113 protein-coding genes, 1 other RNA gene and 1 pseudogene (3 of these 115 only partly in view) are annotated in these 115343 nt (G+C 36.3%); 53 read left to right on the top strand and 62 right to left on the bottom strand.

Annotated features, from left to right (window positions below; translation table 11 throughout):
- On the bottom strand, positions 1-24 hold the start of the coding sequence (locus J2X31_RS06420) for an oxidoreductase (RefSeq protein ID WP_310025366.1). 450 nt of this gene lie to the left of the window's left edge; 24 of the gene's 474 nt are visible here — the first part of the coding sequence; it begins with the start codon at positions 22-24; the stop codon falls past the left edge of the window.
- Positions 1-344 carry the 5' portion of an SDR family NAD(P)-dependent oxidoreductase gene (locus tag J2X31_RS06415; protein ID WP_310025364.1) on the bottom strand. 13 nt of this gene lie to the left of the window's left edge, so only the first 344 of its 357 coding nucleotides appear in the window; the start codon lies at positions 342-344; its stop codon lies off the left edge, out of view. The genes J2X31_RS06420 and J2X31_RS06415 overlap by 37 nt, the downstream gene beginning before the upstream one ends.
- A 124-nt stretch (positions 345-468) precedes the next feature.
- Between J2X31_RS06415 and J2X31_RS06410 the strand changes: the two genes are divergently transcribed.
- Positions 469-837, top strand: coding sequence for a winged helix-turn-helix transcriptional regulator (locus J2X31_RS06410; protein ID WP_310025363.1), 369 nt, complete (start codon positions 469-471; stop codon positions 835-837).
- A 162-nt stretch (positions 838-999) separates the two neighbouring features.
- On the opposite strand, the gene J2X31_RS06405 is transcribed toward J2X31_RS06410, so the two are convergent.
- From J2X31_RS06405 to J2X31_RS06325, 17 genes and pseudogenes are all read right to left on the bottom strand, one after another.
- Positions 1000-1725 carry a DUF2490 domain-containing protein gene (locus tag J2X31_RS06405; protein ID WP_310025361.1) on the bottom strand — a complete coding sequence of 242 codons (726 nt, stop codon included), beginning with the start codon at positions 1723-1725 and terminating at the stop codon, positions 1000-1002.
- Positions 1726-1746: 21 nt separating this feature from the next.
- The gene (locus tag J2X31_RS06400) at positions 1747-2244 is read right to left on the bottom strand and encodes a DUF6691 family protein (protein WP_310025359.1); all 498 of its coding nucleotides are present in this window, start codon (positions 2242-2244) and stop codon (positions 1747-1749) included.
- Positions 2245-2255: 11 nt separating this feature from the next.
- Positions 2256-2825: a YeeE/YedE family protein gene (locus tag J2X31_RS06395; protein WP_374725212.1), complete on the bottom strand. Its 570-nt coding sequence runs from the start codon at positions 2823-2825 to the stop codon at positions 2256-2258.
- 120 nt (positions 2826-2945) lie between these two features.
- Positions 2946-3134 (bottom strand): hypothetical protein, encoded by a 189-nt coding sequence (locus tag J2X31_RS06390; RefSeq protein WP_310025358.1) that lies wholly within the window; start codon positions 3132-3134, stop codon positions 2946-2948.
- A 51-nt stretch (positions 3135-3185) separates the two neighbouring features.
- Entirely contained in the window at positions 3186-3440 is a 255-nt protein-coding gene (locus J2X31_RS06385) for a hypothetical protein (RefSeq protein WP_310025356.1), read from the bottom strand.
- Between the two features lie 88 nt (positions 3441-3528).
- On the bottom strand, positions 3529-4233 hold the full coding sequence (locus J2X31_RS06380; protein ID WP_310025354.1) for an acetolactate decarboxylase: 705 nt from the start codon (positions 4231-4233) through the stop codon (positions 3529-3531).
- 29 nt (positions 4234-4262) lie between these two features.
- Positions 4263-5096, bottom strand: a complete 834-nt coding sequence (locus J2X31_RS06375) for a methyltransferase domain-containing protein (protein WP_310025353.1) — start codon at positions 5094-5096, stop codon at positions 4263-4265.
- Positions 5089-5394 carry a DUF202 domain-containing protein gene (locus J2X31_RS06370; protein WP_310025352.1) on the bottom strand — a complete coding sequence of 102 codons (306 nt, stop codon included), beginning with the start codon at positions 5392-5394 and terminating at the stop codon, positions 5089-5091. The genes J2X31_RS06375 and J2X31_RS06370 overlap by 8 nt, the downstream gene beginning before the upstream one ends.
- Complete coding sequence (locus J2X31_RS06365; RefSeq protein WP_310025351.1) at positions 5391-5594, bottom strand: YgaP family membrane protein; 204 nt, start codon at positions 5592-5594, stop codon at positions 5391-5393. The genes J2X31_RS06370 and J2X31_RS06365 overlap by 4 nt, the downstream gene beginning before the upstream one ends.
- 21 nt (positions 5595-5615) lie before the next feature.
- Complete coding sequence (gene trxA / locus J2X31_RS06360; RefSeq protein WP_310025350.1) at positions 5616-5915, bottom strand: thioredoxin; 300 nt, start codon at positions 5913-5915, stop codon at positions 5616-5618.
- A 65-nt stretch (positions 5916-5980) separates the two neighbouring features.
- Positions 5981-6352, bottom strand: a complete 372-nt coding sequence (locus J2X31_RS06355) for a rhodanese-like domain-containing protein (protein ID WP_374725211.1) — start codon at positions 6350-6352, stop codon at positions 5981-5983.
- Positions 6328-7743, bottom strand: a complete 1416-nt coding sequence (locus J2X31_RS06350) for an MBL fold metallo-hydrolase (protein WP_310025349.1) — start codon at positions 7741-7743, stop codon at positions 6328-6330. The genes J2X31_RS06355 and J2X31_RS06350 overlap by 25 nt, the downstream gene beginning before the upstream one ends.
- A 135-nt stretch (positions 7744-7878) precedes the next feature.
- On the bottom strand, positions 7879-9294 hold the full coding sequence (locus J2X31_RS06345) for an MBL fold metallo-hydrolase (RefSeq protein WP_310025348.1): 1416 nt from the start codon (positions 9292-9294) through the stop codon (positions 7879-7881).
- A 256-nt stretch (positions 9295-9550) separates the two neighbouring features.
- Positions 9551-10177 (bottom strand): Crp/Fnr family transcriptional regulator, encoded by a 627-nt coding sequence (locus J2X31_RS06340; protein WP_310025347.1) that lies wholly within the window; start codon positions 10175-10177, stop codon positions 9551-9553.
- A 91-nt stretch (positions 10178-10268) separates the two neighbouring features.
- Positions 10269-10475: pseudogene (locus tag J2X31_RS06335) on the bottom strand (tyrosine-type recombinase/integrase); the annotation flags it as partial.
- Positions 10476-10559: 84 nt separating this feature from the next.
- Positions 10560-10957: a transfer-messenger RNA gene (ssrA, locus tag J2X31_RS06330) on the bottom strand.
- Positions 10958-11050: 93 nt separating this feature from the next.
- Positions 11051-12253: a serine hydrolase domain-containing protein gene (locus tag J2X31_RS06325; protein WP_310025345.1), complete on the bottom strand. Its 1203-nt coding sequence runs from the start codon at positions 12251-12253 to the stop codon at positions 11051-11053.
- Between the two features lie 291 nt (positions 12254-12544).
- Between J2X31_RS06325 and J2X31_RS06320 the strand changes: the two genes are divergently transcribed.
- The 3 genes from J2X31_RS06320 to J2X31_RS06310 all read left to right on the top strand — a co-directional run bounded on the left by J2X31_RS06320 (position 12545) and on the right by J2X31_RS06310 (position 16743).
- Positions 12545-13768 carry an NAD(P)-dependent oxidoreductase gene (locus J2X31_RS06320; RefSeq protein ID WP_310025344.1) on the top strand — a complete coding sequence of 408 codons (1224 nt, stop codon included), beginning with the start codon at positions 12545-12547 and terminating at the stop codon, positions 13766-13768.
- A 261-nt stretch (positions 13769-14029) separates the two neighbouring features.
- Positions 14030-14971 (top strand): LamG-like jellyroll fold domain-containing protein, encoded by a 942-nt coding sequence (locus J2X31_RS06315; protein ID WP_310025342.1) that lies wholly within the window; start codon positions 14030-14032, stop codon positions 14969-14971.
- A 335-nt stretch (positions 14972-15306) separates the two neighbouring features.
- Positions 15307-16743, top strand: a complete 1437-nt coding sequence (locus J2X31_RS06310; protein ID WP_310025341.1) for an MFS transporter — start codon at positions 15307-15309, stop codon at positions 16741-16743.
- A gap of 65 nt (positions 16744-16808) precedes the next feature.
- On the opposite strand, the gene J2X31_RS06305 is transcribed toward J2X31_RS06310, so the two are convergent.
- On the bottom strand, positions 16809-17993 hold the full coding sequence (locus tag J2X31_RS06305) for an aspartyl protease family protein (RefSeq protein WP_310025340.1): 1185 nt from the start codon (positions 17991-17993) through the stop codon (positions 16809-16811).
- Positions 17994-18394: 401 nt separating this feature from the next.
- On the opposite strand from J2X31_RS06305, the gene J2X31_RS06300 reads away from it, so the two are divergent.
- Positions 18395-19168 carry a helix-turn-helix domain-containing protein gene (locus J2X31_RS06300; RefSeq protein WP_310025338.1) on the top strand — a complete coding sequence of 258 codons (774 nt, stop codon included), beginning with the start codon at positions 18395-18397 and terminating at the stop codon, positions 19166-19168.
- A gap of 83 nt (positions 19169-19251) precedes the next feature.
- Positions 19252-19878 (top strand): NAD(P)-dependent oxidoreductase, encoded by a 627-nt coding sequence (locus J2X31_RS06295; protein ID WP_310025337.1) that lies wholly within the window; start codon positions 19252-19254, stop codon positions 19876-19878.
- 64 nt (positions 19879-19942) lie between these two features.
- On the opposite strand, the gene J2X31_RS18215 is transcribed toward J2X31_RS06295, so the two are convergent.
- Together J2X31_RS18215 and J2X31_RS06290 are read right to left on the bottom strand one after the other, a co-directional pair.
- Positions 19943-20140 carry a T9SS type A sorting domain-containing protein gene (locus J2X31_RS18215; protein ID WP_374725213.1) on the bottom strand — a complete coding sequence of 66 codons (198 nt, stop codon included), beginning with the start codon at positions 20138-20140 and terminating at the stop codon, positions 19943-19945.
- A 38-nt stretch (positions 20141-20178) separates the two neighbouring features.
- Positions 20179-22227 carry a DUF349 domain-containing protein gene (locus J2X31_RS06290; protein WP_310025335.1) on the bottom strand — a complete coding sequence of 683 codons (2049 nt, stop codon included), beginning with the start codon at positions 22225-22227 and terminating at the stop codon, positions 20179-20181.
- A gap of 356 nt (positions 22228-22583) precedes the next feature.
- Here J2X31_RS06290 and J2X31_RS06285 point away from each other — a divergent pair, with 356 nt between their 5' ends.
- Complete coding sequence (locus J2X31_RS06285) at positions 22584-23711, top strand: cysteine desulfurase family protein (protein WP_310025333.1); 1128 nt, start codon at positions 22584-22586, stop codon at positions 23709-23711.
- 214 nt (positions 23712-23925) lie between these two features.
- On the opposite strand, the gene clpB is transcribed toward J2X31_RS06285, so the two are convergent.
- The gene (gene clpB / locus J2X31_RS06280) at positions 23926-26514 is read right to left on the bottom strand and encodes an ATP-dependent chaperone ClpB (RefSeq protein ID WP_310025332.1); all 2589 of its coding nucleotides are present in this window, start codon (positions 26512-26514) and stop codon (positions 23926-23928) included.
- 146 nt (positions 26515-26660) lie between these two features.
- On the opposite strand from clpB, the gene ytxJ reads away from it, so the two are divergent.
- Positions 26661-27050 (top strand): bacillithiol system redox-active protein YtxJ, encoded by a 390-nt coding sequence (ytxJ, locus tag J2X31_RS06275; protein WP_310025330.1) that lies wholly within the window; start codon positions 26661-26663, stop codon positions 27048-27050.
- Between the two features lie 110 nt (positions 27051-27160).
- Here ytxJ and J2X31_RS06270 read toward each other — a convergent pair whose 3' ends face one another.
- Both J2X31_RS06270 and fahA read right to left on the bottom strand, forming a co-directional pair.
- On the bottom strand, positions 27161-28342 hold the full coding sequence (locus tag J2X31_RS06270; RefSeq protein ID WP_310025328.1) for a hypothetical protein: 1182 nt from the start codon (positions 28340-28342) through the stop codon (positions 27161-27163).
- Between the two features lie 207 nt (positions 28343-28549).
- The gene (fahA, locus tag J2X31_RS06265) at positions 28550-29833 is read right to left on the bottom strand and encodes a fumarylacetoacetase (protein ID WP_310025326.1); all 1284 of its coding nucleotides are present in this window, start codon (positions 29831-29833) and stop codon (positions 28550-28552) included.
- 110 nt (positions 29834-29943) lie between these two features.
- On the opposite strand from fahA, the gene glyA reads away from it, so the two are divergent.
- The 12 genes from glyA to J2X31_RS06205 all read left to right on the top strand — a co-directional run bounded on the left by glyA (position 29944) and on the right by J2X31_RS06205 (position 55364).
- Positions 29944-31218 (top strand): serine hydroxymethyltransferase, encoded by a 1275-nt coding sequence (gene glyA, locus J2X31_RS06260; protein WP_310025324.1) that lies wholly within the window; start codon positions 29944-29946, stop codon positions 31216-31218.
- A gap of 153 nt (positions 31219-31371) precedes the next feature.
- The gene (locus tag J2X31_RS06255) at positions 31372-32958 is read left to right on the top strand and encodes a helix-turn-helix domain-containing protein (RefSeq protein WP_310025321.1); all 1587 of its coding nucleotides are present in this window, start codon (positions 31372-31374) and stop codon (positions 32956-32958) included.
- Positions 32959-32966: 8 nt separating this feature from the next.
- Positions 32967-34115, top strand: a complete 1149-nt coding sequence (locus J2X31_RS06250) for a tetratricopeptide repeat protein (RefSeq protein WP_310025318.1) — start codon at positions 32967-32969, stop codon at positions 34113-34115.
- Between the two features lie 159 nt (positions 34116-34274).
- Complete coding sequence (locus J2X31_RS06245) at positions 34275-42173, top strand: choice-of-anchor J domain-containing protein (RefSeq protein ID WP_310025315.1); 7899 nt, start codon at positions 34275-34277, stop codon at positions 42171-42173.
- Positions 42174-42243: 70 nt separating this feature from the next.
- A complete protein-coding gene (locus tag J2X31_RS06240; RefSeq protein ID WP_310025314.1) occupies positions 42244-43179 on the top strand; it encodes a PorP/SprF family type IX secretion system membrane protein in 936 nt (311 codons plus the stop codon).
- A 22-nt stretch (positions 43180-43201) separates the two neighbouring features.
- Positions 43202-45073, top strand: coding sequence for an OmpA family protein (locus J2X31_RS06235; protein ID WP_310025312.1), 1872 nt, complete (start codon positions 43202-43204; stop codon positions 45071-45073).
- Positions 45074-45338: 265 nt separating this feature from the next.
- Positions 45339-49217 carry a T9SS type B sorting domain-containing protein gene (locus J2X31_RS06230; protein ID WP_310025310.1) on the top strand — a complete coding sequence of 1293 codons (3879 nt, stop codon included), beginning with the start codon at positions 45339-45341 and terminating at the stop codon, positions 49215-49217.
- A 228-nt stretch (positions 49218-49445) separates the two neighbouring features.
- Positions 49446-49826 (top strand): BlaI/MecI/CopY family transcriptional regulator, encoded by a 381-nt coding sequence (locus J2X31_RS06225; protein WP_310025307.1) that lies wholly within the window; start codon positions 49446-49448, stop codon positions 49824-49826.
- A gap of 9 nt (positions 49827-49835) precedes the next feature.
- Entirely contained in the window at positions 49836-51503 is a 1668-nt protein-coding gene (locus J2X31_RS06220; RefSeq protein ID WP_310025305.1) for a M56 family metallopeptidase, read from the top strand.
- 71 nt (positions 51504-51574) lie between these two features.
- A complete protein-coding gene (locus J2X31_RS06215; RefSeq protein WP_310025302.1) occupies positions 51575-54019 on the top strand; it encodes a TonB-dependent receptor in 2445 nt (814 codons plus the stop codon).
- Positions 54020-54183: 164 nt separating this feature from the next.
- Positions 54184-54771, top strand: coding sequence for a MiaE family protein (locus J2X31_RS06210; protein WP_310025433.1), 588 nt, complete (start codon positions 54184-54186; stop codon positions 54769-54771).
- A 92-nt stretch (positions 54772-54863) separates the two neighbouring features.
- Positions 54864-55364 carry a GNAT family N-acetyltransferase gene (locus J2X31_RS06205; protein WP_310025299.1) on the top strand — a complete coding sequence of 167 codons (501 nt, stop codon included), beginning with the start codon at positions 54864-54866 and terminating at the stop codon, positions 55362-55364.
- 34 nt (positions 55365-55398) lie between these two features.
- On the opposite strand, the gene J2X31_RS06200 is transcribed toward J2X31_RS06205, so the two are convergent.
- The gene (locus J2X31_RS06200) at positions 55399-55968 is read right to left on the bottom strand and encodes a pentapeptide repeat-containing protein (protein ID WP_310025297.1); all 570 of its coding nucleotides are present in this window, start codon (positions 55966-55968) and stop codon (positions 55399-55401) included.
- Positions 55969-56088: 120 nt separating this feature from the next.
- On the opposite strand from J2X31_RS06200, the gene J2X31_RS06195 reads away from it, so the two are divergent.
- Both J2X31_RS06195 and J2X31_RS06190 read left to right on the top strand, forming a co-directional pair.
- Positions 56089-56547: an RNA methyltransferase gene (locus J2X31_RS06195; RefSeq protein ID WP_310025432.1), complete on the top strand. Its 459-nt coding sequence runs from the start codon at positions 56089-56091 to the stop codon at positions 56545-56547.
- A gap of 153 nt (positions 56548-56700) precedes the next feature.
- Positions 56701-56964 (top strand): hypothetical protein, encoded by a 264-nt coding sequence (locus tag J2X31_RS06190; RefSeq protein WP_310025295.1) that lies wholly within the window; start codon positions 56701-56703, stop codon positions 56962-56964.
- Positions 56965-57119: 155 nt separating this feature from the next.
- Here the strand turns inward: J2X31_RS06190 and J2X31_RS06185 are convergent, their stop codons facing one another.
- Positions 57120-59639, bottom strand: a complete 2520-nt coding sequence (locus J2X31_RS06185) for a DUF7619 domain-containing protein (protein ID WP_310025293.1) — start codon at positions 59637-59639, stop codon at positions 57120-57122.
- A 297-nt stretch (positions 59640-59936) separates the two neighbouring features.
- Here J2X31_RS06185 and J2X31_RS06180 point away from each other — a divergent pair, with 297 nt between their 5' ends.
- The 3 genes from J2X31_RS06180 to J2X31_RS06170 all read left to right on the top strand — a co-directional run bounded on the left by J2X31_RS06180 (position 59937) and on the right by J2X31_RS06170 (position 61341).
- On the top strand, positions 59937-60086 hold the full coding sequence (locus tag J2X31_RS06180; RefSeq protein ID WP_310025291.1) for a hypothetical protein: 150 nt from the start codon (positions 59937-59939) through the stop codon (positions 60084-60086).
- A gap of 266 nt (positions 60087-60352) precedes the next feature.
- Positions 60353-60997 (top strand): peptide-methionine (S)-S-oxide reductase MsrA, encoded by a 645-nt coding sequence (gene msrA / locus J2X31_RS06175; RefSeq protein WP_310025289.1) that lies wholly within the window; start codon positions 60353-60355, stop codon positions 60995-60997.
- A 47-nt stretch (positions 60998-61044) separates the two neighbouring features.
- Positions 61045-61341: a hypothetical protein gene (locus J2X31_RS06170; RefSeq protein WP_310025288.1), complete on the top strand. Its 297-nt coding sequence runs from the start codon at positions 61045-61047 to the stop codon at positions 61339-61341.
- A 48-nt stretch (positions 61342-61389) separates the two neighbouring features.
- Here the strand turns inward: J2X31_RS06170 and J2X31_RS06165 are convergent, their stop codons facing one another.
- The 8 genes from J2X31_RS06165 to J2X31_RS06130 form a co-directional block, all read right to left on the bottom strand.
- Positions 61390-61710 carry a DUF6787 family protein gene (locus tag J2X31_RS06165; protein WP_310025286.1) on the bottom strand — a complete coding sequence of 107 codons (321 nt, stop codon included), beginning with the start codon at positions 61708-61710 and terminating at the stop codon, positions 61390-61392.
- Positions 61711-61739: 29 nt separating this feature from the next.
- Positions 61740-62168, bottom strand: a complete 429-nt coding sequence (locus J2X31_RS06160) for a DUF6146 family protein (protein WP_310025284.1) — start codon at positions 62166-62168, stop codon at positions 61740-61742.
- A gap of 119 nt (positions 62169-62287) precedes the next feature.
- Positions 62288-63250 (bottom strand): D-2-hydroxyacid dehydrogenase, encoded by a 963-nt coding sequence (locus J2X31_RS06155; RefSeq protein WP_310025281.1) that lies wholly within the window; start codon positions 63248-63250, stop codon positions 62288-62290.
- 41 nt (positions 63251-63291) lie between these two features.
- Positions 63292-63603 carry a hypothetical protein gene (locus tag J2X31_RS06150; RefSeq protein ID WP_310025279.1) on the bottom strand — a complete coding sequence of 104 codons (312 nt, stop codon included), beginning with the start codon at positions 63601-63603 and terminating at the stop codon, positions 63292-63294.
- Between the two features lie 21 nt (positions 63604-63624).
- A complete protein-coding gene (locus tag J2X31_RS06145; protein ID WP_310025277.1) occupies positions 63625-64131 on the bottom strand; it encodes a hypothetical protein in 507 nt (168 codons plus the stop codon).
- A gap of 77 nt (positions 64132-64208) precedes the next feature.
- Positions 64209-65279 carry a 3-phosphoserine/phosphohydroxythreonine transaminase gene (gene serC / locus J2X31_RS06140; RefSeq protein ID WP_310025275.1) on the bottom strand — a complete coding sequence of 357 codons (1071 nt, stop codon included), beginning with the start codon at positions 65277-65279 and terminating at the stop codon, positions 64209-64211.
- Positions 65280-65582: 303 nt separating this feature from the next.
- Positions 65583-65912: a CCC motif membrane protein gene (locus tag J2X31_RS06135; RefSeq protein WP_310025273.1), complete on the bottom strand. Its 330-nt coding sequence runs from the start codon at positions 65910-65912 to the stop codon at positions 65583-65585.
- Positions 65913-65928: 16 nt separating this feature from the next.
- Complete coding sequence (locus J2X31_RS06130; RefSeq protein ID WP_310025271.1) at positions 65929-66186, bottom strand: DUF2752 domain-containing protein; 258 nt, start codon at positions 66184-66186, stop codon at positions 65929-65931.
- Between the two features lie 132 nt (positions 66187-66318).
- Between J2X31_RS06130 and J2X31_RS06125 the strand changes: the two genes are divergently transcribed.
- Together J2X31_RS06125 and J2X31_RS06120 are read left to right on the top strand one after the other, a co-directional pair.
- On the top strand, positions 66319-66504 hold the full coding sequence (locus J2X31_RS06125; protein ID WP_310025269.1) for a hypothetical protein: 186 nt from the start codon (positions 66319-66321) through the stop codon (positions 66502-66504).
- Positions 66494-67036, top strand: coding sequence for a DUF8465 domain-containing protein (locus tag J2X31_RS06120; protein WP_310025267.1), 543 nt, complete (start codon positions 66494-66496; stop codon positions 67034-67036). Before J2X31_RS06125 ends, J2X31_RS06120 begins: the two co-directional genes overlap by 11 nt.
- Here the strand turns inward: J2X31_RS06120 and J2X31_RS06115 are convergent, their stop codons facing one another.
- On the bottom strand, positions 67037-68053 hold the full coding sequence (locus J2X31_RS06115) for a hypothetical protein (RefSeq protein ID WP_310025266.1): 1017 nt from the start codon (positions 68051-68053) through the stop codon (positions 67037-67039).
- Between the two features lie 451 nt (positions 68054-68504).
- Here J2X31_RS06115 and J2X31_RS06110 point away from each other — a divergent pair, with 451 nt between their 5' ends.
- A complete protein-coding gene (locus tag J2X31_RS06110) occupies positions 68505-68690 on the top strand; it encodes a hypothetical protein (protein WP_310025265.1) in 186 nt (61 codons plus the stop codon).
- A 283-nt stretch (positions 68691-68973) separates the two neighbouring features.
- Here the strand turns inward: J2X31_RS06110 and J2X31_RS06105 are convergent, their stop codons facing one another.
- From J2X31_RS06105 to J2X31_RS06080, 6 genes are all read right to left on the bottom strand, one after another.
- Positions 68974-69717 (bottom strand): shikimate dehydrogenase family protein, encoded by a 744-nt coding sequence (locus tag J2X31_RS06105; RefSeq protein ID WP_310025264.1) that lies wholly within the window; start codon positions 69715-69717, stop codon positions 68974-68976.
- A 31-nt stretch (positions 69718-69748) separates the two neighbouring features.
- Positions 69749-70093, bottom strand: a complete 345-nt coding sequence (locus J2X31_RS06100; RefSeq protein ID WP_310025263.1) for a DUF5615 family PIN-like protein — start codon at positions 70091-70093, stop codon at positions 69749-69751.
- 12 nt (positions 70094-70105) lie between these two features.
- The gene (locus tag J2X31_RS06095; RefSeq protein ID WP_310025262.1) at positions 70106-70336 is read right to left on the bottom strand and encodes a DUF433 domain-containing protein; all 231 of its coding nucleotides are present in this window, start codon (positions 70334-70336) and stop codon (positions 70106-70108) included.
- Between the two features lie 49 nt (positions 70337-70385).
- Positions 70386-71780 carry a tetratricopeptide repeat protein gene (locus J2X31_RS06090; RefSeq protein ID WP_310025261.1) on the bottom strand — a complete coding sequence of 465 codons (1395 nt, stop codon included), beginning with the start codon at positions 71778-71780 and terminating at the stop codon, positions 70386-70388.
- Positions 71781-71930: 150 nt separating this feature from the next.
- Positions 71931-73118: an aspartate aminotransferase family protein gene (locus tag J2X31_RS06085; RefSeq protein WP_310025260.1), complete on the bottom strand. Its 1188-nt coding sequence runs from the start codon at positions 73116-73118 to the stop codon at positions 71931-71933.
- Positions 73119-73306: 188 nt separating this feature from the next.
- Entirely contained in the window at positions 73307-74947 is a 1641-nt protein-coding gene (locus J2X31_RS06080; protein WP_310025258.1) for an OstA-like protein, read from the bottom strand.
- A gap of 142 nt (positions 74948-75089) precedes the next feature.
- Here J2X31_RS06080 and J2X31_RS06075 point away from each other — a divergent pair, with 142 nt between their 5' ends.
- The 3 genes from J2X31_RS06075 (at position 75090) to J2X31_RS06065 (ending at position 78901) form a co-directional block, all read left to right on the top strand.
- A complete protein-coding gene (locus J2X31_RS06075) occupies positions 75090-76487 on the top strand; it encodes a serine hydrolase domain-containing protein (RefSeq protein ID WP_310025257.1) in 1398 nt (465 codons plus the stop codon).
- A gap of 159 nt (positions 76488-76646) precedes the next feature.
- Entirely contained in the window at positions 76647-78509 is a 1863-nt protein-coding gene (locus J2X31_RS06070) for an alpha-amylase family glycosyl hydrolase (protein ID WP_310025254.1), read from the top strand.
- 86 nt (positions 78510-78595) lie between these two features.
- Positions 78596-78901, top strand: coding sequence for a hypothetical protein (locus tag J2X31_RS06065; RefSeq protein ID WP_310025253.1), 306 nt, complete (start codon positions 78596-78598; stop codon positions 78899-78901).
- Between the two features lie 412 nt (positions 78902-79313).
- On the opposite strand, the gene J2X31_RS06060 is transcribed toward J2X31_RS06065, so the two are convergent.
- The 6 genes from J2X31_RS06060 to J2X31_RS06035 all read right to left on the bottom strand — a co-directional run bounded on the left by J2X31_RS06060 (position 79314) and on the right by J2X31_RS06035 (position 86594).
- On the bottom strand, positions 79314-80585 hold the full coding sequence (locus tag J2X31_RS06060; RefSeq protein ID WP_310025252.1) for an adenylosuccinate synthase: 1272 nt from the start codon (positions 80583-80585) through the stop codon (positions 79314-79316).
- A 54-nt stretch (positions 80586-80639) separates the two neighbouring features.
- Entirely contained in the window at positions 80640-81110 is a 471-nt protein-coding gene (locus J2X31_RS06055) for a Fur family transcriptional regulator (RefSeq protein ID WP_310025251.1), read from the bottom strand.
- Positions 81111-81306: 196 nt separating this feature from the next.
- Positions 81307-83523 (bottom strand): RelA/SpoT family protein, encoded by a 2217-nt coding sequence (locus tag J2X31_RS06050; RefSeq protein WP_310025250.1) that lies wholly within the window; start codon positions 83521-83523, stop codon positions 81307-81309.
- A gap of 190 nt (positions 83524-83713) precedes the next feature.
- A complete protein-coding gene (locus tag J2X31_RS06045; RefSeq protein ID WP_310025247.1) occupies positions 83714-83947 on the bottom strand; it encodes a hypothetical protein in 234 nt (77 codons plus the stop codon).
- A 93-nt stretch (positions 83948-84040) separates the two neighbouring features.
- Positions 84041-85288, bottom strand: coding sequence for a BamG family beta-barrel-assembly machinery protein (gene bamG, locus J2X31_RS06040; RefSeq protein ID WP_310025246.1), 1248 nt, complete (start codon positions 85286-85288; stop codon positions 84041-84043).
- Positions 85278-86594: a DUF4270 family protein gene (locus J2X31_RS06035; protein ID WP_310025245.1), complete on the bottom strand. Its 1317-nt coding sequence runs from the start codon at positions 86592-86594 to the stop codon at positions 85278-85280. Before J2X31_RS06035 ends, bamG begins: the two co-directional genes overlap by 11 nt.
- A 314-nt stretch (positions 86595-86908) precedes the next feature.
- On the opposite strand from J2X31_RS06035, the gene J2X31_RS06030 reads away from it, so the two are divergent.
- From J2X31_RS06030 to J2X31_RS06005, 6 genes are all read left to right on the top strand, one after another.
- Positions 86909-87700, top strand: a complete 792-nt coding sequence (locus J2X31_RS06030; protein WP_310025244.1) for a DUF6268 family outer membrane beta-barrel protein — start codon at positions 86909-86911, stop codon at positions 87698-87700.
- A gap of 2 nt (positions 87701-87702) precedes the next feature.
- Positions 87703-88692 (top strand): Kelch repeat-containing protein, encoded by a 990-nt coding sequence (locus J2X31_RS06025; RefSeq protein WP_310025241.1) that lies wholly within the window; start codon positions 87703-87705, stop codon positions 88690-88692.
- A gap of 63 nt (positions 88693-88755) precedes the next feature.
- Positions 88756-89058 carry a DUF4907 domain-containing protein gene (locus J2X31_RS06020; RefSeq protein ID WP_310025240.1) on the top strand — a complete coding sequence of 101 codons (303 nt, stop codon included), beginning with the start codon at positions 88756-88758 and terminating at the stop codon, positions 89056-89058.
- Between the two features lie 38 nt (positions 89059-89096).
- A complete protein-coding gene (locus J2X31_RS06015; protein ID WP_310025239.1) occupies positions 89097-90113 on the top strand; it encodes a sensor histidine kinase in 1017 nt (338 codons plus the stop codon).
- On the top strand, positions 90103-90837 hold the full coding sequence (locus J2X31_RS06010; protein WP_310025237.1) for a LytR/AlgR family response regulator transcription factor: 735 nt from the start codon (positions 90103-90105) through the stop codon (positions 90835-90837). Before J2X31_RS06015 ends, J2X31_RS06010 begins: the two co-directional genes overlap by 11 nt.
- A 71-nt stretch (positions 90838-90908) precedes the next feature.
- Positions 90909-91289 (top strand): hypothetical protein, encoded by a 381-nt coding sequence (locus J2X31_RS06005; RefSeq protein ID WP_310025236.1) that lies wholly within the window; start codon positions 90909-90911, stop codon positions 91287-91289.
- 232 nt (positions 91290-91521) lie between these two features.
- Here J2X31_RS06005 and creD read toward each other — a convergent pair whose 3' ends face one another.
- From creD to J2X31_RS05985, 4 genes are read right to left on the bottom strand one after another with little or no spacing between them, the layout of a single operon-like run.
- A complete protein-coding gene (gene creD, locus J2X31_RS06000; RefSeq protein WP_310025235.1) occupies positions 91522-92877 on the bottom strand; it encodes a cell envelope integrity protein CreD in 1356 nt (451 codons plus the stop codon).
- A 42-nt stretch (positions 92878-92919) separates the two neighbouring features.
- Positions 92920-93375 carry a hypothetical protein gene (locus J2X31_RS05995; RefSeq protein ID WP_310025234.1) on the bottom strand — a complete coding sequence of 152 codons (456 nt, stop codon included), beginning with the start codon at positions 93373-93375 and terminating at the stop codon, positions 92920-92922.
- A 56-nt stretch (positions 93376-93431) separates the two neighbouring features.
- Complete coding sequence (locus J2X31_RS05990; protein WP_310025231.1) at positions 93432-93728, bottom strand: winged helix-turn-helix domain-containing protein; 297 nt, start codon at positions 93726-93728, stop codon at positions 93432-93434.
- Positions 93729-93758: 30 nt separating this feature from the next.
- On the bottom strand, positions 93759-94370 hold the full coding sequence (locus tag J2X31_RS05985; protein ID WP_310025229.1) for a hypothetical protein: 612 nt from the start codon (positions 94368-94370) through the stop codon (positions 93759-93761).
- Positions 94371-94445: 75 nt separating this feature from the next.
- On the opposite strand from J2X31_RS05985, the gene J2X31_RS05980 reads away from it, so the two are divergent.
- Both J2X31_RS05980 and J2X31_RS05975 read left to right on the top strand, forming a co-directional pair.
- A complete protein-coding gene (locus J2X31_RS05980; protein WP_310025227.1) occupies positions 94446-94793 on the top strand; it encodes a DUF1801 domain-containing protein in 348 nt (115 codons plus the stop codon).
- A gap of 86 nt (positions 94794-94879) precedes the next feature.
- Positions 94880-95632 (top strand): hypothetical protein, encoded by a 753-nt coding sequence (locus J2X31_RS05975; RefSeq protein ID WP_310025225.1) that lies wholly within the window; start codon positions 94880-94882, stop codon positions 95630-95632.
- Between the two features lie 59 nt (positions 95633-95691).
- Here J2X31_RS05975 and J2X31_RS05970 read toward each other — a convergent pair whose 3' ends face one another.
- A complete protein-coding gene (locus tag J2X31_RS05970; RefSeq protein ID WP_310025224.1) occupies positions 95692-96534 on the bottom strand; it encodes a hypothetical protein in 843 nt (280 codons plus the stop codon).
- A 25-nt stretch (positions 96535-96559) separates the two neighbouring features.
- Positions 96560-97378 (bottom strand): 3-deoxy-8-phosphooctulonate synthase, encoded by an 819-nt coding sequence (gene kdsA / locus J2X31_RS05965; protein ID WP_310025223.1) that lies wholly within the window; start codon positions 97376-97378, stop codon positions 96560-96562.
- Positions 97379-97578: 200 nt separating this feature from the next.
- Between kdsA and J2X31_RS05960 the strand changes: the two genes are divergently transcribed.
- Both J2X31_RS05960 and J2X31_RS05955 read left to right on the top strand, forming a co-directional pair.
- Positions 97579-97788: a hypothetical protein gene (locus J2X31_RS05960; RefSeq protein ID WP_310025220.1), complete on the top strand. Its 210-nt coding sequence runs from the start codon at positions 97579-97581 to the stop codon at positions 97786-97788.
- Positions 97789-97830: 42 nt separating this feature from the next.
- Positions 97831-98271 (top strand): hypothetical protein, encoded by a 441-nt coding sequence (locus J2X31_RS05955; protein WP_310025219.1) that lies wholly within the window; start codon positions 97831-97833, stop codon positions 98269-98271.
- On the opposite strand, the gene J2X31_RS05950 is transcribed toward J2X31_RS05955, so the two are convergent.
- Both J2X31_RS05950 and J2X31_RS05945 read right to left on the bottom strand, forming a co-directional pair.
- Complete coding sequence (locus tag J2X31_RS05950; RefSeq protein ID WP_310025218.1) at positions 98268-98726, bottom strand: 2-dehydro-3-deoxyphosphooctonate aldolase; 459 nt, start codon at positions 98724-98726, stop codon at positions 98268-98270. The two genes, J2X31_RS05955 and J2X31_RS05950, sit on opposite strands and share 4 nt — an antisense overlap.
- A gap of 2 nt (positions 98727-98728) precedes the next feature.
- A complete protein-coding gene (locus J2X31_RS05945; protein WP_310025216.1) occupies positions 98729-99214 on the bottom strand; it encodes a DUF4199 domain-containing protein in 486 nt (161 codons plus the stop codon).
- Positions 99215-99324: 110 nt separating this feature from the next.
- Between J2X31_RS05945 and J2X31_RS05940 the strand changes: the two genes are divergently transcribed.
- The 6 genes from J2X31_RS05940 to rocD all read left to right on the top strand — a co-directional run bounded on the left by J2X31_RS05940 (position 99325) and on the right by rocD (position 103373).
- Positions 99325-99882: a YeeE/YedE family protein gene (locus tag J2X31_RS05940; protein WP_310025214.1), complete on the top strand. Its 558-nt coding sequence runs from the start codon at positions 99325-99327 to the stop codon at positions 99880-99882.
- Positions 99883-100032: 150 nt separating this feature from the next.
- The gene (locus J2X31_RS05935; protein ID WP_310025212.1) at positions 100033-100446 is read left to right on the top strand and encodes a DUF6691 family protein; all 414 of its coding nucleotides are present in this window, start codon (positions 100033-100035) and stop codon (positions 100444-100446) included.
- 83 nt (positions 100447-100529) lie between these two features.
- Positions 100530-100943 carry a lipocalin-like domain-containing protein gene (locus J2X31_RS05930; RefSeq protein ID WP_310025210.1) on the top strand — a complete coding sequence of 138 codons (414 nt, stop codon included), beginning with the start codon at positions 100530-100532 and terminating at the stop codon, positions 100941-100943.
- A 161-nt stretch (positions 100944-101104) separates the two neighbouring features.
- Positions 101105-101356 carry a hypothetical protein gene (locus J2X31_RS05925; RefSeq protein WP_310025208.1) on the top strand — a complete coding sequence of 84 codons (252 nt, stop codon included), beginning with the start codon at positions 101105-101107 and terminating at the stop codon, positions 101354-101356.
- Between the two features lie 152 nt (positions 101357-101508).
- A complete protein-coding gene (locus J2X31_RS05920; RefSeq protein WP_310025207.1) occupies positions 101509-101919 on the top strand; it encodes an OsmC family protein in 411 nt (136 codons plus the stop codon).
- 197 nt (positions 101920-102116) lie between these two features.
- The gene (gene rocD, locus J2X31_RS05915; RefSeq protein ID WP_310025205.1) at positions 102117-103373 is read left to right on the top strand and encodes an ornithine--oxo-acid transaminase; all 1257 of its coding nucleotides are present in this window, start codon (positions 102117-102119) and stop codon (positions 103371-103373) included.
- 109 nt (positions 103374-103482) lie between these two features.
- Here rocD and J2X31_RS05910 read toward each other — a convergent pair whose 3' ends face one another.
- From J2X31_RS05910 to J2X31_RS05890, 5 genes are all read right to left on the bottom strand, one after another.
- Positions 103483-103779 carry a hypothetical protein gene (locus J2X31_RS05910; RefSeq protein ID WP_310025203.1) on the bottom strand — a complete coding sequence of 99 codons (297 nt, stop codon included), beginning with the start codon at positions 103777-103779 and terminating at the stop codon, positions 103483-103485.
- 78 nt (positions 103780-103857) lie between these two features.
- Complete coding sequence (locus J2X31_RS05905) at positions 103858-104103, bottom strand: hypothetical protein (RefSeq protein ID WP_310025201.1); 246 nt, start codon at positions 104101-104103, stop codon at positions 103858-103860.
- A 13-nt stretch (positions 104104-104116) separates the two neighbouring features.
- A complete protein-coding gene (locus tag J2X31_RS05900) occupies positions 104117-106282 on the bottom strand; it encodes a catalase (protein ID WP_310025200.1) in 2166 nt (721 codons plus the stop codon).
- A 191-nt stretch (positions 106283-106473) separates the two neighbouring features.
- The gene (locus tag J2X31_RS05895; RefSeq protein ID WP_310025198.1) at positions 106474-106818 is read right to left on the bottom strand and encodes a hypothetical protein; all 345 of its coding nucleotides are present in this window, start codon (positions 106816-106818) and stop codon (positions 106474-106476) included.
- 93 nt (positions 106819-106911) lie between these two features.
- Positions 106912-107721, bottom strand: a complete 810-nt coding sequence (locus J2X31_RS05890; RefSeq protein WP_310025197.1) for an SRPBCC family protein — start codon at positions 107719-107721, stop codon at positions 106912-106914.
- A gap of 374 nt (positions 107722-108095) precedes the next feature.
- On the opposite strand from J2X31_RS05890, the gene J2X31_RS05885 reads away from it, so the two are divergent.
- The 3 genes from J2X31_RS05885 (at position 108096) to J2X31_RS05875 (ending at position 109368) form a co-directional block, all read left to right on the top strand.
- Positions 108096-108344: a DUF6364 family protein gene (locus J2X31_RS05885; RefSeq protein ID WP_310025195.1), complete on the top strand. Its 249-nt coding sequence runs from the start codon at positions 108096-108098 to the stop codon at positions 108342-108344.
- The gene (locus J2X31_RS05880) at positions 108341-108766 is read left to right on the top strand and encodes a type II toxin-antitoxin system VapC family toxin (protein WP_310025194.1); all 426 of its coding nucleotides are present in this window, start codon (positions 108341-108343) and stop codon (positions 108764-108766) included. Before J2X31_RS05885 ends, J2X31_RS05880 begins: the two co-directional genes overlap by 4 nt.
- 152 nt (positions 108767-108918) lie before the next feature.
- A complete protein-coding gene (locus J2X31_RS05875; RefSeq protein ID WP_310025192.1) occupies positions 108919-109368 on the top strand; it encodes an SRPBCC family protein in 450 nt (149 codons plus the stop codon).
- 207 nt (positions 109369-109575) lie between these two features.
- Here J2X31_RS05875 and susR read toward each other — a convergent pair whose 3' ends face one another.
- Positions 109576-111174, bottom strand: a complete 1599-nt coding sequence (gene susR / locus J2X31_RS05870) for a SusR family glycan utilization regulator (RefSeq protein WP_310025191.1) — start codon at positions 111172-111174, stop codon at positions 109576-109578.
- Positions 111175-111547: 373 nt separating this feature from the next.
- On the opposite strand from susR, the gene J2X31_RS05865 reads away from it, so the two are divergent.
- The 3 genes in view from J2X31_RS05865 to J2X31_RS05855 are tightly spaced (at most 30 nt apart) and all read left to right on the top strand, a layout consistent with a single transcriptional unit that may run on beyond the window.
- Positions 111548-112069, top strand: a complete 522-nt coding sequence (locus J2X31_RS05865) for a DUF5004 domain-containing protein (protein WP_310025190.1) — start codon at positions 111548-111550, stop codon at positions 112067-112069.
- A 4-nt stretch (positions 112070-112073) separates the two neighbouring features.
- Positions 112074-113156 carry a hypothetical protein gene (locus tag J2X31_RS05860; RefSeq protein ID WP_310025188.1) on the top strand — a complete coding sequence of 361 codons (1083 nt, stop codon included), beginning with the start codon at positions 112074-112076 and terminating at the stop codon, positions 113154-113156.
- 30 nt (positions 113157-113186) lie between these two features.
- Positions 113187-115343, top strand: partial view of a SusC/RagA family TonB-linked outer membrane protein gene (locus J2X31_RS05855; RefSeq protein ID WP_310025186.1) — the 5' portion only. It continues 771 nt past the right edge of the window; only the first 2157 of its 2928 coding nucleotides appear in the window; its start codon is at positions 113187-113189; its stop codon lies off the right edge, out of view.

The following is a 115343-nucleotide window of genomic DNA, read 5'->3' as shown; positions in this document are numbered from 1 at the left end:
CAAATTACCCTGCAGTGATTGCATCCAATCTTCATCATTAAAACCGAAAATCCTCCGCCTTTTGTTTCAGATCCTCCCAAGTTGTTTACCAAAATATCCAATCTGCCATATTTTGCCAAAACTTCATCTACTACTTTTTGAGTTCCTTCCGATTTGCTTAAATCTGCTCCAATAAAATGTAGCTTTTCATTGGTTACTTCAGGTGGATTTCTCGCTGAAATGTTTACGATTGCACCTGCGTTTAAAAGTCTGTCGGCAATTGCCTTTCCGGTTCCTTTTGTGCCACCGGTTACCAAAGCTATTTTTCCGGATAATTCGTTGTTGAAATTAAATACTTGATCCATTGTTTATTTTTTTTGTACAAATTTCAGTTATATATGAATATCAGTCAATTACGGAAATACGATTCACATAGGGATAAATTTTTCCCCTATTGCACTATTTGGAACATTGCTGTAATTTTGTAGTATGTATGAGAGAAAAACTTTGCCGAACCTAAACTGCGGTTTGGACTTGATAGGAGAGGTGCTGTATGGCAAATGGAAAATGCGTTTGCTGTGGTTTATCAATGAAGGACACCAGCGTCCGAGTGAACTACAACGTAAAATCCCAGATGCTTCAAGAAGGGTTTTAAATATCCAATTGAAGGAATTGGAAGAGCATGAACTGGTAACAAAAATCATTTATCCCGTAGTTCCTCCAAAAGTTGAATATTCCTTAACTGATTTTGGAAAGACCTTGCTTCCTGTGATTTCTGCCATAGGCAATTGGGGCGATGCCAATGAAGAGCGTTTGCGAAGGTTAATTCTGAAACGATTGGAGATAGAAAAGCAGTAATCGTTGTTTTGAACTACTGTATTTAACCCTTTAATAATTATAGTGATAAACAAAAAGTAAAACACACGAAAAGGATTTTTCCATCGTGTTTTTTTTTTGTCGGAAATTATAATTGCTGTTTACAACTTCTGAGCTTCAAAATATAAATTCCGGCTACATTGATCAGGGTTTCCTTTTTTGTACTATATAGGTGAAGTTCAAATAAAAATTACTTTCTTCCACTATATCAATATTGTTCCTTGGTAACCTTGAAATGTAAATGTATCCTATATCGAATTTTAAATTATGTTTTGGCTTGAATGAAAAATTGGCAAACAACCTGTCATGATCGAAAAAATGTTGTGCATCTGTGCCGGAAGCATTAATGAAAATCTCATCACCGATACTTACATTACATTTTGTATTAAAATCATACCTAAAAGACAAACGATTCCGCAGACGAATTACATTTTCAATTGTGCCTTCGAAAGCCCTATACTCTAAAGCTGTCCTGTCTACAATAAAAAAATTGCCTGCCAGTTCGTGCTGTAATTCTACCGATGCCGAAAAGCGATATTCGTTTGTTGGTTTTGAAATGGCATCGCTTGCATTTTGAATAATTCTGTAATTTGAAAAATAGGCAAATGGCGATATCGCATAGACTACGTCTTTGTTTTGTTTGTAATATATCCAAGTCCTAAAGGTGTACATCAGGTTTTTGTCGAATAGATTATCGCCTTCAAAATCATTTTGCCTGCGGTGCTGCAGCTCAAGATCGGTTTTTATCTTTTCGGTTATAGGAATACTTAATGTTGTCCTGAACCAACTGTTGATGTGTTCCTGTGCGACAGCTTTAAAAGGAAAAGCACATACTGCAATCAGTATGACAGTGCTTATTTTTGATTTCATCTGTTATTGTCTCTGTGAAAATTAATGGGGCAGTTTATCCCTAAAATAGCCGTACACCCAAGTACCCACAATGGCAAAGAAAAGCGTAACAACCATCACGGTTACTCCAGTTCCTATCTGGGCGAAAATTGGACCAGGACATGCTCCAGTAATTGCCCAACCTAAACCGAATATCAATCCGCCAATGATCTGTCCCTTGTTGAAGGTCTTGTCATGGAATTCTATTTTCTCACCATAGATGGTCCTTATATTGAATTTCTTTATCAGAAAAACTGAAATTATTCCAACTAAAACCGCACTGCCAATAACACCATACATATGAAACGACTGGAAACGGAACATTTCCTGGATGCGGTACCAACTAATGATTTCGGCCTTGATGAATACAATTCCAAACAACATACCTACGATGAGGTATTTTATATTGTGATACCATTTGTGTTTTAAATGACTTTCATTAATACAAATGGTATCTAATGACCGAGTTTCAAAATCTTTATTCTGATCTTTGATTTTCATTATATTTAATTTTAAAGAGAAAGAATATAGGGAAGAATGAAATTGGCCATTATCAGTCCGCCAATGAAAAAGCAGCAAGTGGCGACCAGCGATGGCAACTGCAGGTTTGACAATCCAGAAATGGCATGACCGCTGGTACAGCCACCAGCATATCGTGAGCCGAAGCCAATCATAAACCCACCAACAACCATCATCAGAAAACCTTTAAGTGTAAATAGATTTTCCCAAGAGAAAATTTCGGTTGGCAACATTCCATTAATGTTCGTTATACCATAAGTGGCCAATTCTGTCCTTAAATCATCATTAATGATGATAGGATTTGGATTGGATAAAAAGTAAAATGCAATTACACCACCCATGAGAATTCCGACCACGAAAAACATATTCCATATTTCTTTTTTCCAATCGTATTTAAAGAAAGAAATGTCTGCAGGCAAACAGGCCGCACAAGCGTGACGCAGGTTGGCACTGATGCCAAAATTCTTATTTCCTAAAATCAATAGTGCCGGAACCGTAAGCCCGACTAGCGGACCAGCAATGTACCAAGGCCAAGGCTGCCTGATGAATTCTATAATCTCCATATCTCAAATTTTATGATGCAAATTTGGGCGATATAAAAGACCTGTTTTGTAACCTTTATCACATAGCAAAAAAAAAGTGCCTGATTGCTCAAGCACTTTTAAATTAATTAATCTAAAAAATTAAGATTTTCCTTTTTTTGAAGAACAGCAACTTGCTTTCTTATCTGTACTGCAAGATTTTTTTTCTTCAGTAGAACATGATTTTTCAGTTTTTGCTTTTTTCTTTTGCTTCGGCTCTTTTTCTTGGGCGTTAACGTTGATCGAAAAAGCTAAAGCCAGTAAAGCCGTCATTAAAATTGATTTTTTCATTTTATGATATTTTAAATTATTTTTATTTTTTGAAGTTGTATTGTTTTTAAACTATTCTGAAAAGGTTTCTGGCGGTTGCCAAACCTTGCAGTTATAGGTGGCAATTATTTCTTTTTGAAAAGAAGAAATCACTTGCTTTTCGATTTCAAAAGAATTTCTACTGAAATCATAGTGTATTTTAGAAACTAAAAATTGACCAAAATTAAAGTTGAGGTTCAATATACACTTTTCCTTGCCGCATCCTAACGGTATTTGTTCTTTTACTTTTATAGCACATTCTGTTTGACATTTATCTGCAAAAAGCATCCTTACTGATTTAACAGACGGGAGAAGCGTTAAAAGCAAAAAGTAGGTGCAGATTAAACAAGCAAATAATTTCATTGGTGAAAATATTTTAATTTGAAATATATAATTTCATGCCACCTCTTTTTAAATTGATGCCGTCTATATGTCCCATCTTGCTTTTGTCATCGGTAATCAAGTGCATGTGGATGAAAGTGTCATGGTGTGTGAAAATTGCCTTGTGCTGTGTTGAAAAAAAGCCAACAATGATTACGTTTTCTTTATTTAGCTTGTAATTTACTTGTCCTTTATGTGCATCATCCGGCGAAGCTACAACTGAGCCTTTTGGTAAATTTACAATGTGTATAGAAGCACTATCAATACTGCCAACTAGTTTAAATGTAAATGGCTTGTCTGCATTTTGATTCAGTTTTATCAGATAAGCTTCCAATTGCCGGCCTGTAGTGATTTTTTTTGGCAGCTTATATTCTTTCCAATCACCAGTATTGGAGTAAACAAAAAAGGGTGCCTTGACATTGAAAGTCTCTTCTACTTCCATAACCGTATCTGACACCACTTTAGATTTATATGATTTGCCATCAACAATCATCAGTTCGCCGGATAAATATTCGACCGGACCAATTCCGTATAAATTTGTCTTATCTGTAATTGTGTCCAAATATACAGTGCCATGTAATTGTCCTTTCCACATTACATCTTTCATTGCACCAGCTACGCGAACATCAGTATTTTGTTGTGCATTTGCGGTTTGTAAAAAAAACAAACTGATAAATGCTGTCAGCATATTTTTATTCATTTTATATTTTGGACTTTTTAAGGCAGGCATCAATTTATTTTCAATATTTTATATTTTTCATCATACGAAACAATTTTTTGCAATGTTTTTAGAGCAACTTCCGTTTTGCTGACAATTAAAATTTCAGAAAAATCAGTATTCATGCTTACGCTTAAAACACCATCAATTTCAAGAAATTTGCCCGAAACAGTATTCATACATCCACTGCAAGTAATACCTTCAAAATGGTATAAATTGACTTGGTTGGGGTGGTTCTTTTGAAGTTCGATAAACAACTCTGTATTTTCTCTTGCAGGAACTGAATTTTTAGCCAATGAAATTGAATTAAAAACAAAAGCTTTTTGAAATAATTGTTCATACTCCTTTAGATTTCCTCCAAATGGCGGGCCTACTTCAAATTCACGATTGAAAAGCAATCCGATTAATTTGCCATGATCGGTAAGCAATTGGTGCATTTTCCAAACATATCTTTGTCTCATCCTTGGAGGTAGGGCACAGAAAAAAGTCTGTTCAATAATGCAATCGTAATTTCCAGCATGCTCAAAGAAATCCCCTAAAACAACCCTGATATTAGTGTTCTCTACAAATTTATGTTTCAGGTTTTCTACCAATGTTGGTGCGATATCGATAACCGTAACATTAGTGAAACCCTTTTGCAAAAGATATTCTGCTTCATAAGTATTGCCACAACCTGGAATAAGAATTTTGGCGTCCTTATTTTCGATAGTATCGATATAAGTTTTAATTGGCGGCGAAACTTCTCCCAAATCCCAACCAGTTGCATTGGCTTGGTATTGGTTGTCCCAATAGGTTTTATCCAAAGGCAAATCACAGGTAACTACGCAACATTTTTCTTCACTCATAATATTCTAATTGATAATCTCCAATGTGTTTTTTATTCTCTAAAATCGATTTTTTATGTTTGAAATAATTTGCAATTCCGAGTATGAAAATCACAAACGAAACTGCAAATAAAGCTATTTCAATTGACAAACTATTCTCTATTTTTAACAAATTTTGCAAACTTAGACCAGCAATTAAAAAATACATCGCTGTTCTTAAAAATGCTAAAAAAGTAGATTGGTTGGCCAATACAGTCCGCTGTAATGCCAACCGTTCTCTTAAAATCAGGTCTTTGTTTATTGCTTTCTCGCTTTTCATTTATCTTTTCTGGTATTGATGCCAAAAGGCAAATACAACGGACAAAAACCAATAAATGATGTCAGTATAAAAACTACTGCCAATGCACCAAGTACAATAGCCAATGTTCCATTGATTACATCAGTATAATATAAAACTCCAACAACTATTGCCAGGATGAAACGTATTATTTTGTCTGCAAATCCCATATTTTTTTTCATAATGAAATCGGTATTAAATTATTAGTTGGTTTTTTCTACTATAATTCTTGTGATTTCTTCTTTAGATAAAACACCAGACTGCCTCCATAATTGTTTTCCCCCTTGAAACAGCATCATTGTTGGTACGCCCCGGACTTGAAATTTTGAAGCCAGCTCCTGATTTTTATCCACATCAATCTTAATAATAGTGATGCGTTCGCCCAGATTGTCCTTTACCTGTTTCAATACAGGAGACAGCATCTGGCAAGGACCGCACCAAGTGGCAAAAAAATCAACCAAAACTGGATTTTCTGAATTTATTATATCGTTGAATTTCTTCATTTCGTATTTTTTTTGTTGTTATACAGAACAGGCATCGTTGCCAAAACTAATGTTAAATATAGTGCTTATTTGTCTAATATTCCTTTTACATCCAGCCAAGTACCGCCATTAGTAACATTAGTAAATCCATTTTGCATTAAGATTGCTTTGGCCTGGCCGCTGCGATTTCCGCTTCGACAAAAAACAATGATGTGTTCTTTTCCTTCAAATTTTGATAATTGATCTTGTATCTGGTCCAAGGGAATATTGGTGGAACCTTTCACATTGCCTTCAGCAAACTCTGACGGTGTGCGAACATCTACTAAAAATGCGCCCTCTTTTATAAGATTTTCCATTTGTGAAGTGTCTTTTTTTGAAAATATATTTTTGAATGCTCCAAACATGGCGATTGCAATTAATGTTATGATTATTATTACTTTAATACTTTGCTTTGGCATACAAAATCTGTTTTAGGAACTGTAGTTTTTGCAATAGCATTAAATCCGCCTTCAATTTCAGAGAAGTTCCTATATCCACGGGCCTGTAATATTGATGCTGCCATCATAGAACGGTAACCACCGGCACAATGCATATAAAAATGTTCTTCGAGGTTAATGTCTTTTATCCATTCGTTGATTGACGCTAAGGGACGACTATAGGCCTGATCAACGTGTTCTGCTTCGTATTCACTTTCTTTACGGACATCAATAATTTTGCTTTCGCCGATTTTAAGTTCTTTTTCAAATTGCTCGGCAGTAATCCTATCAACCGTGTCAACATCAAATCCTGCTTCAGCCCAAGCCTCAAATCCATGTTTTAAATGCCCAATTAGATTATCAAAGCCAACCCTGGTCAGACGGGTAACGGTTTCTTCTTCCATTCCAATTTCTGTAACCAATAGGATAGGCTGTTTTACGTCGCCAACCAATGCACCAACCCAAGGGGCAAAATCGCCATTGATGCCAATATTTATTGATTGCGGCACATATCCCTTTGCAAAATCTGCATTGTCACGAGTATCTAAAATCAATGCTCCGGTTTCTTCAGCAACCAATTCAAATTCAGCCGCCTTAATAGCCCTCATGCCATTATTGAATACGGTTTCAAAACTTTCAATCCCGCTTTTATTCATGGCTACATTCATTCCAAAATAGGCTGGGGGAGGCAATAAGCCATCAGTAACCTCTTTAATAAATTCTGCTTCGGTCATATCTGCCCTCAAGGCATAATTACTCGCTTTTTGTTCTCCGACAGTCGAAACGGTTTCCTTGCTCATGTTTTTTCCACAGGCAGAACCTGCACCATGGGCCGGATATACAACTACATCATCAGCCAGAGTCATTATCGTATTTCGCAAAGAGCGGAACAGTGTTGCCGCCAATTCATCCTGTGTCATTGAGGCTGCCTTCTGTGCCAAATCTGGGCGGCCAACATCACCTATAAACAAAGTATCTCCCGAGAAAATAGCATAATCATTACCATCAGCATCAATCAATAAATAGGTTGTGCTTTCCATTGTATGACCTGGCGTGTGCAATACTTTGATTTTGATTTCTCCTATTTCAAAAACTTGTCCGTCCTTGGCGGAAATGAATTCAAATTCCGGCTTTGCGTTTGGCCCATAAACAATTGATGCTCCCGTTTTTTTGCTTAAATCCAAATGACCAGAAACAAAATCAGCGTGAAAGTGCGTTTCAAAAATGTATTTCAGCTTGACACCATCTTTCTCCAGCCTTTCCATATAAGGCTGTGTTTCACGAAGCGGATCAATGATAGCGGCTTCGCCATTTGATGTAATATAGTAAGCTCCTTGTGCCAGGCATCCTGTGTAAATCTGTTCTATTTTCATATGTTTTTCTTTTATCCATTAAATTCCATACAAATGTATTTAATGCATTTGCATCGGATAGTGACAAAAGTTACACAGCAAAAAAAACGCTACAGAAAAGTGGCGTTTTATAAGATAGTGACCAACAATCAGGTTTTACAATAATGTTGTCGGACAAACATAATCTGATTTTAGAAGACTGGTATTCTTGATTTCGGCAAAACCACCAATAACATCTACAAAATTATCCCAACCACGCTGTTTTAGAATGGATGCCGCAATCATACTGCGATAGCCGCCTGCACAATGCAATATGAATTTTTTCTCTTTTGGAAATTCAGCCAAATGGCTGTTGATTTCGTTTAGGGGAACATTGATTGCACCGACAAGATGTTCCGATAAAAATTCGCTTTTCTTTCTGACGTCAAAAACAAGTGTCTTGTCAAAATCGACAGTGCCTTCCAATTCTTTGGCAGTGATCCTGTTTATGCTATCCAATTCAAAGCCTTCATTCTTCCAAGTATCAATTCCGCCATTTAAGTATCCAATAGTATGGTCATACCCAATCCTAGACAGACGTATCATGCTTTCTTCTTCCTTGCCAATGTCAGACACCAATAGTATTTCCTGTTTAATATCGGCGACCATTTCCCCCACCCACATTGCAAAGTTCCCATCCAAACCGATGTTGATGCTATTAGGAATGAAACCTTTGGCAAATTCGGAAGCGTCACGGGTATCAAGAACCAAAGCTCTGGTTTCATTTGCTACAGTTTCAAATTCAGTTGGATTTAATGGACTTTTTGCTTTTTTAAGTACCGCATCCAAACTTTCGTAACCTCTTATATTCATCAAGACATTGGCTGGAAAATATCCCGGAGGATTTGTCAGTCCGGTTAAAACAGCTTTAACAAATTCGTCTTCAGTCATATTTGGAGCCAAAGCGTAATTTGTTTTCTTCTGGTTTCCCAATGTATCAGTAGTTTCCCTGCTCATCATCTTGCCACAAGCAGAACCTGCACCGTGATTGGGATATACAATCAAGTCATCTGACAAGGGCATAATTTTTTCGCGAAGCGAGTGATATAAGTGTCTGGCCAATTTATCTTGAGTTAAATCAGCGACTACGTGCTGAGCCAGATCAGGTCGACCCACATCTCCAATGAACAAAGTATCTCCGGTGATAATACCATGCTCTTTTCCGTTTTCGTCGATTAATAGATAAGTTGTACTCTCCATAGTATGCCCTGGAGTGTGAATTACTTTTACCTTGCAATTTCCAATTGCAAAAATCTGTCCATCTTCGGCAGCTATAATTTCATAAGCAGGTTTTGCAGTGGGACCATAAACGATTTTAGCATTTGTCTTATTGGCCAGATCTAAATGCCCAGAGACAAAATCGGCATGAAAATGTGTCAGAAATACATACTTAATTTTTGCATTGTTTTTAAATGCCTTATCAATGTAAGGCTGTACTTCACGCAATGGATCAAAAATTGCCACCTCTCCATTGCTTTCCAAATAGTATGCAGCGTGAGCAATGCACCCTGTGTAAATTTGTTCGATTTTCATGATAGACTTTTTAAATTAATAATGAGGCAAAATTATGTGCTTCCCGTTTTATTTAAAGTGACAATTGTCATATAAAAACAACTATTTTATCAGTATTTATAGTATGTGACAAAAGTCACAGATGAAATAAGTATAGGCTTCCTAGTTCAACAAAATAAAAAAACCATCCGTTTTTGCGAATGGTTCATATCTTGTTTTGAGGTGAAAATTAAATGGATTTCTTGGCCAAATACCAATTGACCATTTCCTAGGTAATTTATTTTAAAAGTTCAATATGATTGCGATGCAATTTTAATGCACCACGCTGTTCCAGTTTTTTGAGCAAACGGGAAATTACCTCCCTTGAAGTATTTAATTCTGTAGCAATTTCCTGATGGGATAATTTTAAATCATTGCATCCGCAAGCGTCCTTATGACGCTTCAGATAAAACTCCAGCCTTTCATCCATTGCCCTAAAGGCGATACTGTCGACGACCTCTAAAACTTCTTCAAAACGGCTCCGGTAAGTATCAATCACAAACTCATACCAACTGCGGTGCTGCATCATCCACTTGTCCATCAAAGGCAAGGGAACCATTACCAACTCTGCATCTTCTACGACTTTGGCCATAATCTGGCTCGTTTCGCTTTTTGTGGCACATATCATAGAGATTGCACAAGCCTGACCCGGTTGCAGATAATACATAAAAAACTCTCCGCCATCGTCGTCTTCACGGTAAATCTTGATGCTTCCGCTCAAAACCAATACCGTATTTTTTATATACTGGCCAGTCCGCATTATAACATCCCCTGTAACGAAAGACTTATCAATAGCATTATTGTTTATGTCCTCTATGAGAGCATTTGAAAAAGATGGGAATAGTTTTTTTAAGTTTTGGTTCATTTTGTGTGGGATTAATACTAAACAGAATATTCAGCTCAATTCGCAACAAAATTAGTCAATTTTTGTGCTGAAAAAATGACAGACCTGACAACTAGCCCATAATTTGTTTTTTAGCCTTTTCGAATATGCTAAATTTATCCTTCAAGGTTTTCATATCTTCACTCACCTTTCTATCCAATACTTTTGCATAGTGCTGTGTAGTCCTCAGATCTTTATGGCCCAACATCTTGCTAACACTTTCAATGGGAACTCCGTTTGACAACGTTACAGTGGTTGCAAAAGTATGCTGGACTATATAATGCATAATTTTGAATAGTCCCAAAAACACAAAAGCCTGTAAATCATACGATTTACAGGCTTTTGAAATTAAATAAAATAATTTTTGTGGAGTCGGGGAGAGTCGAACTCCCGTCCAAACAAGCAACTAAAAAACTTTCTACACGCTTATTTCCTGATTGGATTTTCGTCATCAGGCTTGGCCAGAAACAGCCACCAGATGCTTATCTTCTTTGTTGTCAAAACAGTCCCGAAGCTTAACTGTTTCTAGGTTTATTTTTACGGTTCTCCTTTATTGACCGCCACAAACCAAGGCTTTCAAGGAGAATCCTGCTTCCCTACCTGGTAGGGACGAGGCTAATCTTACTATAATTCAGATTATGCAGCTAGAGCGTAGTTATTTTCGCCGTGTAAAAGTGTTGGAACCATTTATTAACGAGAATTGTCCCAGTTCTCGACGTGCTTACTTTTCAATTCGACTTGCTGTCAAAACCAGTCGACCCCATTTTAATTTCAGATTTCAGATTTCAGAATTTAGATTTCAGATTACTGAATACTCAAAAACCAAGCCACAAAACTAATACTTTTTATTCGAAATTAATCGCCTAAATCGCCTTTTTCAACTTTTAGAGGATAATCTCCAAAAATCGTAGCCAAATGAAAGGATTTGTAGGTCATGGTCGTATATTTATTTGCCAAGGCAATAATCACCACATCTTCTTTTTTAAGCTTCACAAACGAGGAAGTGTTGCCATGCCACCAACCATTATGGTAAAACAATTTTTCACCATCTTCCCATTCTAGCATCCTTATTCCAAGACCATAGTTTCTAGTTCCTCTTCTTTCGTAGCTGTAGCCTTTGTAGATTTCTTCAACTAAATCCGGAGTTAGATAATCGGGAGAAGAAGTAGCTAGATCAAATTTTAGCAAATCCCTGGCTGTTGAATAGATGTTTTTATCTCCATAAACCTGATCCAAATGGTTGAGTTCATATTTCTTATAATTCCCTTTGTAAGATTGACTTACCTTGGTAATATCCTTTTCAAAATCAATGACAAAGGTATGTTTCATTCCAAGTGGCTCGAAAATGATTTTTTTCATTGCTGCAGCATAATGCATTCCTGTGATTTTCTCAATAATCAAAGCCAACATCGCGTAATTGGTATTACAATAGGCAAATTTCTTATCAGTTTTAAAATCTAAACCGGCATCATATTTTATAAAAAGATCAAGAATATCCTGATTGGTCAATAGTTTACTGTGGTTCCATTTTTCCCTGTCATCAAAATAATAGGCATAATTTGTCAGTCCGCTTCTGTGGTTTAGGAGTGTTCTCACTGTTATCTCTTCATATGGGAAAGTCTTTAGGATGGTGTTTACTTTTTGATCAAGTTTGATTTTTCCTGAATGAACCAATTCCATAGTTGCAGCGGCGGTCAAAACCTTGCTTACGGAAGCTAGGTGAATTGGCGTGTCTTGAGTGAGTGAATCTTTTTTTTCATAATTGGCATATCCAGCATACTTTTCAAAGATGATCTTGCCGTTTTTTGCTACTAAAAAACTTCCGCTGACTTTATTTTTTTGCCAATATTTTTTATAAAAACCATCAATTACAACCTTCTTCTCTTCTACAAATTTTGCTGTAGGAACTTTTAGTTTTCGAGAATCCGGTTCAATGTGAGGAAATGTGTCGATTATTTTAGTAGTATCATTTTCGGTTAAATCATTACTGTTTTTTTTGCAGGAACTTAAAAATGTTAGGTACAAAAAGGATATATAAAGGGTTTTTTTGAAGTTCATTTTAGGGGTACTTAAACGACAAATATAAATAAATGAATAAAGTTTAGAGGCCACTTTTAATGAAAGCTTAACAACAAAATGTACAATAATTTTTAACTTATTCTGTTTCAGAACTTATATGAATTTTTATTTTAAAAAAATTAAGTAATATTTTTTTGTCTTCAAAAATATATGTGTTACATTTGGAACAAATTATTAAATAGTAGTTAAAAAGCATTTCAACTACCCCTATTTTGTGGAATTAATTTTTCATAATTTATTGACTTTTAGCTACTAAAACCTATACAACTAATGAAATTTGGAATAATTAAAGAAAGAAAAAATCCTCCCGATAGAAGAGTGGTTTTTACACCTGAAGAACTCGTACGATTGAAACAGGAGCATCCCGAAGCAGAAATTAAAGTAGAAAGTTCTGATATCAGAATTTTTACAGATGATCAATATTCAGAGCTAGGAATTGAAGTTGTTTCGGATGTTTCCGACTGTGATGTGCTTTTTGGAGTGAAGGAAGTGCCAATTTATGCCTTGATTCCAAACAAAAAATATTTTTTCTTTTCCCATACCATCAAAAAGCAAGTTCACAACAGGGAATTACTAAGAGCAATTTTAGAGAAGAAAATAGATTTGTATGATCATGAAACCATTGTCGATGAAAATTTCAAGAGATTAATTGGCTTTGGTCGATATGCAGGAATTGTTGGAGCCTATAACGGAATAAGAGCTTTCGGTATCAAATTCGAATTGTTCAATCTTCCAAAAGCAGAAACTTTATCTGGAAAAGATGCATTGATAGAACGATTACGAAGGGTGGTTTTGCCTCCTGTAAAAATTGTTTTAACGGGTGAAGGTAAAGTTGGAAACGGTGCAAAGGAAATCCTTCAGGCAATGAAGATAAAAGAGGTTTCTGTCGAAAATTTCCTTACCAAGATCTATTCAGAACCTGTATTCGTTCAGATTGATGTTTTGGATTACAACAAACGTATTGATGGAAAACCATCCGATAAGGAAAATTTCTATCACCATCCGACTGAATATACTTCAGATTTTGAACGATTCACAAAAGTTTCGGATATTTTTATGGCGGGTCATTTCTACGGAAACGATGCTCCGGTAATTCTGAGCCGCGAAATGCTTCGTGCAAATGATTGCAAGATTAAAGTTGTTGCCGATATTTCATGTGATACAAATGGCCCGATAGCATGTACGATCAAAGCATCTACGATTGCTGAACCAATATTTGGATATTTGCCAAGCGAAGACAAAGAAGTAGATGTTTTTCATCCGGCCGCAATTGTAGTGATGTCAATAGATAATTTGCCTTGTGAATTGCCGAAGGATGCCAGTGAAGGTTTTGGTGAAATGTTTATGAAACATGTGGTTCCGGCTTTTTTCAATGGCGATAAGGATGGAATCCTCCAAAGAGCTAAAATTACAGAAAACGGTCAACTCACCGATCGATTCAAATACCTGCAGGATTATGTAGATGATCATAAATTTGAAAGTGTCCCGCATTAATCGGGACATTTTTGTTTCTGCAACTTTCTGTTGATTAAAAGAAAAATGTATTTATATTTGAGGATAAAACAAGGCTAAAATTGAGAGCTTCCGCATATGGGATATTATTTCTTTTACTGACTTTCCAACTCCATTTCCAGGAATTAATCCTTTTTGTAGAAAACTTCACAAAATCAGGACAAAGTTGCGAAGATCATATTGCAAAGCAGAAACAGTTTGCCAAAGAATGGATATTACTTTAACTCAAACATTAAATATTTTATGAAAATAAACAATTCTTTAAGCTATTCGATAGCATTGTTCTTTGGTGGAATAATTTTTACATCTTGTGGTAGTGATGATAGTGCTGTTCCTCTGCCAACAATCGGGGGTTATAACGCTGCTGACGAAATAGCTGCTGAAGATTTAGTTGCTTACTGGCCTTTGAATGGCGATGGAATTGAGGTTGTTTCAAACACGGCACCAGATCAAACAGTTGCAACTTCTTTTACAGAAGGACCAAAAGGACAAGCGGCTGCTTTTGCATCGGGATATTTGAAATATCCTTCAATTCCTGCTTTGGCTGCCGTTACAGGTAGTTTGACAGTGAGCAGCTGGATTAAAATAACAAACCAAAAAGCAACCCCTGATTCCAATAGTATTATTTCGCCAATTTTCTCTCTGACAAATCCAAACGATATAATGGGCAATTTATCCATTTATGGAAATACGCACGGTTTGACGACAAGTGATTCTATCCAAATGAAAGCTGAATTCAATATTAAAAAGCTTGATGGAACAACCTTGAATGGTGAATCCATGAGCATCACCAAATTGGAACCATGGATGGTGGAGGAAAATGAAGCTGGAAAAAATCATACTGCCACACCAAACAAAACAGGAGGATTATGGACCCATATCGTTGTTGTTTATGATGCTTTTGAAGGAAGTACCAACGTGAGGATTTATGCAAATGGAGTGAAAATTTCAAATCCCGAAACAGAAAGATTACAAGATGGAGGTATGGATGCCTTGCTTCCATTTAACCAATTTACACCAACTTTTCCAGTAATTGGAGCTTTAAGAAGTGTCACAGAAGGCACCAACACCGAAACTTGGGATGCAGCTCTTCAGGGAAGTATTGATGAGGTTCGTGTTTACAAGAAAGCTTTGACCCAATCTGAACTGCAAGCTTTATATGAGTTAGAAAAAGCGGGAAGATAATTTTTCATTAAGTTGTCCAATCATTTCTAAATAGTAAATAGAAAGCTAAATACCAAAGTCACAAAAAAAAAATCGAGATTTATTGATTTTGCTGATTTTTCGGCTGTCGCAAACGATATATATTGGATTAAAAAGGACTAAAAAAGCCCAAAGAAAACGTTTTCGTTAATAACTTATTTAGAATTCGTTTGTAAGAGAATTTTATATAATTGATATTTATAAAATATTTATACCTAAAAATTGATTTATTCTAAATTTTTAGTGGAATATATTATTAAATGTGTTTTTTACATTTAATAGGATTTTAATTTAACCTTTTTAACCAAAAACAAAATATGAGTTCAGAAAATTCAAAAACAAATTGGGGACAGTTTATTCCTCTTGTAATCGTTTTCTTCTTTTGGGGATTTGTTGCCGCAAGTAACGATATTTTAATTCCTGTTTTTCAAAAAGCTTTTGATCTGTCTCAGGTAGAAAGCCAATTAGTTTCATTAGCTTTTTACATTGCCTACACTGTTGGTTCATTGATTTATTTGTTGATTTCCTACCTGACAAAAGGCGATTTAATAAATAGAATTGGCTACAAAAATTCATTGGCATTAGGGTTGGTAATTTCTGCATTGGGAACTTTATTGTTTTATCCTGCAGCAAACACAGGTTCTTTTCCTTTAATGTTATCCGGATTATTTATTGTTGCACTTGGATTTTCTTTACAGCAAACCGTTGCAAATCCTTTGGCAATTGCTCTTGGGCCAATTACAACCGGTTCACAGCGATTGACTTTGGCGGGTGGAATCAATAATTTTGGAACTACGATCGGACCGTTAATTGTGAGTTTTGCCATTTTCGGATCAACTTCTTCTGGAAATACGGAGATGAGCATTGAGAGTGTAAAAATTCCTTACTTGATTTTAGGAGTTGCCTTTTTATTGGTTGCTATTTTGCTTAAATTTTCATCGTTGCCGGATAAACCTGCTGCAATTGTAGAAACAGAAAATGAAGCCGGTTCGTCAAGAACATCGGCTATAAAATATCCACAATTGGTTTTAGGAATGATTGCCATTTTTGTTTATGTTGGTGTCGAAGTTTCTACGGCAAGTAATTTGCCAGCCTACATGGAGCAAAATTTAGGATTTTTAACGAAAGATGTTGCTCCATATATTTCTTTGTATTGGGCAAGTTTGATGATTGGCCGTTGGACTGGAGCCGTTGAAGCTTTTACAGACAATATGAGTACCCAAAAAATATTGCGTTTTCTAGCTCCATACCTAGCTTTTGGAATTTTCCTTGCGGTAAATGCTATTGCCAATCACGACTTGACGCCATTTTATGTTTATGCAATCATTATTTTGGTATTGATTTTTGCAGATATGGCCAGTAAAGGTAATCCAGCTAGAATGCTCTTGATATTTTCAGGATTAGGAATTGTAGCTTTGGTTGTCGGAATGGCTACTGACGGAATGACTAGCGTTTACGCTTTTATCAGTGTTGGTTTGTTTTGTAGTACGCTTTGGCCATGTATTTTTACCTTGGCAGTTAGCGGATTAGGGAAACATACAAGTCAAGGAAGTAGCTTCTTGATCATGATGATTATGGGTGGTGGATTCATAAGCTTGTTGCAAGGATATGTAGCCGATGTTACCACAATTCAATCCAGTTATATTGTTGGGGTGTTGTGTTTTGCTTATTTGGCTTTTTATGCATGGAAAGTAAGCGGAATTTTAAAGAAACAAGGTATCAACTTTGATAAGAAAATTTCTGGAGGACACTAATTTTTAAGGCTTTTTATATCTAAAAAAGGTCTGTACAAAATTCGTACAGACCTTTTTGTTTTAGATTACTCCAACAATATCGAACTAAAAATTTTCACATCCTGCTTTTGATTGTTTCTTATAAAAGTCAGTTCAATTTCTTTCTTGTTTCCAAGGACACTGTTTAGAGTGTAATGGCAGGCTTGTTCTTCAGTTAGTTCTGTAAATGGTGTTCCATCAATTTCAATAATTTCATCTCCCAACTGAAGACCAGATTTTTCTGCATTTGAGTTTTGAAAAAGTGTAGCAACTACAGGTTTATAGTTGATGTAACGGATTGCAAAACCAAAGCTTTCAATAATCCTACTTTTAATAGTATCCTGTTTTTGAAGATAAATGGTTTTGTTTTTCCAGTTGATGGTTGTCTTGTAGTTCCTTAAGAATCCATTTCCAATCAGTGAAGACGATGAATTTTCGAAAGTTATAAACTGGTCTTCTAATTCAAACGACCCAACCTTCATAAAAGGTACTTTTGCTACAATAACCGTGTCTTTTTTGCCAGCACCATACACGCCACTTGAAGGACTGCCATAATTTTTTATCTGTTTATAGTCTTTAACGGTGTTTTTAAAATGTAAATAGGGAAGACTTATGCTTCCATTTGCACCAGTATCAAACGTGAGAAGTTTTGATCTAACACTGTCAACTTGCACTTTTACCAATGGTGTTTTTTGGTCGCCCATTTCTATAAAATGCAATTTCGAAGATGCTTCCGGTTCTTTAAATCCAATAAAATTGTCAGTGATTGTAATGTTCTTGTTTTTATAATCAATTTCCCAAATGGCGTTTGACATTTGGTTGGATCCGATAATGCCATCAAGTTCCAGGCATTTTATTTCGAATGCTTCTTTTAGATTAATCACAACGGCACCAATATCATTAAAGTGGAGTTTGCCAATCTTGATTTCATCGATCAGGATGAATTCCTGTTTGCCATCATTTCCTTGTGAATCACCAACTAAAGATTTTTTTATTGTTTTTGATTTTAAAACAGCAGCCAGTTCTTGTGAAATAACGGTTGGTGCACCTGTATCAAGAAGAAAATTGTAGTGAACACCAGCAATTTGGACTTGTATGAGTGGCAAACCGTTATCAAAATTAAAAGGGATAGTTTCTGTAAAACCTTGCTGTTTTATGGTTCCAGTGGGAAGCAGGTTCTTACCACAGCTTACAAGAAAGACAAGGGAAAGGAGTAAAATAGATTTTCTCATTGGGTTGAATAGTTTTTTTACTAGTTGCGGAAGCTAATTTAACTATTTATCCATTTCTTTTATTTAATTTTAAGTAGAATATCAAGTTTTAAAAATTACAGAATTGTATAAAAAGGCATATTATTTCATCGAAGGCATAAAAAAAAAGCCCTCTGAAGATTCAGAAGGCTTTCCTTGATTAACAAAAACTATTTTCAATCTTTTCAGATTTAATAACAATTATAAAACAGCTAACTTCTAAAAGACCCCAGCTGAAATTTAAAAAAAAAAAAATTTTAAAATTTATTCAATACCTTTATTCATGTCATTAAAATCAACTTATTAGAAGTGTTTTATATTTTAAGACAATTGCTCAAATATTTTAGTATTAAATTAAGCACATAATAGAATAGGAATACAAAATGAACTTTCAAAGTATAGAACCCCATCCATCCATTTCGCTTTTTGTGAAAAATATTTTGATCTTTGAAAGTGCAGATAAAAATATTCAAACCAGTCTTCCTTTTTTTGCAGATGGCTATCCTGGCTTGATGTTTAATAAGACTGACAATGGATTGATTGTTAATCCGCATCAAAAGATGATGCCTATTTTGTTTTTATACGGACAAACGGTTAAACCTATTGAACTAGAAATTTCGGGAGCTTATGAGATTATTATCTTTCAATTGTATCCGTTTGTATTGAAAAGTTTCTTCAATATATTACCTCAAACCATTACTGATAATTGCTATGATTTGCAAGGTGTTAAAGAGTTTGAGATTAGTGTTCTTACAGATAGAATGCTTCTTTATAAGGATGTTGCAGAAAAAGTTGAAGGAATTACTTCACTGCTCTACCAATTTTTTGAAGTAAAAAAACAAAATATCGATTTAAAGATTAAGCAGGTGATAGAGAGGATTATTGCTTCAAAAGGTCAGGAAAATATCCTGTTTATTGCTGATGAACTTCGAATCAACAGCCGAACATTAGAACGTAGATTTTTAAATGAAGTTGGACTTTCTCCTAAGCAGTTTGCGAAAATTATCCAGTTTCAATCTTCATTGCAACAACTAGCGGTTAAGGATTTTACAAAGCTTACCGATATCGTTTATGAAAATGGTTTTTCTGACCAATCACATTTTATAAAAGTCTTTAAGGCTTTTACGGGAAAAACTCCAAAAACATTCACTATTTAATAAATTCACAAAGTGTCGTTTTTTTCCTATTTTCTCCTTTCCATCTTTTTCAACTTTGCTGTATAACTTTAAATATTTATACAATGAAAATAATTGTGTTTGGAGCTACGGGAAGCGTAGGCAAAGAAATTGTAAAACAAGCTTTAGTAAATGGATATCAAGTTAAAGCTTTTGTCCGAGATCCCAAAAAAATAGCTCATTTGAGTCATCCTAATTTAAATGTTTTTGAGGGAGATGTTCTTAACCCAAAAAATGTTGAAGCAGCAATGCAAAATCAAGAGGTAGTTTTATGTGCTATTGGCGACGGTAGAGCAGGAAAGGTGAGGGCCGAGGGAACAAAGAATATTATTAATGCGGCGAATAAATTGGGTATCAAAAGACTAGTTTGCCAAACAACACTTGGTTTAGGTTCCAGCCAAGGTAATCTCAATTTTGTGTGGAAATATATTATGTTTGGTTTCTTCCTCAAAAAAGCATTTAAAGATCATCAATTGCAGGAAGATCATCTGTTTAATTGTAGTTTGAATTATACCATTGTTCGGCCGAGTGCTCTTACTGATGGAACGATTACAAACAATTATAAAATTGGTTTTGATGGAAAATATAACGACCTAACGTTAAAAATATCAAGAGAAGATGTAGCCAGTTTTATGTTAGAACAAATTGACAAGACTGACTATTTGAAAAAGGCAGTTAGTATTTCTAATTAGATTTAATCATAAAAAAGCCTCCGAAAATTTCTTTCGAGGGCTTTAATAACTTTATTTAAAAGTTTTATTCTTTGATAACTTTGATTGTTTTTGTCTGGTTATCTGAAGTTGCCTTCACAAGATAGCTTCCTGTAGCCAAGCTTGACATATCAACTTGGGTTGGACTGGAATTGATTGTATTTTCAAATACTTTCTGTCCTAATATATTATATGCCGAAGTATGTGATTTTCTGTTTTGCTCAAAAAAAAAGCCTGCAAAAATTAATTTGCAGGCTTACTATTTTTAGAAATAAATAAAAACTATTCCTTGATCTCTCTCAACTGTTTCAACTTCTCTTTCCAAGTTTCCAAACTTTCTTTATGTTTTGCAATGTTCTTACGAACTTCTAAAACAATAGAATTTTCTTTCTTCGCATTCTTGGTATTCGTGAAAAACTGAATGTTGTTCTCCAATTGAAAAATCTCTTGTTGCACTTCATCAATCTTTCTCATAATGAAGATTTTCTCATTTTCCAGTTTTCTTGAATCATCAGAACCTGAAAGTTGCTCCACTCTATTCGAGAAACGCATCATATCGGTATCTTTTTTGCTCAAGCTTAATTTTTCAAACAAAACATCCAATACCTTATTGAATTTTCCTTCAATGTGTCTTCTCGTTTGTGGCACTCGTCCAAAACCTTTCCAAGTTTCGATGTGAGCTTTTATGGCATCGAGGTCGGTTTTATGATCTCCGGTTAATTCAAACGTTCTCAAAACTTCCAAGTATTCTTTTTTCTTATCAAATGCTTCAACTTCTTCCTCGTTTACTTCATTTTTCTGAGCTTTCAATTTTTCAAAATAATGGTTGCAAGCATCTTTAAATTCTTTCCAGATTTTATCAGAATATTTTCTAGGAACGTGGCCAATCGTTTTCCACTCTTCCTGAATTTGCTTCATTATTGGCGTTGTAGCACTAAAATCTTCACTTTCCTGCAAAGCGATCGCTTTCGCCAACAAGGCATTCTTCTTGTTCAAGTTGTCCTGTTGGTCTTTCTTGATGTCCTTGTAGAATGAGTTTTTCAACACGTTAAAATCACGAACAGCATCCTTGAAAGCCGACCAAGTTTCCTCGTTTACATCAGCAGGAACTTTCCCTGCATTGAAGAATTCGCTTCTTAAAGCTTCTACTTTTTCCACCTGACCTTGCCATAAAGCATGAGCATTCACTTTCTCTTGGGCCAACATCTGGATTTGGGCAATGATTTCTTTTTTCTTTGCCAAATTCTCCGTTTCCTTTCCTCTTTGTGCTTCAAACAAAACTTCTCGTTTGTCGTGCATTTGTTTGGTCAATGCCGAAAATCTGTTCCAGATTTCCTCACGGTGTTCTCTCGAAACCGGTCCTATATCTTCCTTCCAAATCTTATGCAGATCTTGCAATTCTCTAAACGCCTTGTTGATATCGGCTTCCTCAACCAATTCCTCAACACGGGCGATGATTTTCGTCTTCAACTCCAAGTTGTGCTTGAAATCAATATCACGAGCTTCACGGTCTAAATGCAGGTAATCATAGAAATTCTCCACATGGAAATGATAATTGTTCCAAACGTGGTTGTATTTGTCTTTAGGAATCGGACCCGCATTTTTCCAACGGTCTCTCAATTCATTAAAGTGCTTCAACGTATCTTTTATGTTTTCTTGCGGATTGATCAAGTTTTTCAACTCCTCTACAATCGCCAAACGCGTTTCAAGATTGCCTTGCAAATCATTCTGCAATTTCTTGAAATGTATATTTCTCTTGTCTCTAAATTGATTGTATAAGGCATCAAATTTAGATTTCAAAGGCAAATGATAGTGGAATTCCTCCAAAGTATCTGGATTTTCAGCATCAAATTCCTGTTTCTTTTCCTCTATAAAATGGTTGTATTTAGAAAGGAATTCTTTTTTAATTTCCTCAATATGGTCTTTAACCGACATTACTTTCTCAACCGCAACCAGTTTTTCCAGTTCGTCTACAAGGGTTTCCATCGAAAGCGACTCATATTCCAACATCGGGATTTCATGCCTTCCAGCCAAAGTTTCATCTTCACTTTCCTCGGCATTTGAGTTGGAAATAGCATCAACTGCCTCATTTCCAGAAGCTATTGGTTCTTCAACAACAATTGTGTCGTCAGCTACTTCTTCATCCGAAAGTGCCACTTCGTTCAAAGCTTCAGCTTCAGGAGCTGTTTCTTCAGAAACAATTTCTTGTTCTGCTTCAACAGTTTCATTTGAAGTTTCAACTGCTTCATTTTCTGTTTGTTCCACCTCTTGCGAAACCGTTTCTAACTTTCCATCTGCATCCTGCAGGTTATCATTCTTTTCTTCTAACATTTTCTAAAATGTGTAAGGTTCATAAATTTTGAGGGGTGTAAGGTACTAAAGGCTGATGAAAATTCAAAGAAAAAGCCTCATTTATACCAAAAATTATGTTAAGATTTTTTCTGTTCAATTTTTTGGAGCGAAGCTTTAAGGCATTTTGGAAACCATATTCCTGCCTTCCTTCCTCTTGTCGAAAAGACGAGATCCCTCCAGTCAGGGCTAGAATAAAAACTTCGGACATTTTTTAATCCATTTTTCCCTCCATGTCCTATAAGATTTGAGGATTTAATTCCCAATTTTTAATTTTTAATTCGAACTTAACAATTCATAAGAAAATACAAAACCAAAAAAAACATAAATTTGCAACCATGAAAAAAGTATATCTAGACAACGCCGCCACCACTCAAATCCGACCAGAAGTCATCAACGAAATGGTCAAAGTTATGACAGAGGATTACGGAAATCCATCCTCGACCCACAGTTTTGGTCGAAGTTCAAAAAGTATATTGGAACTTTCCCGAAAAACAATCGCAAAGACGCTTAATGCAACTTCCCAAGAAATTATTTTCACATCAGGAGCCACCGAAGCCAACAACTGGATTCTAAAAAGTGCCGTCGAAGATTTAAAAGTACAAAGAATAATCACCTCAAAAATTGAGCATCACGCCGTTTTGCATGCAGTTCAAGTTCTAGAATCAAAGCACCCCATAAATGTAGATTACGTAAAAATAAAGCCCAACGGAAGCATAGACATCAATCATTTGGTAGAATTGCTTTCGGAAAACATCCCAACTCTTGTTTCCCTGATGCATGTCAACAACGAAATCGGAACAGTTTTAGATTTGGAAGAAATCGGGAAAATCTGCAAACAATACCAAGCCTATTTTCATTCAGACACCGTGCAATCCATCGGGAAAATCACTTTCGATTTGCAACAAATTCCAGTAGATTTTCTAGTGGCAAGTGCCCATAAATTCCACGGACCAAAAGGTGCAGGTTTTGCATTCATTAGAAAAGGACTTCTTCTGAATCCGCTATTTTTTGGAGGCGAACAAGAAAAAGGGCTTCGTCCTGGAACCGAATCGGTTCACAATATCGTTGGAATGACAAAAGCATTGGAGCTATCCTATTTATTATTAGAAGAAGAAAAAAATCATATTTCAAATCTAAAAAAATATACCATCAATCAATTGAATAGTAGTTTTGAAGGTATAAAAATCAACGGAAATCAAGACGAAACCTTTTATAATATTTTGAATGTTTGCTTGCCGTTTTCGGAAGCTAAAACCTCTATGATTTTGTTTAATTTGGATATGAAAGGAATTGCGGTTTCTCGTGGAAGTGCTTGCCAATCAGGAAGTTTGAAACCTTCTCACGTTTTAGCCGAAATTCTAAACGAAGATGATATTAAAAAACCATCCTTGCGAATTTCCTTCAGCCATTTCAATACAACCGAAGATATTGATGCTTTAATTGAAGTACTGAAAGGAATTTAATTCAATTCAAGTTCTTTATTTAGCTACAGATTCACTGAATTGTTATAAAAAGTAATGATTTATAATTTGAGTGATTTGCTATAATAACTATTGAAAACAATTAATGGTTTTTATAATCTGTGAATCTGTGGCAAAGTGAGCCTATAAATATTAAAAAAAAACCGAAGACTTTCATCTTCGGTTCAAACTAAAAACCAACCATCAAAACTTATTTTTACTGGTTCCTGAAAACCAATTTTCCATCAAATGCATCAATCAAAATAATACTGTCTGTTTTGATGCTTCCGCTTAATATCTCTTTCGATAATTGATTCAAGACCTCCCTTTGGATTACACGTTTTACTGGTCGTGCACCAAATTGCGAGTCATACCCTTTATCCGCCAAATAATCTATAGCTTCTGGAGTGGCATCCATCGTGATGCCTTGTTGCAACAGCATTTTGCTCACCGATTTCAACTGCAAACCAACAATCTGACGGATATTATCGGTAGAAAGTGGCGTGAACATTACAATTTCATCAATACGATTGATAAATTCAGGACGAACGGTTTGTTTCAATAATCCCAGAACTTCAGTTTTTGCAGCTTCCGTTGCGGCTTCAATTCCTCCCTTGAGATTTTCAAATTTCTCCTGAATGATCTGACTTCCCATATTTGAAGTCATGATGATAATCGTGTTCTTGAAATCAGCCAATCGACCTTTGTTGTCCGTCAATCTTCCTTCGTCTAGAACTTGCAACAGGATATTAAACGTATCCGGATGTGCTTTTTCAATTTCATCCAATAAAATCACCGAATAGGGTTTTCTTCTCACGGCTTCGGTCAATTGTCCGCCTTCGTCATAACCTACGTATCCAGGAGGAGCACCAACCAAACGGCTTACGCTATGTCGTTCTTGGTATTCACTCATGTCAATTCGGGTCATAGCGTTTTCATCGTCAAACAGATATTCAGCAAGGGCCTTCGCCAATTCGGTCTTTCCAACTCCAGTAGTTCCAAGGAAAAGAAACGTTCCGACAGGTTTTTTCATGTCCTGCAAACCAGCACGGCTTCTTCTCACGGCATCACTGATTGCTTGAATGGCTTCTTCCTGGCCCACAACACGATGGTGCAATTCATCTTCCAATTTCAACAATTTTTCCCTTTCACCTTGAAGCATTTTCATTACCGGAATTCCTGTCCATTTGGCTACAACTTCGGCAATATCTTCGCGGGTTACTTCTTCTTTTATAAGAGAATTTCCGCTTTGGTTCTCCAGCAATTGCTTTTGAAATGCATCCAGTTTTTCCTGGGCTTCCTTAATTTTTCCATAACGGATTTCGGCTACCTTTCCATAATCGCCATCACGTTCGGCACGTTCGGCTTCAAATTTTAGGTTTTCAATGTCCGTTTTAATGGTTTGGATGTTATCTACAACATCTTTTTCGGATTTCCATTTGGCGTAGATTTCATTTCGGTCTTCCTTCATATTCGCCAAATCAATCCCGAGAATTTTCAGTTTGCTTTCGTCATTTTCTCTTTTGATGGCTTCAATTTCAATTTCCAACTGCATTATTTTTCTATCCAAGACATCTAATTCTTCTGGCTTAGAATTGATTTCCATTCTTAATTTCGAAGCGGCTTCGTCCATCAAATCGATGGCTTTGTCTGGAAGAAATCGGCTAGTGATGTAGCGTTGCGACAATTCAACAGCGGCAATAATTGCATCATCTTTGATTCGCACTTTATGATGCGTCTCATATTTTTCCTTGATTCCACGAAGAATTGAAATGGCACTTTCAGTATCGGGTTCATCCACAATTACCTTTTGAAAACGTCTTTCAAGTGCTTTATCTTTTTCGAAATATTTTTGGTATTCGTCAAGCGTTGTGGCTCCAATTGCTCGAAGTTCTCCACGAGCCAAAGCCGGTTTAAGAATGTTTGCAGCATCCATTGCTCCTTCGCCACCACCAGCACCAACAAGCGTGTGGATTTCATCAATAAACAAAACGATATCGCCTTCGGCAGAAGTTACTTCTTTTACGACAGATTTTAAACGTTCCTCAAATTCTCCTTTGTATTTTGCACCAGCAATCAAGGCTCCCATATCCAAAGAATAAACAATTTTATCCTTCAAATTATCAGGAACATCACCATCTACAATTCTATGGGCCAAACCTTCGGCAATTGCGGTTTTTCCAACTCCAGGTTCACCAACCAACATTGGATTGTTTTTGGTTCTTCGGGTTAGGATTTGCAAAACACGACGAATTTCCTCATCTCGACCAATTACAGGGTCTAGTTTTCCGTTTCGGGCAAGTTCGTTCAGGTTTTTGGCATATTTGTTCAAGGAATTATAATTTTCCTCAGCCGATTTAGAGGTTACTCTTTCGCCTTTTCGCAGTTCTTCAATGGCTGATTTTAGGCCTTTTTCGGTAACACCTTGGTCTTTTAAAACTTGTGCAATTTTGCTTCGTGAACCGAAAACAGCAAGAATGAGATGTTCAATCGAAACAAATTCATCATTCATTTTCTTGGCGATTATTTCGGCTTCGTTCAAGGCTGAATTTGCATCACGCGAAAGCGTAAGGGTTCCACCCGAAACTTTTGGAAAACCCTGAATGATACTGTCCAAGATTTGTTGGAACAATTCGACATTAACATTGAGTTTCTTCAATAAATAAGGAGCGACATTTTCGTCGACCTCAAAGATGGCTTTCAGCAAATGTTCGTTTTCAATTTGCTGTTGGCCGAAGCTTTGGGCAAGCAATTGGGCTTGCTGTAAGGCTTCCTGTGATTTGATTGTGAAATTATTTAGGTTCATATTTTTATTTTAAGTTTAACAGTTTACAGATTTGGTTTCTCTAAATTTGATAAAGGGATTTCAAAACACATTCCAATAAGTAAAAACCGACAAAATGTCTGCAAACATAGGATTGTGTAAGACAAAATGTCCTAAAATAAGACAAAATGAGTCTATTTAATATCTTCGGCAATGATTCCAATAAAGATTCGGCTTCATCAAAAATGGATTGGAATACTTTAAATGATGTGAAACAATTGAATCAAATAGTGGAAGAATCAGCTGAAAATCCCGTATTGATTTTCAAACACAGTACAAGATGCAGTATCAGTAGATTCGCATTGAAGCAATTTGAGAATGAATTTGATTTGGTAGGAAAAGTAAAACCTTATTTTTTAGATTTATTAAATTATCGTGAGATTTCGAATGAAATTGCTCAACGATTTGGAGTCCAGCATCAATCGCCTCAAATAATTGTAATAAAAAATGGAGTTGCTGTTTATGATACTTCGCATGATAGTATTGAAGCTTCTGCTTTAAAAAGATTTGTTGTATAATATTTTTGCCACAGATTAAAAGATTAAGAGGATTTTAAAATCTGTTTAAATCTGTGAAATCTGTGGCAAAACAAAAAATCCGAAGCCATAAACTTCGGATTTCTCATTTATCATCTGAACTTATTCTTGACGATGATATTTTTCAACTTCGCCTTCAAATCTTCGCCTGTATCATAAACCATCTGTTCGTTAGAAGGAAAAGGAACAGGTCTGTTTCTAAAATAAGGTTGGTATTCTTTCTCAATTGCCCTTAAATCGCCCCTGTATTTTGCGTAGATATTCTCAAAAACAAATTCGCTCGAAATCGGGAACGTTTGAATAAGTTGATTCGTTCTTAAATCTAAATAATCCACTTTTGCTACAACTTGAGCCGTCTTGAATTGGCGGAATTCATTGATTTTTATTCTTACGATTTTGATGTTATCTACCATAACATCTTTCCCAAGGCTGTCTTTTACGACTCTTCCTCTTGCATCCAGAAGTTTCTTTTTGCCATCTACAATCTCTTTTTCATTCACGAACTCCTTTTCCTTGATTTGTTCTGGCGAAATATTAATCTGACGGAAATTTACCAGCATTGCATAATCATAAACAATGTTTTTCTGTTTTGTACTGTGATAAGCCGTCCATTTATCATTCAAACCATAGGTACTGAAATCCAAAAGAGCGGTTTGCAAATCAGTCGGGATGATGATCTTGGTTTCGTTTTTTGTATAAACATGCACAAAATCAGTTCCTTTGAATTTTGCATCTTCAATCAAATTTCGGACATCCTTGTAATTAGGCGTCAACTGGTCCAGATACACCAAATCGTCATAAGCACGACGGTAATTTACTTTGTCTTTAGTACCCAAAAGACCTTTTGCATTGTCATACAAATGTCGGGACAAGGCGTTTTTACTGTCGATAATCTGGTCGGCATAATCATCAAAAGGGAAATTTGCATTTCGGCCTTCCTTTAAAAGTTTCAACGGAAGTAGCGGACGGATTTTTTCCTGACGGTTGTTCAATTGGACATACGTATTGAACACCTGCTCAAAATTTCTCGGATTTGCATCTTTAACCAACATCGTGATGTTTCTCAAATCACGGTCCTTTGCCTTTGCAAAAGCTTCTTCCAGCAAATAAACATAATCCTGTTTGCCTTTTTTGTCCTTGTTATTTCGCAAACCTGAAACCGCTTTGTCAATTGCAGCATCATAATCTCCAGAACTAACATAATTCTGGGTTTGTTTCACACCACAACCAGCAAAGATTGATAGCAAAAATAAGAGTAGGGTAGTTTTTTTCATTTTTGGTAAATTTTAGCAAATATAATTTTTTTAAGGAGCTATTTCCGGCTATCCGTTTCAATCTTTTATTTTTTTAAAGAAAAAAAATAAAAGGATTTCCACTTTTATCCGGGCTAGGGCTTTCGGGAGCGAATTCAACAATAGTGCCATAAAAAAAGCCTGACCGTTTTTTCAACAATCAGGCTTGATTTATATTTAAAATAAAAATTATTTTCGTGTAAAAGGAGGAAGCAATTTACTGCAAACTTCACCAAAACCAATTCTTACATCAGAGTTTTGGCAATAGCCTTTCATCCTAACAGAATCACCATCATTGATGAATTTACGTTCGGTTCCGTCTTTCATTTTTATTGGATTTTTTCCACCCCAAGTCAATTCAAGCATCGAACCAAAACTATCAGGAGTTGGTCCAGAAATGGTTCCAGAGCCCATCATGTCACCAGAATTTACGCGACATCCGTTAGAAGTATGGTGTGCCAATTGTTGGCTCATTGACCAATACATATACTTGAAATTTGATTTACTCACAATGGTTTCTTGTCCATTTTCCGGCTCAATTGAAACTTCTAAATGAATATCAAATGCATTTTTTCCTTTTTGTTGCAAATAGGGAAGTGGCGTTGGGTCTTGCTTCGGCCCTTTCACTCTAAACGGTTCCAAGGCATCCATCGTTACAATCCAAGGCGAAATCGATGAGGCGAAATTCTTAGCCAAAAATGGTCCAAGTGGTACATATTCCCATTTTTGGATGTCTCTTGCACTCCAGTCGTTCAATAAAACCATACCGAAAATATAATCTTCGGCTTCGTGAACCGGAATATTTTCGCCCATAACGTTTGCATCTGTCGTAATGAAAGCCGTTTCCAATTCAAAATCAATCAATCTTGAAGGTCCAAAAACAGGAGTGGTTTCGCCATTTGGCAAAGTTTGTCCCATTGGTCGGTGAACCGGAATTCCAGAGGGAACTATCGAAGAACTTCTTCCGTGATATCCAACTGGAATATGCAACCAGTTTGGCAACAAGGCATTCTCTGGATCGCGGAACATTTTTCCAACGTTTGTAGCGTGTTCCTTACTTGAGTAAAAATCAGTGTAATCACCAATTAGGACAGGCAATTGCATTTCTACTTCTTCTATTTTAAAAACAATAATGTCTCTATGATTTTGGTTGTCCCTCAAGTCAGGATTTTCTGCATCAAAAAGTTCTGCAATTCGGTTTCTCACCAATCGCCACGTTTTTTTTCCGTCAGAAATAAAGTCGTTCAGCGTGTCTTGCATAAACATATCATCCGTCAAATCGATTCCGTCGAAATAATTGAGTTGCTGTAAAGCTCCTAAATCAATGGCATTGTCGCCAATTCGCGTACCAATTGTAATGACATCATCTTTGGTTAGAAAAACACCGAAAGGAATATTTTGAATAGGGAAATCGCTGTCAGTTGGTACTTCCAGCCAAGATTTTCTATTGGGATTATTTGCTGTAATGGGCATTTTGTATGTTAGTTAGTTTGTTGAAAATTGAGTTATCAAATATATAATTATATGTCAATTTAACAAACGCTTTTCGTATTTTTGCGAAGTTTTTAACGAAATATTATCAAATGCAACACGACAAACAAATTTTCGACCTTATTCTTGAAGAACAAGACAGACAGATACACGGATTGGAGCTAATTGCTTCAGAGAATTTTGTAAGCGATCAGGTTATGGAAGCTGCAGGTTCTTGCCTAACAAACAAATATGCCGAAGGTTATCCAGGCAAAAGATACTACGGAGGTTGCGAAGTGGTAGATGTTGTAGAGCAGATTGCCATCGACAGAGCAAAAGAATTGTTTGGAGCCGAATATGCAAACGTTCAACCACATTCAGGTTCTCAAGCCAATACTGCTGTTTATGCAGCATGTTTGAAACCTGGCGATAAGATTTTAGGTTTTGATTTATCACACGGTGGACACTTGACACACGGTTCTCCAGTGAATTTTTCAGGAAAACTATATACTCCGGTTTTTTACGGAGTTGAAAAAGAAACAGGACAATTCGATTATGATAAAATCCAAGAAATTGCAACCAAGGAACAGCCAAAAATGATCATTGCTGGAGCATCAGCTTATTGCCGTGATATGGATTTTGAGCGTTTCCGTAAAATTGCCGATAGTGTTGGAGCCCTTTTATTGGCTGATATTTCGCATCCAGCAGGTTTGATTGCAAAAGGATTGATGAACGATCCAATTCCGCATTGTCATATCGTTACAACGACCACTCACAAGACTTTGAGAGGACCAAGGGGCGGAATGATCTTGATGGGGAAAGATTTTGAAAATCCGTGGGGATTGACTACTCCAAAAGGTGAAATCAGAATGATGTCTTCTTTATTGGATTTATCTGTTTTTCCTGGAAACCAAGGTGGTCCTTTGATGCACATCATTGCTGCTAAAGCAGTTGCTTTTGGTGAAGCTTTGAAAGATGAATTTTTCACGTATTCACTTCAAGTGCAAAAAAATGCAAAGGCAATGGCAGAAGCTTTCGTGAAAAGAGGGTACGACCTTATTTCTGGAGGAACGGACAACCACATGATGCTTATCGATCTGAGAAATAAAAACATTACAGGTAAGGAAGCTGAAAACGCATTGGTGAAGGCTGAAATTACAGTAAACAAAAACATGGTTCCTTTTGATGACAAATCACCGTTTGTAACTTCTGGAATCCGTATTGGAACTCCAGCAATTACAACACGTGGTTTGGTAGAATCGGATATGGAAACGATTGTAGATATGATTGATAGGGTTTTAATGAATCATACAAACGAAGAAATTATTGAGCAAGTTGCTGATGAAGTGAATGAAATGATGGGAGAGCGAGCGATTTTTGTTTTCTAACAAGCATCTTTATAAAGTTCAGAAACCCATACAGTTGTATGGGTTTTTTTATGCAAAAAAAGCATCCATTCTCAATAAAATCAAGCTATCGTTTAGATAAACAATCAAAAACGATATATTTGTATTCTGTCTCATAAACATCAGAATAATTAAATGAAAATACGATCCTGTATTTTTGATTTTCGATTTGTTTTAGCTGCTTTACTTTTTTGTATTTGCGGAACGGTTTCTATTGCCCAATCTTTTCCGCAAAATGAAGAATTGTTGGAAAAGGCAAATCAGCTGGTTTATTCAAATCCAGATGAAGCATTGAAAATAGCGGAACATCTCTTGAAAATAAGTGCTATTGGTACCGAAAAAGCGTCTTTGCATTTACTGGTTGCAGAAAGTTATGTGGTGAAAGGAAATTACAACAACGCCATCACGTCGGTTTTTGAAGCTGGAAAACATTTTGAAACCATTGATCATACCTTGCAAATAAAGATTTTGCTTTTAAAATCGGCACTTTTGAGGGATTTGTATCTCGATTCTCAATCGGAAAAATATGGGCTTGATGCTGAAAAACTTACTCAAAAATTAAGTTCTAAAAACAATAAAGCGTTTAAAGCAAATTTTATTTTGAATAAAGTTGAAATGCATCTCGAAAGACGAAGAAGCCATAAAGCACAAGACTTGCTTCAAAAAAATGAGATGTTGTTTAAAGATTTTTCATTTGAAAATCCAGAAATCAACCAAAATCACATTATTGTAAAGGCACGGATTTTCAGTAGTCTTTCGGAACTTGACTCGGCAACCATTTACTTTAACCGAGCAATTCAATTTTCGCAAAACAGGAAATATCCAAATGTTTTTGAGAAAGCCATTGTTTATAATGAATTAGGCAGATTGTATTTTCAGAAAAAAGAGCATCAGGAATCGATTGTACTTCTTTTGAAAGCATTGGAAGAAGCAAAAAAAATTAGCAATACGCCTTTATTAAAATCAATCAACAGGCAATTGGCGGTCAATTATTTAGCATTGAACAACAAGGTCAATTATCAATTGTACAGCAATGAATTTTTGAGGCTAAACAATACACTGGAACAAGCCGAACAAGAATCGGTGAACAATGCCTTCAATTTGATTAGCCAGGAACAAGAACTTTATTTTGAGGATGAAAAAAAGGAGCATTCCGTTTATTTTTATGTAGTATTGGCAAGTTCCATTATTATCATTTTAATTTGCTTGTTGCTTTGGATCAAAGTAAGATGGAAGAAAAAACGCTTGAAGGAAATCATCAACTATTTGGAAATAAGTAGAAATATTTTTGCCAAAACAACTCCCGAAATAAAAGAACCCAACAAGAAAATTAGTATTCCGCTTGAAACCGAGCAGGCTATTCTGGCCAAGCTGAAACGATTTGAAGCTTCAACAAAATTCACCAGCAACGAGATGTCCTTGGCAGTGTTGGCGGGACAATTTGATACGAATACGAAATACCTTTCGGAAATAATCAACAAACATTATCAGGATAATTTTAATACCTATATCAACAAGCTTCGTATCAATTTTATCATCCAAAAGCTAAAGACGGATCCCAATTATATGCATTATAAGATCAGTTATTTGGCTGAAAAGAGTGGCTTTTCATCACACAGTAGTTTTGCCACTGTTTTTAAATCGATAACAGGAATTGCACCTGTGACTTTCATTGAGCTTTTGAAGGAGGAAACAGCACAAAACGATAAGGAAACAGTATGAGGTGTAAGTTGCTAAATACAATCTTATTTTTTATAATTGTTGCAAATTTTTGCTTCATTAGCCCTACTTATGCCCAAGGCCAAGCGAAACTCGACAGTCTGATTCGAGCAAGTACCTTGAAAATTTATGAAAATCCAGACAAGGCAATTGCAATAGGCAAATCGATTGCAGCGGATCCAAAAAACGATACCAAGACTAAAATCAGAGGATTGATGCTGGTTTCCGACGGATATTCCTCAAAAAGAGATTATCAGAAATCACTAAAATACGTCCTGAAAGCCAACCAGCTTTTGAGTCAGCTGAATGATGATTTATTGAAAATAAGGATACTGTATAAATTGGCGGCCCAATACCAACAATTGAAGATTTACGACAAGGCGATTGCTTTTCTGGACGAGTCGGAGGCATTGAGCCTGGCCTACCCGGTAAGGGATTCGGTTCAATTTCTTTTGGGAAACAACTATGTGATCCGGGGATTCATTTACAAAGAGCAACTGAATTGCGACATTGCCATCAACTTTTTTGAAAAGGGAATCAAGGAATATGCTGGAATTGAAGGTTCGCTTATAAACGCTAATTTAAGTATAACTCATTACAATATAGGTAATTGCTATATTTTGATGGCAAATAATGAAGCTGCTAAAAACAGTTTTACAAAATCTATTGCAATTGCAAATCAAATCAATGCAAAGAGCCTTGAAGGTTTTTCGTTGAAAGGTTTGGCAGAAGTTTATACGTTGGAAGGAAAATACAACGAAGCAATCAAGGTTTTGGAAGAGGCTTTGGTGCTTTCCAAAAGTGTTGGCGATTTGATTTTAAATCAAGGAATTTATAAAGGATTATCCGAAAATTATCTGGCCATAAATGAATGGGAAAAATATCGAATCTATCATTTGGATTTTCTGAAAACGCAGTTGGAAGTCAAGGAATCCGAACGTAAATCCATCAGTGATTCACTCGATAAAACCATGGCGGTTCAAAATGCAAAATTGCAAGAAGTTATTCCAAATTACAATTACGGAATTTTAACATCGATTTTAATAACTATTACGGTTGTTATTATTTTTATTTTTTACTACAAGAAAACGCAAAAATCAAACCTTAAACTCCAAGATTTGATTGATGATTTGCAAAAAACAAAGCGAAATTTAATTTAATTTTATATTTCAATTTCTAGGAGGCAACTCTTTTGTTAACAGTATTTTAAGTATTGTTTTAGGCTTTCAAATTTCGGTAAATAGCAAAGGCATATTAAAAAATTACTCATTTTGTATCTCTATTTTTATGGCGAAACTAATCAAAATGATGTAATCACTATGCAAGAAAAATTACAATTAACCACGGTAATAAATCGGATTTTATTACTCGCTAATTTCTCTAAATCCAATTTAGATGTTAGCAATTTTTCCCGAGAAAACCACATAGGGAAAAAGGTATTTCTACCACTCTTATTTTTGTTGGCATACATTTCCAGTTATGGACAGTTGGCCACACAGAATTTTGAAAGTGGTATTCCAGCAAACTGGACCATTTTCAATAATAATGTAGGAACACTACCTTGGACGATTTCCAACGATGGATACCTTGGCAGTGATGCCGCTTTTATTGATCCATCGGCAGAGAATATTGGAGCTGGTAATACGGCACAATATTTCTTGGTCACGCCATTGGTTCAAGTTCCAGTAAACGGAGAAATTCGATTTTATACCAAAAGGCTAACAGATGATGCGAATCCAGGTATTAAATACCAAATTCGATTGTCAACAGCGAGTCAGCCCGACATCAATGGTTTTTCGGTTGTCCTTCAGGAATGGGACGGTGCTTCTTTAAACACAGGAGCCGATAATCTATACGAAGAAAAAATCGTTAGCCTTCCATCGACTATTCCTCCTGGATTAGAAATTTATATTGCTTTTGTAGCGGTTAATACGCAAACTGGAGCAGTTGCAAGTGGCGATGCCTGGTTTATTGACAATGTTAGAATCATAGAATCGTGCTTGAAAGTGGTTGAGGCCAATTTCACAGTAGAAAATATAACGCCAACAACGGCTGATTTATCCTGGACACATCCAGAAGCTACTAATTTTCAAATACAAGTAGTTCCGCAAGGAGAAATTCCGGCAACTTCAGGAATAACTGTTGCAAATTCCTATGAAGCTGAAAATTTAGATGGTGATAGTTTTTATGATGTTTACATCAGAACGATTTGTGATGCCGAAACAGCAAGTGCTTGGGCAGGACCTTTCAGCTTCAAGACTGCCATTTATGGTTTGTCTTGCGAAACGCCAATTGTTATTACAGCTTCTTCTGGAGTTTCTTATTCGCTTGACGCTAATTTAAAGGATTTCCCTAATGCAGATACGGTAATTTATGCCAATCAAGGAACAAGTTGCTTGTCGCCAGCCATAACCGAAAATTATTTGGAAGGAAACAAAATTTTTCTTTCCTATACACCTACACAAACGGGAGTTATCAACATCAGTCAAATGACACTTCCTTGGACATCTGGAACTGAATGTTGGGGAAATGCTATTACAGGCGTTTTTGTTTATGACAGTTGTACCAATGTTGGAGTTGAATGTTTGGCAGGTTTGAATACCACACAAACCGATCAACCTAAATACATCGAAAATTTCCCTGTTGTTGCAGGAATAGAATATGTTATCGTGATTTCTACTTCTTTTGCAGGGCTCGATACAAGCATCTGTTTTGAATTTGATTTGTCGTTCTCGACTTGTCCGGCTCCTTCGGTTTTTACGTATAAGGATTTGGTTCAAGACAGCGTTTCTTTTTCTTGGAACAATCCAGTAAATATTGCAGATTCTTGGGAATATGCTGTTCAAACTGCAGGTTCTGGAATTCCAACAGCAGGAACACCAACCAATACAAACGTTGATAATGTAATCAATACAGGTCTTTCAGCAGGAAATGCTTATGAATTGTATGTAAGATCGGTTTGTGATGGAACTCCGGGAGAATGGAGCATGCCGTATGCTTTCACGACACAGTGTGCTATTTTTGATACACCTTACACTACTGATTTTGTGGATACATCTGCACAAAATCCAGAACCATGTTGGACTTCAATGGATTTGAATGCTGATGGTGTAAAATGGTCGTATCAAGCAGGTTGGGAAGAGGGTTATTTAGGTTATGCAACTTTAAATACCAATACCAATCAAAACAACAACCACGATTATTTGGTTTCTCCACAGATTAATTTTAATGGAACCCAAAAGCGTTTAAGATATTCCCATCAAGTAGGTTGGGGAGGAAGCTCAAGCTACAGTATCAAAATTTCTACTACAGGAATTGGAGCAGAAAACTTTACTTATACCTTGTTACCGGAAACCGTAATTTCAAACGAAGCTTGGCAGGAAGTGATTTATAATATTCCTGAAACCATTACAGGAACAGTAAACATTGCATGGATTGTTTCACCTCTTGGTTCAGGACAGGAAGCCAGTAGAATTTCTATCACAAATGTATTTATCGAAGACAAACCAGCTTGTCCAGACCCGATTGCTCCAATTGCAGAAAATGTAACGACTACAACTGCAGAATTATCTTGGACAATTGGAGAATCTGAAACACAATGGCAAGTTGCCATTCAACCTTTGAATACAGGACTTCCAACCGGCGATGGAATACTTGTAGATTCAAACCCATACATTGCAACGGTAGAACCAGCAACACGATATGAATATTATGTAAGAGCCTATTGTAATGATGTTGAACAAAGCAACTGGGTTGGGCCCTATTATTTCACAACACAATGTATTTCATTTGACACTCCTTTCTATGAAGGATTTAATGATGCTGATGCCGATACTAAAAAATTCTGCTGGTCCATCAACAATGCAAATGAAGATGGTGCAACTTGGATGATGAACCCACAATATCCATCCATCCAGCCAAGTACATCTTGGTTCAATCCAACAACAGAATTTAATGATTATTTGATTTCGCCAGCCATAAATGCTGTTGGAACAAAAGCATTGAAATTTGATTATAGAGCGGCTTTTTCAATCTTTGCTCCAACGTCTAGATTTGGGGTTGAAGTTTTGATTTCTACGACCGATACAAATCCTGAAAGCTTCACAGTTTTAGGTCCATTGATGGAGTTTACAAACACTGATTTTCTTCAAAAAACTCTTTATTTTGAAGGAACAGGTATAACTTACATCGCTTTCAGAGTGCCACCAGCTTATGATTTGGCAGGAGGAAGTTCTATCCTGCAAATAGATAATGTGATTATTGAAGATGCTCCACCTTGTCCGAAACCATCTGATTTGAGTGCAACAAGTATCATGCAAAACCAAGCATTGTTATCTTGGACAGCAGGTTATCAGGAAGAAGCTTGGAATGTTGTGGTTCAGGAAGCAGGTTTGGGAACGCCAACTGTTTCGGGAACTCCAGTAACAGCAAACAATTATACACCAAATACTTTAGATCCAAATACGGTTTATGAATTTTATGTAAGAGCAAATTGTACAGGTGAAAACAGCGAATGGGTGGGTCCTTTTGTTTTCAGAACACTTTGTACAGCTTTCAATACGCCTTTCCTGGAAACATTCAACACCGATTCTACTTCAGAAGATTGCTGGAGAATCTTGAATGAAAACAGTGACGGAAACATCTGGAGTTTGCAAGTAACCGTTAATCCGTATGAAGGCGACCAAATGGCCGGAATGTTTACAGGAAGCAACGGTGCAAACGACGACTGGTTGATTTCGCCAACCATCAACGTTACGGCAAATCAAAGATTACGTTTCTATTATAAAGTGTATCACAGTGATTTTACCGAAGATTTAAGAATTCACCTTTCTACAACAGGAATTGATGTAGCTGATTTTACGACTACTTTATACGATTCAGAAGTAGAAACAGTGCTCATCAACAATATTGAATACAAGGAGATGATTATCAATTTGCCTGAAGGCATAACGGGTAACATCAACATCGGATGGCATATTCCAGAAATGGAACCAAGCTGGATGGGATATAGAGGTCAATTATTATTTATAGATAATGTAATTATCGAAGATATTCCGCCTTGTGCTTCAATCTCAAATCCGATTGTAGCCAATATAACCGATACCACTTTCCAAGTGGCTTGGGAGGCAAACGGAACAGAAACATCTTGGGAACTTTCGGTACAGCCTTATGGAACTCCGGCTCCAACAGGTGCTACTTTGCCAGAATATCTTTATACGGCAACTACAAATCCGTTTACGGTTACAAACTTAGACCCTGCGACAAAATATGAAGTGTATGTAAGAGCTATCTGTAACGAAACCTTGCAAAGTGAATGGGTTGGTCCGATTGAAGTGATCACAAAATGTAGTTTCGAAAATCTATGCCAATATACTATCACTTTGAGTGGAGGTCCAACTTCAGGAATTGGAGGAGGAATCGATGTTATTCAAAATGGCTATGTTATCCAAACGCTAGATTTTCCATCGGTAGCTTGGAACGAAATTCCTGAACCACTAGATTTTACACTTTTCCTTTGTACGGGTGTTGAGTTTTCATTGTTTTGGGATTCTATCGGAACGGCTCCAGGTCAATTTCCAGGAGCGACAGTAACAGTTAAAAATACAGCTGGAGAAGTAGTTTCTACAACCGATTTAGGATTACTTCCGGCTCCAAGGTCAACATTCTTTACAGGAATTGCGACTTGCGGAACGATTGTTTGTCCTCAACCAACAAATTTGGCATCTAGCCCAACAACGGCTTTCACTTGGACACCTGGTGGAACGGAAACACAATGGGAAGTTTTTGTACAGCCTGTTGGAAACAATACACTTCCACAATCAGGAACTATTGTAAACACGCCAACTTATACACCAACCGAAGCTGATTTTAATGACGCTACAACTACCACTTATGAATATTTTGTTCGTGCAATTTGTGGAGAAGATAACAAAAGCTTCTGGTCAGGGCCAAAAGTATTCGTAAGAAACGACGATGCTTCAACAGCTTTAAAATTAGCAGTAAATGGAGATGAAACTTGTAGTGTATCGGCTAGTGATGTAACCTTCAACGGTGCATCTGCTTCAACAGATCCGCTGACTTGTGCAGGAACTAACAATGGCGACATTTGGTTTGAATTTGATGCAACGGCAAAAATCCACATCATTGAAGCCAACGGATTTACAGGAAACTTCTATATTTCTTCTGGAGATGAACCTTATCCGGATATGACAATGACGTTGTATCAAGTTACCGAAGATGGTCTTGTGGAAAAAGCATGTAGCAACAACAATTCTATTGTGGCAATGTACACTTCAGAATTGGTGGTTGGCGGTACCTATAAAATACGCTTGATGCTAAATGCCCCAACAACCAATACCAGAAAGTTCAATGTTTGTATCAAAACACCATTGGATTTCTGTAAGGTAAATGCCGTGAATTATGATTTCGAAACACCTCCGATGCAACACGTTACCGGAATTACAACCATCGGAACCGAATTTGTAGTTCCAGGTTGGAGAGTAAACCTTGATACTTGGGATGCAATCTTCTTTTCAGAAGCTTTGACTGCCATCAATTTTGCTCCTTATTCTGGTGGACAATGTATCCAATTGCTATCAGACCCAGAAGAAGATTGGGATGCAAACGACCCGAACATCAAAGGAATTTATCAAGAATTTGATACTTCTGAAATTACCGTAATGAATTATAGTTTTGCTCACGCAACACGTTCAGAAGGCAATAGCATTCAGTTGTATGCTGGACCTCCAACAGGACCATTCACTTTGGTTACCGAAGAGGCAGCTGTAGGATTACAATGGACCTTGAAAACAGGAGAATATGTTGTTCCAGCTGGCCAAACTAAAACACGATTCATATTTAGAACCAAAGAAAATAAAATAGGAAGTCTTTTGGATGTGGCCAATTTCACTCCAAACATCGACATCAAAACTGTTCCTCAAACCTTGGCTTGTCAGGAAACAGAAGTTGTGCTTGAAGCAGAAGGAATCGGAACTTGGTCGGCTGATGAAGCCAATCCGGCAACGACCTTGATTGCAAATGCAACCACTAAAACGGCTACCATTTCTGGATTTAATACACCAGGAGTTTATACTTATCATTGGATTACACGTTATTGCGATAGAACGGTTACTGTAACCTATGAAGGAATTTCCGATGTACCAACGGTTATCACTCCGGTTGAATATTGCTTGAATGCAACGGCCCAGCCATTAACGGCTACACCATCAGAAAATCATACTTTGAAATGGTTTACGGATGAAATTGGCGGAACTGGAACTACAACGGCTCCAACTCCAGCTACAAATGTTTTGGGAACAACAATCTATTATGTTGCCAATGTAAATGCCGAAGGTTGCGAAGGACCAAGAGTGGCTTTATCGGTAATCATCAATGATACAGAAATGCCGGAAGTTGGTTTTGCTTATGATGCTCCTCAATATTGTGCAATCGGAACAAATCCAGTTATCACATTAAATGATGGTTTTGCAACGGGCGGAACTTTTACAGTACTACCAACAACAGGTTTATCTATCGATGCTACAACAGGAGCAATCGATTTATCAACAAGCACGGCTGGAACGTATGAAGTAACCTACAGCGTGTTGCAAAACGAATGTACTTTAGCAGATGACAGTTCGGTTACAATCATAATCAATTCTGCCGTTGCACCAGTAGTTGGGTTTACTTATCCAACTCCAGTTTGTACGAACAATGCTAATTTGACACCAACTTTAGTTACCAACTTCACATCAGGAGGAACATTCAGTTCAACAACCTTGACGGTAGATGCTACAACGGGTGAAATCGATATGGCTACTACAACAGCAGGAACTCATGATGTGGTTTACACAATTGCTTCATCAGTAGCTGATTGTCAGTTGGCTGATTCAGAAATGTTCCAAGTTGTAATTGAGGCTTTGGTGACACCAGTAACTGGATTTACTTTCAATCCTTCATATTGTCTAGCAGATAACAATCCGTTGCCAACTTTGCCAGCTGATTTCTACACGGGAGGTTCGTTCAGTTCTTCAACAGGATTGATCATCGACGCTTCAACAGGAGAAATTGATTTGGAAAACAGTCCTGCAGGAGTTCATTCAGTAACCTATGATGTTCCGTCAAACGGATGTGTGGATGCCGGAACCACTACGGTTTCAGTAACCATGAACGCTTTGGCAACACCAACAGTTTCTTTCTCTTATGAAGATGCTTGCGTAAATGCAACAACAAGTCCACTTCCGGTTTTAGCGACTGGATTTACACAAGGAGGAACGTTCAGTTCTACAACCTTGACGGTTAATCCAACAACTGGAGCTGTTGATTTGACTTCGGCTACAGAAGGAACTCACGACATCGTTTATACGTTGAATGAAGATGTTGCAACGTGTACGGATGGAGCTGTTTTTTCAGCAGAAATCAACTTGATTGACGGAATAAATGCCGTAACATCATTCACTTATGATGCAACCTATTGTTCAGGAAGCACAACCGATTTGCCAACTCTAGCAACCGACTTTACACTTGGTGGGACATTCACTTCAACTAACGGTTTGGTGATTAATGCTACAACTGGAGCCATCGACATTCAGGCGAGTGAGGCAGGAGTTTATGTAATTACGTATGAAGTAGAATCGGATGAGGATACTTGTACGGTTGGAGATTCTGATACGTTTACGATTACAATTTTTGGAGATTTAAGTGTTGCCGTAAATGGCGGATGCGATAACAGCCAATATTTGTTGATTGCCACTCCGGTTGACGGTTCGTTCAATCCGTCGAATGTTGATTATACATGGAAAGATGCTTCAGGAGCTGTTGTTGGAACCAATTCGGATACTTTCAATGTAACGGAATATGCAAACGGAAATTCAAATGCCGTTTTCCCAATCACATTTACTGTAACGGTTGATGCCGGAGATTGTTCAATCGAAACACCATACACGGTGAACAGCATCGGATGTAGGGAAATCCCAAGAGGAATTTCTCCAAACGGCGACGAATTCAACCAGAATTTCGACTTGACTGATTTGAACGTTAGAAACATCATAATCTTCAACCGCTATGGAACAGAGGTATTTAGTTTCAAAGGAAATTATACCAACCAATGGTTCGGACAATCAAGTGGAGGTAAAGAATTGCCAGTGGGAACTTATTTCTACAGCATCACAACCGAAAATGGAGCTTCTTTCACCGGTTGGGTTTACATCAACAGATAAACATTAATCCTAAAAAAAACAGTCTGACTGTAATTTCCAGTCAGGCTGTTATTTAAAAATAGCATTTAAAATGAAAAAAATATATCTTACAGTTGCCTTTGCCTTTATGGTCATCCTGAATATGGAGGCCCAACAGGATCCACATTATACACAATATATGTATAATATGAACGTGATGAATCCGGCCTATGCAGGTTCAAAGGAAAACATCGCCATCGGTTTGCTTTACAGGGCTCAATGGGTTGATGTTGAAGGAGCTCCAAGAACGGGAACTTTCTCCATCCACAGTCCTGTCGGAAGCAATGTTGGTTTGGGACTTTCTGCAGTAAGCGATAAAATTGGTCCGGTTGAGGAGAACAATGTCTATGCAGATTTCTCTTATACGCTTAATTTAGGTGGAGAACATCGATTGGCTTTGGGTATAAAAGCTGGTGCAACTTTTCACAAGGTAGGTTTGTTCAGCGACATCGGAAACGGATGGGTTTTGAATCCAAACGATCCAGCTTTTAGCGAAAACATAAGCAATACCTATTTGAATTTCGGAACAGGTGCTTTCTATTATAATGAAAAATTCTATGCCTCATTGTCGGTTCCGAATATGCTGAAAAGCAAGCATTTGGATGTAACGCAAAATGGTCAGGAATATCAATTTGGTTCCGAAACACAGCATTATTTTTTAACCAGTGGTTATGTATTTGATTTATCGGCAAACACAAAATTCAAGCCTTCGTTTATGTTGAAATCGGCTTTTAACGCTCCAACTTCGTTGGATGTTTCTGCAAATATGTTGTTTTTTGACCGTTTTGAGATAGGAGCTTCCTACAGATTGGATGATTCTTTTGGCGGAATGATTAACTTTGCTGTGACACCGGGTATCAGATTAGGGTATGCTTATGATCATATCGTTTCGGATTTGAACGTAACGACACCAGCCTCACACGAGTTCATGCTGTTGTTTGATCTGAATTTCTCTAAAAAGGTATCAATGTCGCCAAGATATTTCTAACCAACAAAAACCGAAACTAAAAATGAAAAAAGTTTATATTACAGCAGGACTTCTTTTAACGATGCTATCAGGCTTTAGCCAAAATAAGAATACCGAAAAAGCCGATAAATTATTCCAGAGCTACCAATATGTAAATGCTTCTGAAGAATATTTAAAATTAGTGCAAGGCAAGAAAGCCGACGGTTATGTCTATAAACAATTGGCCGACAGCTACTACAATGTTTTTGACATGGAGCAGGCTTCAAAATGGTATGCAAAAGCTGTTGAAACCAAGCAGGATGCCGAAACCTATTACCGTTATGCTCAAACATTGAGAACTTTGGCGAAGTATCCGGAAGCCAACAAGCAAATGGACAAGTTTGCATCGATGGCACCAAGCGATCAACGTGCAAAAGACCACAAGGCAAATCCGAATTATATTCCAAGCCTTTCAAGCAAGGACAAATTGTTTGATGTATTTGATACCAAAATCAACAGCAAGGATCAGGCAGATTTTGGAGCTGTTTTGACCAATGACAATACTTTATATTTTGTAAGTTCAAGAAACACAGGCAAGAAAACCGATAAATGGATCGATCAGCCTTATTTGGATATTTATGAATCAACTCGCAGTGAGGATGGAAAATTATCAGAACCAAAGGCTGTTGGCGATTTGAACACGGCTTTCCACGACGGACCTCTAACGATGAGTGCCGATGGAAACACTATTTATTTTGCACGCGACAGCCATAGCGAAGGTTCTTATCAAAAAGATGCCAAGAACAATGTAAAAGTTGGTCAGCAAGGTCTTTATAAAGCGACAAAAGTCAATGGAAATTGGACAAACATTCAAGCTTTGCCAATTAACAGCACTAAATATTCGGTTGGAAATCCGAGCTTGAGCAAGGACGGAAAGACGTTATACTTTGCTTCGAACATGCCTGGAGGTTTTGGAGAAACCGATATCTGGAAAATCAGCATTGGAAACAACAGTTACGGAAAGCCAGAAAATCTTGGTGCTAAAATCAATACTTCAGGTAGAGAAACGTTCCCTTGTATTGCCGATGACAACGTGCTTTATTTCGCGTCAAGCGGAAGACAGGGCTTCGGAGGTTTGGATATCTTCAAATTAGATTTGAATGATAAGGATGCTGAAGTCATCAACCTTGGAAAACCCGTAAATACCGAAAAAGATGATTTCTCTTTCAGCTTGAATCTGACTAAAAATGTAGGTTATTTTTCTTCTAACAGAAGCGGAAAAGACAACATCTATCTTGCAGTTCCAGTTTGTGGAGTAGAGGCTGTTGCGGTTGTAAAAGACAAAAAAACAGGCAAGGCTTTAGCCGATGCAAAAGTTTCAATCTTGGACAGCAAACGTAACGTGATTGCCACCAAGCAAAGTAACGCTTCGGGAGAAGTTTCGTATAAAGTAGAATGTGATACCGAATATATCTTACAAGCTTCAAAAGACGATTTCGATCCAGCTACAGCAAATGTTGCCAAGACAAAATCAGGAAAAGTTTCCATCAATTTAGAATTGGATCCTGTTGAGGTAGTGATTACCGCTACAGAAGTTTTGCTGAATCCGATTTATTTTGAATACAACAAAAGCAATATCACTTCTCAAGGTGCCAATGAATTGGACAAATTGGTGAAGGTCTTGAACAAGAATCTAGAAATGAAAATCTTCGTAAAAGCACATACCGACACCAACGGAAGTGCCGATTATAATATGAAATTATCGGATCAGAGAGCTCAAGCTACGGTTCAGTATGTAATTTCAAAAGGAATCAGCAAAGACAGGATTTCAGGAAAAGGTTTCGGATTTACAGAGCTGAAAGTAAACTGCACAAAATGTACAGAAGAGCAGGATGCTCAAAACAGACGTTCAGAATTCTTGATTGTAAAAAATTAATAAAAGTTTCATAGCAATTGATTTTTAAAGTTTTTAGGTTGTTTAAGTCGGGATGTGTTAAGTTCAATTAAAAAATAGGCTTAAAGGAAATAAATAGTTTACAAGTTGCTTTTTTGATTCCTAATTTTTAATTGAAACTTACACGTCTTGGCTTTTACTTAAAAGCATAAAACATTCAACTGCTATACATTAGAATAGTTGTAATAGCTAATTTTTATGACAACCATAAAAGTTGGCTATTCATTTTTAAAAAGTTGCCGATTAAATGAAAAAGATAATTATTATACTGCTTTTATCGTTCTGGAATATCTCGTTTTCCCAAGAACCAAATGATTGCCTAAATGCCATCACGATTTGTGGCAACGGAACATTTTCGTCCAATGCTTCAGGATTTGGAACTATTCAGGAAGTTTCCGGATGTGGCGGAATGGAACATAATTCAATCTGGATCAAAATCAATATAGTACAATCTGGAACTTTGGGCTTCAATATCATTCCTAATGATCCTGATCTGACAGTGGATTATGATTTTTGGGTATATAATCCAAATGCTTCTTGTTCAGGTTTAGGAAGCCCTATTCGTTGTGCCACAACAAATCCGCTTCAATCACAAGCCGCAGGTAATCCTGTTGTAAACAACCATACGGGAATGTATGGAGCTACAACAACAACACAGCTTATTTACAATCAAGGAATTGGTTATGTAAGATGGTTGGATGTTGTGGCGGGTCAATCCTATTATATTGCTATTGATAGACCAGTGGGAGATGGTGGTTTTGATTTGGAATGGACAGGAACTGCAATGAACGGAACAGGAGCTTTTGCTCCACCACCAACTGCAAATGACATTGTGGATATGAGAACCTGCAGTAACAATCCAAACGTCGGAATTTTCGATTTGAATACAGCACGACCTCTTATTAATGCAGATTTGGTAAACAATACCATTACCTTCCATACCACTTTAGAAAATGCCTTTGATAATGTGGCACCAATCGGTCCGATTATGGGTAACGCTTCTAATCCGCAACAGATTTTTGCAAGAGTAACCAATAATGTCACGGGTTGTTCTACCATTACCGATTTTGATTTGAAAGTTTTTCCGGTTCCCACTGCTACGATAAGTGCTTCTCAAGCTACTATCTGTTCGGGAGCTCCTGTTGACATTACCATTACGGGAACTCCAGAATCTACAATTGATTACACGGTTAATGGTGGTGCAATTCAATCGGCAACACTCGATATCACAGGAACATTTACTCTTACAGCTAATCCAATAATTGATACAGAATATACCTTAGTGGGTGCTAAAATTTTAGGCTTCAACAATACTGTGATTTGTTCCCAAGCTATAAACGATGATGTAACGGTAGTCGTTACGCCAAATGTAACACCAACTTTCACGCAAGTTTTTCCAATTTGTGAAGGCGAAATCTTATCGGCTTTGCCAACAACTTCTACGAATGGAATTACAGGAACTTGGTCGCCAGCTTTGGATAATACATCGACAACAACTTATACTTTCACGCCAGATGCTGGAGTATGTGCCACCACGACAACAATGGAAATTGTAGTAAATCCAACTCAAATTGCAACTTTTAATCCAGTTGCACCAATTTGTCAGGGCGAACCCTTATCGGCTTTGCCAACAACTTCTACTAATGGAATTACGGGAAGTTGGTCGCCAGCTTTAGACAATACAGCAACCACAACTTATACTTTTACTCCAGATGCAGGACAATGTTCGAATGCTGTTGCGATGGAAATTGTGGTGAATCCAACTCAAATTGCAACATTCAATCCGGTGGCACCAATTTGTGAAGGCGAAACCTTATCGGCTTTGCCAACTACTTCAATCGAAGGAATTACTGGAAGTTGGTCGCCAGCTTTGGACAATACTACGACTACGACCTATACTTTTACTCCAGATGCGGGACAATGTGCAAATACTGTATCAATTCAAATCATCGTCAATCCAACACAAATCGCAACTTTTACACCAGTTCCACCAATTTGTCCAGGTGAAACTTTATCGGCTTTGCCAACAACTTCAATCGAAGGAATTACTGGAAGTTGGTCGCCAGCTTTGGACAATACTACAACTACGATTTATACATTTACACCAGATGCCGGACAATGTTCGAATACCGCTACGATGCAAATCGAAGTAAATCCAAGTCAGGCACCAACTTTTACTCAAGTCAATCCAATTTGTCAAGGCGAAACTTTATCGGCTTTGCCAACAACTTCCAACAATGGAATTACGGGAACGTGGTCCCCAGCTTTGGATAATAATGCAACGACAACTTATACATTTACTCCAGATGCAGGTCAATGTTCGAGTTCTGTTTCAATGGAAATTGTAGTGAACCCAACACAAATCGCCACTTTCACTCAAGTTGCACCAATTTGTCAGGGTGAAACCTTATCGGCTTTGCCAACCACTTCGGACAATGGAATTACGGGAACTTGGTCGCCCGCTTTGGATAATACCACGACAACGACTTATACTTTTACTCCGGATGCTGGTCAATGTGCTAATGCCGTCACGATGGAAATCATTGTAAATCCAACACAAATCGCCACTTTCACTCAAGTTGCACCAATTTGTCAGGGCGAAACTTTATCGGCTTTGCCAACGATTTCTACAAATGGTGTTACAGGAACTTGGTCGCCAGCTTTGAACAATAATGCAACGACAACTTATACGTTTACACCCGATGCCGGACAATGTTCGAACAATATTCAGATGCAAATTGTAGTCAATCCTTATCCAATTTTAGCTTCCGATGAATATAAGATTTGCAAGGCAGATGGTTCAGGTTTTGGCGAATTTGACTTGCAAGGTAACATTCCGGTTTTTCTAGGAACTACCCAAAATCCTGCGAATTTCAGTGTTTCTTTTTCAAGAGATGCTTTGAATGCGAATCCCATCACTACAAATCCTTATACGAATGCAACGATAGATTCGGAAACGATTTTTATTACAATCACTAATGCTAGTTCAGGTTGTAGCATCACGGAACCTGTAAATTTGATTGTAGAATCGGGAACTCAAGTGACACAACCGGCCGATGTTGCTATTTGCGATTATGAAGATGAAAACGACGGAATCGCGACTTTTAATCTGGAAGATTTTGAAACCGAAATCTTAAACGGTCAGAATCCAGCCGATTTTATCATTACCTATCATTTGTCGGCTTTCACGGCTCAAACCGGAGTCAATGCGATACAAAATCCGACGGAACATAAAAACACCGCTTCGCCTTATCTCCAAAGGATTTTTATCCGTGTGGTAAACATCAATTCAACGAACGCTTGTATTGGTCTGACGGATGTAAACCTGATTGTCGAACCAATCTTGAAACCTCGAATCATTACGGGACCAGACAACAACAATACGATTTGTGTCAATTTTGAAACAGGTGAGGTAGAGCGTTCCTTGACGTTATTTAGCCTGTTCCAAAATCCGAGTTACACTTATAAATGGTTTCTGAATGGAACTGAAATTCCGGGAGCTACTTCGGGAAGCTACGAAATTATTACTGCTTCGCCAGGATTATACACCTTGGAAATTACAGATTCTTCTTCAACATCAGTTTGTGTTCCAGAACCAAGTGACGTTTTTGAAGTCATACAATCGGGTAGTGCTGTCGTAAGAAGTGTTGAAATCACGAACGCTTTCAACAACGAAAACACCATTACGGTTGAGGTGGAAGGTTTCGGAGAATACTGGTTTCAATTGGATTATGGTCCGATTGAAGACAACGGCGGCATCTTTACAAACGTAACTTCAGGCTTGCATACGGTTCATATTTACGATAGAAAAACCGAAAAGCCTTCGTGTGATGCAGTTGTAATTGAAAATATTCGTATCATCGATTATCCGAAATTCTTTACTCCAAATGGCGATGGATATAATGATACTTGGAACATTGGCGGTTTGGATGAACAACTGAAATCTAAGATTTTCATCTTCGATCGATACGGAAAATTGATTACCGAAATTAAGCCTTCCGGCGATGGTTGGGACGGAACCTTCAACGCAAATCTTCTTCCAGCAACCGATTATTGGTTTGTTATTTATTATGAAGAAGAAGGGGTTGCCAAAGAATTTAAAGCCCATTTTTCTTTGAAGCGATAGAGTTTTCTGAACTTATTTTAAGCCACGAATTCACGAATTTCACTAAATCTTTTTGTGAAAATTCGTGAATTCATGGCTTTATAATTATAGCCTTTTCCTATAATTAATCTGTGAATATTTATGGCAAAATAATATTTTTGAAAATTTTAACAACTAATAATTCTATCGTACGAAATTTTTCCTACCTTTGAATCGTTCAAATAAATAATAGAAATAAAAAATAAACAAATGCAAGCCGAACCAACAAAATCCGAATTAGAAATCCTTCAAATCCTATGGCATTTTGGACCATCGACTGTTCGTTTTGTAAACGATCAGCTGAACGAACAAAAAAGGGCAGTTCAATATACATCTACCTTAAAATTGATGCAGATCATGACCGAGAAGGGAATGCTTGAAAGCGACAAGTCGAACATGAAACACATTTACAGTCCGACAATCGAAGAGAAAAAAACCAAGGGCTTCCTGCTTGAAAAATTTGTCGATACGATGTACAACGGTTCAAGTAGCAGTTTGATGATGCAACTTCTTGGCAATAAAAAAACTTCGAAACAAGAAATTGAGGAAATCAGAAAGATCCTTGATACATTAGAAAACAAACAACTTTAAAAGTAAAATATGTTTACCATCAGCGACACCTTATTGAAAGCAATTTCCTGGACGCTTGTCCACACGATTTGGCAAGGTTTTATTCTGGCATTTCTGGCTGGGATTGTGATTTTGATGACCAAGAAAGCGACTTCGACTTTGCGATACAACTTGCTTTCGGGTTTGTTCTTGCTTTTTATTATAGTAGTTGGTTTTACCTTCAATTATGAATATCAACATGAAAATGAAGCCTATTTGACGGTTAATTTTTCAGAAAATCTAAAATCAGTTTTCACGCTTCAAGATGGGAACGTTTCGAATAATTTCTCTACCTTGATTGTAGATTTTTTAAATAAAAATGCCAATACAATCGTCTTGATTTGGTTTATTGTTTTTTGCTTCAAATGCTTTTCAATCACAACCAATTTGAGTCATATTTATAAAATAAGAAACTACCGAAATCAACCCGTTTCGGATTATTGGAAGGAACGATTGGAAGCTTTGAGCCAAAACATTCGTCTCAACAAAACCATTGTTCTTTTAGAATCACAATTGGTTAAAGTGCCTTCGGTTACTGGATTTTTCAAACCGATTATCTTGTTGCCAATTGGTATGCTATCACAACTTCCGCAAGACCAAGTCGAAGCGATTTTGTTGCACGAATTGGCACACATTCGAAGGAAAGATTACTTTGTAAACCTGCTTCAAAGCTTTGTTGAAATTGTGTTCTTCTTTAATCCTGGTGTACTTTGGTTGTCGTCTTTAATCAAAGAAGAAAGAGAAAATTGCTGTGATGATATTGCGGTCTCGGTTACCAAATGCAAGGCCAAATTTGTTCACGCTTTGGTTTCGTTCCAAGAATATAATATGAAAGACAACGAATTGATCATGGGCTTTGGCGGAAAGAAAAACCATCTTTTGAACCGTGCAAAACGCATCATCCACAACGATACAAAATCACTTAATGGAATTGAGAAGACGTTTCTATCGGTTGCCGTTTTTGCAGTCTTGATGGTGATGTTGGCCTTTGGGAACTCAAAAATGGAGTCTTCGGGAAAACCTTCGACAGCAATTAGAACCGAAACTACTACTACGGAAGAAATCACTACCACTTACGAGAACGAACAAAAGATTAAGGAAGTGACAAAAACTTCTGAAACTAAAACTTCTAAAAGCGAATATTGTGAAATTGTTGCTCAAAAACCAAGTGTAATGACGGAAGATGAAGCAAACTCTCTATCCGAAATCGATGAAAAAAAGGCAGAAATAAGCAGTGAAAACGCGGAGGAAAAAAGGCTTGAAGCAGAAAAAAGTAAACAGGAAACGGTGAAGAAAGTTTTGACAACTCCAAAAAACCAAACCGTAACCACTTGCGAAAAAACATCGGTTACCGACAAAAAAATACAAGAAAAGGAGAGAATCGTGATTACAGCCGACAAAGTTTGGGAATCTCCAGAAAAAATGGCCCAATCCATAATCAATGATCTGACTGCTGAAAAGATAATTTCTGTAACTGTGAATTTATCGTATAACCTTTCAGATACAAATCTGATAGTGAATGGAAAAGTACAATCCGATAGTGTTCACAAGAAGTTTAAACAAAAATATTTGAAGCAGGTGCAAGAAAAACATAGAGTTTCCGACAAAATTTCAATTGTTTATAATTATGATATCTCAAATCTGGTAGCCTGTAACTAAATTATTTATTATTCGACTAATCAACGAATAAGCAATCATATTTCAATCATCAATCAAATCACGAACAATCAATGCATTATCTATTCAAATTTGTACTACTGTACTTTTTAGTACTGTGTACTTCCTTTTTGCAAGCACAAACCAACGGGAAAATCAGTGGAGCAATCAAAACTTCCAACAACGAACCTTTAGAAATAGTCCTAATCACACTAGTTTCAGCTTCGGATAATTCCCTTGTTAAGACCACTTTTCCAGAAACAAATGGAAATTTTGAATTCACCAATCTTGCTGATAATAATTACCTTCTTGTAATTGATTATTTGGGATTTAAAACCTATCAATCACAACCAATTGCTATTCAGCAAAATACTGTTGCATTACCAGTTATACAACTAGAAACCGAAGATGTCAACAAACTCGATGAAGTTGTCATCGAAAAGAAGAAACCATTTGTAGTAAACAAAATCGACCGAACGGTTGTAAATGTTGACGCCATGATGTCAGCCGCAGGTTCGGATGCTATGGATGTTTTAGAAAAATCACCCGGCATTATCATCGACCAAAACGGAACCATAACCTTCAAAGGCAAAACTGGCGTCCAAGTCTTTATCGATGATAAGCCAACCTATCTTTCAGGAGCGGAATTGGAAGCCTATCTAAAATCGCTTCCTGCATCAACCCTTAATCAGATTGAGTTTATGACGAATCCGCCTGCAAAATATGACGCAGCTGGTGGAGCAGGAATCATCAACATCAAAACCAAGAAAAGCAATGCAAGGGGTTTTAACGGCAGTTTCTCCACCCGTTTTTCGCAAGGAAAGCGAATGGTCAACCGAAATAGTTTAAACCTTAATTATACAGATGGAAAAATCCGTCTTTATGGTAATGTAAGTTATGCAAGGCAGGAATCGGTGACGGATTTGTACATCTTCAGAAGGTATAAGAACGAAGATTTGAGCACCAAGACACTATTTGACCAGAACAGTTTGATTGAAGGCGAGAATAAGAATGCTAATGCAAAAATCGGTTTGGATTTTTATGCTTCCGAGAAAACCACTTTGGGCATCAGCTTGAATGGATTTACACGTACTGGTTTTAATACTTCGGACGTTAGCAGTGTACTTTCAAACGCTTCATCAGTTATCGATTCAACCATTATTGCCGATAACAGGACGGATAATAAATTCAGGAACGGCGGTGTGACTTTAAACTACAGCCGTGATTTCAACGAAGGAAAAAGGCTTACTGCCGATGCCGATTTTCTAACTTATTCCGACAGAACCGAACAGGGTTTTCGTAATTATATTTACCAACCCGACAATACTTTGAGCAACAGCGATGAATTAGTGGGGAAGCTTCCTTCGAAGATTTCGATCTATTCGTTCAAGACCGATTATTCACACCCGTTGAAAAATGAAGGCTTGCTTGAAGCAGGCTATAAAATCAGCCATTCGGAAACCGATAATGTGGCGGATTATGCCGATATCATCAATGGTGAAGCGGTTCCGAATTACGACACCAGCAACCATTTTAAATACAATGAAGTCATTAATGCGGCGTATTTGAATTTCAATAAAAGCTATAAGAGATTTTCATTTCAAACAGGTTTGCGTCTTGAAACGACCATCTCCAAAGGAAATCAGTTGGGGAATATCATGAAAGAAGCTTCGCAATTCAAGCGTGATTATACGAATCTTTTTCCAACGGTTTATGTGATGTATAAATTAGATTCTATCGGAGACAATCAGATGGTTGTGAATTATGGAAAACGCATCAACCGACCATATTATCAGGATTTGAATCCGTTTTTGAGTCCGCTCGATAAGTTTACCTTTTATTCTGGTAATCCATATCTGAATCCGTCTTTCGGGCATAATGTGGAACTTTCCTATCGTTATAAAGGTATTTTTAGTACGACTTTAACCTATGGAAAATCAAAGGACGACATCAACGAAACCATCGAAATCAACGACGGAATCTATTACAGTCGTCCAGGGAATATCGGCAAGAGTCAGTTCTTGAGTTGGACGGTTCAATCCGATTTTGAAGTTACGAATTGGTTTTCTACAAGCTTGTTTACGGAAGTGGCCCACATGGATTTCAAGAGCGAATTATACACCGAAGGGTTGCATTCGTTCGGGACATTTTTCCACTTTTCGTCCAACAACAGGTTCAAGATTGATAAGAAATGGTCGGCTGAATTGAGCGGAAGATATACTTCCAAAATGACTTCTTCGCAATTTACGCTTGACGAAAATGCAAGCATCAACATCGGGATTCAAAGAAAAGTATTTGGCGATAGGGGAACATTACGGCTTAATGCAAACGACATTTTTTATATGGGCATCCGAAATGGTGTCATCAACAACCTGAAACTGACCGATGCCACTTGGAAAAACAAACCCGATAGCCGTTTTGTAGCCTTGACGTTCACATATTCTTTTGGGAAAGCCTTCCAAGCAAAATCACAGGAACGTTCGGGAGCCGAGAGTGAACAAGGCCGTGTAAAAGGGTAAAATAATATTTTTTTATAGATACGAATTTTACTAATTTCCACTAATTAATTGGTGTAAATGAGTGGAATTTGTGTCTTTTTTATATCTCTAAACACTAATAATAATTAACGTCAACCTATTTCAGAATTTTGTAAATTTGCCCCTCATTCAATTTTACAGTTATGATGTTACGTCTTCAATTGCCAACCGACCCAAGATGGGTGAATATTGTCGAGAAAAATATAGAGGAAATCCTTACCGATCATGCTTGGTGCGAACAAAAGGCCGCTTCGAACGCGATTACCATCATCACCATCAATTCGGAATATCCGGATTTGGTGACCGATATGTTGGCTTTGGCCAAAGAAGAAATCGAGCACTTTGAGATGGTACACGAAATCATCAAGAAACGTGGTTATAAATTAGGCCGTGAGCGAAAAGACGAATATGTTGGCGAACTTGCCCAATATATGAAACGAAGCAATACGGGAAGCCGTGTTTCTGGTTTTGTAGAAAGAATGCTTTTTTCGGCGATGATCGAAGCTAGAAGTTGCGAACGTTTCAAGGTACTTTCAGAGAACATCAACGACGAGGAATTGTCGAAATTCTATTGGGATTTGATGGAAAGCGAAGCAGGTCATTATACCACCTTCATTACCTACGCCAGAAAATACGGACACGGAATCGATGTTGAAAAGCGTTGGAGGGAATGGTTGGAGTTTGAGGCTTCGGTGATTGCGAGGTATGGTAAATCGGAGACTATTCACGGGTAGTTCAGTGATCAGTTTTCAGTCGCAGTTTTCAGTTAATAGCTTTGTCTTGATACTTAATACTCCACTCTTACTACTTAAATATTACTACTTCTATGATAACCATCATCCCTGCATCACCTTCTGATTTTCCAATTATAAAAAGCTTGGCTTATGCAATTTGGCCCGATACTTATGGAGCGATATTGTCACCAGAACAGCTTAAGTATATGCTAGGTGCGTTTTATTCGGAGGAGGCTTTGCTGGAGAATTATTTGGAGAAAGGGCATCGGTTTTTGTTGGTGAAAGAGGACGAAACAGTTCTGGGTTTTGCTTCGTACGAACATCTTTATAAAGAAACGAACACCACCCGAATCCATAAAATCTATCTTTTGACGGAAACGCAGGGAAGGGGGTTGGGCAAGCTTTTGATTCAGGAAATAGAGAAGATTGCGTTGGAGAATCATGCCGATAAGCTTTCGCTGAACGTGAACCGATTTAATAAAGCAAAAGATTTTTATACCAAGATAGGCTTTGAGATTGTTGGTGAGGAAGATATTGAATTGGAATATGGGTATTTGATGGAGGATTATGTGATGGAGAAGAGATTGCAATGACAATTTCAATGACAATAAAAAATAAACAATAACCCTATTGCACGATGATGTCGTGTTTGGAAAGCAGTCCTTTCAGTCCGTTGATTGAGAAGACTGCTTTTTTTATTTTTGTTTTTTCCGGATCTATAGTGTAGTTGTAGCTGGTGCTGAAATCGGCCTTGATGGCGATGGCCTTGTCGAATTCTGAACGATACAAGTCGCAATAGTCAAAGAGCACTTCCGTCAAGTCGGTGGCCATGAAATCTACAGCGATGATACTGCAATTGGTAAAGGTGGTTCCCTTGATTTTTAGTGCATAGAATTTAGAGAAATCCAATATACAATCTTTGAAATGGATTTCGAAGATGAGCTTGTCGCACATCGCAAAGTTGACTTCCCTGATTTTACATTTGTTGAAATGTGCAGTTCGAAAGGCCACATAATTGATCTTGGCGTTGTTGAAATTGCAGTTGTTGAACGTGCAATCGATAAAGGTACCACCAACGAAAGTTGCTTCTGAGAAAGTACAATTATTAAAAACACAACCCTCAAAATCGGTATGGTCGAGGGTGTCCTTGGTGTAGGTGATGTGGTTGAAGGTTTTCTCTAGTTCGTACTTGGGCATTTCTGTTGTTGGTTTCGTGGGGTAAAGGTAGTATTTTTTTTGGGTGAAAGGTTTTAGGTGCAGGGGGAAACTTCGTCATCAGGTTTGATTTATGCACTTACAGTTTGTACTTTTGCCCGTATGAATGATAATTTTATAAACGAATACTTCGGTATAGGCATACAAAATGGTAAGACCCCTGAAAACTTGGGCGTTTTGTGGCGAACGGCTCAAAATTTAGGGGCTACTTTTATATTTACCATTGGCAACCGATATGCCAAACAAGCCTCTGATACGCATGATGCCGTTAAGGCAATTCCCTATTTTCATTATGACACCTTTGATGCTTTTTTTGAAAACCTCCCCAAAGGAGCCCGATTGGTGGGTGTGGAGTTAGATGAAAAAGCTTCGGATTTAGAAACCTTTGAACATCCACGCCGTTGTGTTTATTTGTTAGGAGCCGAAGACCATGGCTTGTCCTCAAAAGTAATTGCCAAATGCCATCATTTGGTGAAATTTAAGTCTGAAAAAAGCTTGAATGTGGCTGTAGCAGGAAGTATTGTGATGTATGATCGGAATTTGGCTAAACCGCGTTCTTGATAGAATGTCCTAGGTGTACCAGTATCAACTTCCCCAATCTTGTCATCCTGACGAAGGAAGGATCTCTGCTTTTACTTCCAAAAAGAGTTTCCCCTTTCATGTAAATGAAATTACTAATCTTTTGTGGGCACGAGCAAGATGCTCTAGCAGGGGATGAATAAGGATTACCCTCTGGAATTGAAGGGTAAAAATAAAAAGTTACGCGAATTGAATGGCATGCAAAATGTGTTGATGAACCAAGGAAAGGATGTTACTTTTAACGAGGGGACAGAATACAAGGCCTTGTTTGCATATATTCAGAACATCTGCAAGGCTGGGAAGATTGTTTTTGACGGTACGATTACGGAAGATGAATATACTATTACTCGATTGATTAAGAGGATGAGGGCTCCGAAGAGAGAGGAGAAGGAGGAATAGTTTAAAAGGTTATATGTTTAAAAGTTTAAAAGGTATAGTGTTAGAAAGTCCGGCTTGCGTCGGACTTTTTTTATGGATGTAATGCTTATTTCTTTATATACAAAAAGCCCTAATAAAAGTAGGGCTTTTGCATTTTTTTGAGTGATTTCAGTTGTTTATTCTTTGATGAACTTTGTTACCTGAACGTCTGAATTTGTTGTGATCTGCATTATATAGCTTCCTGTTGCCAATGTCGCTATGTTAATTCTTCCGTCGGTATCGGGTATTGTGTTGCTGATAACAGTTTGCCCGAGTAAATTATGTACTGCAATGGATGCGATTGCAGTATGATTCGGATTGCTTATGTAGAGCATATCTTTCGCCGGAACTGGGTATACGGTAAATAGCGCTGAAGTATGATCCTTCACTTTCAAAGGTGTTTGTACCGTCACTACAGCAGTATTGGTGATGATTGGAAAGTTATAATCAAAATAAATAGCGGCGGTATTTTCCAACACTGCTCCTTCGGTAAGCGTTGCTTTAGAACGGATTTTAAAAACCAGATAACCATCGTTGTTGTCGTCTGCAAAGCCAAGCTGTATGTTATTGAACATAAACTCGACCTGATTTTCTTGTATGATCCGGGTGGTAAATGGATGGCTTCCATCTACAGGGCTCAGTGAGGCAATATCAAATTTGGCAGCATCAATAACATCGGTTACTCTGATGTTTCTTGCGGGAGCGGTGCCTAAATTTTCAAAGCGGATGCGGTAGTACATATAATTGCCTACATTTTCAGGAATTATATAATCGCCACCCAGACATATCTTATCGTTGGGGTCATACGAATTCACAACTGTTTGGTTAAGCACCGCTTCATTGTTGGCTGTAACCTCGTCTTGTTCTACGGTCGCAAGGGCTGTAAACGCCAATATATCATCGCCATTTAGTGATGGTGTATCCATAGGAGTGTTCAATTCTAGTTTTATGAGATACTCCAATTCGGTCAAAGGTTGCATGTTTTCGATGTTCCAAGTCAAGGTGCCCTGACCGTTTGTTGTCACAGTTGGAGTGCTTTCTACAAACTCGGTTCTCGTGGCGTCAAAGGTAAACTGTACTGATCCTGTTGCTATCTGGTTACCCTTGTTCTTAACGGTAATTTTATAAAAAGCATCAAAGCCTGGTACGGCGTTATCTATAGGCACTAGGGTTGCTTCAAAGTCTTGGTGAACGCCGACAGCAGTCACACAATAGTTCTGATTGTAATAGTTGGTAGCCGAAGGCATGGTTAGTGTGATGCTTGAAGGCGATACACTAAACCAAGAAGGATTGTCTAAAATAGGGGTAATGACGCTTGTCCCGTTTTTTAGCATTACACCATGTTGTCCTTCAGGACTTGAATAATAAAAACTTTCTGTGGCACCATTTACTAGCTTGTATTTTAAGTATGGAAACCCAGCATCTGTAGGTGAACATCCGTTGTTTTGAGTGTCGATCCTTGTAAAACCGTTCATGAGATAGCTATCAGTACCTAGCAAACGGACCATACTAGATTTGTTAAAATCGCCAGCACCAATGTAACCATATTCGCCACAATGTAAAATCATACCATCAGGTTGCTGTAAAACCCTGCGTACAGGACCTGAACTACCAGAGAAATTGATTCCTGATTCAGCACCACCAGTATCATAAAATGAATTAGAGGGACTGCCGTCTGGCAAGAGCACTGCGACACCGGAACGCTGGTTAAAATAGAAATTACCACCAATGAGAATGTTTCCATTAGGTTGCACAATAATAGAATGTACATAGGGATAAAATCCATATATAGGAGAAGTAAAGGTATCGTCATAGCTTCCATTGGGGTGCAACCTTACGATACCATTAGCATTGTATTCGTCAAAGGTATCAAATCGTCCGCCAACGAGGATTTTCCCATCGGGCTGTAGTGCCAAAGAGCAAGTATAACCATTTTGACCTATAAAACCCAAATCGATGTCGAAAGTAGTATCGATGGTTCCGTTAGCACTCAGCTTTAATAAGTTATAGGAAGATTCAAAATCTTCACCTCCTATGTCTTGTATAAAGGTACGACCGGCAACGATAAGCTTGCCGTCTGGTAGCACCAATACAGCGAAACACTCTTCAATTTCAGGATTTTGGATAAATGAGTTGTCTATTGAGCCATTTGCATTCAAGCGAAGGAGCTTATTTGGAGAAGAATTTCCTATCAGAATCTTTCCGTTGGACAGTGGTGTTATACAATTAATGTAATAAGAGTCTAGAGAAACTGGAAGATTGAATGTATTATCAATGGTACCATCGCCATTCAAACGAACCATTGATTTTAGTTGATTTCCTACTTCAATTTCAGTGCCTATAAGAATCTTGCCGTCTGGCAATACCGCTATCGGAGAGATAAAGTGATTAAAGTTATTGCTGGTATAAATGCTAAATTCTGGGTCACTGGAACCGTCAGGGTTTAACCTTTCGATAGTACGGACCCATGCGGATCCCGGTGTATCTTTAGAAGTAACGATAATGATCTTGCCATCGGGTTGCAAGGCCATATCGTGCACCCTTTTTTCATATTGTGACCAAATTGTTGTGGGAATAAAACCAGGATCCATAGTGGCAGCATTTTGTGCTTGTCCTACACCCCACAATAGTAAAAGTAGAATAGTAATTTTACGCATACGATTTAAATTTCACCAAAAATAATTAAAGAGTTGGAATAACAATGTATTGCAAGTGAGAAATTTAGAATGTTTGGTAATACGAACAAATCATCATGTAAAGTTTAAAAGCAGTTATGATGAATTTTAACGATAAAAGCCCGATCTCTCGGATATCCACAACAGTTAGCGGTTTTGCAAACCGTGCCCACAATCAATTTCAAATAGACTTATAATCATTAAACAAAACACTAACAAACAGGATCGCTCAAATACCCACAAAAGTTAGCATGACTTTTGCATTTTTAAATAAAAAAAATGTCAACCAAATACAAAGTCACCACTAGAGAAGAAGCCTATTTACCACAGTCGGCTGGGATAGATGTTTTTACTCGCTTAAACCAAAAGGAAGCCATGATCGAACCTCTTAAATACAATCCACACCTTGCTGGAGGATTATTATTTTAGTTCAGCCAGGAATTATATTGGTTTGGAAAATGAATTGGAGGTTGTTTTGCTGGATTTGTTTTATGGTTTTCTCTCTTTTGTGCACGGTTCTCACCCAAGGTTAGTCTAGCAGAAAGAAGTTTAAACCCATAATGGTTATGGATGTTAGAGGTCCAAGGATTATAAAATCTTTAAAAAGTTAACTTTCGTATATTCAATTATAAAGTTTGGTTAAAACCAAATCGAACTGATTTAATACTGCCTAAATTTGTTAAACAAAAAAGAGTATGAACAAGATAATTGGAATGGGATTGATTTTGATTAGTATTTCATGTCAATCAAAAGAAAAAAAAAGTATTCAACCTGTTACAGAACCCGTAAAAATGGAAGTAGAAAAAAATTTAGAAGTGGCCACTTTTGCAGGTGGATGTTTTTGGTGTACAGAAGCTGTATTTTTAGAATTGGATGGCGTGAAAAGCGTTGTTTCAGGCTATATTGGAGGTGCAATTGCGAATCCAACGTATGAGGAAGTTTCCCGTGGCGATACCGGTCATGCCGAAGCAACCCAGATTACATTCGACCCAAAAAAGATTTCGTATGGAGAATTATTGGAAATATTTTTCGCCACACACGATCCAACAACCTTGAACCGCCAAGGTGCCGATGTTGGAACACAATACCGAAGCGAAGTTTTTTATAATAACGAAGAACAGAAGAAAATCACCGAGGATTATATTGCCTTGATGACGTCTGAAAACACGTTCGGTAAACCAATTGTGACAAAGGTTTCGCCTGCTCCAAAATTTTATCCAGCCGAAGATTATCATCAGAATTATTACAGCCGAAACCAAAACCAGTCCTATTGCAGTTACGTGATTACGCCAAAAGTGAAAAAGGTAAAGGAGCAATTCAAGGACAAGCTTAAAAAGTAAATTTTCTTGGCATCAGATTTGTATAGGTAATTGAAAATTATGCAATTATGAACAATCAAACAGATATAAAAGTATTGGACGACAATAGATCAAGGGATTTGATTCTTGGTTTGCTTTTCGATGCGATAGGAATGATGTCCTTTTCTATTCCTTTGATTGGAGAATTCTCGGACATTATCTGGGCTCCAATTTCAGGACTCTTGATGGTTTGGATGTATAAGGGAAGAGCTGGAAAAATAGGAGGGATGTTTTCTTTTTTAGAAGAACTGATCCCTTTTACAGATATTATTCCATCATTTACCCTGATGTGGATTTATAAATACATCTTAAAAACTAAAGATTAATAAAACGAAAAACCCAAAAGCAATTCACTTTTGGGTTTCTATTTGAAATTATTTTCTGTCTGATTCTTTCGGCAAGAGAAACCCCAATCGCATACTTCGGATCATCCTTTTCCCGAAAGGGAAGAAAAACTTCGATTGTCCGAAAAGGTATCCAAAACCCATCAGCATAAAAGGATACAAAGGCAATACCAAGACAAAAAGGATGAAATAGTAAATAAACCAATGCGTATTTTCATAGGTAATGCCAAAAAGTCCCATTACAAATGAGGAAATTTTAGCAGACAACGAACCGTTTATCGCAAAGACGATAAATATAATTACAAGATCAAAATTGGAAGCAATTCCCCAACGTTCTTTGAGTTTATTCATACTAAATAATTATCGGCAAAATTACACTATTATATTCGAGCAGGAAAACCTCCAAGCTGAATATTATTTGTAATTTGAAAATAAGTCAGATAATTAAACAGCATATAATTCACCTCATAGCCATAATCAATATGGTTGTCATAGTTGATTGTCATTTCAAACAAATTCCTGTTCCTGCCCGAATTTACATTAATATTCCAGTTTGTGACCCACATTCTGTTTCGGGTTTCCATATAACTTTGGGTATAAAAATTTCGAGGTTGTGCTCTTGAAATCAGCCAGCTGTTAAATCCAGGATCAATAATGATCACTTCATATTGCAGTTCGTCATTTGCAATCCTAACCGTGTCGTTTTGCGTAGAATTTGCCATTTCTTGATTTTTTGGCGAAGTGTTTTTTGTGGTCGAACAACTAATGATGACCAATGCAATTAATATAAATGAGATAAAATTTTTCATGACTAGGGATTTTCCCTAAAGTTACAAATTAAAATTTCCAGAATGTTTTTGATTATCATTGATTTAACAAAAAAAGCCGAACACAGTGTCCGGCTTCTCAATATATTGTAAAGGAAAAATTAAATTTCTACTTTCAACAAGCTTATAATTTGATCAGCAAGTTCAGTTCCAATTCTGTCTTGAGCTTCCAAAGTTGCAGCACCAATGTGTGGCGTCAAGGAAATTTTTGGGTGCATCAAAACCTGAACTGCCGGAGTTGGTTCTTCTTCAAAAACATCCAAACCTGCAAACAATACTTTTCCGCTGTCCAAAGCTTCAATCAAAGCCACTTCATTGATGATTCCTCCACGAGAAGCATTTATGATTCCCACATTGTCCTTCATCGCATTCAACTCTGCAACATCAATCACATAGCCATTTTCTTGAGCCGGAACGTGGAGTGTGATAAAATCCGAATGCTTGAACAAGTCTTCCATCGGTTCGGTCAGAATCTCGACATTGATGAACTGACCGTTGTAGAAATCGACCTTGATTTCGGCTTTGCCTAAAAATTTATCAGCAGCAATAACCCGCATTCCAAGACCCAAAGCAATTTTCGCAACTGCCTGACCGATTCTTCCAAAACCAATAATTCCAAGCGTTTTTCCTCTCAATTCGATTCCGTTGGCGTATGCTTTTTTCAAACCTTCAAAATTCGAATCTCCTTCCAAGGGCATGTTTCTGTTGGAATCGTGCAAGAAGCGAACACCATTGAACAAATGTCCAAAAACCAATTCCGCCACCGATTCAGACGATGAAGCTGGCGTGTTGATTACGTGTTTTCCTTTTGATCTAGCATAATCCACATCAATATTGTCCATCCCAACACCACCTCGGCCAATGATTTTCAAACCCGGACAATTGTCAATAATATCCTCACGGACTTTTGTTGCACTTCGCACCAAAAGCACCGAAACATCATTGCTGTTAATGTAATTTGCAACCTGTTCCTGTGCCACTTTTGTAGTAATCACTTCAAAACCACCTTTCTCTAAAGCCTTGATTCCGCTACTAGAAATCCCGTCATTGGCTAATACTTTCATAATTTTAATTTAAAAATTTAAAGATTGAAACATTTAAAATTCTAATCTGATTTATTTTTTATTTTTCTAACTGAATACTGCGACTCAAAACTGTTTACTTTTTTAGAAGCTATTCCCGCTTTCCGTTCCAAGCTCTTGTCAAAAACCTTTTTTTCTACGTCAAAAAAGGAGCTTCCGTTGGTCGCTCTTTTTTGCCAAGAAAAAATAGGTTTTTCGCCTTCGAGGCTTTCCACTACAATCAGGGCTAGGCGAGTTAACTTCTTCCTGATGCTTTTGACTTCAAACTCACATCTTCCAACTTTAATCTTCCAACGTTTTGCAACTTGCCGAAGGCGGTCCTTTCGAAGCACCATCTGTCAAGCTACCATTCATGTTTATTCGGAGCTGAAAATTTTCTGCCACCACGTCCGCCTCGCATTTGGCAGGCTGCTGTTATGTGTATTGTTTTCTGTTAGATTGTTTATTTGTCTAACAAAATTCAAATATTTCATCTCGTCCTTTTTAATTATGTCAATATCTGTCCAGTCATTTTTGATTTTAGTCTGAAATATTAGCAAAGAGTCTTTGCCGTCATAAACCAAACGCTTGTTTTGTCTTTCAATGAACCAAGAACCAAATACTTTGTCATTATATTCTTTGTTGTTAATGTCTTTGTCTACTAATTTTTGAACAGTAAGGTTGTAAAGAAATAAATTCCAGTTCTGTGAGATTTGTTTTTCAATGTCAAATGCGTCACCGATTGCTCTTTCAATTGTTTCGTCAGTTGCGTTGTCAATGATTTCTGCTTTATGTCCATAAGAATCTTTCAACGTCACTTTAAACATTCCATTTGAAACCTCGTCAATATAAACTGTCCATCCAGGAATTGATTTTTTATTCATAAGGTCGTCTTTACATTATATATAACTTCAATCTCCCAACTCCGAACTTCAATCTCCCAACTCCCAACTTCAATCCCCTAACTCCCTACCTCAAGTTTTTTCATCACATCCACCAAAACCTGAACGCTTTCCAAAGGCAAAGCATTATACATTGATGCACGATATCCACCAACCGAACGATGTCCAGGAAGTCCAGAAATTCCAGCTTCTTTCCACATCTTATCAAAAGTTTCTGTTTGAGATTCATCCTTCAATAAGAAAGTCGCATTCATATTCGAACGATCTTCTTTAACAGCAGTTCCTTCAAATAAAGGATTTCGGTCTATTTCGTCGTATAATAATTTAGCCTTGGCTTCATTAATTTTTTCAATAGCCGGAATCCCACCTTGGTTTTTCAACCATTGCATTGTTAAAAGAGAAGTATAAACTGCAAAAACTGCCGGTGTGTTGTACATGCTTTCGGCCTTGATGTGTTTTTCGTAATCTAAAATACTTGGAATATTTCTTCCTGTTTTTCCGAGTAATTCTTCCTTTACAACCACTAAAGTAACTCCAGCAGGACCCATATTTTTTTGGGCTCCGGCATAAATCAAATCAAATTTAGAGAAATCCAACTGACGGGAAAAAATATCCGAACTCATATCGCAAACCACTGGAATATTAGTAGTTGGAAACGATTTCATCTGGGTTCCAAAAATGGTATTGTTTGAAGTACAGTGAAAATAATCGGCATCGCTCGGCACTTCAAAATTTTTCGGGATATGATTGTAATTTTCCTCTTTAGAAGAAGCCACAACTACAGTTTCGCCAAAAGCTTTTGCTTCCTTGATTGCTCCAGAAGCCCAAGTTCCAGTATCTAAATAAGATGCTTTTCCGTTTTCCTTTAGCAAATTATAAGGAACTCTCAAAAACTCCATACTTGCTCCACCTTGCAAAAATAAGGCTTGATAACCTTTTCCTTCAAGACCTAGAAGTTCCAATGACAAGGCTCTTGCTTCGTCCATAACGGCGACAAAATCTTTGCTTCTGTGCGAAATCTCTAAAATCGACAAGCCTGAATCATTGAAATTTAAAACTGCCTGTGCCACTTTTTCAAAGACTTCCTGTGGCAAGATGCATGGGCCTGCACTGTAATTATGTTTTTTCATCCTATTTTGTGGTGTAAATTTTCAAAAGCAAATTTCAGAAAATAGGAGTAAAGTTTAATTTACAGTTTGATAATAATTTCATAAGGTTATCAACAAAAACGTTGTAGTTGGTATTTTTTGTAAAATTCATCGAAAGAAATGTTTAATAATTGGTGTTGTTTTGCAGTTTTTATAAATGTTTAAGAATAAAAAAAGACCCTATATACTGTTTTAATACAATATATAGGGTCTATTGAATGTAAGTTGGAAATTTAATTTTAGAAAACTTTTAAGAGCTTACCAAAATAATTTTATTGGAAAAGACTATTGACCTTGCAATTCCATCAACCTTTGTTGCAACATTTCTTGGTCTTGAAGTGCAGCCCATCCGAACATAGAGATTACAGCAACTAACATTATGATGTAGATAATGCTCAATACAATTCCGATTATAGCCAGAATTCGTCCTGTATTCAAATTGCTGTATCCGTCATAACCTTCAGGGTTTGCAGCATATAAAGCTTTGTCTTTTTTGGCTAGCACCAAAGCAATGATACCGAAAATAAGTCCACCTCCATAAAAGCAACAAGCAGGAATAGATAGGATTCCAAGAACAAGAACAGCAACTGCATTAGGTAATTTTTGTTTTTCCATAGTTTTAAATAGTTATTTAGTTATTGATTAAGATTTTATAAATGTAAGAAATAATCATAATTAATCCGTTGATAATTCCCAAGCTGATGATTATTTTGTGGTAATTTCTTTTTTTGTCTAAAAAATGCAAAGCGATGAATCCAAAAAAAACAACTAAGGTATAGATGGCTGGAAACATAAAGAAAGCATCTGCAAATTGTCCTTTCAAAATTAAAGCCAACGATCGTTGCATGCCACATCCCGGACAATCAAACCCGAAAAGTTGTTTGTTCATACACGGAATCATATATTTCTCTACATCCAAAACACTTTCTTTATTGCAATTTTACAAAATAAAAATAAACTTTTTTGTTTTTAAAGGTTATTATTTTAAAGTTCTTTACTTTTGGAATCCAAATTAATGAATATGAAGAAACTACTCATTCCCCTTTTGTTTGTCTCGGGATTTTTACTGCTGTATGAACAAAGCAAAGACCAGCCTAACATCTATATTATTGCAGGAGCGATAGTGGTTTTCATGTTCGGATTAATGCGACTCAACACGAAAATCCCGCATAAAAATAACAACAAAGACCAAGACAATGTTCAATAAAGGCGATAAGGTTACAGTTTTAGATGATGCAATCGACGGTGTTGTCCTTTCGGTAAAAGGCGACAAGGTCACTATTGAAACAACCGATGGTTTTGATCTTACGTTTGAAGCAAAAGAACTGATAAAAATTGGAGGAAACGACCTGAACTTCAATATTGGTCCGAATTTAAGCCAAATTATAAAAGAAAAGGAAATCCCAAAACCGAGAAGTTTCGTCAAGGAAAAAAAGCCAAAACACGAAGCCGGAGTTCCAGAATTCGACCTTCATATCGAAAAGTTAGTCAAGAGTTTCAGGGGAATGAACAATTATGACATTCTAACGCTGCAAACCGAAACGGCTCAACGGCATATCGAATTTGCCATCAAAAACCGAATCCCAAAGATTGTATTCATCCACGGAGTAGGAGAAGGCGTTCTAAAATCGGAACTTGATTTTCTATTGGGGAGATATGACAATATAGCCTTTCAAGACGCCAATTACCAAAAATACGGACTTGGTGCCACGGAAGTTTACATCAAACAAAATAAATAATTAGGGAACAGTTGTAGTTTCGACCTCACCAAAAATAAAATCGCGTTCCAACTTAAAGTTTTGCGATGCTCTAGCCATTGTAACATTTTTCAAGGTAATGGTATGCTTAAAAAGATTATCATCAGTCTGTTCTGTCACAACTTCAATCACTCCAGTATTTTGATCAACACTGCTATTTCCTGTCCAAATGTATCTAACAGAGGGAAGGTCGGGTTGTGTAACACTGCAAAAATAATTATTCGTCAACGGGGTTATGTCGGTTCTGGAAAAAAATCGGTAATTTAAAATATTTTCACTGTTCAGGTACCGAACTTTTGGAGCCGAAATGTCATTCGAAAATAAAAAAGCAGCATCAGCTTCACTCAATCTAAGTGTCATCGCTTTGTCGTTCAAATATCTAAAAAGCAATGTGTGGTTATTTTCAGCACAAATTTGCACGCTAGATAAATTAGTAAAATTAAAGCTTGAAGCCGGTGTTCTGTAAGTCACAGGTGGTAAACTTTCATTTCTTTGGACTCCATCGGCAGTAATAAAGGTAATATCAGAAAAACTAATAGTATGAAGATATTCTGTAATTGTGGTAGACCCATTTGCATTTTCTTCACTTCTAATTGGAGTGGTTCTGATAAACATTTTCCCGCCATTAATAGCCCTCCTTTCTTCCGTTACCACAGGATAGGCTGCCGGAACACCATTAGGGGGACACATTGTAGTTGGTGTGATATTATCATTATAAACCCTGTAAATCAACTGATTATTAGTGTCGATATCCAGACTAATCGCTCCACCTTGCTGGGCCAAGCTGTCGCTGGTAACGGTATTGGTGAAATTACGTTCGGCCAACTTCAAAATCAAAGCCCTTTGATCCGTAGTTTTATAAATAAAAAAGCTACTTGCATTACTGTTACAAGATCCTGCTGCACTTTCATTAAACTCGAACGAAACCTCCTGCATATCGCCATCATCACAACCAGTGAATAAAACCGCCAAAACCAAAAAACTGAAAAATCTTTTCATTATCGTCAAAATATTTAAAGCAAAAGTAATCAAAAATAGCATAACTCATAATCCGTCAGTCATAATGAAATCACAAACCATTCAAATATAATTCTGAAGCAATTCTACCGCATTTTACAGGTCCCATTTTCCTGCCTTCCTTCCAAACCTGCCTGTCGGCAGACAGGTCTTTTTTGTCTTGTTAAAGAAACGAGACAAAAAAGGATTTTCCCTCCAGTTAGGGCTAAATGGAAACTATGAGAACTTTGGAAACTTTCCCAGTTTGTCCTCCTGCAAGGTTTTCAAAACCTTGTAGGTATATAATTTTGACACAATATTGATTTATCGATTTTGATTAAATCAAGGTTTGTCTGTTGTTACCTTTTATAAATATATGAATTTGTCTTTACTAATTTAAAATTCAGGCTACTAGTGAAGAAAAATCTATATTTGTAATTCAAAAATAAAAATTATGGAATTAGATGTATTTATTACTGAAACTATCAAATCAATCACTACAGGCGTTATAAATGCTCAATCTTTCGGCAAAGAAAATGGAACTTTAGTAAATCCGTTAGGAGGATTCCATGATAAATTTGGAACACACTCACTTATTGTGAAAGGAAATAGTGGTGCACAGAAAACCGTAACAAAATAGATTTTGATGTTGCGGTTACAGTATCATCACAAGAAGCGGTTAAAGCTGGAGGAGGATTAAAAATACATATATTCAGTGCTGATGCATCCACAGCAACAAGTGTAAATAATCAAACTATATCGAGAATTAAATTCCAAGTTGATGTTGTTTTACCTTCTGAAAAAGACACTCAAATTTTATAAAAATCAGAATTTTTGTGGTGGAATTTAACTACATAGTTATCTAAATCAAAACACACCTACAAGGTTTTGAAAACCTTGCAGGATTTGTGTTAACAAGGAACTTATTTATTCCAAATCTTCCAAGCCTTTTCTGCCTGAAAGACCAGCATTTCATGTCCGTTTTTTGTAACAGCACCATTTTCTTTAGCCTTTTTAAGAAAAAGCGTTTCTTCGGGATTATAAATCAAGTCGTAGGCAATATGTTTTTCTGAAAAATATTGATATGGAATTGCAGGACAAACCTCCACATTCGGACTTGTTCCTAAAGGTGTACAATTAATTATAATTTGATATTCCTCAAACGTTGAAGCATGGATTTGTTCGTAGGTAATTGTCTTTTCCGAGGCTTCTCGTGAGGCAAAAATATAAGTAATGCCAAGCAATCGCAAAGCATAAGCTACAGCTTTCGATGCTCCACCAGTTCCTAAAATCAAAGCCTTTTGATGATGAGGTTTTAATATGGGTTGAAGTGATTTCTTAAAACCATAAAAATCGGTGTTGTAGCCTTTTGTCTTTCCGCTTGACGTAAATTTAATGGTATTAACAGCTCCAATTTTCAATGCATTTTTCGACATCTTATCCAAAAAAGGAATGACCACTTCCTTATAGGGAATGGTCACGTTGAGTCCTTTTAAATCCGGATTATTTTTTAAGATACCAGGAAATTCAAAAATCTCCTGGATATCAAAGTTTTCATACGTATGGTTTTTGTAGTTTTCGCGTTCGAATTTTTCAGCGAAGTATGCTTTCGAAAACGAATAGCTTATATTTCTTCCAACTAGACCATATTGTTTTTTTGAAGCCAAAATTTGGGTATGTGTTTTACTTTTTTCAGTATTAAAAGAATTGATATATAATTTTATCCTTGTCGATTTCAAGAATGAAGGAATCGTTTTTAGCCAATTCTTCAAATAGGCCAATATTTTTTTCAAAAATCAGAATCAATTCAGTATTAGAAATGTTTCCCAAATTGATTTTTATCAATTTCTTTGGCGTTTTGTTGACAAGGAAACTGTTCTTGAAATCTGCATCTTTTGAAATCAGGATATAATTATTTTCATCAGCAAATTTTGCAATTTCAGTATCAGTTGTGAACCATTTCTCTAAAATAAAATTGACGTGAATGCATTCAAAACCTAAATTTTCAATCCGTTTAGAAAGTTTATAACTTGATATGAACATCACACAGAAACTTCACGAAGCGATGTTTATAATAGACTGTCCTGACAAATACATTTTTGCAAATTTAAGACTGGCCAAAATATCTTCTTTTTCCAATTCAGGATGATCCTCGATAATTTCATCATTAGACATTCCCGATCCTAATAAATCAATAATCATCTCAACTGTCCATCGCATTCCTCTGATTGAAGGTTTGCCATGGCAGATGTTTGGGTCAATGGTTATCCGTTCTAAAAGGTTCATAGCGAGTTGATTTCTGTAAAATTACAAAATTTAAAGATATTATAAAGTATTATTGTTTATACTTATTGATTGCATTCTGAACCATTTTTCTAGTCCAAACCACTGGAAATAATTCTTCCAAAATAGTATGATTTTTAAAGTTCAATCTCAAACCATTACTGATGTGGAATTTCCCTTTTTTATCTTCGTGCAACATAAAATACAATCCAGCCAAACGGTATTCGATTTCATATGATTCTGGGAAAAATTCCGTTGATTGCAATAACGTTTGAATCGCACTGTCGAATTCTCCCAAAAACTGAAGAATATCCACCCAGAACAACCAAGTATCTAAAGCTGTATCGCCAAATTCAACTGCTTTTCTGTATCCAAATTCAGCTTCTTCAAAGAAATTCATCTCCTTGTTGATGGTTGCATAACGCTTCCAATACATACGGTTCTGATTGTCGATGTTCAACGCCTTGTTTACAAAAAACAATGCCTTTTGGTAGTTCTTCTGACGTACATAAAAATCGGTAATCGCTATCCAACCTTTGTCCAACAAAGGATCTTCGTGAACTGTTTTGTTGAAATATTTGATAGCTAAAGCTTTGTTGCCTAGTTTTTCATAACATTTCCCGATTCGCAATAAGGCATACGAAGTTGGGTCGTCCAATTCGATTGTTCTTTCATACGCTTCAATCGCATCCTCATAACGTTTCAATCTTTCCAGGGATTTAGCCTTTTCCATAAAAGCACCTAGAAATTCATCGTCAATAAGAGTAGCATAATCAAAAGCCCTTAACGCTTCTTCGTATTTTTTCAATCCATAATTCAATCTGCCTGACTGATGCCAAGCGATTTCACTATAAGGATTCTTATCAATATATTTTTCCAAATAGGCAATTGCCTCTTCATTTTGGTCTAAAAATTCAAAGCAATAGATGACATTGTATAATGCTCCCTGATCTTCAGGATCTTCTTCCATACACTTGATGAAATTCTCTTTTGCTAGTTCAAGATTGTCCATAAAAAGATATTCCATACCAATCAAATTATAGACATCGGCATAGTCATCTGTATATTTCAAGGCAACTTTTAGCAATTCAACAGCCTTTTCGTGGTTATCCCTTTTGGAATAAATATTGGCTTTCTGGATATAAATTTCTTCGTTATTAGGTTCGATGGCGTAGAGTTCATTCAATAATTTTTCGGCTATTTCAAGCTTGTCATCATAGACCAACATTTCTACCTGAACGAGTTTTAGACCCGTTGATTTGGGATGTTGCTCAAGTGCCAGTTTCAAAGCTTTTTTCGCTAAAGTTGCCTTACCCATATCGAGGTAGTGAAGAATTATTTCCTCAAATTCCTCGGAGTCAAAAAAGAGCACTTTGTTGGTTTTCAACATCGACTCAAATTTTGATAAGGATAAGTTGTAGTCTTCTTCTTCGTTGCTTAATTGCATAGCTTAATTCTTTAAAATTATCCTAAATAAATTTAGGTAACGTTAGGGTTCCGTTTAGGGAAGAGGTGTATTTGTTGTGAACAATTTAATTAACAATTTAATGACTCAAAAATTGTTCTATTAAGGTAGGAAATTTAAAATGTTTTAGTCTTAAAGTTTGTTTAAAACTTCGTCCATTGCTTCTAAAATAATGGCACAACCTTCTTTAATTTCTTGTTCAGAGATGGTCAATGGTGGGGTAATTCTGATTGCACAACCTTCAAAAAGTAGCCAAAACAAAATCAATCCTTTTTCTTGGCATTTTAAAATTACTTCATTTGTGATATCTGGGCTTTCCGTCATTGGAGCCAACATCAATCCTCTTCCTCTAATTTCTTTTATCAAAGGGTGTACCAAAAGCGAGCGGAAGAGTTTTTCTTTCTCTAATGTATCCGCTATCAGTGTGGTTTCGGTTATTTCCTGTAAAGTTGCCAGACAGGCCGATGCTATGACAGGATGTCCGCCAAAAGTTGTAATGTGCCCGAGTTTTGGGTCGTGGCTTAACAAATCCATCATTTCTGCGGAAGCAACAAATCCTCCAACCGGCATTCCGCCACCCATTCCTTTTCCTATTATAATTACGTCTGGAACGGCATCATAGTTTTCAAAACCAAATAGTTTTCCGGTTCGTCCGAATCCTGGTTGGATTTCATCTACAATCATCAAGGCTCCAACTTCTGTGCATCGTTCTCTTACTTTTCGCAGGAAACCATTATGAGGTTCGATAAATCCTGCTCCACCTTGAATGCTTTCTAAAATTATTCCAGCAGTTTTGGTTGTGATTTTCTGTAAATCTTCTTCGTTATTGAAAGTTATAAAATCAACATCAGGAATCAACGGACGGAAAATTTGCTTTCTTTCTTCAAATCCCATCACACTCATAGAACCCATGGTATTGCCATGATAGGCATTCTTGCAGGAAATCAATTGGCTTCTTCCCGTAACTCTTCGGGCGAGTTTTAAGGCTCCTTCTGTAGCTTCGGTACCTGAATTTACGAGATATACTTTATTTAAAGGTTCGGGTAAATGTTCAACTAATAATTTGCAAAATTCAACTGCTGGATGTTGAGCATATTCGCCATACACCATCACGTGGGAATATTTATCCAACTGGTTTTTGATAGCATCGTTCACTCTTTTGTGCTGATGTCCAAGCGTACAAGCCGAAACGCCTGCCACAAAATCGAGGTATTTTTTATTGTTTGTGTCGTATATGTAGGAACCAATGGCATAACTCACTTCCATTCCTAATGGATATGGAGAAGTTTGGGCTTGGTATTTTAGGAAATCGTTTTTCATGTTTTTTGCCGCTAAGGCACGAAGGCACAAAGGTTTTATTAAAAGATTAAAAGATTAAAAGATTAAAAGATTAAAAGATTAAAAGATTAAAAGATTAAAAGATTAAAAGATTAAAATTTTTCATTAACCACTAATTACTGTGACTGACCACTGAATACTGACCACTGATCACTGAATATGAGCACGGATCACTGAACACTCTTCTTCGCAGGATTCTTCTTATCATATTCCAAAGTTTCCTTCCGAACTTCCATAGGAGTATTTTTCTTGGCTTTTGCTTCGTTGCTTTCTTTTATAATCATATCGTTGAGTTCGTTTTCCTCGGTTGGGAAAATATCATCCTTTGATCTTATAATTTCGTCGCCTCGCCAAATAAATCCGCGGAGTTTTCTGGTGTTTTCGGGTAACTCGCTTTCAGGATATAATTCGCTTTCCACGCTTTTGAACGAAGTCAGTACATTAATTTTATTGTCCTCGAAAGTGATGTTTATCGAACTGCTTTTTTTCTTCTCAATTCCGGTAAGTTCGAGTTCGTCATATACATAATAAATCACTTCTGTGTTTTTGACGATATCAACTTCATACAATTTATTCTCTCGGAATTTTCCGTAAAGATTTTGTCCTTTTACTTGATTATAGCCTTTTCCGAGGGAATCTTTCGAGACGAGAAAGGCGTTGTTGAGTACTTTTAGCGAATCGAGTTTTTCGGTGGCATTATTACCAATCAGGTGAATGACATCGCCTGTCATTTGATTTTCGGCGTTCCAAATTACAGGTCTTCCGAGTAATTGCGTCAATGCTTTTTTGGTGCTGGAATGGATGGAATCACATTTCCCACTCATATCGGTTTTGTAAAATCTGGCATTATCAAAAGCACGGATGATTTGGTTTCCTTTTTTTCCTGTAATCATCAATCTTTTTCCGTGGATGTAAACCGAATCGTTTTCTACCAAATTGATAGCAACGGCTCTTTTGGTTACAAACATCGAATCTTTTTGCTTGTAGACTTCGCCATAATGACCTTTGATGATTCCTTTATTGATGGTGTCGGTGATTTTTACATTATTGGTTGCCGATGCAAATTCTATCTTTCGGTCATAATATAAACTGTCGCCTTCAATGAGTCGGTCGTCATATCGGATGTAAGATTTCCGAAGAAAGTGTCCCACATTTTTTTTACTGTTGTAAAAACCTTTTTCGGTGTATATGAAATTATTTTTCCCAGTTATCGTTGATGGTCCAAAAAGATAGGCATGACCTGAAGTATGGTAATAATCAACGTGGTCGGATTTTATGGTATATTCTGGATTTGTAATCGTGACGGTTGTGAGGAATTGCGATTTTTTTTGGTTAGCATAATATCTTCCTGAAATACTTGTCAGTGTATTTTCCTTGTTTACAATCCGACCAAAATTTCTATAATAGGCTTCTTGCTTGTTTCTATCAAAATTGATTGTATCGGTTGTAAGGGTCATATCTGGCGATCGCATTACGGGATTTCCTGTTGCAAAAGCTTTTTTTTCATTACCACTGTATTCTGCATATTTACTGTTGAGATAAAGCGTGTCGCCTTGCACCATCTGGACGTTTCCAAATAACTTTACATAGTTTTCCTTTTGAAAATAATAGGCTTTGTTGCATGTAATTACGATACCGTCGTGGTGGATTAAAACGTTTCCAGTTAGCAAACCAGCATCAGGAATTTCAACTTGATTGTAGTCGCCAAAATCTGAATGCTTGACATCAAGTTGCTTGGGTTGTTGTGCGAAAACTGTATTGAAATTCAATGCAATACAACTCAATAATAAGAAAAAAAGGATTTTTTTCAAGGGATTTTATTTTTTGCCAAATTTAAGTAAAATGTCTAAAGGATTGGGTTTATTAAGAAATATTTATCAGCGGGAGATAAAGCTGTGGTGAAATTTTTATATTTGTGAGGTTAGTAGGAAAAAATAATAATAATTGCTAGGGATGAAGAGCGTTTTAATGATTTGCATTTTTATTTTAATGGGAAATTCAATGTTTTCTCAATCGGAAAATCTCAAAAAAGCTTTTTTGGATTTTAAAACGGATTATAATTCAGGTGATTATGAAAAAATTTTTAATAATTTTTCGGAAGAAATGCAAAAGGCTTTACCGCTTGAAAATGCAGTTCAATTTTTTAATGGTTTAAAATTTCAAGCAGGTACCATCAAAGAAGAAGAGGTTTTAAAAATTGGAGACAACGGTTATACGGTTTATAAAACAACTTTCGAAAAGATAATTTTAGCGGTAAATATTGCAATAGACAGCCAAAATAAAATTAATGGTTTATTTATTGAACCTTATTTAGAAGAAACCCAAAAAAAGATTCACAACGGATTAAAAAAATATCCTCAAGAAATTGGCACTGCAATTTTCAAACATGCTAAAAGTTTTCCTGATGGGACTCAGCTTTCTATCGCGATAATCAAAGACGGTAAAGAAAAATATTATGGGGTCAAATTGGAGAAGGACACTCTAAAACCTATCGAAAATCAGCATAAAGTTTTTGAAATTGGATCTATCACTAAAGTTTTTACAGCATCAGTTTTAGCTTCGCTAGTTGTTGATGGTAAATTAAAATTAAAGGATAATGTAAATCGTTTTTATGATTTTACTTTCAAGGATAATATCGAACTATCTTTTTTGAGTTTAGCGAATCATACCTCTGGATTGCCAAGATTACCAGAGAATTTAGATCTATCGGATGAAAATAACCCTTATAAAAATTACAGTCAGAAAGAGTTGAACGAGTATTTGTTAAAACTTATGAAGCTTGAAAATCAAAGCAATACAACCTATGCTTATTCTAATTTGGGAGCGGGTTTATTGGGATATACTTTGGGATTGTCGCAAAAAACAAGTTTTAATCAACTTCTTCAAAAAAGAATTTTTGATAAATATAAAATGACAAATTCATTCACGAGTGCTAATAGTTTAGGCGATAAATTGGTTAAAGGTTTAGACGAAAACGGAAAAGAAGTTCAGAATTGGGATTTTGATGTTCTTTTTGGTGGTGGAGGAATTCTGTCAACAACTATGGACTTAGTTGCATTTGCAAATGCTCAATTTAATATCAAAAACAAAGAGCTTGAACTTACAAGAAAAGCTACTTTTGAGGTTAATAAAAATATGAAAATCGGTTTAGGATGGCACCTGCTGAAAACTGAAAACGATTTTAATCTTGTTTGGCATAGTGGAGGAACGGGAGGATATTCGTCGTCGATGGTTTTGGATGTTCAAAAGCTAAACGGAATCATAATATTATCGAATGTTTCGGGTTTAAATCCTCAACACGTCGAAATCGATAATTTGAGTTTTGAATTGATGAAATTACTTGAAAAATAATTTAATTGAAAAAAAAGATAGAGCGAAAATTTAGGACGAATTTAAAAAGATTATTTTCAGCCTAAAGTTTCCTCGTGCGAAGCTAGCCCCGATAGTACTGGTCTCGTCTTTTGGGACGAGAGGAAGGGATAGCGGGATTAGCTCCTTAAAAAAAGAAATATGAAAGCAAAATTAACAATAGGAATTGGTTTGGTGCTTTTGGCATCGGGTTGTGGTAACAAGGAAGAAAAAAAGATGGAGATTAAGAAGGAAGAGCCGAAGAAAGTGGTTTTGTATCAGGTGTTTACGCGTTTGTTTGGCAATGCAAATGAAACGAACAAACCGTGGGGAACCATCGAGGAAAATGGGGTAGGGAAGTTTAACGATTTTACTGACAAGGCTTTGCAGGAAATAAAGGATTTAGGTGTGACACATATTTGGTATACGGGAGTTCCGCATCACGCTTTGGTTAACGACTATACAGAATTTGGAATTTCGAATGATGATCCAGAAGTGGTGAAAGGCCGGGCGGGTTCGCCTTATGCCGTGAAGGATTATTATAATGTGAACCCAGATTTGGCGGTCGATCCCGCGAAACGTTTGGAGGAATTTGAAGCCTTGATTGAGCGAACCCACAACAACGGTTTGAAATTAATTATTGATATTGTTCCGAATCATATTGCCAGAAAATATGAGGGAAAGACGAATCCGAAAGGCGTTCGTGATTTTGGTGCAGATGATAAAGTGACGGTTGAATACAAGCGAGATAACAACTTTTATTATATTCCGAATCAGCCGTTTCAAGTGCCAATTTCTGAAAATTACAAACCTTTGGGAGGCGAAAAAAATCCACTTATTGATGGAAAATTTGATGAAAACCCGGCGAAATGGACAGGTAACGGTTCGCGTTTGGCTAAACCTGATTTTAATGATTGGTATGAAACGGTGAAGATTAATTATGGTGTGAAACCTGATGGTTCAAAGGATTTTCCGGAACTTCCAGCTGGTTTTGACAAGAAAGATTATAAGGAGCATTTTGCTTTTTGGAAAGATAAAGATGTTCCGAGTTCTTGGAAGAAATTCCGTGATATTGCCTTGTATTGGATTGATAAAGGTGTGGATGGTTTTCGATATGATATGGCCGAAATGGTGCCGTATGAATTCTGGAGTTATATGAATTCGGCCGTGAAGATGAAAAATCCAAATGCTTTTTTATTGGCGGAAGTTTATAATCCGAAGGAATACAGAAATTATATCCGTTTGGGGAAAATGGATTATTTGTATGACAAGGTAGAGCTGTATGATAAATTGAAGGAAGTGGTTCAGGGGAAAAGTTTGCCGGACCCGATTTCGGATATTCAAAAGGGATTGGAAGATATCGAGCATCACATGTTGCACTTTTTGGATAATCACGACGAGCAACGTTTGGCAAGTCCTGAATTTGCTGGAAACCCAGAAAAAGGAAAGCCATTGATGGTGGTTTCTACCTTGATAAGTTCTTCGCCAACGATGGTTTATTTTGGTCAAGAAGTAGGGGAAGCTGGAAATGAAAATGGCGGTTTCGGAACACATTCTCGAACTTCAATTTTTGATTATGTGGGTGTTCCCGAACATCAAAAATGGATGAATAGCGGTAAATTTGATGGCGGAAGACTTTCGAAAGAGCAAAAAGAACTGCGTGATTTCTACAAACGATTATTGAATTTCTCAATTAAAAGTGAAGCTTTGATGGGGAAATTTCAGGAAATTCAATCTTCAAATCGAGATAAAACAGAAGGTTATGACCCTGGAATTTATTCTTTTGTGAGATGGTCGGATAATGAAAAGTTGTTGATTGTTACTAATTTTTCGTGGCTAACGACAAGCAGTTTTGAGTTGAAAGTCCCAGCGGATGTAATTTCAAAATGGAAGTTGAAAGATGGAAATTATGATTTGAAAGACCAATTGTATAATCAATCTAAAGTGGTTTTGGAAGTGGAGAATGGGGTTGGGAAAGTGAAATTGGTTTTGAAGCCTTTGGAGTCGTTTGTTTATCAACTCTAAATAATTTCATAATTATAAGCTAAATTAAAACCCTCGGTTTCGAAACCTTGCTAATTTTTTGTAATTTGTATTCAAACCGATACAAAATGGAATCAAAAACATACAGCAAGTGTGACCAATGTGGCACCACGAATTTGAACCGTGATTATTGTGAAAAGTGTGGCAACTTGATCAATGTTACTTTGAAACGAAAAATAAAGGCTGAAAATAAAGCGACTGAAAAAGAAGAATATAAGCAGACTAAAGAAAAAAAGATAGGTTTTGTTGAACGGTTAAAAGTTCATCAAAATCCTTTTTTTCGTTTCTTTGGGAAAGTGGCTTGGTCGGTTTGGGTTTTGGTTTTAGCAATTGGAGGTGTTCTCGCTTGGATTGCAGCAGCAGTTGCAGCCTGATGAAAGCGGTTTACTTTTATATTGCTTTTGGCATTTTCCTTTTTATCTATTTGGCAAGATGGTTTCATTTACAATTGCCGCAATGGATGTATTCTTATGTTAATGACTTTTTGTGCCTTCCAATTGTTTTGCATATTACACTTGTAGTAATTCGATATATTAAAAAAGACACTTCAATTCTTCTAAATTGGTATCATATTATATCAATTGCTTTCTTGTTTACTGTTTATTTTGAATGGTATTTGCCTAAAAATAATAGTAGATACACGGCTGACTGGGTTGATGTGCTGCTTTATTTTTTGGGTGGCTTTTTATTTTTTGTGCTTCAGAGAAAAGATGATCAATATTAGATTAATTGCCTTTTTTTGACATAAAAAAAGCCTTAAAATTTTATCTTAAGGCTTTCATTTTTTTACTTCAAAATCGTCTGTTTTCTATCAGGACCAACCGAAACAATCTTAATCGGCACTTCTACCGCATTTTCGATGAATTCGATGTATTCTTTTAATTCAACTGGAAGTTCTTCATAACTAGTCATTCCAGTCAAATCAGCTTTCCAGCCTTTGTACTCCTTGTAGATTGGCGTTACATTTTCTTCTTCGATATTATAAGGCAAATGCGAAATTTCTTCTCCTTTATAATTGTAAGCCGTGCATACTTTCAAGGTATCAAAACCAGAAAGCACATCGCCTTTCATCATCATCAATTGGGTAACTCCATTTACTTGAACGGCATATTTCAAGGCTACTAAATCCAACCAGCCACAACGGCGTTTTCTTCCTGTAACCGAACCAAATTCATTTCCAACTTTAGCCATGATGTCGCCAGCTTCTCCAAAATCTTCCGTTGGAAACGGACCGCTTCCAACTCTTGTAGTATAAGCTTTGAAAATTCCGTAAACTTCTTTGATTTTGTTTGGAGCAATTCCTAAACCAGTACAAGCTCCAGCGGCAGTTGTGTTAGAAGACGTTACAAACGGATAGGTTCCGAAATCAACATCCAATAACGAACCTTGAGCACCTTCACAAAGTATTGATTTTCCTGCTTTTTGAGCTTGGTTCAAATATTCTTCGCTGTCAATAAAATCCAATTTTTTTAAATCCTCGATTGATTCAAAAAATTCTTTTTCTAATTCTTCAAGATTATATTGAATGTCAACATTGTAAAATGAAATCATGGCTTCATGTTTATCGGCCAAAGCTCTGTATCTGTCTTTGAAATCAGCCAATTCGATATCGCCAACTCTCAAACCGTTTCTACCGGTCTTGTCCATATAAGTCGGTCCAATTCCTTTTAAAGTAGAACCAATCTTTGCTTTTCCTTTTGAAGCTTCAGAAGCTGCATCAAGCAATCGGTGTGTTGGAAGTATTAAATGTGCTTTTCTAGAAATGATTAATTTTGATTTTAAATCCAGGTTGAATTTTGCCAAACCATCGATTTCACTTTTAAAAACAACAGGATCAATAACAACACCATTTCCAATAACATTGATGTTGTTATCGTGGAAAATCCCTGAAGGAATGGTTCTCAAGACGTGTTTAATTCCATCAAATTCTAAAGTGTGTCCTGCATTTGGACCGCCCTGAAAACGGGCAATAATATCGTACTTTGAAGTGAGTACGTCAACAATTTTTCCTTTGCCTTCGTCTCCCCACTGCAATCCTAGTAATAAATCTACGGTCATTATTTGTGTGTTAGTTGTTTGTTGTTGGACGTGTAGTTTAGCCCTTTTATTTAGTTAAATGTCTTCTTTTTGGGTAGCTTTTTTATTGCCATAAAAATACAGCGAATGGTTGTGAATGTCAATATCAAAAATCTCTTCAATCGTTTTTTTGATGGTTTGAATTCTCGGATCGCAAAACTCGATTACTTCACCAGTATCGGTCATGATAATATGGTCGTGTTGCTTGTCGAAATAGGATTTTTCATAATGTGCCTGATTTTGTCCAAACTGGTGCTTGCGAACCAAAGCACAATCCAAAAGCAATTCAATCGTATTGTAAAGTGTAGCACGACTCACTCGATAATTCTTGTTTTTCATCTTGATATATAGATTTTCTATATCAAAATGTTCCTCATTATCATATATTTCCTGAAGAATAGCATAGCGTTCAGGAGTTTTTCTATGTCCTTTGTTCTCAAGATATTTTGTAAAAACATTTTTTACAATTTCCTGATTTTTACTGTTATCTACTGAAATTAGTGTCATATCCTGCAAAGATAATTTTTTATTTTGAAAGGGCAATGATGTATTAAGATAGAAGTATTAAGTATTAAGACAAAAAGTATTAAGTATTAAGACAAAAAGTATTAAGTATTAAGACAGAAATACAGGTGAATAAGATTAAAAACTTTTACCACTCTCAAATTTCTCTTAATACTTAATACTCAAATCTTAATACATATTAATTCTTATAAACCCTCGTCACTTTATCTATCCCATCAATTTTTTTGATGTTATCGGTCAGACGTTTCAAGATAGTATTATTCTGAACAATAACGGCAACTTGACCCTTGAAGATTCCAGCCTCACTGCTCAACGAAATACTTTGGATGTTCACGTGCATGTTGCTTGAAATTACCTTTGTCAATTCGTTTGTCAATCCCAAACTGTCCATTCCTGTGATGTCCAAAATCGCTTTGAATTCCTGTTGGGAAGAGTCAATCCATTTGGCTTGGATAATTCTGTAAGCATAATTTGATTGCATGCTGATGGCATTCGGACAGTCTTTTTTATGCACTTTGATGCCTTCATTAATGGTTACAAATCCAAAAACTTCATCTCCGGGAATCGGGTTGCAACAAGTTGATAATTTATAATCCAGCTTGTCTTGATCTACACCAAAAACAAGCATATCATAGTTATTGCTGAGTTCCTCCTTATGAATTTCAGGTTGTTGAGAAGGTGTCCTTTTGATTTTGTTTTTGAAGAAATTCATGATTGAATTGCTCTTCAATGCAGCATATTCTTTCAATTGGCTATTTTCTATCGAACCAATCCCAACACGGTAAAACAAATCCAAACTGGTTTTTAATTTGAAGAAAATAACCAATTCGTTGATGATGGTTTCATTTACGGTAATCTTCAAATGTCGAAGCTTTCGAGTCAACAATTCCTTTCCATCTTCGGCAATTTTTTTGGTATTCTCGTTAAGGACGTTTTTGATTTTATTTTTTGCCCTAGAAGTGGTAACATAATCCAGCCAATGTGAAGTTGGTTTCTGGTTTGGAGAGGTAATAATTTCTACTTGGTCGCCACTTTTGAGTTCGTGGTTTAGCGGAACCAATTTTCCGTTTACCCTTGTTCCTCTGGTATGAACTCCAACAGCCGAGTGGATACTAAAGGCAAAATCCAATGATGTGGCTCCTTTTGGAAGCGATTTTATTTCCCCTTTCGGTGTAAAGACAAAAATTTCCTTCGAATATAAATTCATCTTGAAATCCTCTACAAAATCTACCGCATTGGTTTCTTGGTTTTCCAAGGCTTCCTTCAAAAGGTTCAACCAAACATCCAAGCCACTTTCTTCGGTTGCTCCTTGTTTGTATTTATAATGTGCGGCATAACCCTTTTCGGCAATTTCGTCCATTCGTTCACTTCGAACCTGCACTTCAACCCAACGGCCTTTTGGTCCCATAACGGTAATGTGCAAAGCTTCATAACCAGTCGATTTTGGAGAAGAAATCCAATCCCTCAAACGGCTCGGACTCGGACGATAATGGTCGGTTACGATTGAATATATTTTCCAGGCGATAAATTTTTCTTCCTGTGGATTGCATTTATAAACAATTCGCAATGCAAATTTATCGTAAACCTCGTCATAGCTCACGTTTTGGGCCTTCATTTTCCTCCTGATGGAATAGATGGATTTTGGCCTTCCCTTGATGACATAATCAATATCTTCGGCATTTAGCGATTCTTTCAAAACATCCGAAATGGTCTTGATGTATTCGTCCTGTTCTTCTTTGGTTTCTTTGACCTTACTCACAATGTCGTTGTAAACTTGAGGCTCGGTATATTTTAAACCTAAATCTTCGAGTTGGGTTTTGATGTTGTAGAGTCCCAAACGATGAGCAAGTGGAGCATAGATGTATAAGGTTTCCGAAGCAATTTTTGTTTGCTTGTAATCCACCATCGATTCCATGGTTTGCATGTTGTGCAATCGGTCGGCTAGTTTTATCAGGATTACCCGAACGTCATCGTTCAAGGTCAGTAGCATCTTCCTGAAATTTTCAGCCTGCATCGATACGTTCATGTCTTTCTGAACTTGAGCAATTTTGGTCAATCCTTCAACAATTTGTGCCACTTTTGGGTTGAACATTTTTTCGATATCTTCAACCGTGATGGGAGTATCTTCTACAACATCGTGCATCAAGGCAGCGGCGATGGATGTGGCTCCAAGGCCAATTTCCGAAGCTACAATTTTAGCCACGGCAATGGGATGGAAGATATAGGCCTCGCCCGATTTTCTTCTCTGGTCTTTGTGTGCATCAACAGCTACATCAAAGGCTTTTCGGATGAGTTTCTTGTCGTCTTCCGTTAAAGTTTGATAGCTGATTCGGAGTAATTCTTTATACTCTTTTGCAATTGCCTTATTTTCTTGTTCAATATCAATTTCGGTCATAAATCTTTTTATAGCTTAGCTAAAAGTAGAATAAAGATTTTAATTGTGCAAGTTTTATTAAAATGGTACTCAAACAAAAAAACCGATTCCTAGAAAGGCGAAATCGGTTTAAACAAATAAAACAAATAAACACAAAAAATGAATGCTATTGAAACGTCTTTAAGTGAGATTTTTAAGAGGATAGTATTATTTAAAAACTATTTTTTTTATCAATTATTTCACATTGAAATCCAAGTACATTTAAGAATTCTGGAATTTCAAACAGTTGATATCTATTTAAGCTCGTAGCTTTAATAAAGGTTTGGGTGGTTTGATAATTGAAATCGATGACAGAGTTTTTTAAACGTTTTTCCAGCATGTTTTTAATGTAATTCCCTTGAAGATTATCAACAATATTGGTTTTGTATAAAACGGCTATTTTCAATTTAAAATTATTTAGGAGTTAATTTTTATATCTGTTTTTGAACTTCGATTTTATCGAATATGATTTCAGATATTCTATTCTTAGGAGAAAGATTTAATTATATTTCTTTTTTACAAACCAAAAATCTTCGAAGCTTAAATTGAGTGTTATAAAATGATAATTTTCTTTTATGAGGACATTCGAAATCACACCTCTTTGTCCATAGGCATAAGAAATATTGATGAAGTTTTGACTTTTGGTATTAAGTGGAATTCCGAGTCCTGTTGTGAGTAAAAAGTTTTCAATTTTATTCCCATTAACAGCTAAATATCCATTATCAAAATTATAGCCTAAGCGATATCTGATTTTTTTCCAGAAATTATCCATCCCTCTATCAGTATAATATTCAGCTCCAAATCCAATAAAATCTTGGTCTTCAAATTTCCCAATGTTGTCTTCGATTCCAGTAGCTGACCAGAATGATTTTCTGTAATCAACATTTAATGAGAGTGTTTTCAAGGGTTGGAATTTAAATCCTAATGTTATTTCCGTAGGTAATTTAAAACCCGTTATGTCTTTATCTACAGAGCTTTCAATACTGTATTGTGATAAGTCTATTATTTTTGAAACTTCAGTATCACGCGTGCCTTTTAGATAGGAAGGGAGAGCCAATACAGCAGAAAAATTAATTTTAGGGTTATAATCATATTGTAATCCCAAAATAGGTCTTATGCCTCGATAAAAACTTTTTTTATCAATATTCATAAAATCTGTACCTAAGTTAACTATTTCATTTTCATTTATAGTCCCGAAATAATAATTGATATCCAATCCCACTCTGAGTTTTTTATTTAGGCTTCTGCCATAGCTTATTTTTAGATTGCTGATACCTCCATTGCCACTCACATTGCTAAAGAAACTTTCATTAGATCCTTCGACAGGTGTTTCAATTCCATACAAATAATAGTTGGCTTCAGAGAAAGGGACAATCGAAAATCCAATACCGGATTTGTTATCCAAAGCGAAGGCAAAAGCAAGATTAGAAAAGTTAAAGGTTTTGAGATCTTTTTGGTCCCTGTTGCTTTTGAGTTCGGTTTGTTGTGCCCTTGCTCCAACATCAAATAGAAAAGAATTGAGATTTATTTTTGCAAATGAGGCTGGATTTAGCGTATTGATTTCACTTTCGCTCGAATACGAAATCCCACTTCTTCCAAGTGCATTTGTTTTTCCAACACCGATATCATTTATCTTTCCTAATCCAAAAAAAGAATAAGGAGAACTAAGTTGGTTGGTTGTTTGTGCTTGAATATTTGAGCTCAAAAGGATCATTATAATTATTCTCACCTTGAATTTAGTTGTCATATATTGTATATATAAGTTCGAGAATTGATTTATGATCCGTATTGTTTTCTCCGTTGAGGACCATCCTTGTTGTGGCATAGTTGTATTCGAAAGGCACAAGTATAATCCCATAGTCCTCATAGGTACTGTTGTTCATGACATCTTCTATAAATTCTTCTACAGGAACCATTAAATAGGTTTCATTAAATTCGGTTTCCAGTTTATCTATATAGGCTACCACATATTTTCCGTTTTTGTTGCTTAATTGATATTTGAGGTTATTGTTTTTATCGACGACATACATATATAAAGAGTCGGAATTGTAAACCTTCCTAGAGTAATTGCTATTATTGAGCTTGATTTTTAGCTTCGAACTAAATACGATTCCCTTGTTGTCATTTATTTGTTTCAGGTTTTTGATACTTGGCAACTTTATTTTTGTAGTTATTCCAATTCCTGATTGGATAAGACTATAGTTATTGAGTGCTGTTGATGGAAGATCATTTTTTTGCAAACCTAGATGCTGAAGGATGGTGCCATTCCTATTACCTTCTATCTTGTTATAATAAGTATTGCTTTGAGTGTTATCGCTTTTGATTTCTAAAAATTTACTATCAGCATCTGGAGTATCAGGGAATGAATAATAGATTTTAAGCGACAAATCGGTGGCATTGAATCCCATTAGTGAGGCATTTTCATTATCATCAGGTTCGATAGCTATTCCCTTGAGATAATCTATAAATTGGTCATTATCGCCGATAAGATTTGCTCTGAATTTTGAAAACAAGTTGAGACCAAAGCTGTTATTTAATTTTATCGAAATCGTATCATTGCTTAGCCTAGGAATAAAGTTTTTTTCTCCTAACACAGTATTAAATGTTGTTGTATTGGTAGTATTATAAAAATAACTTTGTTCGCTAGTGAGTTTTAATTCTTTGTTTAACTCTTTTATACGTATTGTTTTTTGAAGCAGAGTGTCATTATAAAAGTAATTGTCATATTTTAGAGATAATACAATACTATCAAAAGTGGCATCTTCTTCGATATAAAAGTTGTAAGGTCTTAGCTTGATATAGGAACTGCTTTTAACTTCACCAAATATAGGATCTATATATCGACCTACTAATAATCGGTTTCCCAAAGATGTTTCAAGGCTGTCAAATTTAAAGGTAGACATCTCCACTTTAAAGGTGTCAATTTTTATAAATCTAATGTTGCTGCTTGTGAAATGGTTTCCCGTATCAAAAGGATCTTGATAGGCATCATCATTACAAGAAACCAATAATATAGTAATGATGGTTAGTAGAAATACCGAAATTTTCTTCATGTTTTTATTTTAATGCAACTAAAGTATAGCAAGCTGCTTGTTGTAAAAAAAAAGAATATACAAAATCACCTATTTTGACGATGAATAGCTAAGGTTTATGTGTCAGTTCTTCAAATGAAGTTTGATAGGTGCTTTTCTTTGATCTGTAGTGAAAAAAGAATGTTTTGTATATTATTATTTCTATTTGCTGAATTAAGAAATACGTTTACACAAACTTTATAATTATGAACAGATTTTTGTGTTTTTTTCTTTTTTCATCCTATTGCAGTCACTCACAAGAAAATACAGGCACTACTATAAAATATGATTATAATATGTTCTATAATTCAAATTCTACATCCATAAATAAACATGAAACATCAGCAAAGATCAATCATGACTTGGCTGTAGATAGCTTGTCGTATACGGTTGATTTTTCTTCTCGTAGCATTTCATTTGATAAGAGTGAAACTTATCTAATTGATGAAAGGTTAAATGAAATTAGAAGTTTCAGTCTGGGTTTTTCTTACCTGAAAAAAATGGGTAAGTTGTGGAGTGGCATTGTTTCATTTCAACCAAAGCTGATTTCAAACTTTGAAAACAATATCACCATCAAGGATATTCAGCCTATTTTTTTTATAGGATTTTCAAAACAAACAGGATTAGAAAAAACATCTTTATTAAAGTTCGGGATACATTATTCTGATTTTTTTGGAAAACCAAGCTTTATACCGGATATAAGTTTTAATGGTGTTTTTTCAAAAAAAATAACATACAGTATTGGATTTCCATTGTCTGAAGTCGCGTATAAAATAAATACTAAAAATACTTTGAAAGCAGTTGTTTCAAGCAATTCTTTTTATACAAAATTAAATGGAGCACATTATATGCAAAAAGAATTAAATAATGATCTGATAAAAGTTATCGATTTACAAGTTAGAAACTTTAATGCAGGATTCGAATATAATTTTATGACTGATGCCAATTGGGGATTCAATATAAATTTGAATCATAGTTTTTCAAATGACATCAAATTATTGGATCAAAACGATAATGAAATAAAAATTGGTTTCGATGATGGTATTAATTTTTCTATGGGTTTCAAATATAATTTAAATTTTAAATAAACATGAGAATTACATTTTTTAGCATGAGGACATTTGTTTTAGGCCTATTTATCTCTTCAGTATTTATATCGTGTTCCAGTGATGATGATAGTAGTGAAGACGTGGGTAACTGGATAAAGAGTACCGTTTTTGATGGAGCTCCAAGGAGCAGTGCGGCATCTTTTTCAATAGGGAATTTTGGATATGTAGGCACTGGTTATAATGGATACGATTATTTGAATGATTTTTGGCAGTATGATTTTAATGGGGGATTTTGGGTTCAAAAGGCGAGTTTCCCTGGTCAAGCTCGAAGTTCTGCTTCAACATTTGTGGTGGGTGAAAACGGTTATTTAGGAACAGGTTACAATGGAGTAGATGGATTGAAAGATTTTTACAAATACAGCCCAATTGATAATGAATGGACTCCTATTGCTGATTTTGAAGGAAGCCCAAGACGTGCATCTGTAGGTTTTAATTCGGATGTGGCAGGCTATATAGGTTCTGGTTTTGATGGAAACAATGATAAAAAAGATTTTTGGAAGTATGATCCAGCAGAGGATAAATGGAGTGAGCAATATGGTTTTGGTGGTGAAAAAAGAAGAGAAGCAGTAACCTTTACAATTGAGGATAAGGTATATTTTGGGACAGGCTCTTCAAATGGAATCAATTTAAAAGATTTTTGGGTATTTAATACCACTACCGAGGTTTGGACCAAATTAAAGAATTTAGATGATGATGATGATTACAGTATTGTAAGATCCAATGCAACAGCTTTTTCTTTGAACGGATATGGGTATGTATGTAACGGTAATGGTGCCAATACAGTTTGGGAATATACCCCTGCTACAGATAAATGGGAGAGAAAACAAGCATTCGAGGGTGCTTTTAGGCTAGATGCTGTTGGAATAGATAATGGAATAAGTGCTTTTGTATTGTTAGGTAAATCGAGTACCTATTATTTTGATGATATGTATGAATTCAAGCCATTTGATGAATACGACGACGAAGACTAACTTTTGTTTTGTTATGAAGGCTAAATAAATAATTATTTAGCCTCATTTTTTAATTATTTTTTTATGAAAGTATTATCAAAACTCTTACTGGTTTTTATTATTTTAACCTCTTGTAAAGAGCCTCAGGAAAGTTTGACCTCCAAGGTTTATAAAGTTAAATATGGTTATGGCTATAAGATTATTTTGAACGATAAAGTTCTCATCAATCAAAATTGTATTCCAGCAATCCAAGGAAATATGCCTTTTTGCGATAGCCTAGATGCCTTGAAAATAAGCCAAATAGTTATTGAAAAAATTAAAAAGAAGGAGATGCCTACAATTCAAACAGAGGATTTAATGGATTTAAAAATTAAGATAAAATGCTAAAGCGGTTCTTCAATAATCTTCCTTTTAACTACAGGGTATTGTTTTTCCATATTTTGATATGGATGCTATTCATATCCTCTCCATTAGCAATATCAAATGGTAATTTTAAGGTTGATTATATTTATTTTTTTAAAAGTATTGCGCTTGTAGCTCTTTTTTACATCAATTATTTTTTACTGGTTCCCCATTTTCTTCTCAAACGACAGACTTTGCTTTATATCATTATCATTTTTGCGATTATTTTAGGAGTGGGTTTTCTCATTACAGTTTTTGAACCCAGCCACATTCCTCGCTTTGTAGATTTTCCAGATAAAGGAAGGATAGAATTCATGAAAAAACATGATAACGATATAAGATTTAGGATGTTTCCTAATACAGCTGTCATCACACTCCACCTTTTGGTTAGTGCTGTACTTAGAATTTATCTGGAATGGGATGAAAGTAAAAAAAGACAAATCGAATCAGAAACAGAGAAAAAAACTTCAGAACTGAATTTTTTGAAAGCACAGTTGAACCCACATTTTTTCTTTAATTCACTCAATACTATATTTTCATTATCAATAAAGAAGTCAGAGAAAACGCCAGTTGCGATACTCAATCTATCCGACCTGATGCGATACATGCTATATGAAACCAATAAAGACAAAGTGAAACTTCAAGAAGAAATTACTTATATTGAAAATTATATCGAATTACAAAAGCTCAGATTGGCTTCAAACAATAAAATTATTTTCGAAGTTGAAGGAACTACCAAAAATATTTTTGTCCCTCCATTATTGTTTATTTCCTTCATAGAAAATGCTTTCAAATATGGAGTAAATCCAGCAAAGCAAAACGAAATTATTGTCAAGTTTCATATTAAAGAAAACGATATAAAATTACTTGTTGTCAATGATATTTATACAGAACTGAGAAATGAAGATTCTTCTGGTTTGGGAATAGAAAATACTGTAAAGAGAATAAACTTATATTTCCCCAATAGAAATTCATTAAATTTATATGAAAAAGACAATAAGTTTTATGTAGAACTTAAATTAGATCTCAATGAAAATTAAGACAATTATTATTGATGACGAGCCTTTGGCAATAGATATTATCAAAAATTATTGTGACTCTATAGATGATATAGAAGTCATAAAATGTTTTACAAACCCTGTTGAGGCAATGGGATTTGTTAGTTTGAATACTGTTGATCTTATTTTTTTAGATATCGAAATGCCCTTGCTAACCGGAATAGAATTTATCGATACTTTGAAGGTAAAACCTCTTTTTGTCTTTACGACTGCCTATCCGGAATTTGCTGTCGAAGGATTTGAGTTGGAAGCTAATGATTATCTCATAAAACCCATTTCCTATAAGCGATTTTTAAAGGCGGTAAATAAAATAATACATAGTTTTGGTCAAAATCTAAATAATTCTACAAGAGTCTTTTCTCCATCAGAGCCTAATGAAAGTAATAGTACTGGTGATCGTTTCTTGTTTGTAAAGTCAGATTATGAAAGCTTGAAGATTTTTATTGATGATATTGTTTATATTGAAGGCTTGAAAGATTACTTGAAAATTAATCTTTCTGATGGCAAATCAGTTTTGACACTGTCTAATTTTAAAAACTTATTGGAAAAATTACCCCAAAATAATTTTTTAAGGGTTCACAATTCCTATGTAGTAAATTTGTGCTATATCAACTCAATACAGAGAAATAGAATTTTGATAGGACAACAGCGTTTGCCTATTAGTGAAACCTATAAAAAACAATTTTTCGAGAGAATTAAAATATAAGAATAGAAAGTTTGACGCTTCTTTTTTTTAGAAATAAGTTAGGTATCTTTGTTGTATAAAAATCAAAAAAAATGAAAAAGAATATCCTTGTATTAGTTGCATTATCAGGCATGATGACCTTAATAAGTTGCGAAAAAAAAATAGAAGTTAAGACGGAGATTAAAGACAATCAGGAAGTTGTTGCAACGGATACTATTGTTGCAAACGAAACTCCAGCCGTTGAAACTAAAACGGTTGAAGGTAAAGTAGTAGAAATTACTCCAGGTAAGGATGGTTATACGGCAAAATTGGAAACGGCCGAAAAAGAACATTATTATGTGACCATCAGTCATTCAAACCTTACAAATCACGAACAATACAAGTCGGTTAACGTTGGAGAAACGCTTAAAGTGACGGGAGATTTTTGGAAAATGGAAAATGACAACCAGATTACGGTTCGTGTGATTGAGTAGTTTTTGTTGCTTATTTTTTATTAGCTATAAGATTATCCAATCTGTGGCTTGACTTATAAAAGCAAAAGGCTGTCGTGTGACAGCCTTTTTTTATGGACAAAGGCTTTCGCCAAAGTTGCTCGCGTGAGGGATAGTAGCGGAAATCCTTTTGTGTTTTTTCTTTAAAAACACAAAAGATTGGGAGCGGATAGCCCGACCCCGAATTTTTCTTTCGGGGTCACGCCCAAATTATTTAATTGTTTTTCCAGTCGATTTTTCGGGAGAAATACATGACGGCTCCGAGAATAAGGAACAGTCCGATGCTTCCTACCAATAACGCGTAATTTTCGAGTTGGATGATGACGAAGATGAACGTGTAAAGTGCTGTGAGTGAAGCTCCAATAAAAAATGGAAATTTCTTGATTTTTAGGATGGAGAAGGAGTAGAGGACAATCATCACGATTACGGAAATGGCCGAAATGATGTAGGCCAGCGAGAAACTTGAATGTTCTGTGATGGAGATTAAAAGCGTGTAGAACATGATTAAGGCCAAGCCAATCATGCTGTATTGGAAGATGTGGATGCTAATTTTGCTGATGGATTGGATGAGGAAAAAGATTAGGAAAGTTAGTCCGATAACCAAGAATCCGTATTTTGAAGCTCGTTCGTTTTGCTGGTATTCATCGACGGTTTCGATGAGTTTTACTCCGAAAAGGAACTCGTCGAGATTTGGCATTTTTTCGAGGTGTTGCTGTGCAAATGGTCGATTGATGTGGAGCACTTTCCAATCGGCATGAAAGCCTTCCTTGTTGATGGTTTTAGAATCTGTATTGGCGGCAAAAGAACCTTCAAAACTTGGCGATTCCCAATCGGAGTCGATGTTTACGGTTGTGGTTTTTCCGACAGGGATGAACTTGACGCTGTTGCTACCGTTGTAGAGCATTGCGAAATTGAAGTTGATTTTTTCGTTGGTTTTCAACTGATTATAATCGAAGATGTTGGTTTCCAGTTCGCCATAAAATCGGTCTTCTTGGGCTTTTGATTCAAAGACAAAGGTTTGGCTGTTTAATTTGATGTTCAAATCGCTCTTGATACTTTTTAAATTGCTGGTTTTTACGATGATTACGGCTTTTTCCCAAAGTACATCTTCGTCTTTTATTTGCAATTTTTCAAAATTTGGCTTGCCGAAAAAACCTTCGAAATTCATATTTGCCGTAAAGACTACGTTGTTGTAAAGTCCGCGTTTCAGGGATGTGTTTTTTTTGATGTTTGACTTATTTTTTAATTGTTCTGGAAAAAAATAGGCATAGTTGATAGCGGATGTCTTCTGGATTTGAACCTGTTTGGTTTTTGCATCTACAACAGAAGTTTCGGTGTAGGTTTTATATGGAATCCGGAGTGTTGGTCCGTAAAAGTAAATGTCTTTTCCCCAAAGTTCGGCTACTTCATTCACGACTTCTTTTTTTCGTTCGGAACGTTCGAAGATCAGGTTTTTGACATATTCCAGCGGAATAAGTAAAAATAAAGTCAGCACTCCGACCATGATCATCTTGGCGGTTGTAGATTGAAAAAAGTTGGTTCTTTGTTCTTGATTTTCTGAATTTTCCATGATTAATTATTTTTTAAGGTTATTGAAAATATTTATTATTGTTTATTTGATATTAAAAGTGTTTTGAATTTCTGCTACAGGAACTTTCAGCATCTTATAAAAATCCAAGTAATGGAATTCCAAAGCTTGCTTTCCTCTTTTGTATTCGGATATAAATGATTTGAATTTTGCGGGATAGAAAATGGTTCCGGACAACACAACCATATACAGATAAAGGCTTTTCTTCCCGTTTCCGAGTAAATAGTACTGCATCCCAATTTCGTCTGGAACTGTAATTCCGGTGTTGGTCAGGATGTGAATAACATCATGGTCTTCGAGTTTTTCCTGGATTTGAAAATTGTGTTTCAACAGGAAACATCCCAGATGAAATCCCAAAGATTGTTCTTCTAAACGTAATAATTCTCTTCTAGAAATATTCCAAGGTTCGTTTTTCTTGAAGTATTTCTGATAAGGTTTTTTGCTTGCTTCGTAGAGCTTTTCGATTAGTAAATCTTTCATGTTTCATTTTTTAAAAGAACTTTGAAATTCAAAGTAAATGGATAAATTTTTTTAGCTTATGATTTCTGGATCAATTTTTCAAGGGCTTCAATATGTTCCCTGAAGGCTTTTTTTCCTTCTTTTGTAGCGATATATCTGGTGTTTGGCTTTTTGCCGATGAATTGTTTTTCGATCATAATATAATTCTCGGTTTCCAACGCTTTGGTGTGGCTGGCAAGATTTCCATCGGTTACACCCAAAAGTTCCTTCAGCATATTGAAGTCGGCACTTTCGTTGACCATCAATATCGACATGATACCCAGACGGATACGATGGTCAAAAGCTTTGTTGATATTTTGGATGATGTTTTTCAATGCGTAAATTTAATTCTATAAAGTTTAATATTACTGATTTCTTTCGTATTTAAAATACATAAAAGCTCCATATAAGATATGACAAACTCCGAAACCGATTACCCAAAAATGCAAGCCATAACCCGAAAATTCAATGGCAATCAAACCTAAAATAATTTCTGTAATTCCCAAATAGCGAACATCTCTAAAGGTATATTTACTAGCATTTACACAAGCTAAACCGTAAAAGATAAGAACCACTGGCGATATTAGTCCGTAATGTCCGTTTTTCAAAAGAAGTAGAGCAAAAATTCCTCCGGTAAACAACGGAATGGCAAAATTCAAAACCAATCTTCTTGAAGAAGGATTCCACACTTTTTCACCCATTTTTTTCGCTTTTCTAACCGTTAAAATATAAGCAGTAATCAACGAAAGAAACAACACGATGAAAGCGGTTGCTATAATCAATTTAAAAGTCATGCTTTCTAAAGTAATATAATAGGAGGAATGATTTTCAATCAGATAATTGACATAAAAAGCACCCACAAGAGCATAAACTCCAGCCAAAACACCCGCCATTCCACTCAAGGAAATGAATTGTGTCGATTTGTTCATCATGTTTTTGATATCCTGGATATCTTGAAGGTATTTATTCGTTTCCATGCTAAAGTACTTTGAGATACAAAGTAAATAATAAAAAAAGTTTCCACCTAATAAAATTTCATTTATTTTTGAATCATGAAACTAGCCGAACTTTACATCCTCAACCAACCCGAACCCTACAAGTCAATTCTATTGCATTTGCAGGCGGTTGTAGAACATACGATTCCAGAATTGCAATTGTTGTACAAATGGAAAATTCCGTTTTATTATTTGAATGGAAAACCTTTTTGCTATTTCAATGCCAGTCATAAAAAGCAATTTGTAGATGTGGCTTTTATGAAAGGTTTTCATCTGGAGATCCATCAGGATGTTTTGGTGGGTGAGGGTAGAAGCTTGGTGAAATCACTCCGTTACGTTTCGCTTGAAACCATTGATAATGAGGTTTTGGTGGATGTTTTGATTGCATCGAGAGATTTGTATTGAATAAAACGCGAAGTTCTAAAGCAATAACAACCCAATGCAAAATAATAAAGCAAGGTTTATTCCGTTAAATTATCAAATCCTAGAACATGAAAATCAATCAATTGCATATAGTTTTACTTACGCTTTTATGTATTCATTTAAATACCTCTGCTCAAACTACGGAACAAAATACGAAAGGTTGGACTTTTCGAGATCCAAATGCAAAAGACACTGCTCAAGTGAGAGTGAACACAACCTTTTTGCTGCTAGGAACCTTGAATGATTATAATGGTTACAATCGCTCGATACAAAAAAATCAATTTGATACGTATTATCCTTACGAAAAACCATTGATGAAGTATATAGATAGCATCGCGAAAAAGGATTTCAATATTAATTTAGAAGAACAAAAAAATGGTTTTATATCTGATAAGTTAGCCAGCAAAATGAAGTCTTTTTATGCAGATGATCTTCTAATTGACAGTTTGTTGGATACAGATGATAAAAAACTCTCTTATCTTTTAGGCGTTTATTTAAGAAATGGCGAGAAAATAAGCGACGATGTTTATAAAATTCAACTGGCAAATTCCAGAAAGCACAACAATGTTTATATTTTTCTAAAAGAATTAAAATGCAATTCAGTGTTTTTTAAGCGAATGGATGGTTTTCCAACAATCTATTATCTCTATTTTCAGCCTACCGAACTCATGAAAAAATATTTTGCAACTGTTGAAACAGAAAAAAGCAAATTAGCGTTATCTGAAAAGGCTTCAAAAAGAGCTACAAGCGAAGAATCACAAAAAAAGAGAAATGATGCAAAGGAACTATGGGACTTACAAATAATAGAAATGTTCAAATAAAAAATGCCTCATTTGAAAAATCAATCACTTTTCAAATGAGACATTCTTATAAAATGATATTACACCCTAAAAATTCCTCCAACCGAAATAATCCTTTGGAAAAACATAAAATGCTGTGAAGCAGAATCGTTCGTGCTTTTAGTAGTTCGGATGTCGTGCATGTCGATATAACCGCCTTTCAATTCTCCCTGAAGGTAAAAATGTTTCAAGAACGTAATATTGATTCCAGCTTTTGCCGAAACGCCGTAACCCGAAACGTGAAATTGATCATAGCGTTCCTTGCCTAAAATCTTGGTGTTGGTTTTCGGATATAAAATTCCAGCACCAATTCCCTCGGTCAAGTTGATTTGGATTTTATCGGTATTTGTAATTCTAAAAAAAGAAGAAACATCATCAAATCTTGAAAATTCTGTATGAACATAATTCAAACCATCAGTGTGTTCAAACGTCAGGAATTCGTTTTCTAAAACCTGTGGCGTGTTGTTGTAAGTTCCATCATAAGGTGCATATCCGTTTATGGTTCCTGTCATATTAACGGTTTGATCTTGTCGCATCACATATTTCATGTGATCAACCCCAACACTGATGCTGTAATGATTGGAAATAAAATAACCAATCTTCAAATTCGTTTGCGGAATCGTCATCCTTGCTGGATTCAGATAATCAATATGATATCCTTTTGGCTTGTCGTCGGCTTTGACATTATTCAACGTAAAATCGTAGCCATCTCCTTTAAAATGAATATCAGATTTCGAATAGCTTTCGCGGTTTCCTCCCCACGAAATAAAGAATTTGCCTTTGTTATTTGCGGTGTATTTTTCCGGATTTTCTGCTAGTTCTTGTGCAGAAGCGTACTGTGAAAAAACACAAAAAGTGAGTACAACCAATAATGGATGTTTCAAGGTAATAAGGTAATAAAAGTGATGATTAAAAAGAATTTACGGTTTGTCTGATGGCAACCAATTTGGTCATCAAGCCTTCAAAATAATCTAAATGTAGCATGTTTGCCCCATCGCTTTTTGCATTTGCAGGATCAAAATGAGTTTCGATAAAAATACCATCAACACCAACAGCGATTCCGGCTTTGGCAACGGTTTCAATCATGTCAGGTCTTCCGCCTGTAACTCCAGCTGTTTGGTTTGGTTGTTGCAAAGAATGCGTTACATCCAAAACCGTAGTAGCAAATTGTTGCATCGTCGGAATGCCACGATAATCAACAATCATGTCCTGGTAGCCAAACATTGTTCCCCTGTCGGTAACCATAACGCTTTGGTTGTTGCAATCTAATACTTTCTGAACGGCGTGTTTCATACTTTCCGGACTCATAAATTGTCCTTTTTTCAAGTTCACGACCTTTCCTGTATTGGCAGCAGCCACAACTAAATCCGTCTGACGAACTAAAAATGCAGGTATTTGTAAAACATCAACATATTCGGCAGCCATTGCAGCATCTTCATTGGTATGAATATCGGTAACAGTAGGAACATCAAATGTTTCAGAGATTTTTCGAAGGATTTTCAACGCTTTTTCATCTCCAATTCCAGAAAAACTGTCAATTCTAGAACGGTTTGCCTTTTTGAAAGAACCTTTAAAAACGTAAGGAATTTGTAATTTATCAGTAACAGCAACTAATTTTTCGGCAATTCTCAAAGCCATTTCTTCACCTTCAATAGCACAAGGCCCAGCTAAAAGAAAGAAATTACCGCTGTCCAGATGCTTAATTTTTGGAATATCTTGTAGATTCATAATGTAGTTTTTGACGGAGCAAAGATAGTTATGAATTGAAAAAAAAGGTTGAAGATTTAGAAATTATTATGATTACTTTTTAGACAAAAACGATGTGGTTCAAAACATATTTATAAGTTGTTGGAGTTTTAGTTTTATTTCTTTAAATTTGATTAATTGGTTTTAATACAAATAGTTATAGTATTTCAAAAAAGAATATTATGAAACAATTAAATCTAAAACTTGTTTTTCCCTATAATTGGTATCATTTCCGTAAAGTCAAAGTTTATGACGATAAAGGGAAATTGCTTTCAAAAATCATGCATTGCGAAAACCAATCACTATTTATTGATAGCAATACAAAAAGCATAACCGTAAAATTAGATTTTCTAAAGTCTGAAATTATTTTACCGCAAGAAACAATTGAATGAAATGTAGGGCTGTTTCTCGATTTCAGAGATCGCTTTCCAATAATGTATATTGATGTCCTAAAGCGAAAATGCCTCTCTGGAAAAGTCATGGGCCAACAAGAATTCCAAAACTTCAACCTTTCGTTCTACAATCAATCTAAAATTTGGATACAAAAGGCAAGTATTGACAGGCTTGCCCTATCGCTAGGAATTTTTATTTCCATCGGACTATTAATTGTTGCCACAATCGAGCAAAATAATGATTATCAGGATTTGGTGTTTTTTATCGGATTAGTCAGTTTGATTTCGATGTTGATGATTTATTTCGAAAAAGGAAAGATACTGCTTTACGATTATCGAAATAGAATGATTGCAACAGGTTTGGCTTTTGTTTTAGGGATTCAATTTCTGGAAAGTTCGTTTGCAGTTTTAATGACGCTGATGCTTTTAAGTTTTGTTTTTCTACTAAAATTCATCCAGAATTTCTACTCGATTAAAACTTAAAACTGCTTCAAACGAAACCCAACAGGAACCATCAACACACTTTTCTCATAAATGTTGATATAAAGCTTGACTGGTTTCTTCTGTCCAACCCATTTCACTTCATATACTTCAAGCAATGCAGCTCCATATTCACTTTTCTTGGACGGAAACGGACAACAGTTTTCCAGTTTTTTAAAGAATATCTTTTCGCCATTTGGTCCGGCCAAGGCATTAAAAAAGCGAGGCTGGTTGATGGAGTCATTCTTGGTAGTCTTATAAAAAATATTTATTGGATAGTCTTTGTCGTAACCGTATTTCGGATCCTTGCTGTATTCCGTGATCTGAAAAACATTGTTTTTCGTCAGCACCAAATCGGGTGCATTGTCATCTACATTTTTAAGCGTCGATTTTGTACTCACACACGAAGCCAGAACAAGCATACAAAGCAATCCCGAAAAAAGAGTTTTTATTTTCATGGTTATTTTTTTAATGTTTTGGTTTGCAAAAAGTAAGCCACAATCGCCGAAATCACCACTCCAAAGGAAAGTGCCGAAAATATGCTCTGGAAAATATAACTCGAAAGATTAAAATAAGCTTTCGCATCTTCAATTTTAGTCCCTTTTGCAACAGCATTTTCAATCATATTTGGGAAAAACTCAGGAGCCATTCCTTTATGGATGATAATTTGACACAACGGCATCAAAATCGCAATTACAATCGTCATAAAGATTCCCGTAACCGAACCCTGTTTCCAGTCCATATTGTTGTTGAAGTAATTCTTCTTCTTGTCGTTAATCGCCATCACATAAATGAAAACTGCGATAAAAGTGAACAACATTGAGTACAACAAATAATCATCAATTTTTTCGCTGTAATAGCCACTCATCTTTTCAACATACACCCAAACAAGAAAGGCAAAAAAGTAGCGGATTCCCCATTTGATTTCGATTGCAAATTTTTTCATTTTCAACATTAAATTAAGCACCCAAATTTAAGCGTTTATTTTAATCCCTCGGTATTTCGCCCTAAAAATCATTTGAATTGCTATTTTTGTATCAACAAATAAACACCAATATGGATTCAATTACACAAACCTGGCCGTGGTACGTTTCAGGATTTATAATCGGGATGGTCATGCTCCTGCTCAACTATTTCGGAAAAGTTTTCGGAATGTCCTCCAATATCCGAACGCTTTGCACCTTGGCTGGAGCCGATAAATTTGCCGAATTCTTCCGCTTCGATTGGAAGTCACAAATCTGGAATCTTGTCGTTCTTCTTGGTGCCATGATAGGCGGTTTCGTAGCCGTACATTATATGAGCAACCCAACAAATGTTGACATCAACCCAAAAACAATTGAGCAATTGGCAGAAATGAATATCGATGCACCAAACGGAAAACTAGCTCCACAAGCACTTTTCGGTAACGAAGTTTTCAGCTCTCCAAAAATGCTAGCCATCCTGCTAATTGGCGGAATTCTCATCGGTTTTGGTTCGCGTTATGCTGGAGGTTGCACTTCTGGACACGCCATTTCAGGATTAAGCAACCTGCAAATCCCTTCGCTGAAAGCCGTCATCGGATTTTTTGTTGGCGGATTGATAATGGCACATTTCCTTTTGCCTCTTATTTTTTAGGAGCGAAACACTAGGCATAAAATAATCCATATTCCCGCTTTCCATTGCAATCCTTTTCATTTTTAAAGAAAAAATAAAAAGGATTTCCATTACAATCGGGGCTAGAATAAAAACAAAAGGCACTCTTTTAACTTTTAGAAAAAACATACAATGAAATTCATAAAATATTTATTAGTTGGCTTCCTTTTCGGAATCGTACTCACAAAATCCGAAGCCGTTTCCTGGTACCGCATCTACGAAATGTTCCAGTTCCAATCCTTCCACATGTACGGAATTATTGGTGTAGCCGTTTTCACGGGAATCATCGGCCTCCAAATCATCAAAAGAAACAACATCAAGGACATTCAAGGAAAACCAATCGTGATAGCCGACAAAGAAAAAGGTTCCTTCCGTTACTGGGTTGGAGGATTGTTCTTCGGTTTGGGTTGGGCTTTGGTTGGTGCTTGTCCAGGACCTATTTTCATCCTAATTGGAGCCGGATTTTGGAGCGTTGCCGTAATCCTCCTTGGAGCCATGATCGGCACTTTTATCTACGGATTGCTAAAAGACAAGCTTCCTCATTGAGAATCTATATGTTAATACTTTCCTTATAAACTTGAATTTAAAATCTATAAGGCTTAATTTGTAGTAAATTAAATACTACAGCTATGAAAAAAGTAAGCATTCTATTCTTATCTGCATTGGCACTATCATTAGGCTCATGCGGAAGCGACGACAACGGAAACCCAACAGGCACAGATGCCTCAATCGTTGGAAAATGGACCTACTCTAAAGTAGGAACTGGAAATCTGCTCATTGATTATCCCGACCACGAAGAGGGTTGTGCCAAAGATTACGTTGAACTGACAGCCAATGGCGTTTTCAATGATGTGGACTACGACTCTTTTAATTCTCCTTGCGAGGTTTTTACAGATACCGGAACCTACATCAAAAACGGAAATACATTAACGGTTAGCTACGAAGGTAATCAAGTGGAAACGGCCGACATTCTATTACTAACCGCCACCGAATTGAAAATTCAAGGTGAGGATGGAGAAATCATTTTGTTCACAAGGCAATAAAAATTTTCCAGATAATTTTAAATCCCGATTCGTCGGGATTTTTTTATGCATTTTGATTGTTATGTTAAGAATTTTTCAAGCGTGAAAGCTATAAGTAATTCCAAAAATCATATAAATTTGAGAATCATAAGTCGGTTAAATTTATAAAAAAATAATCCGCTATGATACATCAATTAAAACCTTCAATCCTTGTTGAAACACCTCTTGGAACAGGCCAGGCCATTTTTATTATAGATTACGGAATGCATCAAAATACCTGCTGGGTCGTGGCCTTGCAAAACAATGGCGTCATCAAGCATTTCGATTGCAACGATGTGATTCTTTCTACCAATTATACCTATGGAATGAATCTTAGGAAGAATAAATTTGAGAAAGGAAAAATGGAGCATCAAGAAGATCTTCAAAAAGAATAACACACTTTATTCTTTTCTATTTAGAGCAGACAATAAAGTGACTCAATTTTCTAGACTGTTTTATTTTTGTTAAAAATGATAATTTGATAATGTTGTTCCTGTTTTAAAGGAGTAAATTTGAGATAAATTAATCAATAAAAAACACCCCAATTATGAAAAGAAATGCAACTGCAGTTTGGAAAGGTTCTGTAAAAGAAGGAGCCGGAACATTAACCACTCAAAGTAAAGTATTAGACCAATCTCAATATTCGTTCAAGACCCGTTTTGAGGACGGAATCGGGACAAACCCGGAAGAACTTATCGCAGCGGCTCATTCAGGCTGTTTCACAATGCAACTTTCGGCCTACATAACCGAAGAAGGTTTTGAAGTGGAAAGCCTTGAAACAAAATGCGATGTCGATTTTCAAGACGGAAGTGTTGTAGGTTCGCACCTTACCGTTACTGGAAAAGTAAAGGATATTTCAGAAGATAAATTCCAAGAATTGGTTTCCAAAGCTGAAAAAAACTGTCCAATCTCCAGATTATTGGATACCAAGATAACTTCTTCAGCTACATTGGCATAAAGAATTGAATTATCAAAAATTTCCATTTCTTGAGTAATCAGGAGATGGAATTTTATTTTTATAGGAGCTGCAAACATTTATCTAATGATTGAAGAATAATCAGTTTGGAAGATTTATTTTTATTAATTTTGTAGAATATAGGATGATTTCTCTCCATAAGTAGGAATTGTATAGCATTATTTAAAAATATAGTTATAATGGCAGTTTTAGAAAAAACATCCCGACACTTCGGGACAGAGGAAATCATAAATTTAGAAAACAAATACGGAGCCCATAATTATCATCCGCTTCCGGTTGTTTTGAGTAGAGGTGAAGGTGTTTATGTTTGGGATGTGGAAGGGAAAAAATATTATGATTTTCTTTCCGCCTATTCGGCTGTAAATCAAGGGCATTGCCATCCTAAAATTGTGAATGCAATGATCAGTCAGGCTCAAACCTTGACATTAACTTCTAGGGCTTTTTTCAATGATCAATTGGGACCTTACGAAAAATACATCACTGAAACGTTCGGTTTTGACAAGGTTTTGCCAATGAATACAGGTGCAGAAGCTGTTGAAACGGCTTTAAAACTGTGCAGAAAATGGGCTTATGAAGTGAAAGGCGTTGAAGAACACGAAGCACAGATTATTGTTTGCGAAGGCAATTTCCACGGAAGAACCACAACAATCATCTCTTTTTCGAATGACGAAAATGCCCGAAAAAACTTCGGACCTTATACGGCAGGATTCATCAAGATTGCTTATGATGATTTGGATGCTTTGGAAGAAGCATTGTCATCAACCAAAAATATTGCGGGTTTTCTTGTAGAACCAATTCAGGGCGAAGCCGGAGTGTATGTTCCATCAGAGGGATATCTAGCGAAAGCGAAAGCACTTTGCGAAAAACACAACGCCTTGTTTATTGCCGATGAAGTGCAAACGGGAATTGCACGAACAGGAAAATTATTGGCCGTTCACCACGAAAATGTGCAACCGGACATCTTGATTTTAGGAAAAGCTATTTCGGGTGGCGTATATCCAGTTTCGGCAGTATTGGCAAACGATAGCATTATGAATGTCATCAAGCCAGGACAACACGGTTCTACTTTTGGAGGAAATCCTGTTGCCGCTGCTGTTGCCGTTGCCGCTTTGGAAGTTGTAAAAGACGAAAAATTAGCTGAAAATGCCGAAAATCTAGGAAAAATTTTCAGAGAGAAAATCGGTCAGTTTGTTGAGAAATCAAATATTGCAACACTTGTGAGAGGAAAAGGTTTGCTGAATGCAATTGTCATCAATGATACAGAAGAAAGCGATACGGCTTGGAACATTTGTATGCGTCTTCGCGATAATGGACTTCTTGCCAAACCAACTCACGGAAACATCATCCGTTTTGCACCACCTTTGGTAATGAACGAAGAGCAACTTTTAGATTGTGTTAGCATCATCATCAATACTTTAAAGGAATTTGAAAAGTAAGATATATTTTAGAGAAATAATTTAAAAGTAAAAAAGCGAAAAGAAAATATTTTCGCTTTTTTTTTATTGCTGTTGAAACACATTAATCTCTAAAAATCTAGTTCGTTGATTATTGTTGTATTGGTTTTGGCCTTCTGACTGTATCGCCAACAATTGGAGCCATCTTTTCAGGATTTACCTGCGTTTGATTTTTTGTACTTCCTTTGTCTTTAGCTTGTTTTTCGGCATCAATTGCACCATTGCTTTGCATCTTCACACCTTCTATTTTATTGGCTCGATTTATTTCGGCAGACGGAGGTGGAGTTGGAGGAGAAGCAATAGTATCATTGTATCTGGTTCCTTTTTGTTGGGCATTTGCACCAATTGCAAACAGCATGATTATCCCAAAAATTAGTATCTTTTTCATATTACAATATTTTAAATTTTATAATAAAAAAAGCGGAAGCCGAAACTTCCGCCCTATTAAAACTAAAACAAAAACTAATCACGGAATTCCGATGGTTTCATTTCCTGAATCATCAGGATCTGAATCGTTCTCATCCCGCAGATTATCTTTTCGGTTCCTTTCCGATTTTTCATCTTCAGAAACTTGACCAGTTGCTTCAATTTCACTTTGATCATAATCAATATGATGTGTCGGTATCCGGGTAACGTTGATGTAAAAACCGTCTGAAATTTTTTTAGCAATTCCTCCGATGTATTCTTCGTTACTGTCGTTTGAATTTTCCATAGCTTTAGAATTTTTAATTTTTTAGTGGTTTTTCCCTGATCCAGAAACGATGCTGTTTCATTGCAGTTATAAAATCAGTTGCAAAATTGTCGTTCTGCTCTTCATCATTGGTGATAATACCGTGTTCGATCAATTTCTTTTCAGAAAGAGTAGTGATAAAATCAACTTCATTCAGCAAATCTATTCCATCTCTTTCGGCTCCAATCACTTTGCAATGCTTGTAGGTATCGTTCAAAAATTCAGGTATCTTGTCTTCTTCCTTCAATCGGTTCACACTTTCTTCTCCTGCAGGAATGAATACGGCATCAAACAAGACAGACGAAACCGTTAGCAAATTATGATCTACTTTCAACTCTTTTCCTTCGGCAGTTTTGAGGACGGTAGAATTTGTTCCGATGATTTTCACCGTGGCACCTTCTTTCTCCAAGGTATTTTTCATAGTGTTCACCGATGCACCTTCAACACCATCTGCACATAAAAACGCAACCATTCTTGTTTCAATAGTATCTGAATTGTGCTTGTTTTTAATCATACTCAAAGCATCAGATGTTTGGGCATATTTCACCAAAGGTTTTGGTTCTTGTTTGCCTTCGTCATCGGCTCCAACTCCATGATTCATTGGTTTTTCAGGCGATTTTGGAACTGGAATTCCCAACACTACTGCTACAGATTCGGCTAATTTTTTATCTATTTGAGATAATAATCCCAACATTCTTTCACGGATAGCAGGCACTTCAACCTTGCTCAATTCAAATCGCAGTGCATTAATGATATGGTCTTGCTCAACAGCTGTCTGACTTTCGTAGAACAATTTTGCCTGACTGAAATGATCGGCAAAACTATCGCTTCTTTCTCGCACTTTCTTCGCATCAATCCTTTCGTTGAAACTGGCAAAACCTCCTTCGGCAATTTTAGCCTGATAAGGACAGCCTCCGCCAAGGGAATTAGGATGATAGCTCACTCGACCAACATTTATTTCTTGACGCATGTGTCCGTCACGTTGGTTGTTGTGCAGTGGAGCAATCGGTCGGTTGATTGGAATTTCGTGAAAGTTCGGACTTCCCAATCTAGAAAGCTGGGTATCGGTATAGGAGAACAATCGTCCTTGAAGGAGCGGATCGTTTGTAAAATCAATTCCTGGAACTACATGTCCTGGATGAAACGCCACCTGTTCGGTTTCGGCAAAGAAATTATCTGGATTTCTGTTCAAGACCATTTTTCCAATGATGGTAATGGGAACCAATTCTTCGGGAACAATTTTGGTTGGGTCTAATAAATCAAAATCAAATTTATGTTCGTCGGCTTCTGGGATAACTTGAACGCCTAGTTCCCATTCTGGAAAATTGCCTGCATCGATGGCTTCCCACAAATCACGTCGGTGAAAATCGGGATCGTTTCCGGAAATCTTTACGGCTTCGTCCCAAACTACGGCATGTGTTCCCAATTTAGGTTTCCAATGAAACTTCACAAAATTCGATTCATTCTTTTCGTTGATGAACCTGAAGGTGTGTACTCCAAAGCCTTCCATCATTCGGTAGCTTCTTGGAATCGCCCTGTCCGACATCGCCCACATGATCATGTGCATCGATTCCGGCATCAGCGAAATAAAATCCCAAAACGTATCGTGAGCGGATGCAGCCTGTGGCATTTCGTTGTGCGGTTCAGGCTTTACGGCATGAATCAAATCGGGAAACTTGGAGGCATCTTGAATAAAAAAGACTGGAACATTATTTCCCACTAAATCAAAATTTCCTTCCTGTGTATAAAATTTAACTGCAAATCCGCGAACATCACGTGCCATATCGGTTGATCCTCTAAAACCTGCAACTGTAGAAAAACGAACAAATACGGGTGTCGTACTGTTTGGATCCTGCAAAAATCCAGCTTTGGTATATTTTTTAGCTTCGGCATTCGGTTGAAAATAACCGTGAGCGGCAGAACCTCTGGCGTGAACGATTCTTTCTGGAATACGTTCGTGGTCAAAATGGGTGATTTTTTCACGAAGGATAAAATCTTCTAATAAGGATGGACCTCTGTCGCCAGCCTTTAGCGAATTGTTATCGTCATTTATTTTTACACCTTGGTCAGTGGTCATAAATTGATTTGTACCGTCGGATTTGTCTTGGGCCAAGTCGGCCAGCTTTGCATTTTCTGTAATTTTCGGGTCTTTTTCTTTCATAGCAATACTTTTTATTTTGATTTATGGCATGTTTCCATTAGTATAAATTTCCTCCATTCAAAACGCTTTATCTTATAACATTTGTCCTTTAAGTTTCATTATTCAGCTATTGAGAATTAAAAATTAAAAATTAAAAACTAAAAATTTTAAATCCTTCAATCTTTAAATCTTCAATCTTCAATCTTTCGATTTCACTTATGCCTTCCTGTTCTGCTGTTTTCAGCATCCCAATCTTTTGTGCTGTCATTATGATCACGGTTGTCATCCTCATTGATTTCATCTTTCAAATCGGCATCAGGATTTTCCTTTTTGTCTTCTTGGAGCTTTATGGTTCCTTTATCAACCTGTGTAATGCTGTCTTCAATATGTTCATCCTGTTGAAAATTGCTGAAATCTCTTCCAAGCTCGCTTTCGCGGATGTCGATCTTCTCTTGCGATTTTATTTTTTTGGCAGGATGTTCAAATCCAGTTTCATCGGCATTGATGTCCCTTGGAACATCTTCTCTTTCTTTTCTATTATTATCTTGTGTATTCATAGCATTTTATTTTTAGGTTTAAAAAAAAACACCGAAACTTAAATATTGCTACTTATGATCCGATGTCTTTCCAACTTGGGGTTCTTCAATATGTTATATCGTTTTTTCGATTTTACCTGTCTCCAAAAAAGCTTTCAGATTCTCTATATCGCTATTCACCATTTTTTCAAAAAGCGGATTAAGTAATTTAGCACCTGCTTCTCCGGCAACTCCTAGTGGAGCATGATAGGAAATAGTTACGTCCAAATCTGTACCGCCAATTCCGTTTTCCTTAAACAATACTTTACCAGCATTGTCAATGGTTGATTCAGGAAGCGAATGCCAGCTCAACATTTTGCCTCTTTCGTCCATTAGGATATTAGCATCCCAGCTCAATCGGCCAATTCCACCCGGACCTTTGGCTGTCCAATGCGAAGTAACATTATCCTTTTCAACAACGGTTTCTAGGTGTTGCATAAATTTCGGAAGGTTTTCGAGGTTTCTCCAAAAATCATACACTTCATTCACAGGTCGGTCAATGGTTACGGATGTTCGGATATTCACATTTGAGCTTTTTAAGCTTTTGTTTTTATCAACTGCGTCATAAACGGGACAATAGCCACCAATTCCTCGTGCAAGCATAGTACCTCCAGCAATACTTTGTGCTACGCTTTTGTTTTTTCCCGAAAGTCCGTTGTAGAGCAAATAGCCTCCGGCAACAACCATCAGGATTCTTTCAATCGTACTCACATTGGCCTTCACCCCTGGAATGAGACTATTGGGAGGACAATCGCTGTTCAAAATTTTAGAGCATTCTTCTTCAGAATAAGTGGCATAACGGTTCGGATCGGTTCCGCTTGCATCCCTTTTAGAAAAATTCCTAGTTTCGGGAGTTGTGTTTGGGTCTGTTGTTAAAGTACTCATAGCAAATTCTTTTTAAGTTTGTTCAATTTGGGTTTATAAGGTCATATACAAATTTATCCTTTAATAGCCTCGAAATGATTACAGTAAATGGGGATTTTGTTGCAAGATTACAATGAGGGAGCTTAAATTTTAGACTTTAGATTTCAGATTTCAGATTTTTGGGTGTGGAATTGTACCCGAACTAAAAAGTTGCTTATTCGGATTTGAAAATTATTCACTCGGATAGGAAAGTTGTTCATTCTAACCGAACTGGTGGATACACGGAGAAGAAAGTTGGATACAAGAATTGAAAAAAAGCTTTTAAATACGTGTATAAATTTTAAAATATACACGTGTGATAATTTTTCTTATATTTGTTTTCAAATTAAATTACCATGAATACAAAGCTGACTTTGACAATAGAACAAGAACTTATACAGAAAGCAAAGGAATATGCAAAGCAAAAAAATCGCAGTCTTTCAGATATTATTGAGAATTATCTAAAACTAATAACCAAGGAAGAAAAGAAAGAAAGTGTATCACTATCGCCTGTTGTAAAATCATTGAAAGGTTCGTTCAAGATGCCTGCTGATTTTGATTATAAAAAAGAATTAAGAGACAGACTTGAAAAAAAATATTTATGATCGATCATGTCCTTATTGATACCGATGTAATTCTCGATTTCTTTTTTGATAGAGATCCTTTTGCTCAATATGCTTCAGAAGTATTGGTGCTTTGTGAAAACAATACGATAAAGGGATTTACTACACCAGTAATAATATCTAATGTTTATTATCTTTTAAAAAAAACATCAAAGCACGAAATCATTATTGAAAAGCTAAAACAACTTTTATCTATTTTAGACATTATCCAAGTAGATAAAAATACAATCCTCGATTCTTTAAATTCAAATTTCAAAGACTTTGAAGATGCCTTACAAAATTTTTCTGCAGTCAATAATGGTTCAATCAGTATTATTGTGACACGGAATATAAAAGATTTTCAAAATAGTGAACTAGCTGTTTTTAGTCCTGAAATGTATTTGGAGCAGAGAAATAGTCGTTAAAATAATTCTTCATTTCCATACTTCAAGGTTTTGTAAATCAAAGACCAATAGCCCAAAATCCCCCTTTCATTTGTCCTATTTACACACAAATTTCTGCAGGATTAGTCTCTAAATTTGAATTCATAAATTAATCAAAAAATAAGTTTCAAGTTATGGGAAATTACAATTCAAGTAGTACAATCAATACTACAGCAACTCAACTGTTCAAAGCCTTGACTCAAGAAATTCCACTTTGGTGGACCGAGATGTTTGAAGGAAGTGCAAGCGAAGTTGGAAACTCGTTTACGGTTCGTTTCGGAGAAAACGTATTTAAAACTATACGTATTGAAGAGTTGGTTTCCAATTCAAAAGTGGTTTGGCATATAGAAGATTCATTGATCAATATTCCAGAATTAAACAATCAAAAAGAATGGATTGGAACCACGATTGTTTGGAAAATAGAAGAGAAAGGTAACGATGTTGCTCTGAAACTTACCCATATTGGACTTGACCATGAAATTGAATGCTATGAAATTTGCTCAAACGGCTGGCAACAATTCACAGGCAGTTTAAAAGCGTATTTGGAAACAGGTTCAGGAGCTCCTTATAAAATCAATGAATAGCTGAAATAAATAGGTAAGGTATTGAGGCTCAAAATCCCCCTTTAGTTTGTCTTGTTTGCACAGGAATTTCTAAATTTTTTGTTTTTAAATTTGAGACATCAATCATCAATTGAAAAACGGATTTTAAAAATTGCCCAAACATTCAGACATAAATTGCACTAATTCTCACGAAATCATTTGTGAGAATTCGTGCAATTCGTGTTTAAATTAGATAGTTTTTATCGCCATAATTTTTTCTTCAAAAACCTCCTTATGATCCGATTTGCTTTTGATTCTGGTTTTATACGTATAAATAGTCGTCACCGATAATTCCAAGAAATCGGCAATTTGGTTGCTGTCTTGAATTCCGAGACGGTAAAGTGCAAAAATGCGTAATTCTGTGTTCAAAAGTTCTCCTTTCTTGATGATGCTTCTATGATCGGGTGGAAACAAGGCATTAAAATCCGAAACAAATGTTGGGAACAGTTTCAAAAAAATATCATCAAATTGATGAAAAAGGTTTTCACGTTCCTTGTTTACGTTATAACGGTTTAAATTGGATATGATTTCATCGGTTTTTTTGGCAATCACTTTCTGGATGGTACTTTTCTGGATGTGATCAATCTTATTGATAAGGTCGGAAGTAGCCTTGATAAAATAAGCAATATATTCTTCCTTGATGGTATTGGCTTCCGTCAGGCTGATGTTCATTTCCTGCAACTTGCTGTAGGAATCGGCCATTACTTTTCGGGAAGCATTCCGCTCTTTCAATTGCTTGAAGATGATTACCAAAAACAAAACGATAATAAGAGCCAAAACGGTCAAAAGTATCACGATTTTTTCAAGCATATCATTTTTGTCCTTCACTTTGTTGAGCTGTGCCTTTTCGATAATCGGTAGGATGGAGGAGATTTCAATCTTTCGATGTCTTGCATCATAAAAAGTCGCATCGTCCATTGCGAGGTTGATGTAGCGGTTGGCTTCTTCGAGATGACCTTTCTTGAAGAGTTCGTTTGCTAGATTTCGCAAGGCAACGGTTTCTTTTGTGGCATTTTTTACATCTGCAATCGCGGCCAAAGCCAAATAGTGAATTGCCTTGTCGGTCATTCCTTTTTCAGAATAAATATAACCTAGCGAAGAGGTGGCAATCCCATAATATTCAGCAGGAAGCTGAAAATTGTCAATCCAATAACTGAAGGCTTTTTCGGCACCTTTAAAGTCTTGCTGTTTGAGCTTTCGGAGGCTTTCGGTTGCCCAATATTCATTTGTATTCGGACGTATGAGTCCCAACGCTTTTTCCAAATAGAGATTCCCTTTTTGGATATAATTGATGTTGTACCGCAAATCTCTTGTATAATCGGCCAAGTCATAATAGGCCCGGGCTTTTATAGAATAATACTCAAACTGGTTTTTTGGGTCTAATTTTTCTCCGTCGATGCTACTTAAAGTATCAATAGCTTCCTTGAAAAGTCCAGACGAAAGCAACACAAAACCTTCCTTGATTCTGCTTTTCGAAATCAACTGTTGATTTTTTAAATGAAAAGCCTTTGATTTTGCTTCTTCCAAATAATAATAGGCCGAATCATATTTGAACGATTTGTATTCGTCGAACAAAGACATATAAGAACTGTAAAGGTTCTTGTCGTCTTGGCTAACGGTAAACTTGTGGACGTTTTTCTTCAGAAGGTTAATCCGGGCATATTTTTTCTTAACGTAGGTGTTTTTATCCAAAAGAACCTTATCCAAATCCTTCAATAAAGGATCCAAATTTTGTCCTGCAATCGTAAATGTGCTTATAAGAAAAAGGAATACAAGAAATCTATGCATTGGGTTGTTTAGGTTAGAGCATCAAAAATATTCAATTTTTTTAGATGTGTTTTTGATTGGTTAAATATAATGTAATTTTTTCATTTTGATAATAATCAGTTCAACTACTGGCATTATCTAAAAAAAAGAGCGGCTAAATTTTCCATATTCCTATAAAATTATGCATTTTAGAACTTGATTTATCTAAATATCGTCTTGATTTTTAAAATCACTACAACGTTGTAATGGATTGAAAACAAAGAGATTGTTTCAGTAAACTATCTAAATTTATCTTGATTTTTTGCCAATATTTTTTTTTAGTTTTTTTTAACAGCTAGCTTCGTGAAATCGTTTTCGTAGAATTAATGATTAACTAACTAACACTACAAAATTTATGAAATGTAAAATTATTTATGGGTTGGCTATCGTTTGTTTGCTTGCTTTTGGGTGCAGCAAAATTGACGATGGCAGTCACGTAGGTCCAATTACCCTTTACGAAAAAGTAAACGGAAAATGGGGCCTGATGAATTTAAAGATGGTTGATGAAGTTGCAAAAAAAGCAGCTATTTCTCCAAGCGAGCAAAACATAAGCTCGATGTTTAATTATGCCGATTTTAAAATCAGTTTTAATGTTGATGAAAAAAACGAACCTACAACTTATGAAGTTTTGGGAGATGTTCCGCCATTATTTGCTCCATCGGGTTATTGGGAACTGAGTACGGCTTTTCAGCCAACTGGTCAAACGCCTCTGATGATTTATTTGTATAGCGATGCACAAAAAACGCAAAAAACAGATGAATTAAGGTTGAGTTCAGTTCCGGGAAGCAACGGCGAAATGGAAATCCAACTCAACAGGACTTCTGAAGGAACTCCATTCGTGTCCTATATCTTCAGATTAACAGCAATTAACGAATAAGAATATGAAAAAAATTATACAAACCATTTTATTTGCCTTGCTATTGGTTCCGAACTTTATTCAGGGTCAAACGCAAGAAGCAGGAGATGTTGGAGCGATGTGGTCGTATCCAGTAGTCTATAAATATGATGAACAAGTTACTTGGTATTTTGATTTGTCTTCTACGACATTTCAGGCAGAAAGCGATGTCTATCTTTGGATGTGGTCGCCATCTGAACCGGATGCTGGAAACTGGGAAAACTCTTCGGAATTTGCAAAATTAAACTACGAAGGGAATTTAGTTTGGAGTATGACCCTTACGCCAACTTTATACTTCAATAGGACTCCTGCCGAAATTGCTTCGAGTGCTGGTTTCTGGTTCCGTCTAAAAAACAAAACAGGAACAATGCAATCGGGTGTTGCACAAGTAGCCTACACGGATTTTTCTTCTTTTTATACAGCAAACGAATTGATCCGTTCGTATCCTACAGCTCCAACTTTGGATAAAGGAATCAGTATCTTGTTCAATGCCAATCTACAGCCGGGTTTTGAAAATGCCACAAGTGTTCACATGCACAGCGGTTTGAACAACTGGGACATCAAGCAAGAATACCAATCTTGGTTGCCGGAAATCGTAGAAAAAACCAAACTTAAAAATCTAGGAAACGGTTTCTATAAAATGGATTTGATTCCAAAGCAGTACTACAACGCACCAGATGGCTATGTGATGAACAATCTTGTTTTCCTTATGGTAAAAGACGATTGGGCTGGAACAACTCCAGATCAGGTTTTGAATGCTGGAGAATACATTCCGCCACCTCCACCAGAATTCCGTTTTTTCCCTTTGCAATTGAGCAAGAAAGATTTCTTGGGAATCATCAGAAAAAATAATGAACCGGGTGTGAACAAGCTTGTTTACACGATTACTGCCAATGATGTTGTACTGACGGGTGAATTTATGGGAGGAGTAGCAGAAATAAAAGGATTCGTGAATTTGGTAACGCCACTTCAAAATGTGGAAAACCTGACTTCAATCCATGTTTTGGTGAAGGATAACAACAACAATGTTATTTCTGACACGACCATTCCGTTGAAAACGGTAGATTAATAATTTCACTATCAACTAAAAACAATTCTAATGAATAGTACAAATACAAAAAATGTCCATTTCAAGTGGACAAATACTTCGTTGGTATTCATGATTTTCATGCTTTTTCTTTCTGCAGGAATATTTGCACAGGATAAAAAATTGATTTCGGGTGTCATCAACGATAATTCGAACTTGCCGTTACCAGGAGTAACCGTTGCCGAAACAGGAACGACAAACGTTTCTGTTACCGATGCCGATGGAAAATTCTCGATGCAGGTTACAACAGGAAATACGATTGAAATCTCCTATGTAGGCTTCGTGACGCAAAGTCTTCCTATCGATGCAAATACAAAAACAATAGCCATTACCTTGCAGGAAGATACTTTTATGCTTGATGCAGTTGAGCTTGTTTCTGTTGGATACGGAACGATGCGAAAATCAGATTTGACAGGTGCCATTTCAACCATCGGGGCTGATGATTTGGTGAAAGGAGCTATTTCTTCTACCGAACAAGTATTGCAAGGAAAAATTGCTGGTTTGACGATTACCCGTGGAACTGGTGATCCAAGTGGAGGTTCTTCCATCCGATTGAGAGGAGGAACATCTTTAACAGCAAGTAACAATCCTTTGATTGTTGTGGATGGAATTGCAGGTGTGGATATCAATGTCGTTCAACCAGGAGATATAAAATCGATTGATGTTTTAAAAGATGCTTCGGCAACGGCAATCTACGGTTCCAGAGGTGCAAATGGTGTAATCATCATCACAACTAAAGGAGGAACAAAAGGATTATCTGTAAACTATAATGGCTTCACAGGAGTTGGATTTGCTTCAAACCGTTTGGATTTGCTTTCGGCAGACCAATGGAGAGGTTATGTTCGCGAAAACAATATTACAGATGCGATTGATTTTGGAGGAAACACAAATTGGCAGAAGGAATTGCAGCAAAAAGCTTACACACAATCACATACTTTAAGCATCAATTCTGGAAATGAATTCAGTGGTTTGAGAACTTCTCTATCGTTCTTTAATAATGAAGGAATCATCAAAACGACTGGCCTTGAACGATTGAGTGCCAACATCAGCACCTATCAATATGTTTTGGACAAAGCCTTGAAATTTGATATGGGATTGTATGCCAACATCGACAAATGGAGTCCGTTGGATTACAGAATCTTCGAACGTGCCATCAACTTGAATCCAACCATTCCAGTTTATGGTCCAGATGGAAAATTCACTTCGGTTGGAGGAACGCTTTACGAAAATCCAGTTGAAATTTTAACCAACAGAACTGTTGACAACAAACGCCACCGACTTTTAGGATACTTTAAAACCGAAGCCAAATTGTTTAATGATTTCTTGGCGGTGGTAAATACTTCATTGGAACACAATGCCATGAAAGGAAGCACTTACAAGCCTTCTTATGCAGTTTTGGAAGGTTTGTCTGAAAGAGGATATGCCCAAAAAACCTATGGTGAATTCACAAATGCTCAAATCGAAGCTTACTTGAATTATACTAAATTATTAGGAAACCACAGTGTGAATGCAATGGTGGGTTATTCTTACCTTGAAAATATCTATGAAGGATTTGGAGCTCAAAGAAGCGGTTTTGAAACGGATCTTTTTGGATACAACAATTTAGGAGCGGGTTATAATTATCGTTTGGGAGATGTTTATTCATATAAAGGAAAATCAAATCTTGCTTCCTTCTTCGGTAGAGCAAATTATTCTTATGACGGAAAATATATGTTTACAGGTACAGTTAGACGTGATGGATCAAGCCGTTTTGGATCAAACAACAAATGGGGTGTTTTTCCATCTGCTTCTGCTGCTTGGACAATCAGTAGAGAAAGCTTCATGCAACCTACCGAAAATTGGTTGACCAACTTGAAATTCAGAGTAGGTTATGGTGTAACGGGTAACCAAGACGGAATTGGAGAATACAAATCATTATCCATTTTAGGAGTAGGCCAGGACAGTTATTATGATCCGGTTACAGGAACTTGGAGTTTGGCCTATTCGCCAACCCAGAATCCAAATCCAGATTTGAAGTGGGAATCTACGGCTCAAACCAACATCGGTATCGACTTTAGTCTTTTCAATAGAATAACAGGTTCGTTTGAATGGTATAACAAGCAAACAAAGGATTTATTGTACACCTATCAAGTGCCACAACCTCCTTATTTGGTTGGAACAATGCTTGCC

The sequence above is a fragment of the Flavobacterium arsenatis genome, assembly GCF_031456785.1.
Lineage (GTDB): Bacteria > Bacteroidota > Bacteroidia > Flavobacteriales > Flavobacteriaceae > Flavobacterium > Flavobacterium arsenatis.
Note: the sequence above shows the minus strand (reverse complement) of the source record. Positions and strands in the feature narration are given on the sequence as shown.

What these genes read in the sequence shown, in the direction of transcription:
- J2X31_RS06410 (WP_310025363.1), top strand. Translation starts at nt 469, where the DNA reads ATGTATGAGAGAAAAACTTTGCCGAACCTAAACTGCGGTTTGGACTTG.
- J2X31_RS06405 (WP_310025361.1), bottom strand. Translation starts at nt 1,725, where the DNA reads ATGAAATCAAAAATAAGCACTGTCATACTGATTGCAGTATGTGCTTTT.
- J2X31_RS06400 (WP_310025359.1), bottom strand. Translation starts at nt 2,244, where the DNA reads ATGAAAATCAAAGATCAGAATAAAGATTTTGAAACTCGGTCATTAGAT.
- J2X31_RS06395 (WP_374725212.1), bottom strand. Translation starts at nt 2,825, where the DNA reads ATGGAGATTATAGAATTCATCAGGCAGCCTTGGCCTTGGTACATTGCT.
- J2X31_RS06390 (WP_310025358.1), bottom strand. Translation starts at nt 3,134, where the DNA reads ATGAAAAAATCAATTTTAATGACGGCTTTACTGGCTTTAGCTTTTTCG.
- J2X31_RS06385 (WP_310025356.1), bottom strand. Translation starts at nt 3,440, where the DNA reads ATGCTTTTTGCAGATAAATGTCAAACAGAATGTGCTATAAAAGTAAAA.
- J2X31_RS06380 (WP_310025354.1), bottom strand. Translation starts at nt 4,233, where the DNA reads ATGAATAAAAATATGCTGACAGCATTTATCAGTTTGTTTTTTTTACAA.
- J2X31_RS06375 (WP_310025353.1), bottom strand. Translation starts at nt 5,096, where the DNA reads ATGAGTGAAGAAAAATGTTGCGTAGTTACCTGTGATTTGCCTTTGGAT.
- J2X31_RS06370 (WP_310025352.1), bottom strand. Translation starts at nt 5,394, where the DNA reads ATGAAAAGCGAGAAAGCAATAAACAAAGACCTGATTTTAAGAGAACGG.
- J2X31_RS06365 (WP_310025351.1), bottom strand. Translation starts at nt 5,594, where the DNA reads ATGAAAAAAAATATGGGATTTGCAGACAAAATAATACGTTTCATCCTG.
- trxA (WP_310025350.1), bottom strand. Translation starts at nt 5,915, where the DNA reads ATGAAGAAATTCAACGATATAATAAATTCAGAAAATCCAGTTTTGGTT.
- J2X31_RS06355 (WP_374725211.1), bottom strand. Translation starts at nt 6,352, where the DNA reads ATGCCAAAGCAAAGTATTAAAGTAATAATAATCATAACATTAATTGCA.
- J2X31_RS06350 (WP_310025349.1), bottom strand. Translation starts at nt 7,743, where the DNA reads ATGAAAATAGAACAGATTTACACAGGATGCCTGGCACAAGGAGCTTAC.
- J2X31_RS06345 (WP_310025348.1), bottom strand. Translation starts at nt 9,294, where the DNA reads ATGAAAATCGAACAAATTTACACAGGGTGCATTGCTCACGCTGCATAC.
- J2X31_RS06340 (WP_310025347.1), bottom strand. Translation starts at nt 10,177, where the DNA reads ATGAACCAAAACTTAAAAAAACTATTCCCATCTTTTTCAAATGCTCTC.
- J2X31_RS06325 (WP_310025345.1), bottom strand. Translation starts at nt 12,253, where the DNA reads ATGAACTTCAAAAAAACCCTTTATATATCCTTTTTGTACCTAACATTT.
- J2X31_RS06320 (WP_310025344.1), top strand. Translation starts at nt 12,545, where the DNA reads ATGAAATTTGGAATAATTAAAGAAAGAAAAAATCCTCCCGATAGAAGA.
- J2X31_RS06315 (WP_310025342.1), top strand. Translation starts at nt 14,030, where the DNA reads ATGAAAATAAACAATTCTTTAAGCTATTCGATAGCATTGTTCTTTGGT.
- J2X31_RS06310 (WP_310025341.1), top strand. Translation starts at nt 15,307, where the DNA reads ATGAGTTCAGAAAATTCAAAAACAAATTGGGGACAGTTTATTCCTCTT.
- J2X31_RS06305 (WP_310025340.1), bottom strand. Translation starts at nt 17,993, where the DNA reads ATGAGAAAATCTATTTTACTCCTTTCCCTTGTCTTTCTTGTAAGCTGT.
- J2X31_RS06300 (WP_310025338.1), top strand. Translation starts at nt 18,395, where the DNA reads ATGAACTTTCAAAGTATAGAACCCCATCCATCCATTTCGCTTTTTGTG.
- J2X31_RS06295 (WP_310025337.1), top strand. Translation starts at nt 19,252, where the DNA reads ATGAAAATAATTGTGTTTGGAGCTACGGGAAGCGTAGGCAAAGAAATT.
- J2X31_RS06290 (WP_310025335.1), bottom strand. Translation starts at nt 22,227, where the DNA reads ATGTTAGAAGAAAAGAATGATAACCTGCAGGATGCAGATGGAAAGTTA.
- J2X31_RS06285 (WP_310025333.1), top strand. Translation starts at nt 22,584, where the DNA reads ATGAAAAAAGTATATCTAGACAACGCCGCCACCACTCAAATCCGACCA.
- clpB (WP_310025332.1), bottom strand. Translation starts at nt 26,514, where the DNA reads ATGAACCTAAATAATTTCACAATCAAATCACAGGAAGCCTTACAGCAA.
- ytxJ (WP_310025330.1), top strand. Translation starts at nt 26,661, where the DNA reads ATGAGTCTATTTAATATCTTCGGCAATGATTCCAATAAAGATTCGGCT.
- J2X31_RS06270 (WP_310025328.1), bottom strand. Translation starts at nt 28,342, where the DNA reads ATGAAAAAAACTACCCTACTCTTATTTTTGCTATCAATCTTTGCTGGT.
- fahA (WP_310025326.1), bottom strand. Translation starts at nt 29,833, where the DNA reads ATGCCCATTACAGCAAATAATCCCAATAGAAAATCTTGGCTGGAAGTA.
- glyA (WP_310025324.1), top strand. Translation starts at nt 29,944, where the DNA reads ATGCAACACGACAAACAAATTTTCGACCTTATTCTTGAAGAACAAGAC.
- J2X31_RS06255 (WP_310025321.1), top strand. Translation starts at nt 31,372, where the DNA reads ATGAAAATACGATCCTGTATTTTTGATTTTCGATTTGTTTTAGCTGCT.
- J2X31_RS06245 (WP_310025315.1), top strand. Translation starts at nt 34,275, where the DNA reads ATGCAAGAAAAATTACAATTAACCACGGTAATAAATCGGATTTTATTA.
- J2X31_RS06240 (WP_310025314.1), top strand. Translation starts at nt 42,244, where the DNA reads ATGAAAAAAATATATCTTACAGTTGCCTTTGCCTTTATGGTCATCCTG.
- J2X31_RS06235 (WP_310025312.1), top strand. Translation starts at nt 43,202, where the DNA reads ATGAAAAAAGTTTATATTACAGCAGGACTTCTTTTAACGATGCTATCA.
- J2X31_RS06230 (WP_310025310.1), top strand. Translation starts at nt 45,339, where the DNA reads ATGAAAAAGATAATTATTATACTGCTTTTATCGTTCTGGAATATCTCG.
- J2X31_RS06225 (WP_310025307.1), top strand. Translation starts at nt 49,446, where the DNA reads ATGCAAGCCGAACCAACAAAATCCGAATTAGAAATCCTTCAAATCCTA.
- J2X31_RS06220 (WP_310025305.1), top strand. Translation starts at nt 49,836, where the DNA reads ATGTTTACCATCAGCGACACCTTATTGAAAGCAATTTCCTGGACGCTT.
- J2X31_RS06215 (WP_310025302.1), top strand. Translation starts at nt 51,575, where the DNA reads ATGCATTATCTATTCAAATTTGTACTACTGTACTTTTTAGTACTGTGT.
- J2X31_RS06210 (WP_310025433.1), top strand. Translation starts at nt 54,184, where the DNA reads ATGTTACGTCTTCAATTGCCAACCGACCCAAGATGGGTGAATATTGTC.
- J2X31_RS06205 (WP_310025299.1), top strand. Translation starts at nt 54,864, where the DNA reads ATGATAACCATCATCCCTGCATCACCTTCTGATTTTCCAATTATAAAA.
- J2X31_RS06200 (WP_310025297.1), bottom strand. Translation starts at nt 55,968, where the DNA reads ATGCCCAAGTACGAACTAGAGAAAACCTTCAACCACATCACCTACACC.
- J2X31_RS06195 (WP_310025432.1), top strand. Translation starts at nt 56,089, where the DNA reads ATGAATGATAATTTTATAAACGAATACTTCGGTATAGGCATACAAAAT.
- J2X31_RS06190 (WP_310025295.1), top strand. Translation starts at nt 56,701, where the DNA reads ATGAATAAGGATTACCCTCTGGAATTGAAGGGTAAAAATAAAAAGTTA.
- J2X31_RS06185 (WP_310025293.1), bottom strand. Translation starts at nt 59,639, where the DNA reads ATGCGTAAAATTACTATTCTACTTTTACTATTGTGGGGTGTAGGACAA.
- J2X31_RS06180 (WP_310025291.1), top strand. Translation starts at nt 59,937, where the DNA reads ATGTCAACCAAATACAAAGTCACCACTAGAGAAGAAGCCTATTTACCA.
- msrA (WP_310025289.1), top strand. Translation starts at nt 60,353, where the DNA reads ATGAACAAGATAATTGGAATGGGATTGATTTTGATTAGTATTTCATGT.
- J2X31_RS06170 (WP_310025288.1), top strand. Translation starts at nt 61,045, where the DNA reads ATGAACAATCAAACAGATATAAAAGTATTGGACGACAATAGATCAAGG.
- J2X31_RS06165 (WP_310025286.1), bottom strand. Translation starts at nt 61,710, where the DNA reads ATGAATAAACTCAAAGAACGTTGGGGAATTGCTTCCAATTTTGATCTT.
- J2X31_RS06160 (WP_310025284.1), bottom strand. Translation starts at nt 62,168, where the DNA reads ATGAAAAATTTTATCTCATTTATATTAATTGCATTGGTCATCATTAGT.
- J2X31_RS06155 (WP_310025281.1), bottom strand. Translation starts at nt 63,250, where the DNA reads ATGAAAGTATTAGCCAATGACGGGATTTCTAGTAGCGGAATCAAGGCT.
- J2X31_RS06150 (WP_310025279.1), bottom strand. Translation starts at nt 63,603, where the DNA reads ATGGTGCTTCGAAAGGACCGCCTTCGGCAAGTTGCAAAACGTTGGAAG.
- J2X31_RS06145 (WP_310025277.1), bottom strand. Translation starts at nt 64,131, where the DNA reads ATGAATAAAAAATCAATTCCTGGATGGACAGTTTATATTGACGAGGTT.
- serC (WP_310025275.1), bottom strand. Translation starts at nt 65,279, where the DNA reads ATGAAAAAACATAATTACAGTGCAGGCCCATGCATCTTGCCACAGGAA.
- J2X31_RS06135 (WP_310025273.1), bottom strand. Translation starts at nt 65,912, where the DNA reads ATGGAAAAACAAAAATTACCTAATGCAGTTGCTGTTCTTGTTCTTGGA.
- J2X31_RS06130 (WP_310025271.1), bottom strand. Translation starts at nt 66,186, where the DNA reads ATGAACAAACAACTTTTCGGGTTTGATTGTCCGGGATGTGGCATGCAA.
- J2X31_RS06125 (WP_310025269.1), top strand. Translation starts at nt 66,319, where the DNA reads ATGAAGAAACTACTCATTCCCCTTTTGTTTGTCTCGGGATTTTTACTG.
- J2X31_RS06120 (WP_310025267.1), top strand. Translation starts at nt 66,494, where the DNA reads ATGTTCAATAAAGGCGATAAGGTTACAGTTTTAGATGATGCAATCGAC.
- J2X31_RS06115 (WP_310025266.1), bottom strand. Translation starts at nt 68,053, where the DNA reads ATGAAAAGATTTTTCAGTTTTTTGGTTTTGGCGGTTTTATTCACTGGT.
- J2X31_RS06110 (WP_310025265.1), top strand. Translation starts at nt 68,505, where the DNA reads ATGGAATTAGATGTATTTATTACTGAAACTATCAAATCAATCACTACA.
- J2X31_RS06100 (WP_310025263.1), bottom strand. Translation starts at nt 70,093, where the DNA reads ATGTTCATATCAAGTTATAAACTTTCTAAACGGATTGAAAATTTAGGT.
- J2X31_RS06095 (WP_310025262.1), bottom strand. Translation starts at nt 70,336, where the DNA reads ATGAACCTTTTAGAACGGATAACCATTGACCCAAACATCTGCCATGGC.
- J2X31_RS06090 (WP_310025261.1), bottom strand. Translation starts at nt 71,780, where the DNA reads ATGCAATTAAGCAACGAAGAAGAAGACTACAACTTATCCTTATCAAAA.
- J2X31_RS06085 (WP_310025260.1), bottom strand. Translation starts at nt 73,118, where the DNA reads ATGAAAAACGATTTCCTAAAATACCAAGCCCAAACTTCTCCATATCCA.
- J2X31_RS06075 (WP_310025257.1), top strand. Translation starts at nt 75,090, where the DNA reads ATGAAGAGCGTTTTAATGATTTGCATTTTTATTTTAATGGGAAATTCA.
- J2X31_RS06070 (WP_310025254.1), top strand. Translation starts at nt 76,647, where the DNA reads ATGAAAGCAAAATTAACAATAGGAATTGGTTTGGTGCTTTTGGCATCG.
- J2X31_RS06065 (WP_310025253.1), top strand. Translation starts at nt 78,596, where the DNA reads ATGGAATCAAAAACATACAGCAAGTGTGACCAATGTGGCACCACGAAT.
- J2X31_RS06060 (WP_310025252.1), bottom strand. Translation starts at nt 80,585, where the DNA reads ATGACCGTAGATTTATTACTAGGATTGCAGTGGGGAGACGAAGGCAAA.
- J2X31_RS06055 (WP_310025251.1), bottom strand. Translation starts at nt 81,110, where the DNA reads ATGACACTAATTTCAGTAGATAACAGTAAAAATCAGGAAATTGTAAAA.
- J2X31_RS06050 (WP_310025250.1), bottom strand. Translation starts at nt 83,523, where the DNA reads ATGACCGAAATTGATATTGAACAAGAAAATAAGGCAATTGCAAAAGAG.
- bamG (WP_310025246.1), bottom strand. Translation starts at nt 85,288, where the DNA reads ATGACAACTAAATTCAAGGTGAGAATAATTATAATGATCCTTTTGAGC.
- J2X31_RS06035 (WP_310025245.1), bottom strand. Translation starts at nt 86,594, where the DNA reads ATGAAGAAAATTTCGGTATTTCTACTAACCATCATTACTATATTATTG.
- J2X31_RS06030 (WP_310025244.1), top strand. Translation starts at nt 86,909, where the DNA reads ATGTTCTATAATTCAAATTCTACATCCATAAATAAACATGAAACATCA.
- J2X31_RS06025 (WP_310025241.1), top strand. Translation starts at nt 87,703, where the DNA reads ATGAGAATTACATTTTTTAGCATGAGGACATTTGTTTTAGGCCTATTT.
- J2X31_RS06020 (WP_310025240.1), top strand. Translation starts at nt 88,756, where the DNA reads ATGAAAGTATTATCAAAACTCTTACTGGTTTTTATTATTTTAACCTCT.
- J2X31_RS06010 (WP_310025237.1), top strand. Translation starts at nt 90,103, where the DNA reads ATGAAAATTAAGACAATTATTATTGATGACGAGCCTTTGGCAATAGAT.
- J2X31_RS06005 (WP_310025236.1), top strand. Translation starts at nt 90,909, where the DNA reads ATGAAAAAGAATATCCTTGTATTAGTTGCATTATCAGGCATGATGACC.
- creD (WP_310025235.1), bottom strand. Translation starts at nt 92,877, where the DNA reads ATGGAAAATTCAGAAAATCAAGAACAAAGAACCAACTTTTTTCAATCT.
- J2X31_RS05995 (WP_310025234.1), bottom strand. Translation starts at nt 93,375, where the DNA reads ATGAAAGATTTACTAATCGAAAAGCTCTACGAAGCAAGCAAAAAACCT.
- J2X31_RS05985 (WP_310025229.1), bottom strand. Translation starts at nt 94,370, where the DNA reads ATGGAAACGAATAAATACCTTCAAGATATCCAGGATATCAAAAACATG.
- J2X31_RS05980 (WP_310025227.1), top strand. Translation starts at nt 94,446, where the DNA reads ATGAAACTAGCCGAACTTTACATCCTCAACCAACCCGAACCCTACAAG.
- J2X31_RS05975 (WP_310025225.1), top strand. Translation starts at nt 94,880, where the DNA reads ATGAAAATCAATCAATTGCATATAGTTTTACTTACGCTTTTATGTATT.
- kdsA (WP_310025223.1), bottom strand. Translation starts at nt 97,378, where the DNA reads ATGAATCTACAAGATATTCCAAAAATTAAGCATCTGGACAGCGGTAAT.
- J2X31_RS05960 (WP_310025220.1), top strand. Translation starts at nt 97,579, where the DNA reads ATGAAACAATTAAATCTAAAACTTGTTTTTCCCTATAATTGGTATCAT.
- J2X31_RS05955 (WP_310025219.1), top strand. Translation starts at nt 97,831, where the DNA reads ATGTATATTGATGTCCTAAAGCGAAAATGCCTCTCTGGAAAAGTCATG.
- J2X31_RS05950 (WP_310025218.1), bottom strand. Translation starts at nt 98,726, where the DNA reads ATGAAAATAAAAACTCTTTTTTCGGGATTGCTTTGTATGCTTGTTCTG.
- J2X31_RS05945 (WP_310025216.1), bottom strand. Translation starts at nt 99,214, where the DNA reads ATGAAAAAATTTGCAATCGAAATCAAATGGGGAATCCGCTACTTTTTT.
- J2X31_RS05940 (WP_310025214.1), top strand. Translation starts at nt 99,325, where the DNA reads ATGGATTCAATTACACAAACCTGGCCGTGGTACGTTTCAGGATTTATA.
- J2X31_RS05935 (WP_310025212.1), top strand. Translation starts at nt 100,033, where the DNA reads ATGAAATTCATAAAATATTTATTAGTTGGCTTCCTTTTCGGAATCGTA.
- J2X31_RS05930 (WP_310025210.1), top strand. Translation starts at nt 100,530, where the DNA reads ATGAAAAAAGTAAGCATTCTATTCTTATCTGCATTGGCACTATCATTA.
- J2X31_RS05925 (WP_310025208.1), top strand. Translation starts at nt 101,105, where the DNA reads ATGATACATCAATTAAAACCTTCAATCCTTGTTGAAACACCTCTTGGA.
- J2X31_RS05920 (WP_310025207.1), top strand. Translation starts at nt 101,509, where the DNA reads ATGAAAAGAAATGCAACTGCAGTTTGGAAAGGTTCTGTAAAAGAAGGA.
- rocD (WP_310025205.1), top strand. Translation starts at nt 102,117, where the DNA reads ATGGCAGTTTTAGAAAAAACATCCCGACACTTCGGGACAGAGGAAATC.
- J2X31_RS05910 (WP_310025203.1), bottom strand. Translation starts at nt 103,779, where the DNA reads ATGAAAAAGATACTAATTTTTGGGATAATCATGCTGTTTGCAATTGGT.
- J2X31_RS05905 (WP_310025201.1), bottom strand. Translation starts at nt 104,103, where the DNA reads ATGGAAAATTCAAACGACAGTAACGAAGAATACATCGGAGGAATTGCT.
- J2X31_RS05900 (WP_310025200.1), bottom strand. Translation starts at nt 106,282, where the DNA reads ATGAAAGAAAAAGACCCGAAAATTACAGAAAATGCAAAGCTGGCCGAC.
- J2X31_RS05895 (WP_310025198.1), bottom strand. Translation starts at nt 106,818, where the DNA reads ATGAATACACAAGATAATAATAGAAAAGAAAGAGAAGATGTTCCAAGG.
- J2X31_RS05890 (WP_310025197.1), bottom strand. Translation starts at nt 107,721, where the DNA reads ATGAGTACTTTAACAACAGACCCAAACACAACTCCCGAAACTAGGAAT.
- J2X31_RS05885 (WP_310025195.1), top strand. Translation starts at nt 108,096, where the DNA reads ATGAATACAAAGCTGACTTTGACAATAGAACAAGAACTTATACAGAAA.
- J2X31_RS05880 (WP_310025194.1), top strand. Translation starts at nt 108,341, where the DNA reads ATGATCGATCATGTCCTTATTGATACCGATGTAATTCTCGATTTCTTT.
- J2X31_RS05875 (WP_310025192.1), top strand. Translation starts at nt 108,919, where the DNA reads ATGGGAAATTACAATTCAAGTAGTACAATCAATACTACAGCAACTCAA.
- susR (WP_310025191.1), bottom strand. Translation starts at nt 111,174, where the DNA reads ATGCATAGATTTCTTGTATTCCTTTTTCTTATAAGCACATTTACGATT.
- J2X31_RS05865 (WP_310025190.1), top strand. Translation starts at nt 111,548, where the DNA reads ATGAAATGTAAAATTATTTATGGGTTGGCTATCGTTTGTTTGCTTGCT.
- J2X31_RS05860 (WP_310025188.1), top strand. Translation starts at nt 112,074, where the DNA reads ATGAAAAAAATTATACAAACCATTTTATTTGCCTTGCTATTGGTTCCG.